A 115343-nucleotide genomic window follows, 5' to 3' on the forward strand; every position below is an offset into this window, starting at 1 on the left:
TCCTTAAGAGACTTATACTTTTTCGAATAAACGCCGATTGGTTCAATATGGATTTCACCCGCATTCACGAAATCATAGCCATGATCACTCATTTGAGATTCTAGATACGGTATATGTTGAAAGTAGTTTGCGTCAATTTCACCAGAGTCCAGGTCCGTGTTTGGCATGATGTAATCTGTGTATTGGTCTATGACAAGATCAACGCCTTCTTCTTTCAACATTGGTTTAACTTTTTCTAAAATAATTGCATGCGGTATATTCGAAGCACCAACAACTAGCGTTTTTTCTTCTTGAGCATTTCCGCCGTCACTGCTCGCATTGTTTTTGTCACCTTCGTTTTTTGTTCCGCAAGCTACTAATGTCAGAACAAGTGCTGCTAATAAAATTGCTGATAGTACTTTTTTCATTGTGTGAACGCCTCTTTTCTATGCTGTATATATTTGACAGGCAAAGCCCGTTATTCCTAACTATAATTATCTTTTGTCTAACTTTTTAACAGCGAAATCTCCGATAAATTGAATGATAAACACGACGATTAAAATTAGAATGGTTGCCATTATCGTAACGTCTTCACGGCTTCGTTGGAATCCATCCAAAAAGGCTAGTGTACCTAGTCCTCCTGCCCCGATAACACCCGCCATTGCCGTATACCCTACAAGCGCAATAGCCGTAACGGTAATTCCAGAAATTAAAGCAGGCATTGATTCTGGTAATAAAACCTTAAAAATAATCGTAGAAGTTTTTGCACCCATCGATTTTGCAGCTTCAATGACACCTCTATCGATTTCCTGTAACGCAATTAAAACCATACGGCCATAGAATGGTGCAGCACCGATAATTAATGCAGGTAAAGCTGCCTCTGGTCCGCGTATCGTACCCAGTAGAAATTTTGTAAATGGAATGAGTAGAATAATTAATATGATAAACGGGATCGATCGGAATAGATTGACGAATGCCCCTGCAAGCGTAGAAATCAACTTATTCGCCCATAATTGTCCTGGTCCAGAGAGGAATAACAATACGCCTAACGCCAATCCAATGACAAATGTGAATACTGTCGACATCGCTGTCATATAAAGCGTTTCTAAGGTCGCTTCCCACATTTTAGCCCAGTCGACATGCGGAAATAGGTTTTCAATCATTGCCGATCACCTCCGTCCGGACATCTTGTTCATTAAGATAATGGATCGCTTCCTGGATAATCGACTCTTCCCCGACTAATTGAAGAATGAGCGTGCCGTATGCACCATCATGCGTTTGGGCTATATTCCCTTGTACAATATTGACGTCAATCATAAACTTTCGAATCAGGCTCGTAATTACAGGCTGTCCAGTTCGTTCACCTACAAAAACAAGTTTTATAAGGGTTCCTGATGGGAATTCTTCTTTAATATGTTCCATCGCCACTATTGTTTCTGATGGTTCCGTCACTTGCGATAAGAAACGTTTTGTAATCGGCTCCCTTGGCGAATGGAACACCTCAAGAACATTGCCCATTTCGACAACTTTACCTTCTTCCATAACTGCAACCCGATGACAAATCTTTCGGATGACATGCATTTCATGTGTAATGAGTACAATCGTCAACCCTAGTCGCTCATTGATGTCAGTAAGTAGATTTAGTATCGAATCTGTCGTTTCAGGATCAAGTGCAGATGTTGCTTCATCACAAAGCAATACCTCTGGATCATTGGCGAGTGCACGCGCAATTCCTACCCGTTGCTTTTGGCCGCCCGATAATTCAGATGGGTAGGCATTCTCTCGTCCCTTTAAGCCTACCAGCTCGATTAGTTCAGCAACTTTTCTATCGCGTTCCACTTTAGGTACATTTGCGATTTCAAGTGGAAATGCAATATTATCTTTAACGGTTCTTGACCATAGCAAGTTAAAGTGTTGGAATATCATGCTAACTTTTTGCCGGGCTTTCCTTAATTGTTGTCCTTTAATGGCTGAGATTTCTAAACCGCCAATTGTGATTGCTCCACTCGTTGGCATCTCTAGTCCATTTAGGAGTCGAATGAGTGTACTCTTTCCTGCACCACTATAGCCAATAACGCCGAAGATTTCGCCTTCAGCGATATCGAAGGTGACGCCGTCGACGGCAACGATAGAATTTGCGCCTTCACCGAAGACTTTGTTTACATTTTTTAACTGAATCATTTTTCTCCACCTCAACAAATATTAAAAAGCCTTTCCGCTAGATGCAGAAAGGCTCAACGTTTAAAATAAGCGTTTGTCCAATCTCTCATCTTTCAAAGCAAAACGCGCTTTGTGTGATTTGGCACCAGTTCACAAAAGTGATGGTTGCCGGGCTTCATAGGGCACTTCCCTCCGCCGCTCTTTATAAGAGTGATTTGATTATATGTTTACTATAAGAGTAAATTTATCATAAATGACTAGGGCATGTCAACTAATTTTCATTAGTAGATCGGGTACTGAATGAAATGCATAAACCTTCTCTTGTAGAACGCCTTCTTTTGCGATGAGAAGGCAAGGCACACTTTCAATTTTATAATCGATGGCCAAGTCCTCAAGGTAATTCAAATCAGCCTTTCCGATTGGGATTTCTGGCTTCATGACGGTGATTACATTCATCATTTTCGAAGCAACTGCACAGGTCCCACACAGCGGCGTGTACAAATAAAATACCGCAACATCCGATTCTTCAAGCTGTCTTTCCCATTCTTCTCTCGTCCAATTATCCATTATATCTACCTTCTTACTATAAAAATTCAGCGCGGACCTCAAAATGTGCTGCTTGAAGCACCGCGGCTAGTACATTATAGGGTGTCGTTTCGACTTCTTTATATACTTTTTCCGTGTAAAGATGAATTGCCAATGGGTATTCTCTCTTGAAAAGTGCTCGCGTTTTTTCACCATCTTCATCCGCATCCATAAAGACATACATCTCATGTTGTTCATAAGAAGCTAGCAATTCTTCTAAATGATACGGACTTATCGTACCATGTGTACAGATAATTTCAATTGGTTCAGCAAGTATCCGACTGACTCTTATACGATCTGATTTACCTTCTACAATCAGTACTTTTTCAAATTCCATTGTGAATCGACTCCTTTGCCAATATTCATCTTTAGACAGAAAAAAACGCCGAATAGCACTCGGCGTCCCATGTCAATGATTACTCGATTGTCATTTTGTCATAGTCTTCAGCTGACATAAGTGCATCCAATTCAGAAACATTAGATGGTTCAACAACAATCATCCACGCTTGTTCGTAAGGAGATTCGTTCACAAACTCCGGGCTATCTTCTAGCTCTTCGTTCACTTCAACTACTTTTCCGCTAATAGGCGCATATAACTCGGAAACTGTTTTAACTGATTCAACGCTACCGAAAGGCTCGTCTGCAGTTATCTCATCGCCAACTTCAGGTAACTCAACGAAAACAATATCGCCTAGTTCAGACTGTGCAAAGTGTGTGATTCCAATACGGTACTTACCGTCTTCATCTTTTACCCACTCATGTTCTTCTGAATACTTAAATTCCTTTGGTGTGTTCATAATCATAGCCCCCAAAATAGTTATTCTTTCAATCTAATAGTGCCATAAGCTAGCTGGAAATACAAGACGAGTAGCCATTATCTCCAGACTTTTTCAAACGTTTCTTCTTTGAATCCAACGGTTGTTTTTCCATTGCCATATACAATTGGTCTCTTGATCAACATGCCGTTTGATGATAATAGCTTAATTTTTTCATCTTCCGTCATTGTTGGTAATTTATCTTTCAACTTAAGCTCACGATAAACATTTCCGCTCGTATTGAAAAACTTTTTAATATCCAACTCAGACGCCGCAATCATTTCACGAAGTTCATCTTCGCTTGGCGGGTTTTCAGCAATATTTATTTCTTCAAAAGTAACACCATACGACTCCAGCGACTTTTTCGCTTTTCTGCACGTACTGCATTTAGGGTATCCGTAATAGGTCAGTTTCATAACAAGAACCACTCCTTCGTTTACCCCATTGTAGCAAAAATTCACCCAGATACCAAAAAGGCATCTGGGTAACTTTTGTCAATTAGACGATATATCTTTCTACATCAATGAGTTTTTCGGAAGCTTCTCTTTTCTTCGCGATGATATTGTAAGGCGTTGAACGCGTTAATTTTCGAAGCGCTGAAAGCATCATGCGCTGGTTGTCGCCTTCAACCGCTGCCAATAAAACTTCTTTTGCATCCTTTTCGATTTCTGCAAAGGCTTCTTGACAGAATACCTCCGTGTAAAGGATTTTTTGTTTTTCTTTTTCCTCGCCGTTACGTGCAATTGCTTTTTCCGTACGAAGAAGTGCAGATTCCATACCAAATACATTGCTTGCGATATCCGCGATGTTGACGAGAATCTCTTGTTCTTGTTCAAGTTTTGTACCGAAACGCTGCGCTGCAAGACCCGCTACTAACAGTCCAATCTTTTTCGCGTTTTTCACCAACACTTTCTCTTGTGCAAGGGCCTCGTCGCCGATTTCTTCAGGCATCATCATAAGGAGTTCTTCTTGTAATCCCTGCGCTTTTTCCAGTAACGGCAATTCACCTTTTAATGCTTTTCTCATGAAAGTTCCGGGTACGAGCAAGCGGTTAATTTCATTGGTTCCTTCAAAAATTCTATTGATACGGGAATCACGGTAAATGCGTTCGACTTCGTATTCCGCCATAAAGCCGTATCCACCATGAAGTTGAACCGCTTCGTCAGCAACATAGTCTAGTAATTCCGAACCGACAATTTTATTGATCGAACATTCAATTGCATATTCTGCAATCGAAGCTGCAATTGCTTTTCCATCTTTACGTTCTTCAGCAGTCATTGCGCTATTTCGTTCTTCAAAATAACCAATCGTGCGGTAGACTAAACTTTCAGCCGCATAGGTACGTGAAGCCATTGTCGCGAGCTTTTCTTTTGTTAAATTAAATGAAGAGATAGGCGTTTTAAACTGTTTTCGTCCATTTGCATATTCAATTGCCAATTGAAGCGCGCGTTTTGATCCACCAACTGTCCCAACTCCCAGTTTATACCGGCCAATATTTAAAATGTTAAACGCAATTACGTGACCGCGTCCCACTTCACCTAATAAGTTTTCAACAGGTACTTCTGCGTCTTGAAGAATTAGCGTACGTGTAGAAGATGATTTAATCCCCATTTTCTTTTCTTCCGCACCGACAGATACGCCTGGGAAGTCTTTTTCAACGATAAATGTTGAGAATTTATCGCCGTCAATTTTTGCATAAACAACGAAAACATCGGCAAATCCAGCGTTCGTAATCCATTGTTTTTCACCATTTAAAATGTAATGCGTTCCTGCTTCATTGAGCTTCGCATTTGCGCTGGCACCCAATGCATCTGATCCAGAACCGGGTTCAGTTAATGCGTAAGCTGAGATTTTATCTCCCGTAACGGAGTTTGGTAGATATTTTTCTTTTTGTTCTTCCGTACCGAATAATACGATTGGCAATGTTCCGATGCCGACATGGGCACCGTGTGTAATTGAAAAGCCGCCCGCACGTGACATTTTCTCAGAGATTAGCGCTGATGAAATGGCATCTAATCCAAGTCCACCGTATTCTTCTGGAACATCTGCCCCTAGAAGACCTAAATCACCCGCTTTTTTCAATAAACGAACGGAGTGCTCAAATTCATGGTTTTCTAAGTTATCGATGACAGGAACAACTTCATTTAATACATAGTCTTCAGTTGTTTTCGCAATCATTTTCTGCTCTTCAGTAAAATCCTCTGGCGTGAAGACACGATCTGCTTCGATGTCTTCAATTAGAAAAGCGCCACCTTTAATTAAGTTTGCTGTTTTCAATTCAGTCATTGTTTTTTCCTCCCTTTAATTAAAACGAAATATCACTTGTAAGTACAATCACTAAAAAGTGTAATGATATAAAAAGATGCTTCTTAATATTTTTATAACAACTCAAATACGCCTGCGGCACCCATTCCGCCGCCGATACACATTGTCACGACACCGAATTGCTTGTTTTGACGTTTTAGTTCATCCAACATGCGAATGGTTAAAATTGAGCCAGTTGCGCCAAGTGGATGACCGAGCGCGATGGCTCCGCCGTTGACATTCACTTTATCCATATCAAGACCGAGGTGACGGATGACTTGAAGGGATTGAGATGCGAACGCCTCGTTTAATTCCCATAAATCGATGTCTTCGATGGATAATCCAGCAATTTCTAGCGCTTTCGGAACCGCTACAATTGGACCAATTCCCATCACTTCTGGCGGAACGCCCCCAACTGCGAATGACCGGAACTTAGCGATTGGCTTCAATCCTTCCGCTTCCGCCACTTCACGATCCATGATTAAGACTGCACCTGCACCGTCTGATGTTTGTGATGAGTTGCCCGCAGTTACTGAACCCGTTACAGAAAATGCTGGACGTAAACGTGCGAGCACTTCTGTCGTTGTGCCATGACGAACCCCTTCATCCATTTCAAACATGAACTTCTTTTCCGCAGCTTTCCCATCGTCATTAACATAACGCTGAGTCACTTCTACTGGAACAATTCCATCATTAAACTTGCCAGTAGCAATCGCTGCTGCAGCTCTCTCATGGGAACGAACCGCAAATGCATCTTGATCTTCGCGGCTTACACCATATTTTGTTGCGACTTGCTCAGCGGTATGGCCCATTCCCATATAATATTGTGGTGCTGTTTCTGCTAATTTCACGTTGGGACGAACAACATTCCCCATCATTGGAACCATGCTCATCGATTCCGCCCCACCTGCAAGAATCGCTTTTGAAGCCCCAAGCATAATCCGCTCTGCTCCGTAAGCAATTGTTTGCAAGCCTGAGGAACAAAATCGGTTGACGGTAATTGCGGGTGTTGTATCTGGAAGTCCTGCTAGCGCGCCGATATTCCGTGCCATATTCATTCCTTGTTCCGCTTCTGGCATCGCACAACCAATAATTAAATCATCGATTGGTCCGTCGTAACCACCCGCGCGCTTTAATGTTTCCTTTACTGCAATCGCTCCTAGATCATCCGGACGAACGTTTGCCAGTGAACCTCTTTTCGCTCTTCCAACCGGCGTTCGTGCACCGGCTACAATTACTGCTTCACGCATTATTTCTTCCTCCTCTATATTTGTTGCTTTTAATTGCGAAGTGGTTTTCCTTTTACAAGCATGTGTTGCATACGTTGCTGTGATTTTGGTTCAGCTACTAGGCTTAAGAAGGCTTCACGTTCAAGATCTAGCAAATATTGCTCATCGACTAGCGTTCCAAACGGCACTTTGCCACCTGCTAGAACAAACGCTAATTTCTTCGCGATTTTCAAGTCATGTTCGCTAATATACCCCGACAAGAACATTGCTTCTGCCCCGAGAAGTAGTGTCGCATAACCAGAATCTCCAGTGACCGGGATTTTCTCGCGTTTAGGTGCTTGATAGCCATTTTCATATAATGAAAGTGCGACTTGTTTCGCATCATGTAATTGATGGTCAGCGTTTACGCTTATTCCATCCGCGAAATTCATGAAGTTGTTATCTCTAGCTTCATCTGCGGAAGTTGAAACTTTTGCCATCGCAATCGTTTCAAATACTTTATTTGCGATATTTTGATAGTCGACTTCTACGCCGTTCGGCAAACCTTTCAAGTGTTTTGTATACAACCCGACGTTTCCGCCACCCCCCGGGATTAGACCAACGCCTGGTTCAACTAGCCCCATGTAGGTTTCAGTTGTCGCTTGAATATGTGCCGCTGGAAGACAAACTTCGGCCCCACCGCCCAGTGTCATCGCGAACGGTGCTGCAACAACTGGCTTCGTTGAATATTTGATTTTCATCATCGCGTTTTGGAAAGTTCGAACGACGAAATCCAATTCAAAAATATTGTCATCTTGTGCTTCCATTAAGATTAGGCCAAGATTCGCACCGACACAGAAATTTCTTCCCTGGTTGCCGATCACAAGCCCTTTATAATTCTTTTCTACTTCATCAACTGCAAAGTTAATCATTTGCAAAATATCTAACCCAATCGCATTCGATTGCGAATGAAATTCGAGTAGTGCGATGCCATCGCCAAGGTCTATTAAACTAGCACCTGAATTTTTCTTAATGACCCCGTGTTTTTTCTTATAACGTTTCAAATCAATCACTTTTTCATTAACAGGAACGGGTTTATAGCCATCTCCGTCGAAGTAATACAGTTCACCGTCTTCTTCTTTATAGAAAGATTCATAGTTTTGATCTAACAAACGTTGAACAAAAGCAGGTACCTCAGCACCTTCTTCTTTCATCTTTTCTACAGATTTAGCGACCCCGATTGCATCCCATATTTCAAATGGTCCTTGTTGCCATCCGAAGCCCCATTTCATCGCATTATCGATTGCTACGATATCATCCGCGATTTCACCGTGTAGTTCAGCTGAATAGCGAAGTGTAGGTGCTAAAATATTCCATAGGATTTCGCCTGTACGGTCTTTTGCATAGACAAGTGTTTTCACTCGATTTACAAGCCCTTTTTGCTGTTTCGCCATTTCAATTGAAGGCGTTTTCATTTTCTTCGCCTTGCTGTACTCGAAAGTTTCTGGATCGAGTTCCAAGATTTCTCTATCTTTCTTCACATAGAAACCTTGTTTCGTTTTCGCGCCGAGCCATCCGTTATCAATCATTTTCTTCATAAACGCCGGCAATTCAAATACTTTTTGTTCTTCACCTTCTGTTTGGTCGTAAACGTTTTTGGCAACATGCATAAATGTGTCCAGACCGACTACATCAAGCGTTCGGAATGTTGCCGATTTCGGACGACCGATTAGTGTACCCGTTACAGAGTCGACTTCGCCGATTGAAAATCCGCGTGCTTCCATTTCTTGAAGGGTGACCAGTAGCCCATAAGTTCCAATTCGGTTGGCAATAAAGTTCGGTGTATCTTTGGCAATGACAACGCCTTTACCTAATGTGTTTTCACCAAATTGAACCATGAAATCTACCACTTCTGGCGCTGTCGTACTGGCCGGAATCACCTCGAGTAGTTTTAAATAACGAGGTGGATTAAAGAAATGTGTTCCTAAGAAATGTTTCTGGAAATCTTCTGAACGCTCATCCTTCATCGCTTCAATACTAATGCCCGATGTATTTGACGAAATAATTGTGCCAGGCTTACGCACAGCATCCACTTTTTCGTATAATTCTTTTTTAATGTCTAGGTTCTCGACAATTACTTCGACAATCCAGTCAACATCTTTTAATTTTTCAAGATCGTCTTCTAAGTTCCCTGCTTCGATTAACGATAAGTTACTTTTAGTGGTGAGTGGCGCAGGTTTTTGTTTGAGTAGTTTTTGCAATGCGCTTGATGCAATTTTATTTCGGACTTGGTTATCTTCGAGAGTCAGCCCTTTCGCTTTCTCTTCTTCTGTCAATTCTTTTGGAACGATATCCAATAATAGTACTGGGATACCGATGTTTGCGAGATGGGCTGCAATTCCTGAACCCATCACACCTGAACCTAATACTGCTGCTTTTTTAATTTGATAAGCCACGTGCAATGCCTCCCTTTATTTTCTTGAATGAACACTCATTCATTATTTGGGCAAAAAAAATAGAAACGATTTCTATAACTTTTATTATAGAGCATTAGTTAATTTTTCGCAATATTTTATTCTGTAATTATTCATAGAATAGAAAGTAACTTCGTACCGTCAGGTTTTGGGTGAATCAATTTTATATCCAGAATCGAAAATGGATTGTACACTAAATATAAAAGTTTCCTTCTAATAAGAAAGGGCGTTTCGATATGAAAACGGTACTTGATATAACTGGTAAATCACAATATGAAAAAGATATTGATGAACGGTTTCGCCCTTCTGCATGCGGTCCGGTAACCGCTCATGTGATTCTAAGGTATCATTTTCCACATCATATGCATGCAGTGAATGAACTGTACCGATTGCTAGGCAGTACAAAAATCGGTTTATTTACTTGGCGTTTCATCCGGAATATGAAGAAACTTCTAGGCGAGGCGTGGATCGTTGAAAAGTGTTCAGTTAACGAGGTCATTCATGAAATTGATAACGGGCGTCCCGTAGCTGCCAAGTTTGATAAATGGTTTACTTTAAGGTGGCGGGGTAAATTTGCTTTTGATTATCATTGGGTACCAGTTGTTGGCTATGAAAAAAATGGGAATGAACTACTTCTCATCGTTCATGATAATGGCGGTAGAAATCGGACAAGTCAATTGCGAACGATTTCATATAAGAAAAACAAATCTATTTTGACGTTTGTAAAGATAAAAAGAAGCCACTAAGCGGCTTCTTTTTATTTTTTATGAAAATAATGAATCGGCATGGCGCATGATCATTGTATAGCCTTCTTTTTCAAAGAGGCTTCTCTTTTCTGCATCATAAATCGGTAGTGTTAGGTCTTCAATTTGACAGTTTACATCTAAGTCGCAGTGAATTTCAGCAAGCTTTCTTGATAAGTGAAGCATTTCAATGCCTTCTTCGATACGTTTGCGTCTTGCTGGGGTTAGTTCGTCTAGAGCCTCTAGAATACCTTCAATGGAGCCATATTGTTTCAGTAATGTCAAAGCTGTTTTTGGCCCAATGCCTTTGACACCTGGGTATCCGTCGGCCGAGTCACCTGTGAACGCTTTTTTATCGATGTATTGAAATGGCGTAATGCCGTACTCTTCGATGAATCTTTCGTCTGTGTAGATGTCGTACTCGCTATATCCTTTTTTAATGAGGGCTACTTTAACGCCTGGGCGCAATAATTGCAGGAGATCTCTGTCGCCTGACACGATTGTGATGTCGGCTTTGCCTTCCCAATTGCTTACCATAGAACCGATTAGATCGTCGGCTTCCATCCCTGGTTCTCCGTAACTTTTCCATCCGATTAGTTCTGAAACGCTTCTAGCCATGTCAAATTGCGGAACGAGTTCTTCGGGTGGCGCGGGACGATTCGCTTTATAACCGTCGTACAAGTCATTTCGAAATGTGTGTGCGCCCATATCCCAACAAACTGCCATATGGGTTGGGTTGAATAGGGACATCGCTGTCAATGAATGACGTGCAAATCCTTGAACGCCATTCGTAGGAACGCCAGCTGCATTCGGGAAAAAATGCCCCATTGCGGATGTCGCAAAAAAGGATCTAAATAATAATGCCATGCCGTCAACGATTAAAATATGTGGTTTTTCTTCTGTAGTCAATTGTCATTCCTCCAGTAGTCGAAAGTGTTCGATTCGACCTTTATCAATAGTTAATAGTAGACTACTAATCGTGAAATCGGTACTAATACGCCCCATTACACGAGAAAGCAACATTAGCAATCCATTATACAAGTGCTTGGTTATATTCAAACCGTTGATTTCCGTTGCGGGCGGACGCTTTCCTGCGGGCGAGCGCCGAGCCTCCTCGTCGCTAAAACCGTGCTCCCAAACGCTGCGCTTTTAGGTCGCAAAAGCCGTTCTTCGTAACGGCTCTTCCTGCGGGGTCTCGACTGTCTCGCTAATTCCGCTGGAGTCGCCGCCCTCCACTTCAATCAACTAATTCCACTATATTATGGTAGTAATTTATAGCTTTCTATAACTGTGGAATCATGAATACGATTGCTAGAAGGACTAGCACTGTAATATGAGCAGAAGTGATAATTGTTCCTTTACTTGTTTCTGCTTTCCCATACCTAAGTATGATAGACAGTATGAACAAATAAACTAAAACTAAAAAGTAAACTATTGATAAATCTAAAATCCAGTGCATTTCTGGGGTTACTTCAGATAGAATTGTGACGCCTAGGATTATGAAGCCCATCATTGATAGGAGAAGGATGACGCCGATGATAGCGGGCATGATTCGCCATATCTTATGTACAAATAGTGGCTTTCCCTTCTTCTCTTGTATCAGCAATAAGAATGAAAATCCCCATACGATAAATATAACTGTGAAGAATATAATGAGAATACTTGGTTCGATAAAAGAATTTACGAATGAAAAGAATGCACTAATTTTATCCTCATATAGATTCGTTAAAATGATAGCGAGTGAAAATCCAAAAATAATAAGAATTTGGTAAAGCGTCCATTTTGACATTATACTTCCCCTCCAAGTTACAAGTACGTTTGAGATGTCGATTTAGATTCAAAAAAGAACTGAAACCTGGAAATTGTAACCCGGTCAGTTGAGTGGTATAAAAACTAAATTAAACACATAAAAATAGTCCAAATTCGCATACAATTGGACTCTTTCCTATTACCTAGGTGTCAACGTTTGTGAATGATAACGCGGCTATTTCAGAAACCCTATTGAAAAGCATATTAGCAGGTTACAATTTCTTTTTAGGTCTGTTAATGTATGTGTTAATACCAACGTTAATTTGTATGTCGAAAAAACAATGATGCATTTCGCCACTTTTTTAACTTTTACTATCCCATTAACGCGCCCGATCGCATCAGATTTTAATCATTAAAGAAGTGGTCAATTTCTTCCCATTTACCTTCTGGAACATCGGCTTTCTTCCACACTTGTCCATTAACCGTGTCAGATATATAAATGAATCCATCTCGTACAACCAACTCATAAGATTGATCACTTTGAGCGTCTATTTGATTAATACTGTCCGCTACGTTGCCCAAGCCACCTGAGATAGATATTCCTGCTAATAGAATACAAATACCTACGAATATCATTACTCCACTTTTCAATTTCTCCAATTTCATCGACTCCCTATCCTGACTCTTAGATTAGAAGGCACATTCTCAAATAAACGCGCCCGATTGCTTAATTACTTCAACTCAAGAGTTATAGCCGAATGAGATAATAAATATCATTGCAATCAAAGATACAACGATAAAAACCGTAGATATTAAAGTTATTATTGCGGTTAAACTTTTAGGTATGTTAGTACGATTTTTCCAAGTAGCTACCAACAGGAAAACACTCAGTAAAATTATGATAAGAAAAATTGATAAAAATCCAGAACGCTCTTTAATCATAAACCACAAATCCATTTCGTCTGCTCCTCTCCGATAACACTTAACTCAATTTTGTCCGATTGAGTCGCAGCGGTTGTTCAGTTAACGCACCCTATTACAGAACAATTAACACCAGTCAATTTAATCCTTTCTGTATTTTTTATAATTATACGCCAATGATAACAAGCCTCCGACAAGACCGAGCGTGTGCATTGTGATGAAAAATGCTTGCCTTTCCACTAAGGCAATAACCAGAGCGATTGTGAAAAAAACTATCATAATTGCTATACCAATGTGTGGACTATATTTCACTATGTAAATTCTCCTCTCGATTCATTTTTTTTTAACATAACGGCTCCGTTAATGGCATAGAACTTGTGCAACAATCGCACCCGATTGCGGATAATAGCTATTTTATTATGATGTGTTCTGGATGTATTGGAATATTTTTTATTCCATTTTTTAAAAATTCAGGTTGCAAAAGAATTTCATCAAGTTTCGCTATAGGCACCCACTTATATACAAGGGGCTTGTCCTCTTCAGTCCCATAAAATTCTCCTGATTTTAATTCGTAATCATTATTCGATGTGACTTGATAATAGAATGCTATTTCATGAAAGGACTTACCATCATAATTAAAGAAATTTTCGGTTGTCCAAATTAATCTTTTTACTTTTACGTTTAAATTCAGTTCCTCTTGAAACTCCCTACGTAAGCCTGTTTTTGACTCCTCCGTTATTTTAACTCTTCCACCCGGAAGGGCCCAATGTTCATCATTTACGTTTTTATGTAAAAGAACATGTTGATCTAGTATCCAAATTCCCGCCACACGATAATTAAATACTGCTACATCCGTTTTAAATACCGCATCTATCATACTTAATCCTCCCTAAATCCGTTTTTGGAAAATACAACAACACTAATAACGACTTTCACTTCACAATTTGGCCCGTTAATGGCATAAAACTTGTGCAACAATCGCGCCCGATTGTTATAATCATTATTTCTTTTTCTTAATGGCGTCTCTACTCATTAAAAAGTAAGCAGTGCCAGCTATAAATAACCCTGTGCTAAGCCACATCGCTATACCGTTCCATTCGCCATTAAACAATGTGATATTTGTCAGATTCACAAAAAATATTGCAATTAGAATAATATACAATCCTGTTATCTCTTTCATTTTTTCACACCCCCATAAAATGGCCCTATTGTGGAAAGGGCGCAAATCCTTCTTCAAGAATCGCACCCGTTAGTTCAATAATATGCCATGATTAATTTAGATTTTTTAAATTCGGGAATTTATTATTATAAATTTTGTTCCATATATTTAATGCACTGGGATAACAATTATTAATCGAAGGTGCTCCACTCCTCGAAAACATTTTTTCAAAGACCTGATGTATCACTAAAGCTAACTTTTCAACAGATGCAGTTGGTAATGCCGATACAATAAGTCTTATTTCTGGATCATATTCATCCTCAGATGTGTAACGTAAAAGGTGCATCGGGTCCCATTCATTAATTACTTCTTTTACAATTTGGTAGTGGTTCATAATATCCCTCTTTCAAGATGTATTTTCAGAGACTTATGCTATACCCTTATTTAGCTAACCTGACCCGTTTGATGCATTGTCCTTATCACGCAAACGCACCCGTTAACAGAGATCTAATTATTATTTACTGCCTCTTTTTTATCATCAAACACTATGTCAATGCTGACTATAAGAAGTGCTGTTAAAAATACTGCTAAGCCTGATAAAACTACTGTTGTCATTAATTCATTAACAATATATATAACAATCCAGCTTAGGATTAATTTAATAAGAGCTATCCAAACCCATTTTTCTTTACTAGGTAGATTTGCTCTCGTTATAAAAAATAACGTGACCTGCTCTATTATTTCAAAGAAAATGCCAACCAAAAAAGTAAAGAATATGAATAGCAGTAAAGATCCAATTGATTCATAAGAAACACCAATCAAAGAGAAAAAACCTGCTAGACCAAAAATAATTCCACCAAAAACTATACCAATCGATACTGCAACCAGTAGAGTCATAGCCACCCCAATAATAATCTTATCCCTAAATTGCAACACCAATCACCTTTTCCCTTAATTCCTTAGACAAAGTTTTAATTGTAAAAGTCAACCCACTATATGGCCCTCTAACGGCACAATCCTTATTACAGAATCGCACCCGTTTATGGATCACACCAAAATATCTACATAATTAACTACTTAAAATTGATGAGAAGTTATCAAAAGCGTTTAATACATCATCACCTAATGGATGGGCAAATTCCTGATTTTTCAAAGGCAATATCCCTTCTTTTTCAAGCTGTTGCAGATATTCTTGAAACCCTATACAGACAGCTGAGATATACTCTTTTAGATTGAATTCATATTTAAATATACCTTCTGGATAATGACCATTATGTTCAATAAAAAGTCTTCCACCATCACTGGAAAATATATAGTAATCAAAGTTTCCATCACAATCAATTTGGGCTTCACTGATTTCGCCTTTATATAAAGAGGTTAGTGTTGAAAAGAAATTAGGTATCGCTATAAAGCCTATCCCTGATTTAAAACTAAATAACTGTGTATCACTCGAAACGTCAAATTGAATATCCCCACCACTGAGACGGATATCAATAAAACATTTATAATTAGTGTTCATAAAACCCACCTCGATTGTATTCTATTAAATAATCTGGCCCGTTTGTTGAATATTGAATATACACTTACCCTACTCCAATAATAGAGTATTTACCACAAAAATCCTTTTTTAATATAAAAAGCACCGCTATTATTTGCGATGCTGATTGTTGCTCTAATTCGATGTTATTTCGCTTGTTATTTTAACTTTTGTGCCAGTGAACTGAATGATTTACCGAATATTAGTTTCAGTTCCTTTTGATTAATTAGTAGAATTCTTTTTAAGAAGTTGTTCAATTGCTACGATATCTGGTGTGAATATACGATCTTCTTCGATAGGGGCTACGACTTTTAGTAGTTTTTCGAACTGTGTACGTGTCTTGGCAGCCATTGATTCTTTCCCACGAATCGCGCAGCCCGTTAATGCGCATAGCGCCTCGATAGCTAAAACATTTCTCGTGTTTTTGATTATCGACTGTGCGTGTCTTGCGCCGATTGTTCCCATTGAAACATGATCTTCTTGATTTCCAGACGAGGGAATTGAATCCACGGACGCTGGATGTGCAAGTGTTTTATTTTCCGAAACTAGGCTTGCTGCGGAGTATTGTAAAATCATGGCCCCAGATTGTAAACCTGGTTCTGGGCTGAGAAATGGTGGTAATCCTTCATTAAGTTGTGGATTAACTAGTCGCTCAATGCGACGTTCTGAAATATTTGCGAGTTCCGCTATGCCGATTTTTAGAAAATCCATCGCGAAGGCAATGGGTTGTCCGTGGAAGTTCCCACCTGAAACAACCGTGTCCCCATCATCGAAAATAAGCGGATTATCTGTCGCTGCATTCATTTCGATTTCCAACTTTTCTTTCACGTAATTTAACACTTGCCAACTTGCGCCGTGCACTTGTGGGATACATCGAATCGAGTAAGCATCTTGCACACGTTTTTCACCTTGGACTGTCGTTAATTGACTACCTTCCAACAAATCTAGCATTCTTTTTGCAACGTCAACTTGTTCAGGGTACCCACGTGCTTCATGAATAGCTGGATGGAAAGCATCTGTTATTCCGTGTAAAGCTTCCATTGTCATGGCTGCAATCCATTCACTGTCGATAGCGAGTGATTCTGCCTCCAAATAATTGATAACGCCTTGGGCAGTCATTGCTTGCGTTCCATTAATGAGTGCTAGCCCTTCTTTCGCTTCCAGCACAATTGGTTCTAGCTTATGTTTTTTCCATATATCGGAAGCTGGAACATGCTCGTCACCTTGCCAAACGAAGCCTTCCCCAAGTAGTACAAGTGCTAAATGGGCGAGCGGTGCTAAATCACCTGACGCGCCTAATGATCCTTGTTGTGGAATGACAGGGTGAATTTGATGATTCAACATATAGGCGAAACGCTCTAATACTTCTTTTCGTATCCCCGAAAACCCTTTCAATAATGCATTTAGTCGGAGTACGACCATTGCGCGTGAAACAATTTCCGGGAATGCATCCCCTACTCCGCAAGCATGCGACCGAATGAGATGAAGTTGCAACGCCTTCGTATCTTTTTCATCGATGCTGACATCGCTGAATTTCCCGAAACCTGTATTGATGCCGTAAACGGTCCGGTCTTCCCGTACGATTTTTTCAACAGCCAGTCGGCTCTTGTGGACGCGTTCAAGCGCTTTTTCGTCTAATGAAACAACAGACGCTTGATATAAAATTGCTTTCAATTGTTCAAGATTAAGTGTTGACCCTGTTAAATTAATCATGAAATCCACCCTTTATTCTAAATTCATTTGCCAACAACTTTTACGCCTTTTTTCCAGACGGTTTGCACATGATTGACGCCGAATAAGTATTGCAGTTCTTGGTAATTTGAAATACTCCAAAGCACGACATCGCCTTGCTTTCCAACTTCAAGCGAGCCAGTGTTATTTTCCATTTGTATTGCGCATGCTGCGTTATAAGTCGCCGCTGTTAAAGCTTCGGCTGGCGTGAGTCGCATTGAAATACAGGCCAAATTCATGACAAGCGGCATGGATGTTGTTGGGGATGATCCTGGGTTACAGTCTGTTGAAATTGCGACAGGTACCCCTTCGTCAATCATTTTACGCCCCTGTGCCGCTTCTTCTCGGAGGAATAAAGCCGTTGCTGGTAATAAACAAGCGATTGTTCCGGCTTCAGCCATTGCTTTTATGCCATCATCGGATGCTTTCAATAAATGCTCTGCCGAAATCGCGCCTACTTTTGCAGCTAGTTCTGCACCGCCATATGGTTCAATTTCATCCGCGTGAATTTTAGGTATTAAACCGAGCTTTTTCCCCGCTCCTAAAATACGTTCCGATTGCTCAGGTGTAAATACACCAACTTCGCAAAAGACGTCATTGAAGACGGCGAGTTTTTCATCCGCAACGGCTGGCAGCATTTCGTTGATAATGAGGTCGACAAATTCTTCTTCGCGCCCCTTATAATCTGTGGGAACAGCATGCGCGCCCATAAACGTTGGAACGAGATCTATCGGGTGCTCGTTTTGAAGTCGTTTCATGACACGAAGCTGTTTGAGTTCATTCTCCAAATCCAGTCCGTATCCGCTTTTCCCTTCAACTGTCGTTACACCGTGATGTAAAAATGAATCGAGTCGCTTCTTAGATTGCTCGACAAGTTCATCTTCTGTCGCTTCCCGCGTCATTCGAGTCGTTGCATGAATTCCGCCGCCAGCATTCATGATGTCCATATAGGTTGCGCCTTCTAGCCGCATTTCGAATTCACGTTCGCGACTCCCCCCGTACGCGACATGTGTATGTGGGTCGACCAGTCCCGGTGTGACGAGATGTCCGGTTGCGTCTGTAATGTCGGCTTCGTGCGCACGATCTTTGTATTTAGCTTCAAGTTCCTCTGTTGTTCCAACTGCTTTTATTACCCCATCTTCTATCCAAATACTACCGTCTTCGATGATTGATAAGTCATTCATCGCGTCTTTAATTCTCGGCCCTTCTAAGCTTTGAGTGAGTGTTGCGAGTTGTGATGCGTGTTTTATCCAAACAATTGATTTCATTTTTGTTCCACTCCTTTAGCCATCATCGGAATGTTGACGCCTTTTTCGCGTGCTGTTTTTTCTGCAAGATCATACCCCGCATCAACATGGCGAACAATCCCCATTCCAGGATCAGTTGTCAATACACGTTCAATTCGTGCTTCCGCTTCTTTCGTTCCATCTGCAACGATGACCATGCCTGCATGAATGGAATAGCCCATGCCGACACCGCCACCGTGATGAACAGAAACCCATGTTGCCCCACCGACCGCGTTGATCATTGCATTTAAAATCGGCCAGTCGGCAACTGCGTCTGAACCGTCTTTCATAGACTCCGTTTCACGGTTTGGCGATGCGACTGAACCCGAGTCAAGATGATCGCGTCCGATAACAATCGGTGCTTTTAATTCGCCCGAAGCGACCATGTCGTTAATAATTTTTCCGAAACGAGCACGTTCGCCGTACCCAAGCCAACAAATTCTGGAAGGCAGTCCTTGGAATTCGATTTTCTTCTGCGCCATGCGAATCCAATTGCATAAATGTTTGTTATCGCTGAATTCGCGTAAAATGACTTCATCTGTTTTATAAATGTCTTCGGGATCACCCGATAATGCAACCCAACGAAACGGTCCTTTGCCCTCACAAAACTGCGGACGTATATACGCGGGAACAAATCCTGGAAAATCGAATGCGCGTGAAACGCCTTCATCTTTTGCGACTTGGCGAATATTATTGCCGTAGTCAAATGTGATGGCACCCAGGTCCATCATTGCAAGCATCGACTCAACGTGACTGGCCATGGAAGCTTTTGACTTCTTTACATATTCTTTGGGATTTTCATTGCGAAGTTTTGCTGCATCTTCCAGCGACATGCCAGACGGAATATAGCCGTTTAATGGATCATGTGCTGATGTTTGATCTGTAAGTACGTCTGGAATGAAACCACGGGCAATCATTTCAGGTAAAATATCTGAGGCATTCCCCAAAAGACCAATCGACAACGCTTTCCCACTGGCTTTAGCTTCCTCCGCTAAACGAATCGCTTCATCTAAAGAGTCCGTTTTCACATCCGTGTAGCGCGTTTCGATGCGGCGGTCAATCCGTGTTTCATCGACTTCTATACCGATACAAACGCCGCCTGCCATTGTAACCGCGAGTGGTTGCGCTCCGCCCATACCACCGAGGCCGGCAGTTAATGTAATCGTTCCTTTTAGCGACTCACCGAAATGTTGTTTCGCGAGTTCAGCAAACGTTTCATAAGTTCCTTGTACAATTCCTTGAGAACCGATATAGATCCAGCTTCCCGCGGTCATTTGTCCGTACATCATTAAGCCTTTTTTATCGAGCTCATGGAATGTTTCCCAATTCGCATACGCGGGAACGAGATTCGAGTTTGCGATTAATACTTTTGGTGCATCAGTATGTGATTTGAATATCGCAACCGGCTTGCCAGATTGTACAAGTAAAGTTTCATCATTTTCAAGTTCTTTCAGTGAACGAACGATTGCATCAAACGACGCCCAATTGCGTGCCGCTTTTCCAATTCCGCCGTAAACGACAAGTTCATCTGGATGTTCAGCGACTTCTTCGTCTAGATTATTCATCAACATGCGAAGTGCCGCTTCTTGTTGCCATCCCTTCGTATTCAATTCAGGACCCCGGTACCTAATTATTTTTTCAGATGCTTTCCCCATTATGAATCCCCCCTACTATGTTCTAACTCTATCTTACATGACGAAAACGCTTTTAAAATGATTATTGCGAAAGTTTAGTCTGTGCTAACAGTGCGCTGTATCAGTGTGGTAAAGCATTTTCGATGAAATACTTGTGGTTTTGGTTGGTTTTGATTTGCTTGCAGATGGGGGGCGTTTGCTTGCACTTATCTATGATTTGCTTGCACTCAATTGCTGTTTCCTTGCACATGAGGACCATTTGCTTGCATTAAATGGATTTTGCTTGCAAGTCGGGACTTTTGTACTCCCATCATCGTTTATAAACACAACAATCTATTAAAATAAAACACAAAAAAGTTCCACGGATTTTTCTTTACCGTGGAACCCCTTGTCAACTCGTTATTTAATTTTAATTTTCGCTTTCCCCTCAATATAGGTTGGATAGCCATCTAAATTCAATTTAATTGGATTTTCAAAAACATCATCGGGTAACTCAAGCGATAATTCGATATGTTCATGAGAATTGTGAGAAAAACCACTAGAAATTATAACAAACTCCTTCCCAGACGCATCCGTTATCGTCGAAAAAGGATGATAGTGATAGCCTTCTTCTCCGCGCAATTCAATATTAATAAATCTTCCGTTCACTGTTAATTTGCTAAATCGATTATCTTTTGGTTGTTGTAAAATTTCTTCATTGTCAGTATCGATTAGGATAAATGCTTCCTCCTTATCCATCGCCATTAATTTATTGAATTGAAGATACAGCGAATTAGGTTCTTCAAAGTAATTGCTTTGCAAATAATATATATTCGCATTCTCATTTTCTGTACCAGATTTCGTAACTCCATTATTAATAGAGGTCCATGTTTCACCTTTTTCATCGACTAATCGTAAATCTTCAAAGCCGAAAACCTTCTTTGTATTTGCTGGATCTTCACTGATATGGATGGCTACTTTTAAAGGTGACACTTCAATTTGCTTTACTATAATTTTTTGCCCATCAATTAAAAATGTTTCGTTCAACGAGTAACGAGTAGTAGGCGCTCTCACTTTATCCACTGCGAAAGGAATACTGAAATCAACTGATCTTTGTTCAGACTCTGCAGTTGTTTTAAAAATAAACTCGTGCTCATTCAAGGTAATGTCTTCTTTAAATCGAATCGTGATCTTTGCCGTTTGATCGGAACCTTTTGCATCAGCGTCTAAGTTCGTTTCCGAACCTAGGGTCATCCTGAAATTCCTTCCCTGGTTATCTGTTACATCTGATTTACTTAATTGAAATTGTTCATTTTTTCCGGCTCCCTTTATTGTGTAGAATAGTACCATTTCAAATTCATCCGCCAATACACCATCAAGCGTTAGCGTTACACCGTCTTTTTCAGTTGAAATATTTAGTTCCTGATAATATTCGTTTTCAATCGCACTTGCCAACCCTTTATCATCGCGAATAAATTCCACAAACTTTTCCATTCCAGGAATTGAGGCTACTGCATTAGCCATTACCGGAGAAACACGGATAGAGGTTACTAATGTTAAGAAAAGAATAGCAGCAACAACAATCGACCAGATTCCACGTTTGACATATAAACGTTGTCGTTTCACAGGACGAGTATTTTGCGCACGCTGAAATCCTTTTTTAATCGCATCTTCCAATAAATCATCCGCGACTTTTATTTGTTCAATATCATTCTTCCACTTTTCTAATTTTGCCTCTTCTTTTCTAAACACGGCGTATCCCACCTTTCTCCTCAAAATAGGATTTCAGTATTCCAAGTGTTTTATAAAGCCTAGTTTTGACCGTGCTTTCCGGAGTTGCTTTCATTTCTGCAATATCTTTAATTTTAATTTCATTGAGATAGCGCATATAAATAAGTTCACGTTGTTCTTCGGATAATAATTTCATGGCATCTTCAATTTCAAGATAAGTATAGTCATCACTGATTCCGTATTGGAAAAGAGGTTCTTCATCAAATACAATTCTTTTTTGTTTCTTTAATACATCCCGACAATAATTCATCATAATCCGAATGAGCCACGTTTTCGTGTATTCAGGATTGCGCACCGTACTAATTTTTTCATATGCGCGGAATGTCACTTCTTGTATGGCCTCGAGTGCTTCTTTTTCATTTTTTAAATAAGCGAGCGCAGTCTTGAATAGCGCTTCTCTGTGGGCGAACATCAATTCAAGAAAAGCCGCATCATTCCCATCAATCGCTTTCTTCGCCAATTCTATGTCAGTCAAGACTCCACCTCCACCCTCTTATACATTAGACAGATGTAAACTGAAAAAGTTTTAAAATAATAAATGTCCAATCGTTGCCTATTATTGTCGCATACACTAGGGGGAATCGCCTGGAAGGAGAGAATTTTAATGGTAAACAGAGGCTCAGAAGAATTTGACGCAGAACAATGGTATCCAAGGCTGCCAGATGGATATGACGGGCAAGATATGTTTGAACAGGGAAGCTATGGATTTTCACCTGGTTATGGGATGCCGGGCTATCCAATGGGGCAAGGCGGGTACGGATATGAAATGCCTGGTAACCCATATGGGCAAGGAATGACTGGATTTTCACCGGGGCAAGGAAGACCTGGTTTTCCACCGGGGACAGGAGGACCTGGTTTCCCGCCGGGGCAAGGAAGACCTGGTTTTCCACCAGGGCAAGGAGGACCTGGATTCCCACCAGGGCAAGGCGGACCACCTGGTTTTCCACCGGGGCAAGGCGGACCCGGATTTCCACCAGGGCAAGGCGGACCACCTGGATTTCCACCAGGACAACAACAAGGTTCCCAGCCTCCAAGATCAGCACCACCTAGTACAACGCCAACTTATCCTAGTACGCAACTATTCGCGGTAGATCCTGGTGCAATTAGAGGTTGCTTATACCGTTACACTTACGTCTGGCTTTCAAGAAGACAGGGATTCTGGTTTTACCCAGATTTTGTCGGTCGGAGATCGGTCTCGGGTTGGAGATGGCGCAGCAGACAAAGAAGATGGGAATACACGGGAATTGACCTAGACAAAATAGATAGATTTAGCTGCTTTTAAAGATAATAAAAGAACAAGAACAACCCCAGTTACATTTCATAATGTGACTGGGGTCTTATTTTTTCATATGTTTTCTTTTCATTTAATTGCAATGCTATTTTGGTCGCTTCGCTCATCGTAAGACTTTCAAAACCATATTGTTTATTTAAACTTGCAACCAACTCTAATATTTCCGTTAAAAATAGCATATTCTCCTTAATGTCTTTACCGAAATTATGAGGATGCCACCAGAGATGGTACACTTCTCCATTTTGCGCTGCATGTATAAGACTTTTCTTAATTCGACGCAAGCGTAGTTTTTCAAAACTTTTCAATTTCGGTTCATAGGGTCTCAAAAATCGACTGGATGCTAAATTAATAATTGGCTCTTTCCCTACTTTTTTAAGCCGATACGTATTATGTCCCGTAATATTAACATAACAATCGACTAATCGAAGCAACCTTTTCAAAGGGCTTTCCTTATGAAATTTACTCTCCTTGTAAATCCAACTTTTTTCATTTCCTCTGAAACTTTCAATCCCATGTTTTTGGCAAATAGGAAGATAAGCTTTATTGAGTTGGTTTCTTGGAAATACAATCGACATTGCCTGCCGATCAAATTCAGCACTAACCTTTAAAGCTGCTACCAGGTCTGCCTCAAATTCGTTCGCTGTCTGCCCCTCTTCCAAACAATAATAATGTGAAAAAGTATGCGTCGAAATTTCTTGCTCCTCGTAACGGCTAATCTTTTTCAGCAATGATTGTCCATAGTGAAATGGATCTTGTTCTTCATTCTCCCCAATATTTTCAAGTTTTCCATACGGAGAAAATTCTAGGTTCTTATAACTTGGGAGAGTCGAGGGCAAATTTTTCAAAAGCTCCTCTTTATTTTGAAAAAATAGCATTCCGACCGTCGCCCATGTTGCGCGGATTCCAAAGTCGTCAAAGAGTCCAAGCATTTTATCGATTGCTTCGCGTGTGCCCAGTAAATTTTCTTCATATTGCTCTAATGTGAATACATCGTGGACACCCCAGTTTAATTCGAAATCAAGCGAGATGATGAAGGTTCCGTGTTTTCTCATTGGATTTCTCTGGCAGTGGCCAAAGCCATTTTCCAGTTCCTCATTTGTAACACCAACGACCCCATAATTGAATTTGCTTCATATCCCCAATAGACTGGCACGACTTCTCCGCCAAATCCAAGCTTAAATCTACGGATATTATCGTCGTAGCTAAGCCCACCCATATCATATAATTTATATCCCTTTTCTTTAAATAATAAAATACATTTCCACACCAGATAACGATTGGCTTGACTTAGCATTTTTTTCAACTCGGGGCTATCTGCCATTCGAAAGTGGGATGCGGAATATAAATTCATCGTGAACGTTCCGTCTAGAATATACACACGGTAACAAAAAACGCCTTCGTCTTTATCTTTCATATAAGTAAGCAATAAGGCATTTTTCTCGCGGAGTAGTTTCATCGTTTTCATGTGAAATGAATTGCATGAATGCGTTTTTTTATTCTTAGCAAATTGATTGTAAAACTTTTGAAATTCTAATAGATCATGGTCCGTTGGATTCTCGATTACAACATGTTCCAACCCCTGTTCTTCGGCTCGTCTAATTTGTCTTCTAGTTGTCTTATGCATATCCATTAACAATTCATTCTCATCTTTTGTTAAATCAAACTGAAGTGTTTCCAATGTCCTTAGATTATTCTTCGGAACAAACGAGTGTGAAAATGCCTTTACATGCGCGGTTGAATCATATTCAAAATCCTTATTGGCAAAATAAATATTTTGGATCTTTACATTCAATACTTTTCTTTCAATTGAAATCATATAGAACACCCCGATTCTCTTTCATTCTGTAACATGATATTTCTTAAACCCAAAATAAGTTTTTTTGAAAACTTGTTTGCTTACAGAAAACCCTACTTCTTCCAATAGTGCCTTTTCATTTTTTGCTCCTTCTTCAATCGCAACATATACAGTTCTCGCTTTGCTATTATTTTTAACAGAGGAACAAATAGCTGATAAGTTGCCTTCATTCCAGTTTTTAAAGTAAACCGAACTCTTTTTAAACTGTTCAAGATACGAAATCCTATCAATTCGAAGCACTTTGTCATTTGTCCAAAAAATATTTTCATAGGCTAAATCATCTTTTGGATAATAGCCTTTATAGCCCCCATACATTTTCCTGCAAATATCTTTCAAATGAGTGCTAACAATTAGGGGACATTTCATTGCGTCATTTATCGTTAACTCGATGAATTCTTCGGAATCGGGTAAATCTGGAACGTTTTTCTTTTCCATTTTATAGACTAGGTAACGTTCATTTTCATAAAAGTATTTTCGAACTCGTGTAAAAAAGGAGATGACTTCGGAACGAGCACCTTTAGACTCCGATTTAAACATGTTTTTAATAATGAAAAGGAATTTTCCAATCGTGTTTCGTATAAATAAAACAAGCTTATGATTTTCTTTAAGTTTCTCAACAAATGATTCCTTTGCAGTCGCAATATACCGCATAACTTTTGCGGCCATTGTATTAGATGAAAATATCATTCTTCTTGTATAATCCAGATGTGTATTCCATTCAAATTTATATGTTTCATACCCTATGCTCAGATCAAAAACGCGTTCATTGCCGTTTTTACATTGCAAAATCTTTTCTTTTTCAAGGATTCTCCCTGGACTAAACGTTTCAAAATCATCATCATATCCCAAGACATATCCTAAATATCTTCCACGACAATTAAAGCCATAATTAAATGCAATCATCGTATCATTAATGTACAAAGAATCAATTTGAGTTTTAAAAGCACCACTTGTAATCTTTGCAAGACTACGGTAAAACTCTTTTTCTTTTTCATTCGTAAATCCACTTGTATCACGCTTTTTTTTCCATCGCTTGTCATGAAGCTTAAACATGTAATCCATTTCCTCATGGCTACTGCGTAAAAACTCTACTTTCCCATTTTCAATTAACCGTCTTTCTCTTCGATCAAGCCGATGTAGTCTGCGTCTTTTCTTCATGTATTCCTCTAGTTTAATCTTTTTCAAATCAATATATGGAGTAATAACACGATGAACTGAAAAGTTTGTATTTCGACTTTGCAAATACTTTTCCAAACTTGCAGGTGTACGACTGCTTTCCAATAACCCATGTAAATAGAAAACAACGTTCTTTTTCGTGCGAATAATTTCGTCTAAAACAAAATTAATGGAGTCATCTAGCACATCATCATAAGCGACAACATCCATATAGTTTGCTTGACCGAACGACATAAAAAAGCATTTGTATCCTAGCAAACCTTTTTCAAACACAAATGGGAAAAAAGCAACAGGCTTTCCATCTATATGGACGCCAATAATTTCAACCTGCACATTCCTCCCTAAATGCCTCCACCATTCATTCACCCAGTCGAATTCAATAAACGGGTTTGTATTATTATTCACTTCCAATATTTGGGACCAGTCACTTCGATATTCTTCAAATAGATCATGAGATGTAATACGTAACAGTTCCATGTTTTTACCCACCCCTAATTCCATCAATGCCGATTCAAATTTTAAAACACATATAATTCATCATTGATAATGTCGTTTAATTTCTCCCTTTTTCTTGCCAATTCAAACTTTTTTCCATCCTGCACGATAATAGGCGGCCTTTCCTTAATAAAAGGAGGATCAAAAACAATCGTGTAGGCACCGACATTATTGAATATTAAAAAGTCACCTGGTACCGGCAAATCTCCTGCATGATCAATAGCCAAATAATCTTTTTCCATACATGTGTACCCAACGACATTGAACTTCTCATGTTGATAAATCCCCGTACTTTTTTTCACATGAGCCATTGGCATATTTTTCGTATGCATCGTCGGTTTGATATTATGAACGCTTCCTTTTACAAGAACAAAATAGTCATTTTGATTTTTCTTCACATCCATGACGACACAATAAAACTTAAATGTATCAACGACTAAAGCTAAGCCTGGCTCAATAATCAATAATGGATCCTCTGTAAAATGCACTTTCTCTTTATTCATTATTGAACAAATTGCATTGGCATAATCATCAAACGAAGGCACATCCTGAGTACTGATAGACTTTGGAACATTCCCATAGAAGCCTCCGCCGACATCAATATATTCAAGTGTATCGGCTACATACATCTTTGCGAGATCGCATAGTTTTTGCGTTATTTTCCTATAGACGTTCACACTTCTCGTGCTTGTAGAGAAATGGCCGTGTAATCCAACTATTTTAATATTGGGCTCACTTTGCAACTCGGATATCGCGTTTTCAAAACTTCCATTTTCCACACAAAAGCCAAACCGACTTTGCTCATATTTATTTTGAAGCGGATTATCTCCATCGACAGTTAAATCAAAACTAACACGTAATCCTACTTTGACTTGGCTTTGTGGATTTTCGTTTAAATATCTTTTCACTTTTCCAATCTCGTAAAAAGAATCCAAATTAATAATACTGTTCCCATCCAAAGCCAATGCTATATCCTCATACTTTTTAAAGGGTCCATTAAAAATAATATCTTCAGAATTTACCCCTATCTTAAGGGCAAGATCATATTCCAATCTAGAAACAACTTCAGCATATGCACCCAATGACGATAATTCCTTAATCAATGCCGGCACATAATTCGTTTTATATGAATATCCAACGGTTATTTTGTCATATCTGCTTTTGAAGGATGTAAATAGACTCGAATAATTTTTTCTTAACTGCTCTATGTCAAAAACATAGAAAGCTTCTCCATATAACTCCCTAAGTGAGTTAAGAATTTCTTGGTGCGACAAGTTATCCTTACTACTAGGAAATTTTATCACCAATCTTAATCGACTCCATCCATGCTTTATTCGCCAAATACCATTCAATCGTTTTTTCAATACCTTGTTCAAATGTAAAAGCAGGCGTCCATTCCAGTTCCCTACTAATTTTTGAATTATCAATGGCATATCTTTGATCGTGGCCTAGACGATCCTCCACAAATTCAATTAAACTTTCATTCTTTTGCAGCAGAGCTAATATTATTTTCACGATTTCAATATTTTTCTTTTCATTATTTCCGCCTATATTATAAACTTCTCCTATTTCGCCTTTGTGAAGGACCCTATCTATCGCCAAACAATGATCTTCAACATAGAGCCAATCTCGTACCTGGTTTCCATCGCCGTAAATCGGAATTGGTTCGTTTTTCAGTGCTCGTTCTATAATCAGTGGGATTAATTTCTCAGGGTATTGGTAAGGGCCATAATTATTTGAACATCTGGTTATCAATACAGGGATCCCAAACGTTGCGTTATAAGCTCTAACAATCATATCTGCAGATGCTTTGGAAGCTGAATAGGGACTATTTGGCGCAAGGTTTGTCTCCTCAGTGAAAAAGCCCTCTTCTCCCAATGTTCCGTATACTTCGTCCGTAGATATTTGTATAAATTTGACACCAGTTTTATATTCACGGCAATTGGGATTCAGTGAATTGACCTTCCAATGACTCTTTGACACTTCGAGTAAATTCTCCGTTCCAAGCACGTTTGTTTCAAAAAAGATTGACGGATTTTCAATGCTTCGGTCTACATGCGACTCTGCAGCGAAATTAATGACAGTTTGAATGTCATAGTCATGGAATATTTGATTAACTAACTCTTTATCATTAATATTTCCGTGCACAAAATGATAATTAGGTTTATGTGCAATATCGTTCAAATTGTTCAAATTTCCCGCATAAGTCAATTGATCAAGATTGACAATCGTGTAATTGTAAGTTGAAAGCATATAGCGAATGAAATTGGCTCCGATAAATCCAGCGCCACCAGTGACTAATATATTCATAATGACCCCTTCCCATTGACATAGTCCCTTTGCATACGTCAGCTATATGCGAATGAACTAAATGATTTTTTGGATTTAGCAACTTCTACTAAATATTTTCCGTAATCTGTTTTCATTAACGGCTTCGCAAGCTGCAATAATTGTTCTTTAGAAATATAATCTCTCCGGTATGCAATTTCTTCTATACAAGATACATATAGCCCCTGCCGTTTTTGAATCGCTTCAACAAAGTTTGATGCTTCCAGTAAAGACTCATGAGTCCCCGTATCTAACCAGGCTAATCCTCTTCCCATAATTTCCACTTTAAGTTCACTGCGTTGGAGATATTCATTAATGACACAGGTAATTTCTACTTCTCCACGGGAGGAGGGCCGTACTTGTTTCGCAAAATCAACAACGCGGTTATCAAAGAAATATAAACCTGGAACAGCATAAGAAGATTTTGGTTTTACCGGTTTTTCTTCAATTGATATTGCATGATAATTCTCATCTACTTCTACAACCCCATAAGCTTGTGGATCTCTAACGAAACAACCGAATATCGTTGCGCCGGACTCAAGTAAGGCTGCCTTTTGTACACGATTCCCAAAATCAGATCCATAAAAAATATTATCCCCAAGTACAAGCGCAACGGTAGAATCTCCGATGAATTCTTCTCCAACGATAAATGCCTCTGCAAGTCCGCTGGGTTCGTATTGAATTTCATAGTGCAATTCAATCCCCATTTTGCTGCCATCTCCCAATAAATCTTGAAACGCAACAATATCTCTTGGAGTTGAAATAATTAAAATTTCTTTTATGCCAGCGAGCATTAATACAGATAACGGATAGTAAATCATAGGCTTATCAAACACCGGCAACATCTGTTTCGAAATCGATTTCGTTAGTGGGTATAAGCGAGTTCCCGATCCCCCAGCTAATATGATTCCTTTCATATCGTTATCATCCTTTTTGAAGTAACATTTTTGGTAGTAGATAGCTCCTCAAGAATTTCACAAATATGATTTACGATTTCAATGTCTAGCCCGCCATAAAAAGGCATTGCTAGAACTTCATTAACAGTCTTCTGTGCTTGTGGTAAATTTTGAGGTCGTGCAGAAGCAAGATGCGAATACCAATGGAAATCACTACATAATGGATAAAAGTATTTTCGTGTGAAAACAGAATATCCTTTTAACTTTTCATGAATGGTATCTCTTGAATGACCGAACTCACCTTCATCGATTTCAATTACAAAATATTGATAACTACTTTCTACACCTTCGAGAGTGGTTAATACCCTAATCCCGGGGAGTTTTGCTAATCTCAATTCATACTGTTTTTTGATTTTATGCCTTGCCAATCTTTCAACTTCCACTAGTTTCAGTACTTCGATGCCCACAGCCGCCTGAATTTCATTCATCTTAGCGTTTAACCCGGACAACAGGACTTCTTCTTGATTGGCGATACCAAAATTCTTTAGCTGGTCGAGTATCTGTTTTAAACTTTTGTCTTTGAAAACTAGTGCGCCACCTTCGACCGTATTAAATAATTTTGTCGCATGGAAACTAAACATCGTCATATCTCCAAAGTTGCTAATTGGTTTTCCCGCTATTTCAGCTCCAAATGAGTGAGCGCCATCGTAAATAACTTTCAAATTATACTTATCAGCGATTGTTTGAATCGCCAGGACATCACATGGATTCCCAAAAACATGCACACCAAGAATAGCGCTCGTTTTTTCTGTTATTAAAGCTTCAATCTTTGTTGCGTCTATTGTCAGTGTTTCTGGTTCTATATCGCAAAAGACCGGCGTCAAACCATTCCAATCAAGTGCTTGTACAGTCGCCGGAAAAGTAAACGGAGTTGTAATCACTTCACCTTCAAGCTCTAATGCCTTTAACCCTAAAAGTAAAGCCAATGTTCCGTTGTTAAATAATGATAAATTCTCTGCGCCTAGGTAATCGGTTAATTGGCTTTCCAATTTTTGATGTTGAATACCATTATTTGTTATCCATTGGCTGCCCCATATTTCTGCTAACTTTTCATGCATTTTTTCAAGTGTAGGCAGTAATGGTCTAGTTACATGGATCGATTCTCGAATATTATTATTCATCGTATAAACCTCCGTCTACTTCAACTATTTTCAAGATAGTATGAGAGAAGCTATTTTTTGATCATCAATAATTTCAATATTCTTATAACCAACAATCCCGGGTTTTCCGGCCAATAATGTGTCACAAACAAATTCATCATTCAACCACATAACAATCGCCTTTGGAAGATTCACACCCGCCAGATGACTAAATGGATATCCCCCACCAAATCTTGCGTTCATTTCCAAAACATACGGAATCTCATTGACAATAAAGGCATCTACATCAAGATTTCCAATATGCTTTAACTGATTGCTCAACTTTTCACCCATCCTACTTAAACGAGAATCCGTAATCGTTTCTGCACGATCTGTTTCACCAGAGCGCATCGCAATCTTTTTCTTAATGCACGTTACTTTGTAATTTCCATTAAGATCATTGATTACATCCAAACCGTATTCTTGCCCTTTTAATTTTTCTTGGATCACTACGCAATTCTCAATGTTTTGCTGTGATTCAAATGAAAGGTACGTAGATAGGATGTTTCTTTTCGTCTTATTAAATAGAACTTCCAATTCATTTCGATTTTCAACTTCAAAAATTGAAATTGACCCCATGCCCCATCTTGGCTTTATGATTAATGGAAAACTAACTACATTTTTTCTTAACGCTTCTAATGCATCGTTTACAGAAAGAAATGTTTCCGGCGTTTTGAAGCCATTCAGCTGTAAATAATTAAAAGTTAACCATTTGTCATTACATATTGTAATGACTTCTTTCCTTGACACAATAACCTTTACGCCAATCTCATCAAATCTTGATATATGATTTGCAAGAACTGGTAAATCGATATCAAATAAGGGAATTATTGCATCAATATCTTGATCCAAACAATACTTGAGTAAAAATGGAATGTAATCTTCTGAATGGATTAAGGGCGTAACCACAGATTGATCTCCATTTTTCATCGCGGGGGAATTCGGCGAACTATTTGCAACATGAATCTCTCCGGCGTTTCCTACGGCTTCCTTAAAATAGTTCACTAAGTAGCCTCTTCTACCAGCTGAAGTCAATAGAATATTCATTTATTCCCTCCTACATTTTTCTCAGAATTAATAAAAGTGCTACTCGGACTCTAGATATAGATCCGACTAGAAATTGAGAAATTGCTTCAAATTCTTCTACTTTGGCAAGTTTGCAAATGATTGTATAAATCGCAATCCCAAACACAATTTGGCAACTTAATATTATGAAGTTGCTAAACGGCAGTGCTTCACCTAATAGGAAAACTGCAACTCCCATGATGATTGAATACACAAATACCGGTAATAGATCTTTCATTTGCTCTATAGCTGAATAGGCTATTTCCCTAGCTGAAAAATACGTATTTATGAATAGTGAAATATAGGAATTGGCTACTGCTGCACCGATCAAACCCATAATTCCAAATCCGAGCCACAAGGACAAAGCGATAAGAACCGTCAAAACCGCTTTTTTTATTATTTCTAGCCTTAAAAATAAATCTGATCTGCCTTTAACTTGAAGTATATTTAGGTTAATTGCGTGCAGAGGATACAACATACCCGCTAAGCAAAGGAATTGGAAATATACGACAGAAGGAAGCCATTTATCTCCCAATAACAGACTAAAAAGCGGTACCGCAATTGCCGCTAAACCAATCAATAATGGAAAATTAATAAATGCCGACATTCGTATAATTTTTCTGAATCCGGATTTCAAACGTCTTTCATCGTCTTGAATGCTACTAAGGACTGGGTATGATACTCGTTGAACCGCTGCCGCAATAGATTGAGATGCTAGATCCCGAATTTTAATAGCATTTGTATAAAACCCTAATTGTGTCGTCGAATACATCCTGCCGATAATTAAGAAGTACAAATTATTGTAAAATGTTTCGATTAACCCTGACAAAAGAAGCTTATAGCCAAATTTGAAAAACTTTTTGAATGACTTGATGTTGAATTTCAACGAAGGTATCCATCTGTTAAACAACCAAAAAAGAGTCACTTGTAAGAATTGCATAGAAAGGATATTGATCACGAGGCTCCATACACCGAAACCCATTAATGCAAAAATAATGGTTATCGATCCGGATATAATCACTGCAATAATGCTGACTTTAGTAATTGTTTTAAAATCAACTTTCTTTACCAGCATCACTTTTTGAATAATCCCCAATGAATTAATAATTAATACGACAGAAAGCGTTCTTATTATTGTTATTAATTCAGGTTCTAGAAAAAATGCACTTATTATTGGGGCTAAGAAATAAAGAATGATATACAACAAAATTGCTATCAGTAAATTAAAGTAAAATACTGTTGAATAATCCTCTTGAGTTGTTCCCTGATCGCGTATCAACGCTTGCGTAAAACCACTGTCTACAATCGATTCGGAAAGTGCGATAAATACAATAATCATCCCGATAACTCCGAAGTGTTCCGGTAATAATAGTCTCGCAAGAATAATCTGGATAATAAATTGGATTCCATGATTTGCTGATAGATCAACAAAACTCCAAAACAAGCCAACCATTGTTTTCCGTTTTAACGATGTAGATTCTTTCATATGATTTCTCCTAGTGTTTTTAACATCAAAAAACTATCTCATATTTATCTCTTTCTTTATTGACGAATGAGGCTTCCGCTTTACGAAGTTAAACTTCACGTCTTTATAATTCGCTAACCTCATGAAGTAGTTTGGATAATTACATCGAATAAATATTTTCGTCTTCACTTTTAACCTATATAACTTTGAATAATTATTGAACTTCGATTCTTTTTGTTCTGCAACTTCTCGCTTCAGAACAAGTACTTCAAACTCTAGTTTTAGCTTCACCTTATCAATTTCATTACGATACTCGTAATTCGTGTACGAATTAAAACCATCCAAAAGTTCAATTATACCTTCATTTACATTGGTCACATTCTTCCTGACATCAGTACTATTTGTCATACGGTCAGTCCAAGATCCTTTGACCCCACTTCTATAGGCCGACATAACTTCATTGAAATAATAGGTATAACCTTTACTCGCAAGTATCATTTGCATTGGGTAATCGCCAATAGGTGCATTCAGGTAAAAGTCTGGTGGATTCTCCATAAAAGATTTTTGATAAACCATAGAACCTGTAGAGAAAAATCCGCCTCCGCGAAGAATAGTGTCTTCAATTGGGCTAATTCCATTAGTTTTATATGGTTTTATAATTCCTGCTGCTTGTTTGTTGGGGGCTTTAATTATTTCAGATGCATGAAAAGTCATACTACAGTCCGGGTGTTCAACCATATAATCTACTTGTTTTTGCAATTTATATGGGTCAGTCCAATAATCGTCCCCTTCACATTCCGCTATATATTTCCCTCTACTATTTTCTAAAAGCCTAATTGAATTCTTCCTCGCCCCTACATTCTTTTCAGAAGTTATGATTCGAATTGTCCCAGGATGCTTTTCAGCGTACCCTTCAACAATCTTTTTTGTATTATCGGTGCTGCAATCTTCTCCAATCAGAATTTCAAAATCAAAGTTTGTTTTTTGCATTAAAAAACTTTCAATTGCATCCGCAATATAATCCTCATGGTTATATGTCGTACAGTTAACACTGACTAAAATCCCCATTTGTATATTCACCCATTCCTTTTCAATACATCTATACTCACACTCGAATATTTGTTTTCACATGCTTTTCCGAGTAATACTTTATCGTTTCCGATAACCCTTCTAACAACGTATATTTCAAATCCCACGAAAGTTCTTGACGCGCTTTTCTATTGTTTAGTATGCTTTTTTCTATCTCACCGACTCTTCTCGGTTCATAGGAAGGCATTGCGGGAATACCCGTTGCTTCAGTAATTTTAAAATACAAATCTTCAATGCCAGTTTCAGTACAGGAACTTATATTAAAAACACCACTTACTTCGCTTAGTAATGCTAATTGGCAAGCGTGTGCAACATCTTTCACATAGATAAAGTCCCGCGTTTGGCTGCCATCATAAATTTTTACTTTTTGGTTGGCTAAAAGTCGATTAATAAAGATTGATATAACTCCCGCTTCACCGTTTTCGTTTTGTCTTGGACCATATACATTAGAAAACCGAAGTATGCAGCTTTCAACGCCATTGTATTGGCTATAATGTTTTATATAATTTTCCGCGGAGTACTTTGAAAGCGCATAAAAAGATTGTGCATGTATTAAGTGTTCTTCATCAATTGGTAAATAAGAAGGTTCGCCATAAACGGCTGCGGTAGAGGCAAATAAAAACTTCTTTACATTGTATTTTTTGACCAACTGTAGGAGTTTTACAGTTCCTGCTGTGTTAGTGGAAAAGTCCAAATATGGATCATTCATGGAAGCCATCACGGATGCTTGGGCGGCTAAATGGATAACATAATCTGGTTTTTCATCTTTAAATACAAATTCCAATTCCGGATCATTCAAATCCATTTTGTAAAGATTTACACCTAAAGGAACATTGTCGTGAAATCCAGTGACACAATTATCTACGGAAACTACTTGGAGCTTGTTTTTTAATAATTCCTCGGTTACATGGGATCCAATAAACCCAGCACCTCCGGTAACTAATACCTTCAAATTTTATGCCTCCTTAATATGTTGTTTGTATTGTCGTTTCTTGATTAGAGAGAATTACTTTGTAAAAACTATCCGTTTCGTTGTACATTTTTTCAAATGTGAAATTTTCTTCAAATAATAATCGACCCTTTCTCCCCATTTCCAATCTTAATGAAGTACTTGTTAGTAATAATGTCAATTTCTTAACCAATTCATCTTGATCATTTTTCGACACCACATAACCGTTCTTCGAATCATAAACTGTTTCTTTTACGCCACCAACGTTAGATGCTAGTATTGGTAACCCGCATCTCATAGCTTCAAGAATACTTAAGGGAAGGCCCTCCCAGTCTGATAACAGTGCGAATATACTTGATTTATGCAGTAACTCCGTTATATCATCCCTGTTTCCTAAAAACTCCACTCTGTCACATAGATTTGCTTGCTTAACAAATTCCTTAGCTTCATGAAGTAAAGGTCCATCGCCTGCAAAACTTACTTTCCACTGAATATGCCGTAATTGGTTTAAGGCTTTTAATAATTGCAATTGTCTTTTTGGCGCTGCAAATCTTGCAACCATAATAATAGTCGGTGTTTCCTTGGGATAAACCATTGCTTCTTTCACATTCTGATCGTGAACGCCGTTATGAATTGTATGAACCTTATGCTCTGGAAGAACTTTGTGTTTTATCGCTAATTCACGGTCATACTCAGATACGGCAATCACCCCATCAGAAATCAGCCCGATTACTTTTTCGAAAAACTTATACATACTTTTCTTTGGTGCAGGAACACCGTCCGTAAAAGACCAACCATGCGCCGTAAACACAGTTGGTATTCGTAACGACCATCCTGCAATTCTCCCAACAATTCCAGCCTTAGATGAATGCGTTGCGACCAGGTCCGGTTGTATTTCTTTTAGTATTTTTCGTAATTCAATTATTGCTTTAATATCTGATTTGATATTCAATTTACGGATTAACGAGTGACTATATATAACATCAATATTTTTTGCTTCGATAACAGAATGAATATTCTTAGTACCACCGGCTACTAAATATACTTCATGGCCAGAATTTGCTAAACCAACAGAAAGGTCCCTTACATGTATTTGTGCCCCTCCAACAGTATCCATTTGAGTAATGACTTGGACAATTTTTATAGTAAGCACTCCAATCTGACTTAGTTTCTGTTTACTTGACTACCAATCGGAACCCACGCCAATGCAAGCAAGAACCAAAAGTTTCGCCAATGTAATGTGTCAACAAATAAACTATTAAAGGCTAAACCGATTAGTGCAGCAAAAATAACTAAATATATATTTCCATCTTCATCTTTTGATGCCCAATAACTTTGATATGCCTTGATAATACTGATTAGAACTAAAACAACGAGGGAGAGAAATCCTACTACGCCGTTTTCTGTGAATACTCTAGCGTATAAACTATGTGGGGAATACTGGAAAACACTATCCGATTGACCCGATCCAACACCAAAAGGATTCAGTAATCCAGTAGTAAATGCAGCTCTTTGTGTATCAAATCGATCATTATCATAGTTTTGGTAACTCAATCTAGAAACGATTAAATCTTCAACTATTGGTGTTTGGATAAAATAAATTAAGGCTGGAATTCCAACCAACAATAGCAATGTAAATGTTTTAATTCTTTTTTTAATAAATTCCCTTTTTAATATAAAGAGAAAAAGTAAAAGTGAAATCGCATAATTTCCCCAAGCCGCTCTGGAAAAACTAACTACAATTCCTGTTGTTAATACTAAAAAAGATAAAAAGTATACCATTTTCTTGAAGGTAGTTGCTTCACGCGATTCGGTCATAGCTATCGCAAACAAAGCTGGCATAACCAGAAATGGTCCGAATACATTCGGATCTTTAAATAATGCTTTTGCCCTGCCGTACATTAAAAATAGATCTTCGTTCGGCAGCACTTGTAAATATGCGAGAATTCCAATACCTGCAGATATACAAGCTGATATTAGATATCCTTTTATTATCCATTGAACATTTTCGTGCCTTAAATATTGCCCCACTCCGACGAAAGCAACCCAAGTCAAGGCAAGATAAAAAGTAATTCCCGTAAATAAATAGGAAACCCCAATTTTTTCTATAAAAAATAGTGAAAGTACATTGCTAACTAGAAAAATACAGATTGTTAGTAATGGAATAAAAGTACTTTTTGTGAATTTATAAAATGAAAATAAGAAACCTGCGATTATAAATAAAATCATTAGTAAATCATAGGGCGCTGGTTCAAAGAGAACAAAGGAACTAACAATCATTGCAAGAAATAAGTAGTTTGCAACTTTCTTTCTTATATTATCCGTCATTTTCTCTCACTCCATCAGTCCCCGGTTAAATGAAATAATCAATCAGTTGTTCTATGTCTTTCGAAAGGTAATAGGATTTTGTATATGAAAATCAGTTCCACTAACTACACTCTCAGCATTCCTGATAAAGTAGTCCACCGATCTGGGCGATAATTTCTTTTCTAAATATTCGTAAGCCGGCTTTAACAAGGATGGTCTAGTTTTCGATTCATGGGAGGCTGAAGACACCAATTGGACAAGACCTTTCCGACAAAGCTTTAATGCCTTATTACGTGTTCTTCTACCATTCATACCTAATATACTTGCAGCCCCAACATGAATAAGTGCGCCTTTGTCCACAAACTCACGGACTTTTTCATAGTTATAAAGTAAATCTATATTTTGTTCCACATTAGATATGATTGGAATGTATCCCATCAGTTGCATTTCAAAAAAGACATTTAATGCGAAAGATGGAACTTGGCGGGCTTGAAAACTTATGAATACATATTTATTGCTACCAGCTAATGGCAATAAATTCAGTTTGATATCTTGAGCAATCTTTTCATATAGAACAATTTCCATTCCCTCAAACACGGTTACAGGGATCTGCAAATGATTTAACTTTGTGTTGATATTATTGACACGATTACCTATTGTCATCTCACTATTTGGTAAGCTATCGTATTGATAGAGCGGGGTTGCAATCATATGTGTGATTCCGTCGGCTGCAGCCGACTTTAAAATTCGAATTGTTTCTTCATCGTTGTCATAACGATTCGCCGACAACCGCACTAATTGACTATGCATATCTACTAACATTTCTTTACACAACCTTTCTCTAGAAATGCACAATTCTATTAGAAGCCTTCACTTTACTGTTTATTACGACTCCCAAAATTGCGCCGCCAACTTTTTTAATAGACTCTAAACTTTGAAATGCTTTTTCTTCATGAGTTTTGGAAGCGTCAGCAACATATATACAACCATCTACTGACGGCAACAAACTAATCGTATCGGCTTTTGTTAAAGCTGGCGTGTCAATAATAATGACATCAAATTGTTCTTTTAATTCATCCAACATTTTAGTCATCTTTTTTGACTGTAGAAATTGCGCTGGATTTGGTGGTAGTGGGCCTGTACTTAAAAATGACAGATTATCAGTACTTGTATCTTGAATCACTTGATTTTTTTCATAATAGCCGGAAATAATCGATGTAAGGCCTTTTCTGTCCGGTAAATTAAACCTTTTTCTTGAATCTGATCCACGAAGATTAGCGTCAATAAATAGTGTTTTTTGTCCATTCAATGCCAATTTCGCAGCTAAATTACAACCAATGAATGTCTTTCCATCACCTACTTCTAAACTTGTCACCATGATTGTCTTCACACTTTTTTGCTTTGTTAAATAATGAATATTCGCAGCTAATTTACTGAAGTCTTCATCCTCTGCTCGGAAAAATTGCATATCAGTTATATGTTCTTGACCTTTTTTAATATTTTTTAATTTCTTCCATCTACTTGTAGGTGCAACTATTGTTCCTAGAAAAGGTGTTTCAAGTGTCTCTTCCACTTTTTGCTTTGAATCCAGAAACGGAAAGTAAACTTCCCTTACAATAACTACTGATAGACAAATTAATGTAGCGCCAATAAATGATATTACAATATAAAATGGTAAGGAGAGTTCAATCTTTTTGGTGTCTACCTCCGGCTTAACATCATTCAAGATAGTTATATTATCAAGTTTCATAAGTGTCATAATTTCATCTTGAAATGTTGTGGCATAGACATTTGCCAGTGCAGATGCTTTTTCTGGAGTTTTCTCAGTAGCCGTAATTTTAATAATTTGAGACCCATTACCGACATCAATTTTCACCTGTGCCGCGATCGTTGCTTTTGTATAAGAATCTCCTAGGGCCGCATTCACTTTGCCAATCATATGATCGCTTTTCATAATCTGTTTATAAGTTTCAATCAATCGTAAATTCGTTTCAATTTCACTCATAACCGCGGATGTATTCTCGGTATTTCCTGTTGTGGAGTTAACAAGTAAATCCGTCTCCGCTTCGTAGGTTGGCGGGATCAAATAGCCTATGACGCCACCACAAATTGTTAAAAATAGTATAATTATGATAACAACTTTCATATGCTTTTTGATAGCCTTCACCAAATCTTTCATTTCCATCGTTCTCTTCATGACAAACTACCTCGGAATTTCTGTTTGATTTTTCCCATTTCACCAAGCCCCTTTCCCCAAAATGACCAGTCCAATTGTTTTAAAGAATATTTTTACATCTAACCAAAAAGATTGATTCTCAATATAGTAGAGATCATACTCAATCTTCATGCCGTGATTAATGACGGAACGGCCGTTTGTTTGTGCGTACCCTGTCAAGCCTGGCTTTACTTTTAATCTCACGGCTTGGTACCGGGTATATAATTGCGTAATTTCAGGAATTTCAGGTCGGGGACCGATTAAACTCATATCCCCCCGCAAAACATTAAACAATTGCGGTAGTTCATCGATACTAAGCTTTCGATAAATCTTTCCGATCTTCGTAATTTTTTGTTGCTTTGGTGTTTCAAATACGAAATCATTTGGCACTCCGTCCAGCCACTGATAATTATGGGCCTTCTCGGGGTTTGGACATTTTTTCATCGTTCTAAATTTCCATATTGTGAAAGGTTGATTATTTTTACCCGTCCTATTTTGTTTAAAAAAAATAGGTCTTCCGGAAAAAATGAGAATAGCAATCGAAAACAACAACAAAAAAGGACTTAAACAAAGGAGTAAAATAAAACTTACAACGATATCAATTATCCTTTTACATAAAATATAAAGACTTACCTGCGCTTTTTCTCTTTCTCTTGCGTAGTGTATTTTTTCCATAATAACCTCCAAATGAATATTCTCTGTTCTACACACAATATTCAAAGATGCCTAAAGTTAGTACAAACTATCTATCTGGGATTATCTTCTCCATACTTCAATGTACATATACATGCAATCTATCAAGATTTTAGTTTGTTTATAACATCTACATTTATTGGGGCGAATAAAAAAATTCGTCAAAGAAACTCGGTCTTTTTTCATATGACCAGCTATAGTAGCTTTATCATATAGAATATAAAAGACGGTTACTATTGACGAACGTCAGTAATTTCAACCTATTCAGTTTAATTCGTTTTCATTGGCAATTATTACGGCTTGTGTTCTCGATTTCACTTGTAATTTTGCATAAATATTAGATAGATAGATTCGAACTGTTCCCGGCGATAAAAACAACTCGGCGGCAATCTTTTGGTTCGACAAACCGGTTGTTAATAATTTCAAGACTTCAATTTCACGAGGTGTAAGGCCCTGTAGCGGGTTCTTTTTTTCGTCGTTCAATCCCAATGCAGTCTGCTCTTTCTTAAAAATACTTATTATATTTTCAACGTATTCTAATGGCGTTGTGCTCCAGGATGGAATATGACGTTCTTTTCGTAGTTTGCTATATACTTTCATTAATGGATAAATCTCACGCTCTCTAAGATACACACTAATATATCCGTAACGACTCCCGAGCTTTAATGCTTCATTTAACAAATCGAGTGCTTGTCTATTATTTCCGTTCAATTTATGCAGAATTGCTTCCAATAGCGAGGCCTCTATTATTAAAGTAATTTGTTCATCTTCATATGCAGCTGTTCTTAGTTGTGTAATGTATTGTAAGCCTAGTTCATAGTCTTTCTTCTTAATCAGTAATCGAACATAGACAAACCACCAATATTCGTTTCCAATCCCTCCAATGTATTCGTTCGTGACTGACATGTTTAGTTTCATTTCAGCTTTCGCAAGCTTATCTTGTTGAATATAGATCATTGCCTCCATAATTTGAATGATTTCAACCCAGTGAGATTCAACTTGACTTGCCGCATAAGATTTGGCTTTCTCCAAGTAGCTTTGTGCTTCTGGATAATTTTGTTTCGTCATTTCTATTCGACACTTCAATATAAACATTGGAACCACTATCCCGGGATCTCGAAAACCTCGCCCAATTTTTATGGCCTCTTTTATGACAAGGTGAGCCTCTTCAACTCGATTCCATTCCACTAACTTTTCAGCGTGCACGCCGAAATAATAGCCCGCCACAATCAATTGTTTATAATCTGTTGAATGAAAATTATTTACGAAAACCTTTTCTACTTCTTCAGAATAAAGTTTACCCCTACCGCCAATCTTTGTGTGTAACAGCGTCAAACTCAATACATTGTAACGGATTGGGATTCTATTGAAGCTGGAATCGTTTGCAGCTCGCTTTAGTTGCTTCAACATTAACCGCATCGAGGTGTTGATATTGTTTTGTCCAACTAGTAAAGCATAAGCTTTAATCCCCAGAACATCCGCCGCTTCATTGTTGTATTCTATATTATCCATCCATTGGTCTTTTTCATGCCGCTTTTCCAATTGTTCTATTATGAGTAATGCACGCCCAAAATCTTGTAACAGCGCATGGGCAAGTGCAAATAATGCGAGTGTTCCAATACTCGGTTGTTGCTGTTTCTTAAGCAATAAATCTATCCAACTCTTGAAAGTTTCTGTATAGCCTAGATTAAGAACGTCGACAGCATGTACTTCTATCCATTTCAATGCTTGGTCAAAAAGATTTCCTTGCATGGCCAAATCAATGGCGTAAACAAAGTCACCTCGTTTGTACTGTTCGTCCGCAGCTTTTGAAAACAATCGAGTCACTTCTTTTTTAGAATGACGAAGACGAAGTTCTTGGAGTAAAAAATCACGAAACATGTGATGATATTGAGTAACCCTTCTTTCTTCATCCAATTTACCAATAAAGTACCCTCTATTTACAAGTGAAGAAAGAACAGTAGCCGCATCCTTGTCATCAGATAACGCTCGACAGATATCAGGTTCGAGTATCTTTAATATAGAAGTTTTTAATAAAACATTCATTTCTTGGTATGAGAGTCCTACGATAAATTCATGAAATAAATAATCGGATGCATACGGATGCTTGCCATCACTAATTAGCTCTTCTAACGTTTTCTTTTCAGATACTTTCGTAAATAACTTGATACCCATTGCCCATCCTTCTGTTTTCTTAAAGATATTATGTTGAGTATTTAAATCCAAAATATGTTTTGAATTCATGGCTAAATATTGGACTGTTTCCTTATACGAAAACTTTAATTGGATACTATTGATTTCTTGAACAATTGAATCTGCTTTCCAACGAATCAGTGGAAGCGGTAATTGATTTTGACTTGCGATAATAAGCCGGAAGTTTTTCTGGCGATGTTCAATCAATCGTGCAATCGAGCGATGAATGGTCGATTGGGTAATTATTTGATAATCATCGAGGATAAGTTGAATTGTTGTGTTGCTACTGCCAATTTCAGTACTAATTAAGTCAACAAATAGTTTAACTGGAAGTCTCGGTTGTGTGGTTAATAGTGGAAGTAGTCGTTCATACAAATCAGTTTGCAATGTCTGACCAATTGCTTTCGCGATGCTTTTCCAAAAACGTATGGGATCATTGTCAAGGTGATCCAAGGAAATCCACGCGGTTTGGCCGATGAACCGTTCCGCCCATTGTTTAAGAAGTGTTGTTTTTCCATATCCGGCGGGTGCGCAGACAATTGCTAGCTTCTTATCGATACACGAGTCTAGTAATTTAAGGAGTCGTTCCCTGTGGAGTAATCCCGAAATGGCTTCCGAATTAAACAGTTTTGGTTGCTTTGGAACTAACTGTGACATAATACTCCCCCTTTTGTAGCTATAGGAATTTTTTGTTATATATATTTCCAAGTAATGACAATAGTCCCTCTACTTACTTTTATACTATTTTTTCAGAATAGTCAACCCCACTAAAGTATAAGGTTGATAAACGGACATGAATCATTTTCATCAAAACAAAAAAACGATCCCATTCTAGCATGAGATCGTTTTGCTACGTCAATTATTCCCCTTCATCGTACCAAGGATTCAAGTGAATAAGAACTTCATCCACATCATGGTTATTTTCCTTTATCGCTTGTTTAATTTTGCGGATAATATCATGGCCTTCTTGGACTGTTAATTCACCGTGAACGCCTACACGCAAATCTACCAAGACATAGTGACCATGTTCTCTAGCCCGTAGACGATCTATACGTTTGACCTCTGGAATAGAGCTAATTAAAGTCGTAAAATCAGCTAACCTTTCCGGGCTAACGCTTTTCTCCATGAGTGTGTCTAACGCTTCTTTTCCGATTACATAGGCCAGCTTGAAAACTAAAACGGTGACTATGATGCCCGCAATCGGATCTCCGTACGCAAGTATTTTAATGTGATAATAATCTCCAATAAGTGCCAGGCCAATCCCCAATACGGCCGCTAGTGAAGCATATACATCCGCGAGATGATCATACGCAGTGGCTATTAACCCCTTGCTATTCGCTTTCTTTCCAATTCGAATCGTGTATACGTATAAGACTTGTTTCCACACAAGAGAAACAACAGCCGTTATAAATGCGATTATGCTCGCTTTTTCCGGTTCATTAAAAAAGGCCGAGATTGACTCGTAAGCAATATAAATTGCTGCCACACCTAGAATAATTGCCACAATGGCAGAACTTATGACTTCAGCTTTCCCATGTCCATAAGGATGGTCATCATCAGCTGGTCGTTTGGAAATGCGCATGGATGTTAAAGCTGCGGCGCTTGCTACAACGTCGCCGGCATTATGATAGCCGTCAGCAAGAAGAACCGGGCTATGAAAAATTGTACCTACGACAATCTTAAGGATGGTTAATATAATATTGCTAATTAAACTGATCCATACTGCAATTATCGGGGCATTCTCAATCGGTTTTCGGCTCATAAATACACACCTCCAAAATAATCTTTCCCCTAGGAAACAAAAAACCTAGACTGATTTCAGTCTAGGTTTTTGGGTTTCAAAATATAAAGTTTTGTGGAAAATATTTGGGCAATCATTTTCATCACTCACTTTGTTTAGCGGTTAACAAATCATATCATTGTTTTAATGAGGGAGCAAGATTTCAGGGACAGTTTCAGCTAAAAAACCACAATTAAAAACCGCAGTCCCCATTACAGGAACTGCGCTTTTCCTCAGCGTTTATTTTCTATGCCCCTTCGCCCCAAATATCATTTGCCCATTCTGGATAATCGATAAATGGATTGCGATTGCCTTGGATTTCTTCGATTTTTTCGTTGCGATTCAATTCCCATTCACTGACGGGATCCTGTTCATGCCATTCGAGTAAAACAGATAGTTTTCCGTGATAGGGATTGCTTCCATTATTGACTTGGTCATTTAGCTCTAAGTCTACCTTGTCGCCTGCTTCATAGCGGACAGCCATGTAAAACAGCATTCTTGCTACGTCACCTTTCACATCATTAGGTGGCTCCCATGAATCACCATCACGCTTACATTCTGCACAATTCTTTACGTTGGCAGTCCCGCCATTGTCGAAATCAAGGTTTCCTCGAGCGCTATTGACTTGGACATCGGTTGGTCGGAGATGATGAATATCCGTCCCTGGTCCTTTACTTGTTCCAAAATTCCCATGTGATTTTGCCCAAGTATGCTCCCGGTTCCAGTCACCGACTGCGCCGCCATTGAGATTTTTCGAACGTGAGTCTCCTGAATAAAGGAGAATGACGTTATTCGGATTATTTGGGTCTTCATCCGTGACTTTCAAGGCATCCCATACTTCACTGTAGGAGAGTTGCTGATGATCATCAATAATCTCATGTAAGGTTGATTTTAATATTTCACCCTTTTTACCAATCGCATCTGCATAATAATCATCCACTGGTGGCTCTTCAACTTCAGCTTCCTCAACCGTTACACTGAATGCTTCAGTAATACTGTTGGTGCCATCAGTTGCTGTAACTGAAACAATGTGACTACCTACCTCAAGTTGAAGGGTGAGTATTGTACTCTCCTGATTAACTGTTCCTTTTGTTGATGAAAATGTGAGTGCATCTCCATCCGGATCAGAAAAGTAATCTGATAACTTTAATTCAATATTTTCTCCATCGGTTACCTTTTGATTTTCAATAGACTTCTTCAATACTGGCGCTTGATTTTCCGGTATACTAGGGAATTTAATCTTATCTGGATCTGCGCCTTTCTTATAGTCGAACTTTTGAACATTTTCCGTTCCTCTTAGCTCTGCTACATTTTTGCCTTCAATGGTGACCTTCGACATTTCAGTTCCTTTGAAATCAATAATGGCACCAGACTTTTTGGGTTTGATTGTTAACGTATTATTCTTGAAACCCTCTCCATAAAATTCCGCGTACTCGCCAGTAAATACGACACCATTTTTCACATTTGCTTTTGCACCAAGGGTGACTGCAATAGATTTATCATGAATATTTAATTTACCTGTATTCACGTTCCCATAATCCACATTTTTCTCTGGTGTTATAACAGAACCAATTGGCAAACCATTCGTATCCGTTATTATTATCTTGTCTGGATCGGCGCCTTTTTTATATTTAATCTTTTTAATATTTTCTACGCCTCTTAGCTCAGAGACATTTTTACCTTCAACGGTTACTTTTGATATTACCGTCCCTTTGAAATCAATGATTGCTCCAGCTTTTTTAGGTTTGATTGTGACGTCAGTTTTCTTAAACCCATCCCCATGGAATTCCGCATATTCGCCGGTAACCGTAATTCCTTTTTTAATCTTCGAATTTGCATCAAGCTTGACAGAGACGCTCCGATCGTGAAGAATCAGCTCATGTGCTTCCATGTTTGTAAAATCGTATATTTTCTCTGGTGTAATTGGCGCCGGTTCTTCTGGATTCTCTGACTCCTCACCATGTAAGCCAACCTTCACCATCACTGGGTCATGATCACTTGCACGTCCAGCCATGTCGGTAAAATCCGCATTAATATGAAGTATATCAATTTCCGTTTCTTCCACTAAATTGTTCGACACTAAAATATGATCGAGCACTTGTGAATTCCCTTGGAAAAGATAGGTGTAACGATCTTGCTCATCGACTTTGTGAATCATATTTGTCATATGATCGCCTTCATGGATTTTCAGTGCTTCGGTGAACTGAAAATCATTGAAGTCACCAACAGAAACAATATTTTCATTCGGATTTTCTGTTTTAATCTCTGCTATAAAATCAGAGACAACCGTTGCAATTTGCTTACGCTGTACTTCACTTCCATAAATAGGCGGTTGTGTAGAACCAAATAACGGTGTATCACCAGATTTCGAATTCCAGTGGTTAGCGATGACAATTACATTTTCACCTTGAAAGTCAAATTGCGCTGCTAATGGTTTACGGCTATTATTAAATGCTGCATTATTCGGATCAATTCGACCTGGATTATGCGTTAATCTCCCGTTTTCATAGCCAACTGCTGTTGTTGCATCACCTGCGGGTATACCTTCCGTCAAGCTGACACGGTCTGGATTGTATAGGATACCAACACGGATATTCGCATTGGGTGCTCCACCATCCGCATTATTTACCGGATCAATATTGGCGTATTCATACCTTACGCCGCCAGCATCAACTATTGTCTCGATCAATCGTTCATAGCTTTCATTCGCCTGCGCGTCTCCAGCATCTTGGCCATTATTATCTTGGACTTCAGTCACGCCAATGATATCAGGATTTTGCATATCTGATGCAAATGCTCTGGCTAACTTTCTAGCTTTATCGTCTGAAGTTGACGTGGGGTTATTCGAGAAATTCTCTAAGTTATAAGAAGCAATCGTTAGCTTATCCTCTTCTTTAACAATTGTCGTTGTTTCTGGTGTTGCCTCACCTTTGACGAATTTCGCTTGCATATCTGCTAAATCAGCATAAATTTTAAAGTTTTGGAAGCCGTAATTCACAACGCCTGTAATTGGGCCTTCAAAAATATCGCCTGTTGCTACTTCGAAATCTCTTGCTTGGTTATTATCATGTAATTTAAACTGGATTCGGTCTGGGTTTGCTGTTTCCTCTGTTAATTTAACACCGCCATGAAGCGTATTGGTTTCCCTAGATTCAAGCACAGTGATTAAATCACCATGTTCTTGTGGGGCAACAGCCTTAACTGTGCCAACTTCGACAAGCATCCCCTCTAAGCTTTCCCAAAAATCAATCGCATCTTCTTCCGGATCAAATTGTTCGAAGCTATCATTATCAATCACTTCAGTTGGAAGGTTATCTTCATTAATCAAGATGGGTGCTGGGAGTGCGACATTGCTCTTCACCGTTTCAATGATTCCACCACGATCATCTCTTGCATTAATTTGTGTAACTGATAAATCGGTAGCTTGTTTCGTATTGAAGTAGCCGTCGATATGAAATTCTTCAACAGTTCCAGAAACGCTGACTAAATCACCAATATTGACATTTGCTTTCTTGTTTCCTGTAAATACGACCAACCCTTCAGACGTGTTTTCATTGTCATCCGCTAGATTATCCGGTGTTTGGAAGTGAAAATAGTTTCCGCTACCTATTTTATACGTATACGTCACTACACCTTGGATGTCGTTAACAAACGTATTTTCTAGTGGTGATTCATGTGACTCCCCTTGAATATGATGAATTTGCATACCTGCTTCTTCATCGAAAACAGTGTAGGTGAATTCGGTCATATTACTAGCCTTTAGTCCATCTTTTACTGCAATTGCTTTGATGACCATATCTTGCTCAACGACAATTGGCGCGCAATATTTCTGACTAGATTCGGATGGTTGATCACCATTTGTCGTAAAGTATATCGTTGCTCCGCTAGTAGCTGTAGAAAGTGTTACTTCGGTTCCCGTTGGAATCATACCTGACGCCGGTGTTGCAGTTACAGCCTGGACAGCTGATGCATCAGCTACGATATCCGCTCGGTTTCTCGGAATTAGTTGATAGGCACCGTTAAATTCCTGAACGATTCCTGTGATAGAATCATAGGCGTTACCGGTAGTAAGGTTGAGTGTTGCCGTTTCATCTCGTACGAGAAATTCAGTTCCGTCCGTAGCTGTATAATTCGCCCAGCCATTTCCCTCTTGAACCGCTGTAAGCGTTACCCCGTTTACCGTTGCAAGTTTCGATTCATTTTCTTCATTAAGCTGTGCGCCTGTGAAAGTAGTAGCTTCCGGCACGCCTACCGGATTCCCATTTCCATCAAGTGTCACATCTATTAATTGTAAAAGGCCGTTATGTGCTGATAACGTTCCTGATACAGTAATTTCGTCGCCTAGTTGCACATTAAGTGAGCTAGGATAAATGGCTAGTGCTGCCGTTTCATCTTGAAAATGAATTGTATTTTTTAATTTTGCTGTGACAATTCCTTTTACTTTCACTACGCCAGTTGCCTGTGTACGCGCATCGGCAATCGTGATGGTTTCTTCATCAGGATTTTCAGGTGTGACGCCATCCATGTTATGAGTTCCTAAATTGGAAGCATCATCACTTGGGAATGCCGTCCATTCCACAGCTGGTTCAAATGCATCATCAATAATCTTATCCCCTGTTGTGATATTGCTGTTTCTCACTAAGGTGACATCTTTTAAATTTTCAACTCGCGTGCCAACTTGTCCAATTGAGTCAATCACTTGGTTGGTCTTTTTAAGAACTAACGCATCATCACCATTAAAATTAATGACGCTCGAGTTAGCCAGATTCCCTTTGCTTTTTATTTCATCATTAGCTTGCGTATGATGGATGACGTAAGTCTCACCATCTGCCAGTGTGCTTTCTAGTGTTAATTTTGCAGTCGTTGAAGTTGCGCCATTTGCATAAAGTTCCACTGTATAGTTGCTCAAATCGATTTCCTGACCTGTGCCATTATAAATCTCGATTGCCTTGTTAAAGCTACTTCCTTCGATATATTCAGAAATAATTAAATCACTCGGTTTTGTCGTCTCGGCGCTCACGACCTCTGGTAATGCTGGGAGTAATAAATTCATGATTAGCGCGATGACTAGGATGGAACTCAGCCTTTTTTTCCAATTTCTCTTATGCATGAAGTCAGCTCTCCTTTTTAGGTTTTTTATGAAAAATAAAATGGGACAGACTTATGCCTGTCCCATTATCCACCTTATTCGGCCACGTCGATAATTCGACCTTCAACTGTTGGATTAATATTTCCTAAACTACTTAGATGTTCAGCAAAGTTTTCCCAATCACTTAGACCTAAATCTGTTACTCGACCTGCTTCATATGCGCTTGCAAAAACTGTGTAGCCGTCTCCACCTTTAGCGGTAAATGCATTTGTCGCGATGGCATAAGTCTCATGATCACTAATTTCTGTGTAAGTGCCATCTTCATTTTTATAGGATATGGAAACAACACGCTCACCAACAGGCTTCCCTGAATCAAATGTTATTTTTGCACCTGATACATGTAAGAAACCGCCATTTTCGCGTGGGTAGTCTCGGAAACTAATTTCAAACGCTTCTTTTAATTCAGCTCCCGTTAGGTCCATCGTTGCTAACGTATTGCCAAATGGAAGGACAGAAATTACTTCTCCAACCGTAATTGGACCCGCGTCAATTGAAGTCCGTATCCCACCACCGTTTTGTAATGCCATGATTACATTAGGATTATACGTTTTCGCTTTTGATAGCATCCCATCTGTAATCAAGTTACCTAATGGCGTTTCATTTTTGCGAACACTTGGTAATGTATTATCACCACTCGATCGTGGATTTTCTAATTTACTTTCTGCTATTGCACCAGTTTCTGTATTTGAAACTTCTTCTACTCTATCCGAGTATACCTTTAACATAGCGGCAGCTTCGGGATCTGCAACTTTTTCATCGACAGGGATTAATTCCCCATTAAAGTCAGTGATGACGCCCTCTTTATCAAACTCAACATCTAAGGTTCCTAGAAACTGACTGTATTGAAAGGCTTGGACAATGAGTGTTGGATCCTTTGTTGCGCCAGTTTCATCTCGGTCAATGACTATAGGCTCATTTAATTGTGAATGACTATGACCGCCAACAATCACATCAATTCCAGCAACTGTTGCAGCTAAAATCAAATCATTATCAACTGCCGGGTTATCATCGTAACCAATATGTGTCACAGCAATAATCTTGTCCACGCCTTGGCTTTCAAATGCAGCGACAGCTCTTTCAGCTTCTTCAATATAGTCGCTAAAAGTCACAGCATCTGGACTTGAAATGTCGGCTGTATCGGCGGTTGTTAGCCCAAAGATCCCCACTTTTTCTCCATTAATCTCCTTAATGATTCCGTTGTAGATTCTCCCTTCTTCTGGTTCACTTGAGATTAAATCACTGAATAAGCCCGTAAATTTATCGTCTCCTGAAAAATCCACATTCGAACTGACAAATGGGAACCTGGCCGCTTCAATAAAGTCTACTAATGCTTGATGTCCTTCTTGTGATGAACCTAAATCAAATTCATGATTACCAAATGTCATCGCATCATAACCCATTAAGTTCATAAATTGTAAGTCTGCCATTCCATGAAACTCATTGAAATACAATGTTCCCGAAAAGACATCTCCCGCATCAAGAAGAAGCGCATTTGGTTTTTCTGCCCGTACTTCCTTTACTGCTGTAACCCGTTTTGCTACATTATCTAAATGTCCATGTGTATCATTGGTATGCATAATAGATAGATCAAACGGAAACTTAATCGCATCTGGGTTCGCACCCTTTACATATTCAATCTGTTGAACGTTTCCAGCGCCTCTAATTTCAGATACATTATTTCTTTCAATAATCACTTTCGACATTTCAATCCCATTAAAGTCAACAATCGTCCCTGCTTTTTTGGGTTTAATCGTAACGGAGGTTTTTTTGAATCCATCACCAAAAAACGATGCATAATTGCCCGTGAATACAACACCATTCTTTATTGTTGACGATGAATGGAGTGTAATCGATGCACTTGAGTCGTGTATCATTAACTTTCCAGTTTTATAATTCTTTAAATCATATACTTTTTCGAATTCCGTTTCTGCTGATGAGGTCGTCGTAGCTCCAGTTGTAGACGGTATCCCAGTTAATAATAGACTAACTGCTAAACTTGCTGACAATATTAGATTTGAACTTTTTTTCCATCTACTTGTACGCATTCAGTAAGCACTCCCTTTTTTGTTATTTGCCAGAACGATTATTCCGAGATTACCAGATTGCGGTAACCCCCCTCCCATGAATTAGGCTTAATTTATTATTCTAATACTTGTCCAATCAAGTCTAGTATAAATACCGACAAATTGTTTGTCAATCCAATTTTTTAAATCTTCAGAGGAGTCAGCAACTTTAGTCTTAGGACAAAGTAAACGGGATTTCAAATTTGCGCGAATAAAATTAGGTCAGAATAAACAGGGCAACTACTTACTGGACTACAAAAAACGGTCCCATTATATGAATGGACCGTTTTTCAATATAGATTATTAAGTAAGTGCATCGTTGTAATTCAGGTATTATCGCCTTCAAATGTAGAAATTCTAGATTCAGCCATTTTACCGTTATGAGTAAATTTTACGAGAAAGTTTTTATCACGTGGCAACCATAAATCGATAAATCCATTTTCTAAAGAGGTCATTGTCTTATCAATTACAATTACCTTCCTCGTCTTGAATAAACACATCGAAGTCCTTTTCAACTAGTTCCCCTTGACAACCTGTTAAACTATGAATTGCACAAGGATGTGTTGTTTCAACAAACGGTGCAATAGAAACGAAGAATTCATCACTTGGCAAGTCGAATTTAGTTTCTTTACCATGATCCTTAACAATTAGTTCATGAGATGTAATAGAAGCATTTATTTGAAGATACCTTATTCAGTTAGGCTAATTGATAAGTAATCTGTTGAACAAATCAAAACAACCTTTATACCCTCTTTCGTATACACTGTTGCAGAACCTTCACGCCATACAATCTCCCACCCCTCCTTTTTCCAACTCTTTCTGGTATCTTTTAGGGATACTTTTTTCTTCGGAAGCCTTCGACCAATTATACGCAATAACATTTTCTTCTTCTTTGATCACTTCTGCATCTTTTGGAATAGGAAATCCTCCAATTTCTTGTACTAGAACAAATGAAATGTTAGTTACAATGAAATACCCAGCTATAATAACTATGATGATTCCAAGCAATGTAAATCAACAGTAAATTTTTCAATTTTCTTAAAGTTTCTACACTCAAATACTAGGTGATCTCGTGCCATTCTTTACTTTTCTTATTCAATAATCCTACCCCGTTAGTTGAACAAGAACATCTCACAAACTTTAATTTATTTTAGCATATTCCTTATCAAAAATATTTTTCTATTCAATAGCCAATTAGCAAGTGTTTTAACAATGGAATTAACAAAAGCACATAAATTTATGCGATGCCGCTAATGCCTTTGCCAATTGTGGTACCAGTTCGTCTATATAAAACATCTAAACGTTGATGTAACAACAAAAATAGGGACACCATTCATATGCTAATTGCGTCCCCGAACACTTTGTTTTTTATTGTTCTCTCCCCATCAATTGAACCCGTTAATCTGATGATGAGATCGTTTTTGTTACGCTGAGACGATCAAATTGACGATGAAACTACAAGTCTACGATCATCCCTCACAGCATTTTCCGCCATAAAATACCTCTTATGCCAGATTAAAAATAAATAAATTGCCCATATTTTTCGACCATTTTTCATTTTACCTTGATAATGATTGTTTAATAAGTTCATAATTGACTGTTGGTTAAAGAACTCTGCTGCTTCTTCACTTTCAAAACTAGCCTTGATTCTTAAATAATATTTTTCTTCCCTTATCCAATGATGAATCGGAACTGGGAATCCAATCTTTTTTCGTTTTGCATAATCTTCTGGTAGCGCTCTTTTCGCTGCTAACCGTAATGCATATTTTGTATCTATTTCATTTACTCGATATTTCGCTGGCACTTTTTCAGCAATCCCCATGACTTCGCGATCCAAAAACGGTGAGCGTATCTCTAGTGAATGTGCCATATTCATTTTATCAGCTTTCAATAAAATATCGTCTACTAACCAGAGGTGCATGTCTAAGTACTGCATTTTTGTTATGTCATCTTCTTTTTCTACTTTCTTATAGATAGGTTTCACAATTTCTTGTACAGATGGTGCATCTTTAAACGACTTCGTTAGCAGGTTGCGCACTTCTTTTTCTTCAAACACTTTCGCACGACCAATAAACCACTCTTCTAGTGAAAGTCCGCCTTTTATTAAAAAATGCTTCCCTCTCACTTCAGGTAAACTTTTCGCGAGACTTCCTAGCGACTTACGAACTGGCATCGGAATTTTTTTATATCTTTTCAGCATTTTTGTCATATTATATTCATCATAGCCACCAAATAATTCATCGGCGCCTTCTCCTGTGAGCACTACCGAGACTTCGCGGCTGGCAAGTTCCGCCAAAAAATACATGGGTATGATTGAGGGATTTGAGTGTGGTTCATCCATCATGTATAAAATCTCTTCTAATTGATCAAAGCATAGTGCTGGATCTATAATTTTATTAACGTTTTGAATCCCCAATTCATCTGACAACTTTTTCGCAATATCTATTTCGGAAAAGTTTTTTTTACTAAAACCTACTGTAAATGTTTTTTCGGGTTGTAAAAGGGTGGTTACATAACTTGAATCCACACCGCTCGATAAAAACGCCCCTACTTTTCGATCACTCACTTGATGTACACGAACTGATTCTCTCAGCACATCATCAATTTCTTCCACAATTTCTTTCAATGGTTGTTCTGTCGGATTAAAATTTGGAGACCAGTAGCGTTCCGTAGATATTTTTCCGTTATCAAATGTTAAATAATGTGCTGCTTTTAATTTAAAAACACCTTTAAAAAAGGTTTCATTTAATACCGGAAACTGGAATGTTAAATAAGGTTTTAGCGCCTTTTTGTTTAGTTCTTTAACGAAGTTGGGGTGCGGAAGAAAGCTTTTAATCTCAGACCCTATGAAAAACGTATCATTCATATAGGCATAATAAAAAGGCTTGACGCCAAACCTATCGCGAGCACCAAATGACTTTTTGTTTTTTCGATCCCATATAACGAATGCGAATACACCGCGCAGTTTCTCAGGCAACTTTTCAGCATACGCTATGTAACCGTGTATAAGTAATTCACTAATTGTGTCCGTTTCAAATACATAACCTTTTGAAATAAGTTTTCCCCTTAACTCATCATGATTATAAATCTGGCCATCATAAGCCACAACAAATGAATCTTGCGCTTTGAAATGTAGCTTACGCTCTTCCATTCCAATACTTCTTAATGATAAACAGCCTAGTGCTACATCGTTTTCAATAAAGCTACCCGACGATTCTGGTCCGCGATGACGAATCTGATTCATCATTTCATCCAATACAAGTGAAGCATTTTTAGTTTCGCCGATAAATCCCGTAAATCCATTCACTTTCTTCAGCTCCAATCTCTTATCTATGGATCTTGTCATAACATGGCATACTAAAGCTAAACGCTACCCCAGGACATCCCTTTTCACAACTCTTGTGAATAGTCCGTCAAGTACAGTTGGACACTAGAATACCACTACCTGCCAAATTTGTCGATTAGTATTTCGTTCGAAAGTAGTGCGCCTATTGCATGACTATAATTATATAGTTGCTTTTCTATACGCTGTCCACCTTTTGTCAAATTCCTCCTATATATCGTGTAAAGGGAGGGACTTTGATGACAAACTATTTAGCAGAATACGCGTATTTCACAACTGAATATGACTTAGAACAGGCACTTTCCGTGCATAAGCAAGACCATTGGCGCGCGATGAACAATACAGACCGCGATGTACTTAACGTGATTTACCGCCATTCCATGGAATTTGGAGCAGCACATTTAAAACATGATACGATTGCTACGGCAATTGGAAAATCCAACGTCACCGTGCGCCGATCGATTCGTAAACTGATAAAGCTTGGCATCGTCGATCGTATTCATTACATCCGGCCACTGAAGAACGGTCTCGGTGCAAATATTTATGCGATTAGGCCTAGCTGAGTTATGTTTGAACAGATTTTTAAAAAGTGGGTACTGTATAAATTTATATCTGCCAATTTTCGGGATATATCCGCACAAAATAGAGTGATATCAGCAAGTTTGCGGCTTATATCCGTACAATTTTAGTATATATCCGACAGTTCCATATATTTATCCGTAAAACAAGACTTACTACCCACTATAATGACAAACAAAAAAACGACCTCTCAAGATGAGGTCGTTTTTTGTATACTCTTGATTTTGCTGTTACTTTACCCTATACCCACCCGGTTGTTTTACAATGATTGCTTTCATGTGTCTGCCGCCTTTTAAAGAAATTCATCCTAACATCTTGCCTTCATACTGGCGGTGCTGATTTTCTGCCTCTGAAGAACATGTATAACATTGCACCTAAAATAATAACGTAGCCGATTAAGCTATACCCATCCGGCCCTTCTCCAAAAAATGTGAAGCTCAATATCGTCGTAAAGATCACCGTCGAATAGGTAAAAATCGATATATCGCGAGCCGCTGCATATTTGTACGCTAACGTAATCCCAAATTGACCAACCGTGGCAAATAAACCTGCGAGCAATAAATATGTAAGCTGTTTACCCGTCATCGGTTCATAAAGCCAAATCAAAAACGGTAATAGCACGATCGTTGAAAAGAAGGAAAAATAAAAGACAACCGTATAAAATTTTTCTCGATTTCCTAACACTCTTAAGAATGTATAGGCAGCTGCTGCGAATATAGCCGATAAAACCCCGACGAGATAAGGAACGAAGTCCGCAGAAAAAGAAGGCTTAATGATAAAAAGCATTCCGATAAACGCCATGACAATCGTTACCATTTGGAAAGGCAACACCCTTTCCTTTAAAAATATGGCTGAAAAAATAATGACTAAAAATGGACTCATTTTGTTTAACATATCCGCATCCGACAAAACCAGATGATCGATTGCATAAAATAGAAAGATGATGCCCAACGTCCCAAAAATTGAACGGCTTAGCAAAACTAACTGGTTTTCCCGTTTACCAAATAAACTTTCCCTATGATAAATCACTAGTCCAAACGCAATGACTGCTGATACAACATTTCGAAAAAACGTTTTTTGTACAGAAGGAAGATCACCTGACAACTTTACAAATAACGTCATAATCGCAAATCCGATAGATGAAATCAGCATTAATAAAATCCCTTTTACAATGTTGTTCAAAATATACACTCCAAACTTCTCATTTACTTATGAAACGCCACATATTACTCAAGTATCTATAACTTTAAAAGAGAGTTCAAGCGTACAGGCTTGAATGATGGTTGCGCTTATGTAAAGTCTAATTAATCATTCAGAAAGACCAATCAAACATAAATTGATTGGCCTAATAAATTTCCATATGCAACTGTAATTTATTGTCTGCATAAACATATACCCAACATTTTCTTTATCCTTTCTTATCGCCCAACAGTCCAACCACCGTCAACCTTAATCGCTACACCTTGCATATAATCTGATTCATCAGAAGCTAAGAAAACTGCTACGGATGCAATTTCTTCTGGTTTGCCTGCTCTACCTGCAGGAATATCGTTTAGTCTTTCATCTTGAATTCCTTCAGTCATAGGTGTCTCAATGAACCCTGGTGCGATTAAATTTGTTTTGACTCCCTTACTACCGAAATCATAAGCCAATTGTTTCGTAAACCCATGTATCGCATGTTTGCTCGTTACATACGTGTTACCACCTGCACCGGCAACAAATGTAGATTGTGATCCGATGTTAATGATTGTGCCTATGCCTTTCTCTAAAAATATAGGCATAACCGCTTTCGTAGTAAGGTATGGCCCCTTAACATTGATAGCCATTAATTTATCAAATGCTTCCTCGTCCGTTTCCAAAACATTTTTATAGGCATCATGAATTCCCGCACCGTTATACAAGATATCAATTGTGCCGAATTCTTCTACTGCTTGATTTACCCCTTGTTGAACGGATGCCGAATTTGCTATGTCAATGGCTACAAAAATTGCTTCTCCATTATTTTGTGTAATTTCGCTAACAATACGCTGCCCTTTTTCCTCGTTTAAACCAACAACAATCACTTTAGCGCCTTCCGTTGAAAACATTTTAGCTGTCGCTTCCCCAAGACCTGATGTGCCACCGACAATCATGGCAACTTTATCATCTAATTTTCCCATTCCGATTCACTCCTTCATCATTCTAGATACTAGTTATTCACTACATCCACAAAAGATAAACCTTATTTGCCCCCGTTCAACTCACCCGACAGTTAGTAGAACTAGCAGTGGATAAAATCACTTGTTTTCAAATGAATATAGTATCCATATTCAATACGACTTTGTAAATCCGTTTCATTTATTCTGTTCTGTTTTATCTCCATCTGCCATTCATTACATTGAGGCAGATGAGAAAATAAATAAAAGTGAATTAACTTCAAAGTGCCTGTTTGATAAACAAATAGGTACGAAAAATAAGATGCTCATGTTCTATATTACAATCCTCTTCATAAAATAAGTGTATAACAATACTCATTTTTAAAAGGGGATTAAAAAAAATGTATGCCATTCATTATTTTGAAAATAAAGTTGAGCTACTGAATATAGCATCACGGATAATACCCGCCGTGGATGACAGCGTAAGTATAAAAGGACGTAACGGAAAAGTGAAAAGTGTTGAGAAGATGGGCGAAACTAAATACTTTGTGGTTGTCGAGTTTGAAAAGAAAGTTGAAAAAAGCAAGACAAACTTATGGAGAATTGGTATGAAAAGAAAATGACTTTCTATTGACATCTGTCTTTAGCAGAATTCAAAAAGGGAATCAGGTATTAATCCTGGTTCCCTTCTATGTTCTTATGTTCGCCAATTAGTTTTCTCGAAATTTCGTTGCTACTCATCAAATGAAGTTCAGTAATTTCAACAGAGTTAAGTTATTCTTTTCTAATCTTTCATTTTGGTTGTGCCTGAAACCATTGAACTTTCTGATCATGAAAGATTCCTTGAAAGAATTCCCCTTCAATGTTTAATGTAAATTGATAAAGTTCCGATGAAAAAGGGCAAAAGAAAAAACCCTTGATTGACAAGGGTTTTGACTATGTTATATACCCATACGATTTCTCAGTATGGAGACGGCGGGAGTCGAACCCGCGTCCAGAGGCTCATATACTCGAGCATCTACGCGTGTAGTTTGCCAATTAGGTTTCGCGCATCATTTTGCCGGCAAACTAGGCGACCTGTGCGCTATCCTGCGAATCTCTTACGGCTACCTCAGGAGAGAGTAGACGTCGTATCCCACTTAAGTTGAGCCTTATAACCGCACATGGGCGATGAAGCCATAAGGCAGATTCAGTCAGCTTACGCTGCGAATGCTAGGTTGTTGTTTGTTTTGCCTGTTATTATAAGTGCCGTTTCTGACGGAGCCGAGCCCTCCGACGCGCAACTCAAGCTCAGACCACCCCTGTCGAATCCGTAACGTCCCCGAAAGGATGTCAGGATAACCGGTTAAGGTTTCTGAACTACTAATACAATACATAGTATAGCTGATTTTCTAACAAAAGTCAATATTGCTGACTCTCTTTAAGCGCACGAGCGACGTCTCTCTTCGCTTCTTTCTGCTTGAGGTCTTCACGTCTGTCATAATGTTTCTTACCTTTACCAACGCCTACCAGGACCTTTGCAAAGCCATTTTTCAAATGGATTTGAATAGGAACAATCGTATAACCTTGCTGCTGTGTTTTTCCGATCAACTGGTTAATTTGCCTTCTTTGGAGTAAAAGCTTTCGAGTTCGTACGGGATCGTGATTAAACCGATTTCCTTGTTCGTAAGGACTAATATGCATATTCACGATCCAGGCTTCGTTATTACGTATTTGAACGAACGCTTCTCTTAATTGAACTTTTCCAGCACGAATCGATTTGATTTCTGTGCCTTGCAAAACGATGCCCGCCTCCAGCGTATCTTCGATTGTATAATCGAAATTCGCCCTTCTATTTCTGGCTAGAACGTTGCCTTTTCCTTTAGCCATCGATTCTTCCCCCTTTAGGTGCCGGGGACAGCAATCGTCACCCCGACATCATTTTCTTTTTCTAGGTTTTCTCTTTGTTTTTTTGGCGACACCTTCATAATATTTCTTCTTATTATTCGTCGCTTGGGGCTTTCTTTTCCCCTTAGGTTTATCTTTGTCTGAACCATGTTGTTTCTTCGCATGGATGACTTTTGGTGATTCTCTGCGCGTGCGGTGGAATGATTGCTTCATCCCGACAAGTTCAAAATCGATTGCTGATTCTTCTGGTTTCACAGCAACAACTCTGACTGTTACCTCAGCGCCAATTCTGAATTGCTTTCCTGTATGCTCGCCGATCATCATCATTTGTCTATCGTCAAATCGATAATAATCATCAGTCATATAAGAAACATGGACAAGCCCTTCAATCGTATTCTCCAGTTCAACGAATAAACCGAAATTCGTAACTGACGAGATGACACCTTCAAACTCTTCGCCAATTTTATCAAGCATAAATTGAGCTTGTTTCAAGGATTCAGTATCCCGTTCAGCATCTACTGCGCGGCGTTCTCGCTCAGATGTATGTTCGGCAATTTCAGTCAACACTGCATTCCAATGTTCGATTGTCTTTGGTGAAAGATCTTTTTCGATTAAATACGTTCGGATTAAACGATGAACGATTAAGTCCGGGTAACGGCGAATTGGTGCCGTAAAATGCGTGTAAAAATCAGTTGATAAGCCGAAATGGCCAAGGCTTTCCTCAAAGTATTTCGCTTGTTGCATCGAGCGTAAAAGCATTGTTGAAATAACCGTTTCTTCTGGCATCCCTTGAATCGATTCAACAATTTCTTGTAGCGCGCGTGGATGGACATCATTGCCCGTACCTTTGACGACTACTCCGAAATTTGTTAAGAACTCAAAGAACTTTTGTAATTTCTCAGCTTTTGGGTTTTCATGGATTCGGTAAATAAACGGAACTTGAAGCCAGTGGAAATGCTCCGCAATCGTTTCATTCGCCGCAAGCATGAACTCCTCTATAAGCTTTTCAGACACCGTGCGCTCGACGAGGACGACGTCTGTCGGCCAGCCTTCGTCATCCACCAGGACTTTTGATTCCTTAAAATCAAAATCAATGGCTCCGCGGTCGATTCGCTTTGTTTTCAATATTTTCGCAAGATCCGCCATATCATTCAGCATCGGAACGATAGATGCGTATTTAGCAACTAATTCTTCATCTTTTTCTTCGATGATCTTATAAACTTCTGTGTATGTCATTCGTTCTTTCGAATTAATAACACTTTCAAATATTTCATTCTCTATCACTTTACCGTTTCGATCAATTTTCATGACACATGAAAGCGTCAGTCGATCGACACCTGGATTTAACGAACAAATTCCGTTCGAAAGTTTATGCGGCAACATCGGAATTACACGGTCTGTCAAATAGACGCTTGTCCCGCGTTCATAAGCTTCTTCATCCATTGGCGAATTTTCCGTTACGTAATAACTGACATCTGAAATATGAACGGATAATGTATACGTGCCATCTTCGTTTTTGACGACTGCAATCGCGTCATCTAAATCTTTTGCATCCGCACCGTCAATTGTAATTGCCATATCTGCGCGCAAATCGCGACGTTTATGCAAATCTTTTTCTTCGACTGTATCGGAGATTTTATTGGCTTGGTTTAATACGTCTTCGGGAAATTCAATTGCGATGCCATGTTTATAAATAATTGATAAAATATCGACACCCGGATCGTTTCGGTGTCCAAGTATTTGCGTAATCATTCCCGTTGCGGATTTTGAATCGTTTGGCCACTCGGTTATTTCAGCAATTACTTTATGACCCTCAACCGCATCTAGCGAACTTCCTTTTGGGATAAATAAATCCATCGGTAGTTTTTTATCATCAGGAACAACAAACCCAAATCCTTTATTATCCTGGTATGTTCCCACAACTTTCGTCGTTTTACGTTCAGCAATTCGCGTGATTGTTCCTTCACGACGATCGCCAGCACTGTCGCCTGATACGCGGACTAGAACGATATCTCCATTCATTGCGCCATTTACTTCATGAGGCGGTATGAAAATATCATCCATGCCTTCAGCATCCGGCGCTACAAAACCAAAGCCTTTCGCATGCCCGATAAATTTTCCGCGTACATGATTCATTCTTTCAGGGACGCCGTACCGGTTTGTTCTCGAGCGAATTAAATGCCCACTTTGCTCAAGTTGAACGAGCATTTTCACCAATTCTTTAAATTCAGCTGCTTGTTCAAACCCTAGTAACTCCTGTATTTCTTGTACAGTAAGCGGTTTATAGGATTCCTCTTTCATAAGCGACAATATTCTTTGTCTCAGTTCTTGTTCATAGTTATCCATTTGCATCCCTCCTTTTCATTAAAGCATGACCATTTAACCCCATTTTCACACGGTCCAATCCAAAGATTCAAGGAATTCGAATACGTCTTCATGAAGTTGTTCTTTTTCTGGACCGAGTGTAATGACATGTCCTGATTTTTCATACCATTTAATCTTTTTTTCAACCGATTCTGTCTGTTCATAAATATACGTGGCCGATTCGGGATTAATAACCGTATCAAGCGTTCCTTGCGTGACAAACAGCGGCGAATAAATTTGTTCGACGTTTTCACTTACGTTATAAATAAGGTCTCGCAAATCAGCTAATGACGGCATTGTTTCTTCGCGTAATGCAGCGACTTCACGTTCAATAACGTCCGGATCTTTCCCTTCATACTTCTTATATTCCTCGGCATATTCGAGTACGCCCTGAAACATGATATCTGTTGTGCGCATGGTCATTGGTGCACACATAGTTACAATACCCTTTAATGGTTTGTTATACCCTAATTTAAGTGAAAATACGCCTCCAAGTGACAATCCTGCGACTGCGATTTCAGTATATCCTGCTTCTATAAGTTTATTATAACCTGCGAGCGCATCTTCCCACCACTGGTCCGGGCCTGTTTTTAATAATTCTTCCGGCGGAACTCCGTGGCCTCTATAATGCGGCGCAAGTGAAGTATAGCCTTTTTTCTCAAGAAACCTCCCAAGCATCCGAACGTCTGCTGAAGTTCCTGTAAAACCATGCAATAATAAAACTGCGCGTTTTCCTTGTTCAAAAAAGAATGGTTTCGGTTGTGCAATCCTCATTTTTCTACCTCCATAAAAAATGCCTGACCATTCTGAAGTGGAATGTCAGGCAGTGTGTTTATTAAAATAACTTGATTTTTAGTTAAAACTTAACCACTAAAATAGCCAGTACGAAAAACAAAACTGCTAGCACTATGGTTACACGTTGTAGGACCAAGTCGAGTCCACGAGCTTTTTGTTTTCCGAATAGTTGTTCAGCCCCACCTGAGATGGCTCCTGAAAGACCTGCACTTGATCCGGATTGTAATAATACGACTACAATTAAAGCTAATGCTACGATTAAAAGCAGTGTCATCAGCAAAGCATGCATTTTGTTTCCACCTCCTGAATAGAACTTCACAACAAGTACTATTTTACCAAATAGAAACAATTGTTACAACCTTTATTTTTGATTAGTCATACAATATAGGCTGAAAAAACTCACCGAAGTGAGTTTTTCCTATTATTTTTTCAAGTTATAGAATGTCTTAACGCCATAATACTCTGCTGTCTTATCCAGTTGATCTTCAATGCGAAGCAATTGGTTATATTTCGCAACACGGTCAGTACGTGATGGCGCACCCGTTTTAATTTGCCCCGCATTTGTAGCAACTGCTAAATCTGCAATTGTCGTATCTTCTGTTTCACCTGAACGGTGAGAGATAACTGCAGTATAGCCTGCGCGTTTAGCCATTTCAATTGCATCGAAAGTTTCTGTCAAGGTACCGATTTGGTTCACTTTAATCAGAATCGAGTTACTGTTGCCTTCTTTAATTCCACGTGCTAATTTCTCTGTGTTTGTTACGAAAAGATCGTCTCCGACAAGTTGTACGCGGTCGCCGATACGTTCAGTTAGAAGTTTGAAACCATCCCAGTCGTCTTCGTCAAATCCGTCTTCAATTGAGACAATCGGATATTTCCCAACAAGTTCTTCGTACCAATCAACCATTTCAGCAGATGTTCTTACAACGCCTTCGCCTTTAAGGACGTAAGTGCCGTCTTCTTTGTTATAAAACTCAGAAGCTGCAACATCCATTGCAAGTAGTACTTCTTCTCCTGCTTTATAACCAGCTTTTTCAATTGCTGTAATAATTGTATCGATTGCTTCTTCACTTGATCCCAAGTTCGGAGCAAATCCACCTTCATCACCAACAGCTGTGTTAAGTCCTTTTTCTTGTAGAACAGAACGTAGGCTATGGAAAATTTCAGCCCCTACACGAACTGCTTCACGGAAAGTTTTTGCACCAACTGGCATGATCATGAATTCTTGGATGTCAACGTTATTATCAGCGTGCTCTCCGCCGTTTAAAATGTTCATCATTGGAACTGGAAGTTGTTTCGCATTCACGCCGCCTAGGTATTGGTATAAAGGCATATCCAGGTAATCTGCTGCCGCATGTGCCGCTGCCATTGAAACACCCAAAATTGCGTTAGCGCCTAATCGGCCTTTGTTCGGCGTACCGTCAAGATCGATTAATGCTTTGTCGATTGTTGCTTGATCAAGAACTGAAAAATTCTCTTCGATTTCATCCGCGATTTCTTCATTCACGTGTTCGACAGCTTTTAAAACGCCTTTTCCAAGGTAACGACTAGCATCGCCATCACGTAGTTCAACAGCTTCATATTCACCTGTTGATGCACCTGAAGGAACGATAGCGCGTCCAAAAGCGCCGCTTGCTGTTAAAACTTCAACTTCTACTGTAGGATTTCCTCTTGAATCAAGAACTTCTCTTGCTTGAATATGTGTGATTAATGGCATAATAATCTCCCCTTTAAAATAATGGTTTTCCGGTCATTTTTTCCGGTTGTTTCAAATCCAATAATTTAAGCATTGTTGGCGCTAGGTCAGCAAGAATGCCGCCTTCACGTAAATCGATTCCTTGCTTGGTGATAATTACAGGTACAGGATTCGTCGTGTGCGCAGTCATCGGCGTGCCTTCTTCGGTAAAGACTTCATCCGCATTACCGTGATCCGCCGTAACAATTGCATGACCACCTTTTGCCCCGAGTGCATCAATAATTCTGCCCAAACATTCATCTACGGTTTCGATCGCCTTAATAGTAGGCGCTAGCATTCCGCTATGTCCAACCATATCCGGGTTGGCAAAGTTTAGAATGATTGCGTCAAACCGGTCCGCTTCGATTGCGGCGATTAATGAATCTGTTACTTCATATGCGCTCATCTCTGGTTGCAAATCATAAGTAGCGACTTTTGGTGATGCGATTAACATACGCTCTTCACCAACAAACTGGTCTTCTTTACCGCCACTCATGAAAAAGGTAACATGCGGATACTTTTCTGTTTCTGCGATTCGCAGTTGGGATAACCCATTGTTTGAAATCACTTCGCCTAGTGTGTCCACTAGATTGTCATTTTCAAACACGACATCTGCAATTACGTCATCACTATAATGCGTAAACGAAACAAATTTTACATTCGTAAATGTCTTTCCTGTTACAAACTCGTCGAAATTAGGATCCGTGAATGCACGAACTAATTGTATCGCACGGTCTGGTCTAAAATTGAATGAGATAACTGCATCACCGTCTTCAATCGTTGCAACAGGCTTACCAAGTTCCTCGATAATGAACGGTTCAACAAACTCATCATGGATATCCTTTTCATAGGAAGCAAGCACGCCTGCTGTAGGTGTTGCTGCTGTTTTTGCAATTCCGTCTACAAGTGTGCGATACGTTTTTTCAACACGATCCCAACGCTTGTCCCGGTCCATCGCATAATAGCGGCCAGTAATCGACGCAAACTTACCGACACCAATTTCTTCCATTTTCACTTCAGTTTGTTCAATATAATCAAGGGCCGATTGAGGATTTACATCCCGTCCATCTAGAAAACCATGTACATAAACATCCGTCAAGCCGTTCAACTTTGCAAGTTGAAGCAAGGCAAATAAATGTTCGTAATGGCTATGTACGCCGCCGTCAGATAATAGACCCATGATATGTAGCTTTGAATTATTCGCTTTTACATGGTCAATCGCGCGCAATAGCGCTGGTTCTTTGAAAAATTCACCTTCGCGAATCGATTTATTGATTCGGGTTAAATTTTGATAGACGATGCGCCCAGCGCCAATGTTCAAATGTCCAACTTCGGAGTTTCCCATTTGACCTTCAGGTAATCCAACGGCTTCACCGCAAGCCGTTAGTGTCGTATGTGGGTACTCGTTCCAAAGCTTATCGAAGTTTGGTTTACGGGCTTGTGAAACTGCATTCCCGTAATTTTCTTCACGCAGTCCAAATCCGTCCAAGATAATGAGTGCTACTGGACTTTTACTCATTAGCGCCCGCCTCGATCAATTTAATGAACGATGCAGGTTCTAAGCTTGCACCGCCAACAAGTGCTCCGTCAATATGCTCTTTGGAAAGGAGTTCTTCAACATTTCCTGGATTTACACTACCGCCGTATTGGATTCGAACAGCGTCCGCTACTTCTTCGCCGTAGAGTTCTCCAACCGTTTCGCGAACCGCTTTACACACTTCATTCGCATCATCGGCAGTCGCCGTTTTTCCAGTACCTATCGCCCAAATCGGTTCATAAGCGATGACCGCATTTTTAACGTTCGTTCCATCAACTTCCTTGAAAGCTTCTTTTACTTGGTGAGAAACTTTTTCGACAGTTGTGTGGCTTTCGCGTTCTTCGAGCGTTTCTCCGACACAAACAATTGGCGTTAGGCCGTATTCAAAAGCCGCATGCACTTTTTCGTTTACAGTTTGATCTGTTTCATTGTAATACTCACGACGTTCCGAGTGGCCAAGAACGACATAATTAACACCGACGCTTTTCAACATCGCTGGGCTTACTTCACCTGTAAATGCACCTTCTTTTTCTGAATGCATCGTTTGTGCACCGATGTTCAAGGCAGAACCTTCAGTAAGTTCAACAAGTTTTGTCAGATAGAGTGCTGGCGCACAAACAATTGCTTCGACACGATCCGATACTGGTAATTTACCTTTTACTTCTTCAGCAAATTTCTCTGCTTCCTCAGCTGTTTTATACATTTTCCAATTTCCTGCAATAATACGTTTTCGCAAAGTGTATTCCCCTCCGATTAGTTATCGTCTAGTGCTGTAACACCTGGTAGATCTTTACCCTCCATAAATTCAAGGGATGCGCCGCCGCCTGTCGAAATATGATCCATCTTTTCTCCGACGTTAAACTTTTCAACCGCTGCAGCAGAATCTCCGCCGCCAATGACTGTATAACCGTTCGTGTCAGCCATCGCTTCGGCAACCCGTTTCGTTCCATTTTCAAACGGTTTAAGTTCAAACACGCCCATTGGACCATTCCAAATAATCAAGTTCGATTTTGCAATAACATCCGCATAAAGATCTGCCGTTTTCGGACCGATATCGAGTCCTTCCCAATCCTTTGGAATCGCGTTCAAATCTACAACCTCTGTGTTTGCATCCGCGGAAAAGTCATCCGCAACCACTACATCGATTGGCAGATAGAGCTTCACGCCATTTTTTTCGGCTTTCTCCATGAATGAGCGCGCAAGATCCATCTTGTCTTCTTCAAGTAAGGATTTTCCTATTTCATACCCTTGCGCCTTCAAAAACGTATATGAAAGACCGCCGCCGATAATCAAGTTATCTACTATGTCTAGTAAATGATCAATAACACCAATTTTATCTTTAACTTTTGCCCCACCAATAATCGCAGTGAATGGACGCTCTGGTTTTGAAAGTGCTTTACCAAGAACATCTAGCTCTTTTTCAAGCAACAAGCCCGCTACAGCAGGAAGATGTTCTGCAATGCCCGATGTCGTTGCATGTGCACGGTGTGCAGCTCCAAAAGCATCATTGACAAAGACATCTGCCAATTTCGCAAATTCTTTTGCTAATTCCGGGTCGTTTTTTTCTTCGCCTGCATGGAAACGCACGTTTTCAAGAAGGATAACGTCTCCATTTCCCATTTCTGAAATCGCATTTTCGACAGCTTCGCCGATTGACTCGTCCAACTTTTGTACAGGTTTATCAATCAGTTCTGCTAGTTTATTGCCAGCTTCAGTGAGACGCATTTCTTCATTAACTTCACCTTTTGGTCGTCCGAGATGGCTTGCCAGGATTACCTTGGCACCCTGATCTGTTAAGTAGTTTATTGTCGGTATGGCTGCACGTATTCTTGTGTCATCCGTAACGTTCCCATCTTCCATTGGCACGTTAAAATCTACTCGGCAAAAAACGCGTTTGCCTTTAAGTTCAATGTCTTTCATCGTCTTTTTTGACTTCATGAATTTAGCCACCTCCAAGTTTAATTAAAAAGAAGGAACGGGGTACCCCGCTCCTCTTACCCATTACCATTATAAGGGGTTGTAATCGTTATGGCTATGATTATAGACCTTTGCTGTGCATAAGAAGCGCTAAGTCGATACAACGTGCTGAATATGCTGTTTCATTGTCGTACCATGAAATAACTTTCACCATGTTATCTCCCATAACCATTGTAGATAGTCCGTCTACTGTTGATGAAGATGGGTTACCATTGTAATCGATTGACACAAGTGGTAGGTCAGAATAGACAAGGATGTCTTTCAACTCATTTTCAGATGCGTCTTTAAATGCATTGTTCACATCTTCAGCTGTTACTTCTTTGTCAAGTTCTGCTACAAAGTCAACCATTGAAACGTTTGGTGTAGGTACGCGAACTGCCATACCGTCTAATTTTCCTTCTAACTCAGGAATAACTTTCGTTACTGCTGATGCAGCACCTGTCGTTGTTGGAATCATTGATTCAGCTGCAGCACGCGCACGTCGGTAATCTGAATGTGGTAGGTCAAGCAGGTGTTGGTCGTTTGTATAAGCGTGAATTGTTGTCATTAAACCACGTTTAACACCAAATTTGTCATTCAATACTTTTACAACTGGTGCAAGACAGTTTGTCGTACATGAAGCATTTGAAACAATATTATCATTTGCTGGATCGTAATCCTCATGGTTAACGCCCATTACGATTGTCGTAACATCGCCTTTTGCTGGTGCAGAACAGATTACTTTCTTCGCGCCTGCTTCAAGGTGTTTTGCAAGTGATTCTTGGTCTGTGAATCTTCCTGTTGATTCAACGACAACGTCTACGCCGATTTCTCCCCAAGGTAGTGCTGCAGGGTCTCTTTCTTCATATACGCGAATTTTCTTACCGTTTACAACTAAGTCTTCGCCGTCTGCGCTTACTTCTGCGTCGAACGTACCGTGAACGGAGTCATACTTTAGAAGATGAGCAAGCATTTTCGCATCTGTTAAGTCGTTAATTGCTACAATTTCAATTTCCTCTGATTTTAGTGCTTCGCGGAATACTACGCGTCCAATTCTTCCGAATCCGTTAATTGCTAATTTTAATGTCATTATTTATTCCTCCATATATTGTTTTTTATCTTTTATAACTATTGTTATTGTGTCAATAAGTTAACCATTTCATTCGCGGCACCTTCGTCTGTGACAAGAACCGTTTGCTTCGGTGCTGAAGCCATATACGATAATATCGCTTCGGCTTTACTTCTTCCACCTGCAATTGCAATGGGAAGCGGTACTCTTTTCAATTGTTCGGGACGTATGCCTACCGTTCGAAGGCGATGTACTACTTTACCCGTTCTGTCAAAATAATAACCAAAAGCTTCTCCTTTGGCGCCTTCCTCTTTAAGCATGTGCCTTTCTTCGGCATCTGAACCACGAAGATTCGCCATCGTTTGTGCATCGCCAATGCCATGCAATACACAGTCTACTTTTTCGTAAAGCTGAATCATTTTTAAAACGGATGGTTCTTTTCGGAAAGCTTCATGCGCTTCTTCGCTAAGCGATTCTGGATAATGGAAAGTATTGTATGTCCCTCCGCACGCTTCGGCAAAGGATGCTGCTATGACGTTTGCCTGCAATCCAATATCTTCGCCGACTCCGCCTCTTGCCGCTACAAACAATAATTCCCTAGCATGATTCATCTTGTTTATATAGTTCGGAATCGATGCAACTGTACTTCCGCCTGTTACAGCGATAGTTACCCCATCTCCCAGCTCAGAAACAAACACTTTGGCCGCAGCCATTCCGAGCAAGTTCTTTGTCCCGCCGTCCGCGTCGCTGTTACCAGCTACGACTTTGACAGATCGCACGCCAAGAAGATTTGTTAATCGTGTCGCTAATGCAACACGTCCTGACCATTTTTCCATTGGCAATTCGAGTGCTTCAAGTACATTATTACCTTCTGCTGTTATAGTCGTTCCGTTTTTGGCAACACTGATTAAATGCTGTTCTCGTAAAAAATCCATCATCGTACGCGTTTCACGTTCCGACAACCCGGACATCTCACCGAGTAAACGTCTTCCAATCGGTCCAGCCACCTTCACGTATTTCAGCATTCGGTATCTTTCCTGCATGACTTCCATCATTTCGGGCACAAGCTTACTTTGGGCTTCCATCGAATACTCCAAAGTATTACCACCTCCAACCACCAGGACGAAAAGCGTCCCACGCGAATTAAAAACGTCCCACCTACAGCAAAAAAATAGGATGAATTTTTATTCCTAAACAAAGTATAGTTCTTTTTCTCTGACAGTTCAAATAAAAAGCCTATGATTATCTATTCAAAACAATTCAACGATGTCAACGAAGCCGATATTTCCATATAATAATACATCTCCGTCTTTTTCAATGACAGGTACCATCAGCATATATTTTTCATGGAGATCATCATCCGATTGAATATCGACCTCTGTCCATGTAAAGGGGAAATCTTCTTGTACAAGCTGCATCATTAACTTGGCCTCGTCACATAGTCCACAATTTGGTTTTGTATAGAACGTGACATGCATTTTTATCACCACTCTTTTATGTCCAGTATAAAGTAAAAATCGCGGCATGCCTAAGAAATAGCATGCCGCTTGTTTGAATATTTATTACCAACGTCCACCTGCGCCGCCACCGCCGGTAGAACCTCCGCCGCCGCCGCGGAAGCCTCCACCGCCTCCGAAACCGCCGCCTGAACTACCACCACCAAATGAGCCGGGCATGAATATAGGGCCACCGCCCCTGCGTCCGCCGGAGCCGCCACTTCCTCCTCCACCACCACGACTTCTCATGGTGAATAAAATAATGACGACGATAATAACAATGATTGGAAACGGAAGACCTGTATCGGAATCCTCTTCATAACTTTCACTTACCTGCACGGGCGCAAATTCTCCATCCCAATTGTATTCTTTCGCAATTTCATTAAAAAGCGCTTTATACGTATTCATGATCCCTAGATCGAATTTCCCTTCCTTCATATAAGGGAATGCGTATTGATCGCGGATCCTCCCAATCTTTCCATCGGGTAAAGCACCTTCCAAACCGTAGCCTGTGGAAATCCACAATGCGCCATCATTCGGGGCGACAAGAAAAAGCACCCCATTGTTTTCCGCCTTTTGGCCAATTCCATACTCGCGGAATACTTTTACTGAATAATCTTCAATCGCATCGCCTTCAAGTGAATTAACAGTCATCACAACGAGTTGGGCACCGGTTGCATCCTCAAGTTGCATCCCGTAATTGACGAGTTCTTCTTTTTGCTCTGCATTTAGCAGATTCGCGAAATCTTGCACGTAAATATGACCTACTGGTTTGGGAATATCAGCTGCATAAGCGGTTGATGAAATCGTAAATAGTAAGCAAAATACAATCAAAGATCGAAGCATTTTGCTAATCACTTCTTATCATCTCCAAAATCGACCTTAGGAACCTCTTTCGCAGCTTCATCCGCTTTAAAGTATTCTTTTTCATCAAATCCAAATATAGATGCCGTCAGATTCCCCGGAAAACGTTTCACTCGTTTATTGAATGTAGCCACTTCAGTATTATAGTCTTGACGTGCGACACCGATTCGGTTTTCGGTTCCAGCAAGCTCATCCATTAATTGACGGAAGTTTTCATTCGCTTTTAAATCAGGGTAGTTTTCTACAACTACTAATAATCTGCTTAATGCGCCTGATAGTTCATCATTAGCCGCCGCTTGCTCTTCAGGCCCTTGTGCCCCCGCTAGTCTTGCACGCGCATCTGAAATATCTCCAATAACTTCTTTCTCATGCTCTGCAAATCCTTTTACCGTATTCACTAAGTTCGGGATTAAGTCCATTCTTCTTTGCAATTGGTTCTCGACTTGCGCATAAGATGCGTCTACATTTTCTTCCAACGTCACAAACTTGTTATAGCTAGGAACAAGCATCACGCCGAGAAGTACAAGTATGACTACAATTATGGCAATCGGTCCTAGTACTTTTCTCAAGCTACCACTCTCCATTCATTTTATAAGTACTTTACCCATATGAAACCAATTAATAAACTATCGGCTAATAAACTATACGATTCATGTGTTTAAAATGTTTCATTTTCCAACAAAAAAAGTCGCCCCAAAATTCAGGACGACTCTGCATGAACGGGAATTGCATCATTTCTTAACATCACTTGTTCATCATGGAGATGACATGCCACGAAATGCCCGTCATCTTTTTCCAACCAATCCGGCTTCAATTCTGCGCAGACATCCATTGCATAAGGGCAACGCGTTCGAAATACGCAACCAGAAGGCGGATTAATCGGGCTGGGAAGTTCCCCTTTCAACAAAATCCTTTCACGTGATTCTTCTATATCCGGGTCTGGAATCGGTATTGCTGATAACAGTGCTTGTGTGTATGGATGAAGCGGTTTGTCATACAACGCTGCACTTGTTGTGAGTTCCATCATATGCCCCAAATACATAACGCCGATTCGGTCAGAAATGTATTTCACCATTGACAAATCATGGGCGATGAATAAATATGTCAATCCCTTTTCGCGTTGCAGTCGTTGAAGAAGTTTAACAACTTGCGCTTGAACAGATACATCTAGTGCAGAAATCGGTTCATCTGCAATGATAAATTCCGGATCCAATGCTAGTGAACGCGCAATGCCGATTCGCTGACGTTGCCCGCCTGAAAACTCATGCGGATAGCGGTTCGCATGATCCCGATTTAAACCGACGTCTTCGAGCAATTCGTTTACTTTGGCTCGCATTTCTGCTTTCGTTTTATACATGCCGTGGATTTGCATCGGCTCCGCAATAATATCGAAAACCGTTGAACGGGGATTCAATGATGCGTATGGATCTTGGAATATCATTTGCATTTTTTTAAGAAAATCATGGCGCTCTTTGCCGGTCATGTCATGAACACTTTGCCCATCGTATAACACTTCGCCTTCGGTTTTATTATAAAGACCTAAAATAGTTCTACCTGCAGTCGATTTCCCGCATCCCGACTCACCGACAAGCCCGAAGGTTTCCCCTTTTTTAATATCGAAACGGATCCCATCCACAGCTTTGAGTTGCTCGCCGCGCCCCACATCGAAATAGCGTTTCAATCCCTTCACTGATAACAAAAACTCTTCTGTCACGTCGTTTCCTCCTTACCATATCTTCGGACACCGCATAGATCAGCTTCTAGGCTTGAGCCTGCAAGTTTCATGAATTCAACCGACTTTCCCGTCGAATGGGAATGAAGAAGCAACCCATTTCCGAAATAAAATCCGACATGACGAACATTCCCTTTTCCTTTATCATTTGCGAAAAATAGTAAATCACCTTTTTCCCATTGTTCTGGTTGGTCTAATGGAATTTCAATGCCACTTTTCGCTTGATCACTAGCGTCACGAGGAATGGTATGCCCACATGCTTTGAACATGTTGTATGTAAATCCAGAACAATCAAATCCATATGTCGACATGCCACCCCAAAAGTATGGCAAATCTAGATATTCAAGTCCTTTTTCAACTGCGACGGATGATGCTCGTTTCGGAAACTGATAAATGGACGGTGAACAGTCGACATCACGATTCAAGACATATGCATATCCATCTGGCGTGCAAACACGTAAATATTCGCCTTCCGCACCGACATACGGCAGCATTGTGTTGAGCGGCACAACTAAAGATGGCACGCCGTCTGTTGTCCATACTTGGGCTTTTCCAGCAGTTACTTTCGCAAAACCCTCCGCATGAATCGGTTCTGCTTCTTTCAACTGAGCAAGCGGCACCCATCCTGGATAACCGCGTTCATCTTTTTTCGACGGTTGCCATACAGCGATGATCTTCGCCCAATCCCCTTTGGTTTCCTCAACGATAACCGGTTCCCCGTACAACAATTGGGTCTGCACACGATTTCCATCACATAAATCTAACCGTGGTTCAAAGGGGAGTTTCTCTAGCCATTTTGTCATCTGAACGGGATTCGTTAGTCCAGGCTCATCAATTTCTCGAGCAGATTCGGGCGACGTCCAAACGGTTGCCACCGAAACCGCGCAATACCAAGAATTCATTAAGTCCACTCCTTTTTACGCGATAGTATATGAATAAAAACGCAGCGCCCCGGAGGACGCCGCGACTTTCACTTAATTCTTATCCGCATATTTCAAATCGATATAACCTACTGGGTGGCGCAAGATTCCTGTCACACCAGGTTTTTCAAGTGTTGATTGGTTATAGAAGTAGATTGGGAATACAGGCATTTCAGCCATCAAAAGCTCATCCGCTTTTTTGAGTAATTCCCAACGTTTCTCTTCATCTGTTTCGTTTTTGATATCTGCAATTAGTTTATCGTAATCAGCGTTCGACCAAGTCGTACGGTTCATCGGCGAATCTGTAATGAAGCTTTCAAGTGCGTTCACAGGATCCGCATAGTCATGCAAGAAAGAGGAACGAGACATCTGGTATTTAAATTCTTTCTGCTCTGACAAGAATACGCCGCCTTCAACGTTTTGCAATTCTACATCAACATCAAGCACTTCTTTAAAAGCACCTTGAAGCGCTACCGCAATATTCTGATGTGCTTCGCTCGTTGAATAAGTAAGCGTTACTTTTGGTAACTCAGTATACCCTTCTTCTTTCATGCCTTCTTCAAGTAGTTTTTTAGCTTCATCTGGATTGAATTCAACAAGGTTCCCCACCGAATCGCGGAACTCTTTCCCATCTGGACCGATGAAACCGTAAGTAACGAAGCCATGTGCTGGTTTCTCGCCATTTTTAGTGACAAATTCAACGATTACTTGTTGATTCACTGCAAGTCCGAAAGCTCTACGGATTTTGGTATTTGTGAAAGGTTCCATGGATGTATTGAAACGATAGAAGTAAAGTCCAGCTTCATCGTCGAAGCGTGCTTCATCATCATCCTTCAACTGTTCAGCTAGTTCAGGTGGAATGCCAGAAACGTCTAACTCGTTCGCTTGATACATTTGATAGGACGTCGTTGCATCGTTTACCATTGCCCAATGAACTTTATCGAGTTTAACTTTATCCGCATCCCAATAATTTTCATTCTTTTCAAATACGAAGTTCACATCATGATCCCATGAAGCAAGTTTGAATGGACCATTCCCTACAAATGTTTCTGCTTCTGTAAACCATTTTGGATCATCAGTCGCGACTTTTTCGTTAATTGGGAAGAAACTTGGGTTTGTAATGATGTTCAAAAACGCCTCATTTGGTGCTGTTAATTTAACAACAAATGTTTTTTCGTCCGGCGCTTCGACCGCTACATCTTCCGCTTTACCTTCACCGTTGTTATACGCCTCTGCTCCTTCAATGAAATATGCTAGGAACGCAGCTGGTGACGCTGTTTCAGGGTCAAGCATATGACGCCATGCAAATACGAAGTCCCCAGCAACTACTGGATCGCCATTTGACCATTTCGCACCCTCACGAATAGTGAATGTATACGTTAAACCGTCTTCTGAAATGTCGATTTTCTCAGCCGTGGCTTCTTCAGCTAAATGCTCTTCTGAAAGACGTGTTAAACCTTCCATCAAGTTGTTCAATGAACTCCATGAAACTGCGTTGAATCCAACAGATGGATCAAATGAAGTTGGCTCTTCACCATTGTTCATGTAAAGAATTTTCTCTCCGGCTTCTTCTTTATCATCCGCTACTTCTTCTGTCTTGCCTTCATCCTTTTCTTTATCTTTTTCCTTATCTTTTTCCGTGCCTTCATCCTTTGTCACTGTGCAAGCCGCCAAAAAGAGTGCAAGCATCGCTACGATCAGAAACGTCAAAAACTTCTTCATTCTAATACCCCCTTTGTTTTTGTGAAGATATAAAAAGCACTTTCGTGCGTAAAACCCACTTAGGCAAACACTAATTTCGCCCTTTCATCCTGCAGCCAACAATCGACTACATGCGTATCCGAAATTGCTGTCGACTCCGGATAAACCTCACCGCAAACCTCCATCGCAAAAGGACATCTCGCCGTAAAAGGACAACCTTTTGGCGGTGAAAACAAGTCCGGCGGCGTTCCTTCAATGGGTTGGAGCTCTTCTTCTTCCAAATCAAGGCGCGGAACTGAATTCAATAATCCTTTCGTATACGGATGTTGAGGCGTATAAAAAATTTCGCGTTTATCGCCAGTCTCAATTATTTTACCGGCATACATAACCGCAATGCGATCAGCAATTTTTGCGACGACTCCGAGATCATGCGTAATCAGGATGATCGATACACCCATTTTATTTTGTATTTCTTCGAACAGCTCAAGTATTTGTGCTTGAATCGTGACATCCAAGGCAGTCGTTGGTTCATCTGCGATCAGTAATTCCGGTTCGCAAATCAAAGCAATTGCAATGACAATCCGTTGACGCATTCCCCCGGAAAACTGATGCGGGTACTGTTTCATCCGTTCTTTAGGATTCGGAATCCCTACTAAATCCAACATTTCAATAGCCTTCGAATATGCGGCTGCTTTACTCACCTTTTGATGTGTCCGAAGACCCTCCGTCAATTGCTCCCCCACCTGCAATGTCGGATTCAGCGCTGTCATTGGATCTTGGAAAATCATCGAGATGTCGACGCCTTGAACCTTTCTCAAACGCGATTTACTCATTTTAGCTAGATTTTGATTTTTGAATAGAACTTTCCCGTTTTTAATCTTTCCAGGCGGTTGTGGAATCAACCCCATAATGGTATTCGCCGTCACGCTTTTCCCGCAACCCGATTCGCCTACGATGGCTAGCGTCTCGCCTTTATACAGATCAAAAGTAACCCCGCGCAGTGCTTGCACTTCTCCACCGAACGTCGTGAATGATACATGCAAATCTTCAACTGTCAGCACTTTTTCGGTTGCGACAGCTTCTTTCGTATTGAGCACTTGTTGTTTTGTCAAAATCATTCACCCCCTCAATTTCGGATCGAGCGCGTCTTGCATTCCGTCCCCTAACACGTTAAATGCAAACATTGTCATTGATATGAAAAATGCTGGGAAGAACAACCTCCACCAATAACCAGATGTTATGACTGGAAGTGCGTCATTCGCCATCACACCCCAACTTGCAAACGGTGCTTGTATACCGAGCCCTAGAAAGCTCAGAAAAGCTTCTGCAAATATCGCACTCGGAACGGTTAGCGTCATCTGAACAATAATCGGACCCATCGTATTAGGTAGTAAGTTTCTTCTTATAATGCGCGACGTTTTCGCACCAAAAGATTTCGACGCGGTGACAAATTCATAGTTTTTAATCTGCAGAACTTGTCCCCTAACAATTCGAGCCATCCCAACCCAACCGGTAATCGTTAATGCAATAATGATTGTCGTTAAACTCGGTCCCATCACAACCATGAGCAGAATAACAACAAGCAAATGCGGCAAGCCGTACAAGACTTCAATAACACGCATCATCAATGTATCAGTGCGGCCACCTTTATAACCGCTTATACCTCCGTAAATAATACCGATGAAAAAATCAATAAGTGCAGCCATTACTCCGACGAAAAGCGAAATTCGAGCGCCGTACCAAGTCCGCGTAAATACGTCCCTCCCCATTTCGTCAGTACCGAACCAATGCGTGCTGGAAGGTGCCTGGTTTTGGTTCGGTAAATCCAGTTTTGTGACTGAATGTGGTGAAAATATCGGACCGAAAATCGCAAATAATGTTAGTAAGATAAGAAAGATTAGTCCACCCATCGCTAATTTGTTTTTTCGAATGCGTCGCCATGCATCTTTCCAATAAGAAAGGGATGGTCTAACAACTGCCTCCGCTTCCTTTGTGTCCTTCTTTTTCGGCTTAAACCATTCATCAGGAACCGTCATTCGTTGGTCTTTACTCACCATCACACTTCACCTTCCTTTTTATGCAATTTAATGCGTGGATCCAGAAGGCCGTAGACGATGTCGACTAGGAATAGCATGAAGACTAGAAACGCGCTATAAAAGACGGTCGATCCCATAATGACTGGATAATCTCGGTTATTGATACTTTCAACAAAGTATTTTCCCATGCCTGGTATCGCAAAAATTTGTTCAATTACAAATGTACCCGTCAAAATCCCTGCCAACATTGTCCCCATGATTGTCACAACGGGCATGAGGGCATTTCTAAGCGCATGTCTCACAACAATTCGAATCGGCGATAAACCTTTCGCTCGTGCCATCTTAATATAATCCTGCGTAAGCACTTCCAACATACTTGCCCGGGTCAGCCTTGCTATGATGGCTGTAGGACCCGTTGCCAGTGCTAGCGTCGGCAAGATCATATGAAGCGGGCTGCTCCATGTCGCTGTCGGAAGCAACTCCCAGTTCACCGCCACTTGTTGAATTAATAACGTCGCTAGCACGAAGTTAGGAACAGAAATACCGACGACGGCGAATGCCATTGCAAAATAATCGATAATCCCGTTATGCCTGAGTGCAGCAAAGGTCCCTAAGATAATGCCCGATACGACTGCTACAAGTATCGTTATAATCCCGAGTTCAAATGAAATCGGGAACCCCCTAGCCAGCAAGCTATTTACGGTCTCATTCGGTTTCTTAATCGAAGGCCCAAAATCGAACGTAACAATTGATTTCAAATAATATACGTATTGCACGCCAATCGGTTGATCGAGTTTGTAAAACTTTTCAAGATTCGCTTGAATGGTAGGATTCGAAGTCCGTTCCTCATCGAACGGTGATCCTGGTAATGAGTGCATTAAGAAAAATGTTAATGTGGAAATGATAAAGATTGTCGCAATCATCATAAGGAATCTCTTAACTATGTATTTAGCCATGCACATTTCCCCCTTAACAAAACTTCGTCTGCAATGCCAGCTCAATCATGACAAGCATCGCTCTATATGCTTCAATGATGTCTTTTGCTTCATATTTCACAATCGTTGTTCCTGCTTCAATTTCACAGCCCGGCATCAACGCAGCCCATTCCGCTTGCCCGTAATTATTAAATTCAATCCGGAGAATCGGGTTTTCGGGAGGTACGAGCGGTTGAATGGTATGTTGTTTCGCTATCGCTTCACTCGTCGTCTCTTCCAGTAGCGCATGCGCTTTTGTCGGATGCAGTGTTTGGACGGCAGACCTGGAAATGGATTGTTTGACGGCCGCAGTGACAATTCCAGGTATCAATGCCTTTGCTTCACGACAAGCCCCGTCATCTCCAGCGACCATAATGACAGGTACACCAAAATAGCCTGCAACATAAGCGTTAAAGCCAAGCTCCCCTATGGCAACATCATTGATATACATATTCCGAACCCCAAAAATCATCGAATGGCTCATGACGCCAGGTTGTCCCGCACGAGCGTGATAGCCTGCAAAAATTGCCCCGTCAAATGTAGAATCTATCGACTGAACCATCGAAAGCGGTTTCAAATCCCCCGTGATTAAATCCGCTTCTGGATGAATATCTTCCACCAGTAGATTATTCATTTTAGAATGACTGTCATTGACGAGGACTTTATTTGCCCCATTTTCAAATGCTGACCGGATAATGGCATTTGCTTCATTCGTCATAATCCGCCGAGATCGTTCATAATTATGTTTCGCTGAATCGACAAATGTGTGATCAGGCAATCCCGTAATTCCTTCCATATCAACTGACACATAAATATTCACAAGACCACCCCCAAGTCATTCATTTCTGAATTAATTTAATAGACAAAAATCATCAAGTATATATAAGACTATCAAATTTATTAGAATAGTACAATTGAATTTTTAAATATTAAATTATGGGCTGTGATTAAAGAAGTAATGGCTACAAAACATGTTTTATATCAATTGCAGATTACCGAAAGCACGTCAAATACTTTTGTAAAATAAAAAAAGTACCTGCAAACGTTAAAAATTAACGTTTGCAAGTACTTAATATTGTTTCTCTCAATAATTATACAGATTCATTTTTGGAATCATTTTTCCGAATAAATTGTTCCCGAGCCAATATACCTGCAACCTTGGGTGCGGTCCATATCAACGGTAATAATATAAACGATACAGGAACAGCTGCTACAACTATAAACGACTGAATCGCACCGATACTTCCCTCACCAATTGCTAGCAATACAATTGCCACCGAGCCCATGATGATTGCCCAAAAAACACGCATACTCTTCGGCGGGCTACCGTCACCCGTAATCGCTACCGAAATTGTATAGGACATCGAATCACCTGTAGTCACTACAAATAATATCGTGACAATTAAAAATGCGGGTGCCATAATAACGCTTAGGGGTAGTTGCTGCGTTATCGCAATCATAGCAGCTGGCATTCCTGAACTATTCAGTGCATCTGAAATAATACCTGGCTGAAGCAGCTCATAGAAAATACCAGATCCTCCGACTACGGTAAACCAGAAACAGGTCACGATTGGTGCAATAATAGCAATTGCTACAACAAGTTCTCTTATTGTTCTTCCTCGTGAAATCGTTGATATGAAAATACCCATCATTGGACCATAACCTAAAAACCAACCCCAAAAGAATATTGTCCAGATACCAAGCCACTCAGAGTCACCACGGAAAGTACTTATGCGAATAAACTCTTGAAGATGAACACCTGATGAAGATAGAAACATATCAATAATAAAGCCACCTGGTCCAAGTAACAAAACAAAAACCATTAAAATTAGCGTTAAAATTATATTTAAATTACTTAAAAATTGAATTCCCTTGCGTAGGCCAGTGATAGCAGAAATTGTCGCAATTGCCACGACGCCTACAATAATAAGGATTTGCGTTACCATGTTATTCGGAACCCCAATTATCGCTTCCATCCCATATGCCGCTTGCAGCCCTAGAAAACCGATTGGTCCTATTGTTCCAGCTGCAACAGAAATAATGGAAAAAGCATCCACTGCCGTACCGAGCATACTATTTTTCATGATTTTTTCACCAAAAATAGGATAAAGTAGGGACCGTGGTTTTAAAGGCATTCCCCTATGATAATGTGCATACATTAAGACGATTGTGCTCAATGTCCCAAGTATTGCCCAAGCAAGAAAACCCCAGTGCAAATAGCTTTGTGCAAGTGCTGGTATGATTGCATCTATAGTGCTTGATTGAATGCCATCAAATGTAGGTGGCGTACTGATAAAATGATGCATAGGTTCAGCGGCAGCCCAAAACACACCCCCGCCAGCCAGTAGCGTTGTCATAATCATCGCTATCCATTTAAACTTTCCTATTTGAGGTTTATCAATCATACCTAGACGTACTTTTCCATAACTAGAAATCGCTATGCCAATCGCAACGAAAAAAGTGCCTAGAAGCACGACTTGCCAAAATGCCCCAAAGTATTTTATTGCTACCGCAAATGAAACATTCACTGCATTTGTGACGAATTCTGTATTTATAAGCGACGCAAGAACAAAAACTAATAATAGTCCCCCGCTAATAATCAGTACGGGCCAGTCCGTTGTCGACTTTTTTGGTTTCATGCAAAATCTCCATTCTCTTTAACTTGATTTTTAATACCTATAATGGTTGATGCTTATGACATCACACTAAAAAGTATTTTTGTTCAGTTCACAAACATTTTCTATTTATGCTGTTTATGTAGATTGACCATATTACGCCACTTCTATAACTATGTCAATCACCACAGAAGATCCACGTCAGTGCTTAACTTCGAAAACAATCCCAGCATAACTAGTTGTTTGATTAAAACCTTTTCTGATGAAGAATCAAGGATTTTCGGCACACAAAAACTCTTATTTGATTACGTACGTACACGTATATCAAATAAGAGTTTAGAGTCTAGTCTGTATAATATTTTTACGTTAACCCATAACAACAAATGCACTAGCAAATAATTACGCCCTCGGCGGGAGTCGAACCCACATTTTAAGCTTCGGAGGCTTACGTGCTATCCATTGCACCACGAGGACAAAATGGTATTGTTACTTTCACAGCAACATTATAGATTGTACTAATGATTACATAAAAATGCAAGGTTTTTTTATGAAGCTTTAAATTTGACCTTTATTGACCATGCTATGTTATGATACAAGTACAGTTGAATTAAGGAGGAATTATTATGTTAATACCTACAGTAATTGAACAAACAAGCCGCGGGGAACGTGCTTATGATATCTACTCCCGTTTGTTGAAAGACCGGATTATCATGCTCGGAAGCGCAATTGATGATAATGTTGCGAACTCGCTTGTTGCTCAGCTTCTATTCCTTGAGGCAGAGGATCCAGAAAAAGACATTTCAATCTACATTAATAGCCCGGGTGGAAGCATCACAGCCGGTATGGCAATTTTCGATACGATGCAATTCATTAAACCTGATATCCAAACAATCTGTATTGGAATGTCAGCATCGATGGGTGCATTCCTTCTAGCGGCCGGTACTAAAGGTAAACGATACGCTTTACCGAATGCTGAAGTCATGATTCACCAACCACTTGGCGGTGCACAAGGGCAAGCAACGGAGATTGAGATTGCTGCGAAACGAATTCTATTCCTTCGCGAGAAGCTCAATACAATCCTTGCTGAACGTACAGGACAACCGATTGATGTAATCGCAGCTGATACAGAACGCGATAACTTCATGACAGCTGAACGCGCAAAAGAATATGGTCTCATCGATCACATCATCACGCGCAGCGATATGAAAGAAAACAAATAAGAATTAAGTAAGGCTAAATATAGAAGGGGCATTTCAAAATGCTTCTTCTATATTTTTTTGATTTTTATTTATTCGAGGCGACTTAGGTGCTAATTGTCATATCGAGTAATTTTGGTTGCAGTTATATGCGATTTGCTTGCAGTTGAAAGTTGTTTGCTTGCACTTAAACGGCATTTGCTTGCACTTAAATGATTTTGCTTGCAAGTCGGGACCATTATCCTACATAAATACTGGTACTCAAGCAATTCAACAGATACTTCAAGACCCCCTCTCTTATATTCAACCAAAACAAAAACCGTTTCTCGCTAATTAGACGAGGGACGGTTTTATTTTAACTTATTTTTCACGCTCAACTAGTTCAGCAAGAGACGAAAGCGCTTTCTCCTCATCACTTCCCTTTGCCATCAGGGTGACTTTTGTTCCTTGCGCAATCGCCAAACTCATGATGCCCATGATACTTTTTGCATTCACTTGGCGGTCATCTTTTTTCAAAAAGATATCCGCCGCAAATCGATTCGCTTCCTGCACGAATAATGCCGCTTGCCTTGCTTGAAGCCCAGGCTTCATTTTGACTTCTACTTCTTTTTCCATCATCTTTAGTCATACTCCTTTGTAACGTGACCTTACGTAATGCCAATTTCGCCATTACGAAGATTGTCCGCAATTTCTTCTATTTTTCTTAATCGATGATTCACGCCAGATTTACTAACCGAAGCACCAGAAACAAGTTCTCCGAGTTCCTTCAACGTGATGTCTTGATGTTCTACGCGTAAATGCGCGATTTCCTGTAACCTATCAGGTAATTGATCCAATCCGATTGTCCGTTGAATGTATTCGATATTCCCGACTTGTCGTTGCGCTGCGCTAATCGTTTTATTCATATTCGCTGTTTCGCAGTTAACAAGTCGATTTACACTATTACGCATATCTCGTAATATACGTATATCTTCAAATTTCATCAACGCTGAGTGCGCACCGACGATTCTTAAAAAATCGGATATCTTTTCAGCTTCTTTTAAATAAGCAATGTAGCCATTTTTACGTTCAATTGATTTCGCATTCAAATGAAATTCATTCATCAAATCTACAAGGGCTTCACTGTGTTCCTTATAAATCGAGAATATCTCCAAATGATAGGATGAGGTCTTCGGATTATTTACCGATCCTCCCGCGAGAAATGCGCCCCGAAGATACGCGCGTTGGCAACATTTATCTTTGACTAACTCCTGAGAAATCTCATTCTTAAATTCGAAAGTTCCGGTAAGAATAAGTAAATCTTTAAGCAACGGTTTTGCACCTTCACGAATTCGGCAAATATACACATTATTTTTCTTCAATTGCATTTTTTTTCTTACGAGTAATTCAATTTTATATGGATAAAGACGCCTTAAATTCGAATAGAGACGCCGCGCAATCGCGGCATTTTCAGTTTGGACATCTAGACTTAATGATTTATTTGAAAAAGATACCGAGCCGTTCATGCGGATAAATGCCGCGACTTCCGAACGTGTGCAACAGTCTTCCCCTTCGATTTGCGTAAGTTCCTTTTTAGTTCTTGATGCGAAAGACATGACACCTCTCCTTTCTCAGTTAATCACATCTTTTTCTTGCCTGCCGTGCTTTCCATATATTGAATAAGCCATGAAGCAACTTCTTTAGATTCGTGGCGGATTTGACCATCAATCAATGTAGCAATTTCTCTTTTAACGACATTCGGGACCAGTTTTTCTAATTCCGCCATATCATGTTCAACAGGCGATGGCGGCCCTTTGTATTCGCCTTCTTCATAGAGTGTAGTAAAATCCGTCGTATTTAATAAGACTGTATCTATAAATGCCCCACCCGCGTGATCGTATAGGGCTTTAACATGTTCTGAGGCCGAGTATTCAAAAGTTTCTCCAGCTTGCGTCGTCAAGTTGCAAATATACACCTTTTTAGCCGAACATTCCATTACCGCATCGCGAATCGCTTGAACAAGTATTGTCGGTAATATGCTCGTATATAAACTTCCCGGACCAAAAATCACTAAATCGGCATTCCTAAGTGCTTGGATTGTCTCAGGTAATGGCTTAACTTCTGTTGGAGACAAGTACACTTTACGAATACGTCGACCATAAACTGGGATTTTCGACTCTCCGGTTACGATTGTCCCGTCTTCCAGCTCCGCATGTAATGTAATTCTTTGATTAGCAGCTGGAAGAACTTTTCCTTGGATATTTAATATATGACTCATCTGTTCCACAGCACGCGCAAAATCTCCAGTAATATTCGTCATCGCAGCAAGCATTAAATTTCCAAGAGAATGACCTTTTAAATCTTTCGAACTTGCAAATCTGTATTGAAACATCTTCTCGATTAGTGGCTCTACATCCGATAATGCAGCCATAACATTACGAACATCTCCTGGAGGTGGTATATCATATTCATCGAGTAGCCTGCCAGAACTGCCGCCGTCGTCTGCAACTGTAACAACTGCTGTAATTTCAACTGGATATTTCTTCAATCCGCGAACTAGTGTCGCCAGCCCGGTTCCTCCACCGAAAATTACAACCTTCTTTTTTTCCCCCGAGTGCGGCATTCTGTCAACCCTTTCTCTTTTCGATATCCCGATGAGTTATGAATGTCCGATATTCCTCGTCAAAATGGGCACCAAAATATTCAGCAAGTGTTACTGAACGATGTTGTCCGCCAGTACATCCAAACGCGATAATAACTTGAGATTTTCCTTCGTTTTTATACTGTGGAATTAGAAACTTAAACAGGTCAGTCAGCTTTTGAAGAAGAATTTGGGTTTCGCCCCACTTCAGAACATACTCAGATACGTCTTTATCAAGTCCTGTTTGTGGTTTTAACTCTTTAATATAAAATGGATTCGGTAGAAAACGCACATCGAACACAACATCCGCATCAATTGGCATTCCATGTTTGAATCCAAAGGATATAAAATTCAATGTAAATACAGAATCTGTTCTAGAAGAAAACTCCGCTATAATTTTCTCCCTTAATTCACGTGGGAGTAAGTCGGATGTATCGTAGATTGAACGAGCGCGACCTTTTAACTCTGAAAGCAACAGTCTTTCTTTACGAATACCCTCTAGCAATAAACCGCCTTCTGAAAGTGGATGTGAACGCCTGCTTTCTTTGTAACGCTTAACGAGCGCTTCATCATTTGCATCCAAGAATAATATTCTTGATGACACACCTTCCGCATTTAACAAGTCATCAAACGCACCGATAAGTGAATCAAACAAATCACCTCCGCGCGTATCCATAACAGCCGCAATCCGTCGCATTGGATTGTCTGATTTCATCATCAAATCAAGAAAAGTCACGAGCAACTCCGGAGGCAAGTTATCAATACAATAAAAACCGAGATCCTCAAAACTTTGCATGGCAACCGTCTTCCCCGCGCCTGACATACCTGTAATAATGACAAGTTCCACATCGTTATTGTTTATACCATTTTCATTTTCTGTCATTTTAATATCCCCCTCCCACAGACTTTTGAAGCTTTTCGTTTAACAGCTTGAATTGTTCCGTGTAATAGAACGTTCCGTATTGCATTCCAGATTCAGAAACTGCAAACAATAAATTCGTTCGATCTCCTTCGGCCATTGGAAGCGTATGTAAACTTTCGACAGGATGCCAGTCAAGTTTCCCTTCCGTTGTTGTTTCAAAAGGAACGCCTTCCAGGTCATGAGCGACGAATGTATAAAGCATCCATTCGTCCTTAACAATTTTATCAGCGTCGTCTTTAATCATCATCGTATAGACGCCTTTTAAATGAGGGTTAATCGGTGTTGTTCCCGTCTCCTCAGTAAACTCTCGTACCGCGGCTTCATATATAGATTCACCAGAATCCATTTTCCCACCTGGGGCTACGTACCAGCCTCGTCGCGGCTTCTTTAATAATAATACATGATTGTCTTTTACTACCAATAAATTTGCAATTCTTTGCATCATTACATCCCCACTCTACTTGTACCGTTATACCCATTATACATCTTTGGTCACCAAAACTGCATTAGAAACGCATATTTACTAATAAAACAATTTTAACATAAAAAAAGGTCACCTACCGGAACTAACCGGCAGGCGACCAAGTACTTACTATATCAAAAGGGGGGTCAATTGATATTACACTACTAGTGTACCCTTTAGATGTTGCATTTCTGTTACAAGCACATTAAAGATAGATTAAATATATTAAGCTTTTGCACTGAGCTTATCTTTAAGTTCTTCAATATACTGTTGTACCGCTTGTGCAGCGATGCTACCATCACCTGTAGCTGTAACAATTTGACGTAATAGTTTCTCACGAACATCACCGGCAGCGTAAATTCCAGGTACTTTTGTTTCCATGATTTCATTTGTTTCGACGTAGCCATTTGCGTCGAGAATGCCAAGTTTTTCAAAAGGGGCCGTTAATGGATCCATGCCGATATAAACGAACATGCCATCGGTTTCAAATTCTTTCTCTGAACCATCTTCTGTCGAAATCAATGTGACAGAACCGATTTTACCATCTTTTTCGTTTACTTCTTTTATCGTCGAATTCCATATGAAATCCATTTTTTCATTGGCAAATGCACGGTCTTGTAAAATCTTTTGTGCACGCAACTTATCACGACGGTGAATAACGGTTACTTTGTCAGCAAATCTTGTTAAATAAGCGCCTTCTTCAACCGCTGAGTCTCCCCCGCCTACGACAATAATTTCTTTACCTCGGAAAAATGCACCATCACAAACCGCACAATAACTAACACCTCGGCCAGTAAGCTCCTCTTCGCCCGGTACACCCATCTTTTTATATTCCGCGCCAGTCGAAATAATAATCGTACGTGCTTTGTATTCCTTCTGACCGACGAAAATTGTCTTATATTCTTCTCCATCAACTACATCCGTAACATCGCCGTATGCATAATCCGCACCGAACTTACGCGCGTGATCGAACATTTTCGTCGATAAATCAGGACCTAATATATGATCGAATCCAGGGTAGTTTTCAATATCTTCCGTTGTAGCCATCTGTCCACCTGGCGCTCCTCTTTCGAGCATAAGTGTAGATAAATTACCGCGCGATGTATATACTGCTGCAGTCAATCCCGCAGGACCTGCACCAACAATAATCACGTCATATATTTTTTCAGTAGACATATTACTTTCCTCCTTAACAACTGTTAACATCTCAAATGCTATAGGATTTTAACACCACCATCAACACAACTGCTTAAGAATTCAAATGCGGCAAAAACTCCATTAATTCATTCACGTATTTTGTCAACGTCGGCGTTGAGATCCCATACTTTTCTGCCATCGCTTTTTTGGTAACACCTGTGTAGCGTGCAGACTGAAACATATAATCAGCCGCAGAAGCTAGCCCTTTTGGATTAGAGAACTGGTATGATCTTAATAACGCACTTTCACACAGTGTAAACCACATTTGAAAAAGATGAGTCGCTTCATGATTTAACGGTTGGTAGTTTGCGTATAATAACTCCGTCGTTTCTAACGCACGTATAAATGAACGATCAAATGTCGTTTCGGGCATGAATTCATAATTCAGTCCACTAGCCAGAAATAATCGTTCAACATCACTTAGTTCTTCAACAATAATATATGACGGATGCGATATGATTTCTTGCTTATGCGCGGATTTCCCTAGAAGATAGAAACCCAACATGCGCTCACTTCTATACTCATTTCGAATTTTTCCAAGCAAGAAGTTTCGATCTTGCTCAACGGAATTGGGTTCAAAGTCTTCTGTAAGATCCTTCCATGGTTCGAAACCTTCTTTGGAAGGGTCTATGTCAATCAGGCTAGCATAGGACTTTTTCGCAATCTGTTCGTGGCCAGTGAAGTAGGCAGCATGCGCCAACCAAAAATAAAAACCGGCGTCCCCTTCAAAACCATTCTTTTGAATCCCTCTCAGCAAATGGAACGCTTCAGCGTGCTTACCAACAAGCGCAAAAGTTGCCCCAAGTTTATATCGATGTTCAATTAAATACGGCTTGATTTTCATAAGCAATTCAAGCAAAGAAGCTAATTTCTCCTCTTTTTTTTCATAATAATAAAAAACAGCAAGATTACATAAAGCATGAAGGTTACCGTGATTTTTTTCTAATACCTCATGAAGGAGCGTAGTCGCTTTCTTCTTTTTCCCGACGTAAAAATAGGCCAATGCAAGATTATTATAAGCCGCCCAAAATTCAGGATAATCCGTAATAATCGATTCAAGCAATTCAATAGCTTCTTTAAAATTTCCTGATTCCATAAGGCGACGCGCTTTTTCCTGGAGAAAGTACACTTCCTTATCTACATCGTCATCTTCGTCCATGTACTTCTCTTTTTGTTCGACAAAGTCAATTATCTCCCTGCATTCGTCACCAAAGGATCCCTGGGGATCTTTTAACAAGTACTTTTCGGCATACTTTCTTGCATCTTTTAATAAACCTAGATGTGCATGAATTTCAGCTAAATAGAAAATAACCTCGTTCTCTTCTGGATTAAGTGAATACGAGGTCAGCAAAATCTCATGCGCCTCATCAAAACGACCTTCTTCCATAATAAGAACGCCGTATTGCATAAGAATTTGCGGATCATTCGGGCTCAACTCTGTAGCCCTTTTCAAATATTTATGCGCTTCATCGAAACGGTCCCTGTTCATAGACCGAATCGCTTTATCATAATAAAATCTACCGTCAGGAATAAATGTTATTATTTTATTATCATCTGGTGTTTGTTTTTTATCCAATCAAATTCCCCCGAAAACAATCAAGAAGGAACGTTTTACACGCCCCTCCTCCTTATTAAACCTATTATACCATAAAGCAGTTGAGTTCTATCCATTTTACTTTCATGGCACATTCGACCGTGAAGATTGACGTTGCTCCATCTGCTCTTTTGTAAATATTATTTTTACTGGATTACCGCCGGCAAAAACACCGGGTGGTATATCTCGATTAACAAGGGTTGCCGCGGAGACAATTGCACCATCACCAATCTTAACTCCCGGAAGAATCGTTGAATTTGCACCGATTAATACATTCTTTCCTATGACAACATCACCAATTCGATATTCATCTATTAAATATTCATGCGCTAAAATCGTCGTATTATACCCGATAATTGAGTTGTCGCCGACTTGAATCCGTTCAGGAAACATAACATCCGGCATGACCATTAATGCAAATGATGTTTTTTCCCCAACTTTCATTTTTAAAAACGTCCGAAACAAAAAGTTTTTGAATGAAATAAACGGCGTATACCTAGACATTTGAATTACAAAAAAGTTTTTAGCTACCTTAAAAAAAGGAACAGTTTTATAAATATGCCAAAGTGAATTAGCGTCTCCTATTGTGGGGTACCTTTCTGTCCGCCTCAATTTCCTTCTCCATTAACAATGGCAAGCAGATCGGAGATATGGTGAAGCATATAATCCGGATGATACTTTTGCAAAAACGCCTCACCTTTTGCCGACCACGCCACAGCTGCCGTATGTACCCCTGCATTTTGACCGCCTACTATGTCATGATAGTTATCACCAATCATTAAGGCTTCCTCACGATCAGCATCTAAACGTTTAAGTGCAAGTAAAATCGGTTCTGGATCCGGCTTCGTCTTTTCGACATCATCCATACCAATGACGACATCAAAAACGCCTTCAACATCCAGAAGCTTTAACCCTTTATAAATCATATCGTTTCTCTTTGTTGACACGATGCCCATTTTATAACCGGCATCCTTTAATTTTCGCATCGTTTCAGAGACACCATCAAACTCAAACGCAAGCCTATCGTGATTCGCAATATTCCATTCCCTGTATTCTTGAATGAGTTCGTCTACTTTTTCGGGATTGATTAAACCAAATGTTTCAGATAGTTTCGGGCCGTTAAAATGTAGGATTTCATCTCTTTCATACTTTCCTGGATAATGCTTGCCAAGGACATGCTCAAATGTTTGGAAAATCAACTCATTTGTGTCAAGCAATGTGCCATCAAAATCAAATAATAATGTTGTTAGTTTTTTTGTCATTTATATATACCTCACTCAGTTAGTTATCTTGGTATGTTTCGTTAACTTTCCGAACATAACGTCTGATGACGAAAAATATGACTGCAATAATGATTGTTAAAACTGAGACAACTTGCGCAGTGCGCAAAGCTCCTCCCATCAAACTATCGGTACGCATGCCCTCTATAAAATAGCGGCCAAATGAGTACCAAGTTAAGTAAAACAAAAACATTTCGCCCCGTTTTAATGAAACCCGGCGAAGTAGCAATAAGATGATGAGTCCAAACAGATTCCACATGGATTCATATAAAAACGTCGGATGATAGGTCACGCCGTTTATCGTCATTTGATTCATAATCCAGTCCGGAATGATTGTCGTATTCAAAAAGTGTTCCGAAACAGGACCACCATGCGCTTCCTGGTTCATGAAGTTGCCCCATCTTCCGATAATTTGGCCAATCAATAGACCCGGTGCTGCTATATCAACTGTTTTCCAAAAAGAAATCCCACGACGTTTTGTATAAATATAAGTCGTTATAAATGCACCAATGAGTGCACCATGGATGGCGATTCCGCCTTCCCATATTTGAATAATTTGCCCCGGATTATCCTTATAATAATCCCAAGAAAATATGACATAATAAATGCGCGCACTAATGATTGAAATCGGTACTGCCCACACCAGTAAATCCGTTAAAAAGTCAGGATGCATTCCCCTTTTCACCATTTCGCGTTGAACAACGATAAAAGCAAGTACAATGCCAAGTGCAATTAAAATACCGTACCAACGAACCGGTATTGAGCCAATATGGAAAGCGACTGGGTTAATAGATAATATGTGGATCATTTATCATTCGTTCCCCTCTTCATCGTTTTGACTCGGGTTTTGGTTGATTGCATTTGTTAATTTATCCGAAAAATTTTGCGCGGCGTTAACGCCAAGCAATTTCATACGGTAATCCATAGCAGCAACTTCAATAATTACTGACAAATTTCGCCCAGGCCGTACAGGAACCGTTAGTTTTGTCAATTCAGTATCCATGATTTTCATCTTCTCTTCATCAAGGCCTAGTCGCTCGTACATTTTATCTGTTTCCCATAATTCAAGATTAATAACAATTAATATTCGCTTATCACTTTTCACAGCACTTGCGCCAAACAGCGTCATAATGTCGATAATACCCACTCCGCGTATTTCAAGCATATGTTCAATCAATGGCGGAGAATTCCCGATTAACACATTTTGTGAAACCTCTCTAATTTCGACTAAATCATCTGCGACCAGGCGATGTCCTCGTTTTACGAGCTCAAGCGCTGTTTCACTTTTTCCAACTCCGCTTTTTCCGGTAATTAACACACCGATTCCATAGACATCGACTAGCACACCATGCATGGTTGTCATCGGTGCGAGTTTCCCTTCAAGGTAATTTGTAAGCATACCTGAAAAACGAGTCGTTGCAGTCGAAGTATTAAAGACTGGGATTTGTGCATCATTAGCTGCAACAAGTAATTCCTCAGGAACTTCAACACCATGTGCAACGACAATTGCCGGGGTTATCGACGAACAAAGTTTCTCCATTCGATCCACTCTTTCTTCAGGCTCAAGCTTTGAAAAAAATGCTAACTCCGTTTTCCCCAAAAGTTGAACACGATCTGCGGGATAAAAATTGAAGAAACCAGCCATTTCCAAACCTGGTCTGGAAATATCACTTTTATATATTTTCCGGTCAAGTCCACCATCACCAGCACAAATATTCAATCCTAATCGTTCTTGAACATCACGAACAGTAACATAAGCCATTCATAACACACCTTCCACTTTTTCTATATGTTCTTACTTTAACATAATTCAACTAATTGTCGCTTTAAGTGAAATAGAAAAAGAACATTCACCAAGGAATGTTCTTTTTTACTAACTCACTTTGCATTATAACAAACAAGGACTGAACCCGTTTTTGCTTCTCCAAATATATATAGCGGGTTGTCTTGACTTTCGACATCTTTTGAAAAGCGGATTGATCTTTGTAATAGTAAATCTTGCTCGGCCGTACGGTTCACATCATCGAGCTGTAAATCTAGTCGCCCCATATTCGATGCGATTTCACCTGACAATGCAAGACCAGTTGGTATATATAATTCAACCGAACCGCTCATTGTTTTAGCTTCGATTTTTGAGGCTTTTTCATTTGTTGTTGTCACAACGACATGTCCACTTAGCGATTGGGCTTCCACTTCTTTTAAATCGCCATCAATATAAACACGGCCGTTTAAGGTCTCCGCAGATAGATTTTCGCCGCTTAAGCCAGTCAATCTTATTTCGCCATTTGCGGTTTCGAAGTCAGCGGTAGTAAACTTCAATGTAGATATATCAATTTTACCATTCGCTGTTTTTACATGTACTTTTTTCGCCTCAGCATCCTTCATCTGGAATGATCCATTCATCAAACGAACATTAAGCTCTTTATATTCTTTTTGAGGCAAAAATAATTCTAGATTCACCTTAGTCATTTTCATCTTGCTTGAAATTCTCAATTTGTTGTCATCCGTGACGACGAGCACCTTTTCGAGAAAGTCTTCTTTCGCTTTCGTTTCTGATTCGTTGTTAAATGCCTTCACCGAAAATTCCGCGCGTGCTTCTTTTTCATCAGTGTAATGGACTGTTATTTTCCCGTTATCGATGTCTAAAAGTAGTTCATCAATTTTATCCATCGGTTTGTTAATGGTGTGGGAAAATAACACAGATTCGCCAAATGGAGATTCAATATCAAACTCCTTCACTGTTTGTACGGCTGTTTGCATAAACTGCATGAAACGATCGCTAACATTGGTAAAATCTTTACGCAAGTCCTCTAGGAAGTCATCCATTGATTGTTTGGACGTCTTGGATTTCCCCGAATTCCCGGATTGATTGTTTTCTTGATCGGGGTCCGATTTTTTTTCAGTTTCAGAACTCGTTGTCTCTTTTTCCGTTGTATCCGATGAAGTTTCGCTTTCAGTTGTTTCTTCTAAACTTGGGGATTGGCTTGTTTCTGTCGATGTTTGTTCCTCATTCAAGTTTTCTAAAAGGGTTAACGCTTCGTCCGTGGTTATCGTACCGTTTTCCAACATTGTCAATATCCGCTTTCTTTTACTTTGCATTCTTCCGCCTCCTAATTTGGATCTCTACTTGTGATTAGTATATATACGGTTGCATTCGTTAAAAGTTTCATTTGACGAGGGATTCAGCTTCTTTTATTACATTCTTCATGCGTGTTTTATCTCGTTTCAAAATTGGTTTTAAATAGTGTCCGGTATATGACTTTTTAACTTTCGCTACTTCTTCGGGTGTTCCCGTTGCAATAATCTGCCCGCCTTTATCTCCACCTTCGGGCCCTAAATCAATGATGTGATCGACCGTCTTAATGACATCTAGATTATGTTCAATAACTAGCACAGTATTCCCCGTTTCAACAAGCCTCTGCAAAACAACCAGCAGTTTTTCGATATCATGTGTGTGAAGCCCAGTTGTCGGTTCATCAAGAATGTAAAAGGATTTCCCGTTTGAGCGTTTGTGTAATTCGGAAGCTAGTTTCACACGTTGCGCTTCTCCGCCTGATAACGTGGTCGCTGGCTGACCAAGTTTTATATAGCCGAGTCCAACATCAACAATCGTCTGTAATTTGCGATTGATTTTGGGGATATTTTCGAAAAAGACAAGCGCATCTTCAACAGTCATCGCAAGTACATCCGCAATATTCTTTCCTTTATAACGAACTTCTAACGTTTCGCGATTGTAACGCTTTCCATGACACACTTCACAAGGTACGTAAACATCCGGTAAAAAATGCATTTCGATTTTGATAATTCCATCTCCGCGACACGCCTCGCAGCGCCCGCCTTTTACGTTGAAACTAAATCTACCTTTTTTATACCCGCGAACTTTTGCTTCATTCGTAGAAGCGTAAACATCCCTAACGTCGTCAAACATGCTTGTATAAGTAGCCGGGTTTGACCTAGGCGTTCGCCCGATTGGAGATTGGTCGATTTCAATCACCTTTTCAAGTTCCTCAAGACCCTCTAAAGTGTCATATTTACCCGGTTGCTGTTTTGAACGGTTTAGTTTTTGCGCCAACACCTTATACAGCACTTCATTGACAAGTGTACTCTTTCCCGATCCCGATACACCTGTAACGGCAATGAATTGGCCTAAAGGAATATCGACATCGACATTTTTTAAATTATTTTCAGCTGCACCTTTGATTGATATTTTACGGCCATCTGATTCTCTACGCGCTAGCGGCAAAGGTATGAATTTTTTCCCGCTTAAATAATCTCCTGTAAGTGATTTTGGATCATTCATCACTTCGCTTGGCGTACCGGCGGAGACGACCTCTCCTCCTTCTACACCTGCACCTGGCCCCATGTCGATTAAATGGTCTGCTGCCAACATCGTGTCTTCATCATGCTCCACTACAATCAACGTATTCCCAATATCTCGCATGTTTTTCAATGTTTCGATAAGACGATCATTGTCCCGTTGATGGAGCCCTATCGAAGGCTCATCTAATATATAAAGTACACCGGTTAGACGGGAACCAATTTGTGTAGCCAGACGGATACGCTGGGCTTCCCCGCCCGATAGTGTTCCAGATGCTCTTGATAGCGTTAAATAATCCAGACCTACATTTATAAGAAATCCTAACCGTTCAGCAATCTCACGTAAAATCAGTTCTGCGATTTGTCGGTCTTTTTCAGACAGTTCCAATTGCTTAAAGAACCGATCCGCCTCTTCTATCGATAAATCGGTCACTTTCCCGATATGGACGCCGTTCACTTTTACCGCAAGCGTCTCTTCTTTCAAGCGGTATCCATTACATGTTGGACATGGGCGCTGTGCCATATATTTTTCCATTTGGTCACGTACATAATCGGATGAAGTATCCTTGTATCTTCGGGCAACGTTCGATAATACCCCTTCAAAATAAATATCGCTATCACGCGTCCCGCCAAATTCATTTGTATAACGGAAACGGATTTTTTCATCTTTCGATCCATATAATATTTTCTCTAATTGGGCTTCTGGCAATTCACTTACAGGCACAGTCATTGATATCCCATAATGTTTTGCGACAGTTTTTAATAGTTCTGGATAATACTGCGAACTCGTCGGCTCCCACGGGGCTATAGCGTGCTCTTTTAATGACAATGAATAATCTGGAATGACAAGTTTAGAATCGACTTCAAGTTTTGTTCCGAGTCCGTCACATTCTCCGCATGCACCGAAAGGACTGTTGAACGAAAACATTCGCGGTTCAAGTTCGCCAATTGAAAATCCACAGATTGGACAAGCGTGATGTTCGCTAAACAGCATTTCCTCACCGTCAATAATATCGATTAGAACTGTGCCCTTTGCTAGTCGAAGTGCAGATTCCAATGAATCGCCTAACCGGGAAACGATGTCATCTTTCATCACAATACGGTCAATCACAACCTCGATGGAATGACGTTGGTTTTTATTCAATTCGATATTATCGTCAAGATCTATAATTTCCCCATTGACACGAATTCGAACATAACCTTCTTGCCTGATTTCCTCTATTAGTTTCGCGTGTGTGCCTCTTCTTCCTGAGACAATTGGCGCCAAAACTTGTATGCGCGTTCTCTCTGGCAATTGCATGATCCGGTCAACCATCTGTTGTATCGTTTGCGAAGAGATTTCAGTTCCATGTATCGGACAAATCGGTTTCCCGACACGTGCAAATAGAAGTCGAAGATAATCATAAATTTCCGTGACAGTTCCGACTGTCGAACGGGGATTTCGGCTCGTCGTCTTTTGGTCAATCGAAATCGCAGGAGACAAACCTTCAATCACATCGACATCAGGTTTATCCATCTGCCCTAAAAATTGGCGAGCATATGCCGAAAGCGATTCGACATAGCGCCTTTGCCCTTCCGCATAAATCGTATCAAAGGCAAGCGATGACTTTCCGGACCCCGACAATCCCGTAATAACAACGAGCTGATCGCGTGGAATATTCAAGCTAATATCTTTAAGATTATGTGCTCTTGCGCCTTGTATGACGATTTCTTTGTTTCTCATAACAATCTACCTCTCTGCCTTTAACTCTAAAATGGCATCTCTTAGTTCTGCTGCAAGTTCAAATTGAAGATCCTTCGCGGCATCTTTCATCTCTTTTTCAAGCACTTTGAGAATCGATTCTTTCTCTGTCTTCGTCAGTTTTTTACCTTGTGTTATCTTTTCAATGTAAGTTTCTCTTTCTTCTGCAACGTCGGTTGCTCGAATGACTTCATGAATATTCTTTTTGATAGTCGTAGGCGTTATCCCGTGTTTCGTATTATAATCCCTTTGAATGTCACGACGACGTTCTGTCTCGCTAATCGCTTTTTCCATTGAATCCGTCATTCGATCGGCATACATAATGACATGCCCGTTTGAATTTCGCGCAGCACGTCCAATTGTTTGAATTAGCGCTCGTTCGGAACGTAGGAATCCTTCTTTATCAGCATCCAAGATTGTGACGAGTGATACTTCAGGTAAGTCTATACCCTCTCGTAGTAAGTTAATCCCTACGAGTGCATCGTAGGTACCCACTCTTAACTCACGAATAATTTCAATTCGTTCAAGCGTTTTGACTTCTGAATGAAGATACTGCACTTTGATACCAATTTCTTTTAAATAATCAGTTAAGTCTTCCGACATTTTCTTTGTTAACGTGGTAATCAGAACGCGTTCATTCTTTTTAACCCGTTCATTTATTTCATGTATTAAATCATCTATTTGTCCCTCAATTGGGCGAACATCAATCGTTGGATCTAACAATCCCGTCGGTCGGATAATTTGCTCGACCATTTCGGGCGTATGTTCAATTTCATATGGGCCAGGTGTTGCAGATACATAAATCGCATTACGAATGCGTCCTTCAAACTCTTGAAATGTAAGCGGCCTGTTATCAAGTGCCGAAGGAAGTCTAAAACCGTGATCCACTAAAACTTGTTTTCTTGCCTGGTCTCCATTAAACATTCCGCGAACTTGCGGCAAAGTGACGTGACTTTCATCGACGATTAATAGAAAGTCATCCGGGAAGTAATCAATTAGCGTATAAGGAGACGCACCCGGGGGTCTTAATGTCAAATGTCTAGAATAGTTTTCGATACCCGAACAGAAACCCATTTCACGCATCATCTCTAAATCATAGCGGGTTCTTTGTTCAAGCCGCTGTGCTTCGAGCAATTTATCTTCACTTTTTAATACCTGTAAACGTTCCTCTAATTCAACTTCAATATTATCGACTGCCTTCACCATTTTTTCTTCGCTCGTCACGAAGTGGGAAGCTGGGAAAACAGCAACATGTTCACGATTCCCAATAATTTCTCCCGTCAGTGCATCCACCTCTCGAATGCGGTCGATTTCATCGCCAAAAAATTCGATTCGAATACAGCGCTCGTCCCGTGATGCCGGAAATAATTCTACAACATCCCCTCGAACCCGGAACGTTCCGCGCGTGAAACTGATGTCATTTCTAATATATTGTATTGCGACAAATTTTCTCAGCAATTCATCGCGTCCAATTTCCATTCCTACACGTACAGAAACGACCATGTCGCGGTATTCTTTAGGCGAACCAAGCCCATAAATACACGAAACAGATGAGACAATAATTACGTCATTTCGTTCAAATAAAGAAGATGTTGCCGAGTGACGAAGTTTATCAATTTCATCGTTTATGCTCGCATCTTTCTCGATATAAGTATCTGTATGTGCAACATAAGCTTCAGGCTGGAAATAATCATAGTAACTAACGAAATACTCCACAGCATTGTCCGGAAAAAACTCTTTGAATTCGCTATATAATTGACCTGCTAATGTTTTATTATGCGCCATGACAAGTGTTGGTTTATTCACTTCTGTCAATACATTGGATACTGTAAATGTTTTTCCTGTACCGGTTGCTCCTAAAAGCGTTTGATGCCTTTTATCTTGTTCCAATCCTTTAATAAGTTGCTTTATCGCATGCGGTTGATCGCCTGCAGGCTTGTACGGTGATTGTAAGTTAAATGTTTGAACCATGAGGAGCCCCTCCCGTGCTAGTATAATCTTATTTTATCATATACCCTTTATTTATACGAATAAAAAGAGAACGTATGTTTTAACTATTTTCAACGTAAAAAAACGCTACGTCCACTCGTAGCGTTTTTTGTTCAATTACATTTTTCAAATTTCAATAGTTCATCTGTATAAGACAAGAAGGCGCTTTCGTCTCGATTGTCCAATGATTGATCGACAAGTCCATTGAGACGTTTTCTAATTTGTTCACGATGAAGACGTTTGAGAAACAAATCCATGTAAATTTCATTTAACAGTTTTTCCGCATGAGCCGAAGAGGTATTTCTGCCAATAGATTTCATAAATTCAGTGTATGAATACTTTTTTTCCAAAACGCTCACCCCTGTTGCCTTTTTACTATTATATATAATTTACAGGTGAAGTTGCAAGGTTTTTCGGAATTTTCTATTTAAACTTCTAAAAAAATCGTTCCCTGGTAAATTAAATACCGAGGGAACGATTTGCTCACTTTTCTTTAGTTACTTGAAGCGTTATCTCAGATACAGCGAGAACAATTATCCCAAGTAAGAAAGGAGTCCCTCCGAATCCAAATGTAAATAAGGCAGTGATTAGAACCAGTAAAGCTTGAAGCCATTGAACTTGGCGAACTGTACTTCGAATGGCTTCAGAACGTTTGTTGATTGGAAATAACATATCCATTCGAAACTCTTCGCCCGCACGCAACGCATAGATTAATTGAATCGCTGATGCAAATGCAAGTGCAGCTGTAAAAATATAGACAACAAGCGGGAATGGGATAAATACTGCACCTAGCACTGTAATTACTGTTAACCTCACCCATAACCAAAAAATATCATCTGTTCGAATTAGTGTGCGCTTGACCAAATACTTTTGGGCATCCGCCCCTTCAAACCGTGAGGGCGTCAACAAAAATCCGAGCCACCCTCGACGGCTAACAGAACCTTTCAAATGCGGCACATCGGTAAAGTAGTTTGCAAATCGATAGAAACGCATCATTCTATTTTGTTCTAGCGTGATGAAATGTTCATACGGAAAGGGCATATTTTTTTTCTGTTTCCGCCAATACGTTGAATAGACGCCAATTAGAACAGCGAATAAGATAATTAAGTATGGGTACGGGCTAAGCCATAAATAAATAAAGAATGATGCAGATACGAAGCGAAATGCTCGGTCTCCCCAAACCCATTCGCCACCTTTAGCATGTCTGAAATAAAATTCTGTTTCTATATAGATCCATTTTAACGCGACGATGAAGAATGCCAACCACATAAATTCAGCTTTGGTCCCGGTTTCTGTTGCTGATAAAAGTGGTAACGCAACAATATACAAAATAAAAGGCAATGGAAGTTGCGAAAAAGTCGACCAACGCAATGACTGTTTAAAATACAAATCCAGTTTAGTCTCCATTGGTAAAAAATAAACAGCATCGGCTGGCTTTAATAATGTAACCGGAGCAGAGTAGGCCAATGCTGCCCCAATAATAATTGCAGTTAGTAGCGCTGCTGGAAAATCTGGAGACACTTCTTTTAACCACTCGCTATACGTATAACCACCTGCGCCAATTGCAAAAACGAGAACCAATGCCAGATGACCAGTCACAACATACTTCATGTACTTTTGAAACTCTGTCATGTAATGAATAAATCGAGTTCCCCATAATTCACGCAAATTTTTCATGGCCATTGTCCTCTGTCATTGCGATGTATAAGTCGTCGAGCGACGCCTTAGGTCGTCCAAATGCTTCCCGAAGCTCATCCATCGTTCCTTGTGCACGCAACCTGCCTTCGTGCAGCAGGATGATTCTATCGCAGTATTTTTCAGCTGTTGATAAGATATGCGTGGACATCAGAACGGATGCCCCTTCATTCTTTCGTTCTGTCATTTGTTCGAGCAATGATTTTATCCCAATCGGATCAAGACCGACGAAAGGTTCATCAATAATGTACAGTGATGGATTGACGAGGAATGCACACATAATCATTACCTTTTGACGCATGCCTTTAGAAAAATGCGCCGGAAACCAACGAAGTCTTTTTTCCATCATAAACTCACGCAATAATGATGCCGACCGCGCTTCAAATGCATCTTTATCAAGTCCGTATGCCATGGCTGTCAGTTCCAAATGTTCGCGCAACGTCAGCTCTTCATAAAGTATCGGTGTTTCCGGTATATACGTAAATGATTTTCGATAAGTTTCGGGATCTTCACTAAACGTGACCCCGTTCAATCGAATTTCTCCGCTATGCGCATTCATTAAGCCAATAATATGTTTAATTGTTGTACTTTTTCCAGCGCCATTCAAGCCGATCAAGCCAACAAGTTCACCTTCGCCAATTTCAAATGACAAATCATGTAAAACGGGCTTTCTTGAATATCCGCCTGTCACATCTTTCAGTTCAACTATTGACATGTTCATCCCCCATTCTTTTCTTTAGTTTAACAAATCCGCAAGCAAAATACCTTGTCCTATGCATATTCATATTCATATTCTTATTCTTATCCATCAGTTGAAAATATGCTACAATTGTCTAAATAATGAAAGGAGTGTTGAATATGACAAGTTGTATTTTTTGTCAAATTATTGAAGGAGCCGTCCCGAGCGCGAAAATCTATGAAGATGAGCATGTCTACGCATTCATGGATATAATGCCGACTACAGAAGGACATGTTCTGCTCATTCCGAAAAAACATATTGAAAACATTTACGATTTTACTGAAGAGGATGCAGCCAACTTCTTCAAAGTCGCACCTAAAATTGCAAACGCGCTAAAAGCCGAATTCCGTCCCGCAGGATTAAATTTACTTCAAAATAATGGTGCACCTGCTGGCCAAAGCGTATTCCATTACCATATGCACTTCATCCCGCGATACGACGAAACGGACGGTTTCCAGTTATCAACATGGGAAACGAAACAGACGACATATACACCCGAAAAGATTCAAGAACTTGCAGATAAGATTAGAAGTGTACTTGCTTAACCGCTACTTTTAGTATATAGTAATCTATAAGTTTTTCGCTATCGATCATGAGGATACGATAGGAGAACAAATTGAGCTTAGCTGAGGAGAGATTAGAATTGAATACGAAGAATCTTGTTTTAATGGCCATGTTGGTTGCTGTAGGTGCCGCACTCTATTTAATCATTCCAGGAATTAATGGTGGCATGAAACCCGATTTCATGTTGACAATGATGTTTATCGGTATTTTACTATTCCGCGATGTGAAGAGCGTTTTTATTTTAACAATCGCGACAGGTGTTCTGTCAGGTTTGTTTTCGACATTCCCGTTAGGATTCCTCCCGAATATTGTAGATAAACTAATTACTGGATTTGTTTTCTATGCGGTGATCAAATTGTTCAAAAGTATTTCTTCTAATTTAATTGCATCGACTGTACTGGTTGGTCTTGGTACATTGCTATCAGGATTTATCTTTTTGTCAGTCGCAATTTTCATTTTAGCCGTAGATATTCCATTTACTTTGTTATATGCAATATTGACAGTTGTACTACCTACTGTCGCGCTAAATGGCATCGCATTTTTCTTAATCAACCCAATCGTAACAAAAATTTTGGAAAGATCCTCTTTTCATAAACCCGTTACGAACTAAAATTTCTTATCCAAAGCTTTTCGCTATTAGGCGAAAAGCTTTTTTTGTTTGCTCATCTATTGAATGCGTGGTTTAATTAAACTAGTGAAAGGAATACTATTCCTACAGAAAGGAGTTCATCACTTATGAAAGCATCTACTTTTTTCCTAGGCCTAGCAACAGGCACAGTTGCGGCAGCGATTACTGTACTCTATTCAACTCCAAAATCAGGTAGTGAAATTCGCACTTCTGTAAAAAGCGCTTCAACTGACTTTAGAGAAACATTTGGTGATATTAAACAAAAAGTAAATAATTTAAAACACTCGATTTCCAGTCTTTCAAAAGAAGCAAAAGAAACTGTCCCAGGCGCTGCCCGCGGAATCAAACAGTCATTTGAAAATTGGCAACAATCGACAGAACCAAATCGAATACGCCTCGAAAAAGAACTAACTGCAATCCAAGATGCACTGGAGAACTTAGAGCAAACGATAGCAGCGCAGCAAAAATAATCGTACTAGAAATTGGTTATCCTAACATTTCGGATAACCTTTTTCATTTCAATTAGAAGTTTTCGCAATTCTCACTTCTTTATCGTTTGCTTTCCTGCTATAATAAAAGAGGACGTTTAAAGAAAGTGGGGGTTTTACAATTGGATGAAAAATATTCACCAAAAGAAGCGATGATCTTTAGCCAGCGCATTGCTCAACTGTCTAAAGCTTTATGGAAAGCTGTAGAAAAAGATTGGCAACAATGGATTAAACCTTATGACTTGAATATTAATGAACACCATATTTTGTGGTTATCTTATCATCTGAAAGAGGCTACAATTTCGGATATATCGAAATTTGGTGTCATGCACGTATCGACTGCTTTCAACTTTTCAAAAAAATTAGAAGAACGTGGATACTTAAGTTTTTACAAATTAGAAGATGATCGCCGAAACACTTATGTTGCTGTAACGGCTGAAGGCGAAAAACTAATTTTAGAGATGAATCAAAGTTATTATGATACCGAACATAGAATACTTGATGGCTCACTGCCAATTAAGCAATTATACGGGAAATTTCCCGAATTTTTAGAAGTGATGGCTGTAGTTAAAAATATTTATGGTGAAGATTTTATGGAAATCTTCGAACGCGGCATTACCAATATTGAAAGTACATTCGATAGTGATAGTGGCGAATTGACATCCGCACGAAACTCGAGCTAATGAGAAAATGGGATTGGTTCTGTTTCAATCTGAATCACTTTATGCTATTATAACGAGTAGATGATTGAAGGGGAGGAAATACATTTGATCCTTGTAGTAACAGTTCTATTCTCATTATTTTACTTATATCAAATAAATAGAATGACATATATACTTTGCGCGACAAGGGAAATCCCCGAAGAAAAACAATCGAAAATATTTACGACTGTTAATATTCTCATTACAATATTAATGCTCTCATTTTTCGTTGAAGTCCTGTTAGCAGTTTAGAAAAAATGAAAAAGTCCAGTTTCCCCATGGGAAACCGGACTTTTTTCATTTTTACTTAATACAAGTATGCTGCACCGACAATAATTAATAAAATAAACAACACTACGATTAACGCAAAGCCTGAAGTACCTTGGTTGTATCCGCTCACGGGAGCACCCCCTCTCTCTCTTTATCGTATGCTCACCATTTACTGGTTCGTAGGCAAATAACCGTCGAAAGCTTTTTGTTTTAAGACTGAATTTATGATATAGTAACAACTGTTGCACATTACATTTAGGGGAGATTTCAAATGAGAAAAACAATGCTTGCACTCACATTAACCGCTTCCATCCTTGCACTTTCCGCATGTAGCGATAATAACGCTACTGATAACGAAGTAATCGCTACAACAAAAGCCGGAAGTGTAACAAAAGCTGATTTATACAACGAGATGAAGGGATCAGTTGGTGCTCAAGCTTTTGAAAATTTAATACTAAAAAAAGCAATCTCTAATGAATACGAAGTTTCAGATAAAGAATTAAAAGCAGCCATTAAGGAGCAAAAAGAAAGCTATGGTGAAAACTTTGAAGCGTTTCTTAAACAACAAAATTGGACAGAAGCGTTTTTTGAACAACAAGTTGAACTAAAAATGCTAAATGAAAAATTAATTGAGAGTTTAGATGAGATTACAGAAGAACAAATAAAAGCAGAATACGAGAAAATGAAAAAAGAAATTCACGCGCGTCATATTGTCGTTGACGATGAAAAAACCGCTAAAGAAGTCATTGCAAAATTAAAAGAAGACGGGGATTTCGCTGAACTTGCCAAAGAATACTCCACAGAAACTGTTGCGAAAGAAACTGGTGGAGACTTGGGATGGTTCGGCCCTGGAAAAATGGTGCAAGAGTTTGAAGATGCGGCATTTACCCTGCCAGAAAACGAACTGAGTGAGCCTGTTAAAACTAGCTTCGGCTATCATGTCATCGAGGTTACTGAGACACGTGATGTCGAGCTTACCGAGTCTTACGAAGAATTGAAACCTGGCATCGAAAACGGCCTTAAAAAACAGAAGTTTGAAGAAGCACTTGCAAATCTTGTAAGTAAAGTCGACGTCGACTTGAAAGACGAAACGTTTAAATCTGTATTAGAGGGCTGGCAAGGAACAGATAAATAGAATATCAAAAGGCTATCCTATGTGGATAGCCTTTTTTACGTACTTTTTCATTCAAATGTCGGTTTATAAAACGAACGATTATCCAATGGGAAGATTCGTTCAGAAAACTCCCCAGGTTTCGTCTTGCCAAGTGCACGGTCCAACATATTCATTTTCGCATCGATGTTATCAATGTAATGAAGGATTTCCGCTTCTTTTAACATCGGGCGTTTCGGGCTGCCCCATTCTTCTTTTCCGTGATGGGATAGCACCATATGTTGCAGCAACATGACTTCCTCTCCTGTAACTTCTAGCTCATCCGCCGCTTTCGAAATTTCATTGACCATAATAGAAATATGTCCAATTAGATTTCCTTCAAGCGTATATTGCGTCCCAATCGGACCAGATAGCTCAATCACTTTACCGATATCATGCAGAATAATTCCCGCGTATAATAAATCCTTATTCAACGATGGGTATAATTCAGCTAATGACTTTCCTAATTTCAACATGGATACGACGTGGTCGATTAACCCAGAAACATAGTCATGGTGATTTCGAGTCGCAGCTGGATATGTCAAAAACGCCGCTTCATGCTTCTTCAATAAATGACGCGTAATTCGTTGTATCTGTGGATTTTCCATTTCAAAGAAAAACGACATTAACTCTTCATACAACACTTCTTTACTTTTGGCAGCTGATGGAACTAAGTCAGAAATGGTCACATTTTCCGATTCTTTAATTGGGCGTATACTTTTAATACGCAATTGATTTTTCCCGCGATATTCATGAATATCCGCACCTACTTTTACGATTGTTGACGCTGGATATAATTTCATATGCTCATCCGTCGTGTCCCATAATTTCGCTTCTAAATCCCCGCTTTTGTCTTGTAAAATTAGGGTCATAAAAGGACTTCCTTGGGTCGTAACACCTTTAGTAGATTGCTTGATCAATAGATAAAGGTCTATTGTTTCGCCTACTTTATATTCGAGTAACTTCTTCATTAAACAACCGCCCCCTGTTCGTTTCCAATTTCTGAAACGTTAATTATTGTACCATCTACCCAATAATTTTTCATTTTTTCATGACAAGTAAAATAGATAAATTGATGTTGATGGGCAGAATCTACTAATTTCATCATACGCGAAAGTCGCTCTTCGTCAAAGTGAACAAACGGATCATCCATGATAATCGGAAATGGAGCGGTTTCCAATATTGATTTGGCAAGCGCTAATCGAAGTGATATATAGGCTTGCTCTTTCGTAGCCTGGCTAAGTTCAATAATTGGATATCGTATGCCCGTTTCTGATAAAACCTCAAATGTCCCTTTCTCTGTGATAATCAGCGCTGTATACTTACCATCCGTTAACGTTTTAAAGAGTTGCTCTGCATAGCCCAGTACCTCTGGTAATTTCTTTTCTTTTAAATCCATCATTGTTCGATTGATTGCCTCGTTAATTGCTTTTCGAGCAGACCACTCTTTCGCAAGTTCTGCGAGTTCTGCCTTCTTCATTTCAAAAAGTTGAAGTAGTTTACCATGAGTTTCATCCGTCAGAAGTTTTTCTGTTTTATTAACCAGTGCCGCCTTTTCATTGATTAACAAATCAACTTCTTCCGCAATTATCGACAACTCATCCTCATGAAAAGTAATTTTATCTTCAATTTCATTTTCGGTTATCTGTTCTTCAAAATACAACGATCCGATGGCTGTCATTTGTGATTCTATCGATGCTAACTGTTCTCTTAAGTTGTTTGCCTCTCGGTGAAAATCATATGCCTTGTAAAAATCCTCTTCCGTTTCCGCACCCGCTTCTTTTAACAACCCATGCAAGTTTATATCGAGCGAATCAATCAGCTCGTTAGTCTCGATCAATGAAGGCTTAAGTCGTTCAATCCTTGTCGTGATAGCTTTCTTTGTTTCAATCTCTTCATTCAACTGAATAAAAGTTTTACGTAGTACTTCATATACACTATCCTCTGAAACAGCTTGTTGCGCGACACGTTTAACTTCTTCAAATCGCAGCGCTAGATTCGCTTCAATCGAACGCTGTTGGTTCATGGCTTCTTTTACTTCTCGACCAACTTCTTGCACTTCTCGGATCATTCGAAATAACTCCGGAACAATTCCGGGCGATGGAAGCCCGTCAAAACCATATGCGCCAATAAACTCATTAAAACGCAACTCGCATTGATGCCTTAAGTTAGCTAAACGATCAATTTCTGATTGGATTGTCTCAGCGTTGCTTCTATTGGCTTGATTAGCTTCTTCCAATCGGTTCTTTTCACGTGTATAAAATTCAATTCGGTCTGAGAGTTGTTTCATTTCTCGTTCTCTATGGGCATGTGTTGAAACAACTTTTTCCATCGCAGTCAGCTTCGAGTCATCTGCATCGTCTTTTTTCGAATAAAAGAACATACCAATTCCACCTATAATCACACCTATAACAAGCGCTAACCATTGCAATTGAATGATCCCGAAACCGATACATGCAACGGCAATCAATAGCAAGCCGACAGGTAGTAACTGGGACTTATTTCCTTTATTGGCATGTTTATTAAACGAGATATACGCCTTGGCTTCAGCTAATTCTTGCTGTATCTTTGGCCATTCTTCTACTTGCTGTCGTTCTGCGGCAGATGGCGTCTGCAACGAGTCGAGTTGGGCACATAATTGTTCAATGTCTTTTTCTAACATTGCTTTTTGTTGTTCAGCAAAATCAATTTGATTGTTTATCATTGTTAATTCATTTAGAAATTCGTGCATTTCTTCTTCTTTCCGAAGAGAAACATCCGCCCCGAGTATGATTTGATACCCATCGTCACCTTTGATCCCTAGTCGGTCAAGCAATCGTTGCTTCAAACTGCTTAAACGACGTAGCTCATCATTTAAGGAAGTTTTTGTAGAGCGCCAACCATGCCATTCCGATTCTTTTGCCAGTAAGTCGTCGATTTTAGAAAGTTGGTCATCATGATCGTTTTTGGGCATGCGCCGATCCAACTCAATAAGCTCTTCTTCAATTCTATGATAAGCCGCTTTGGCTTCAATTAATTTACCCGACGTTGACTCCAGTCGACGTATGCCGTCAGCAGGAAATTTGGTAGTGCCAAGTCGCTCTAATTGTTGTCGAAGGGTATCCCTTTTCAGTTGCAGCGGCAATCGTTGTCGGTGAAGCGCAAGTTGTTCAAGTTGTTTTCGATGTTCGTTTTCTTGATTTCGCAATGAAGATAATCGTTCTTCGATTTCATGGATCCTCGAAATAGATGGTGCAAATTCTTCCACTTTTTCTTGTTCTTCTTTTAGGGAAATTTCAAGTTCTCGAAGTTCTTTCATCTTAACATTCATTTTTGGAACCCTGCCCGACTTTTTAAACAACTCGCCCATGTCCGTTTCCATTCGTTTTTCAAGTTGAATCAGACTATCAACACCTGTTGTCCCCGACGCCAGCAAAGTTCGGCTGAGCTCGTTCTCATCCATTTTTTCGAAATCTTGCAACTGGAGCAATGAAAATGAAAAAATGGATTCAAAAGAAGCTCGATTATACTGCCTTAAAAGAACCTTTAATTCCTCTTCCCCGCCTGTTGTTCCATCTTCAAAATAAACCGTGACATCCCCCGAGGATTTCCCGCGGATGCGTTCAATTGTAAAGTTTCCATAAAGCTCATCGACTAACTGAATTTGACCACCATACTTCCCGCCAGATTTAGGCTCATAACGTAATAAGGCACTATTTCTTTGTGGGAAGCCAAATAAAACATGGAGTATGAACTGTTGGATTGTCGTCTTTCCGGCTTCGTTCAATCCATAGACAATATTCAAATCAGAACTAAAATTAATCGTGACATTTTCATGTTTACCGAACCCGTAAATTAGCAACTGTTTAATCTTCACAAAGTCACCTCATTTGCCATGATTATCTTCGATTTCTCTTTTACTTCTAATATGTCATCTTCACTTAAAATAGGTAAATACTTTACGCCACGTGTATGTTGGTAGACGTCTTTTAAAACGTCTTTCCATTCCTCTTCAGTCCATTCGTTGATCATATTGAATACGGACTGCTCCAATACCCCTGTAGCTGTCACGCCATAAGCTTTCTTGAATGAAAGGGATTGTATCCAAACGAAGGACTCTTGATCTGAGATCACTTCTCGAAGCACCTCCAGCCATTCTTCAACCGGTGTTTGATCGAACATAGTGGCTGTTTCTAGGTCTACATCAGTCATCGTCAAGTCAATTATTCCCGCGCCATGTTTATCTTTAAAAGAGTCAATCGATTCTTTGCAGATTTCTATCCATTCATTTGCATGCCGAATGCCAGCACACGATATGTCAATCCGCTCGAAAACAATTTCAGACGATGGAATAAAGTTAAGTGCCGCTTCTGCTTTAGATAGATTCACTTCGTAAAACCCTTTTTCACCGCGCTCATTTCGATGCCTTCCTTGTAAATTCCCTGGATAAACGATTGGCGGTTCAGAGTGCAGTTGCTGGCGTAAATGAATATGACCGAGCGCCCAATAATCATAATGCTTTTGCAATAATTCTTCTTTGGTAAAAGGGGCATACACCGCATGCGTTTCATCCCCTGCTAAACTTCCATGTAGCATGCCGATATGAAATGCCGTTCCAGTATCTGCAATCGGGTAATTCGTAATCATAGACTCTCGAATATGGCGATCTTTGTAGCTAAAACCGTAAATATTTACTTGATCGCCGCGAATATTGAGCGTAACTTGTTCAACTTTCTCCTTAAATACATAGACATTTGACGGCAATTCAAATCTTGTCCACCTACCGCTTAAATGATCGTGGTTACCATATGAAATCACGACAGGTATATGCGCGTCGCTCAGTTTTTTCATTCCCTCTTGAAATTTCAACTGCGCGCGCAAACTTCGGTCTTCACCGTCATAGATGTCGCCAACAATCAGAACGAAATCCGGCTTTGTATGAATTGCATGCGAGATCAGTCGTTCAAAAGCAGCAAATGTACTATTACGCAAACTTACTAGCTGATCTACCTGCATCCCCGTCATCCCTTTAAAAGGACTATCTAAATGTAAATCGGCCGCATGAAGAAAACGAATTGTCGACACATGAATCCCTCCCCTTAAAAACGAATACTTGTTCCTATTTTACCATAAAAAATAAGACTTCGCGAAGTTTTGGGAAGTCTTATTTTCGTCTATTATTCTTTTCCTAACTGAATCGCTTTCTTGATATCTTTCAATGAACGTGAAGGCCCATACATGAGTACGCCGCCCCGGTAAACACGCGCACCGAAAACACCTAATATTAAAATTGTCACGAGCATAATGGCAATGGATAGTAACGGTTCCCATAGTGGTAAATCCAACATCCCCACGCGTAAAAACATGACGAGCGGTGCGAAAAAGGGTACATAGGATGCATATTTCAGAAAACCAAGTTCTGGATTTGTGAGTCCAGGCATTGCAATCATGAACGCTAAAATGACTAAAATCATAATCGGCATAATCGCTTGTTGTACGTCTTCGGTTCGGCTAACGAGTGAACCTAACAGCGCTGCGACCGTGGCATATAAGAAATAGCCTAGTAAAAAGAAAATAATCGCGAAAACGATAGTCGAGACACTTAAATTTGAAAATCCAAAGAATGAAGAAACTCCATCCCCCATATTAGAGGCTGATGTTTTCACCGCTGTGAATCCTGCAATTCCCAATAGCATCATTTGAACTAGACCAAGTGATCCGATTCCCAATACTTTGGCAAACATATGCTTAACAGGCGATATACTTGATATCAGAATTTCCATTACACGGGACGATTTCTCCGTCGCGACTTCTGTTGCAATCATGTTTGAATAAAAAATAACCGTAAAGTAGATGAGGAAGACCAGTATATAAACAAGTCCGCGTGCCTCACTTAACTCTTCCTCGGACTTTGTTGTGGTCGAAACGGAATGCTGCTCAAACTGAATCGGCGAAAATAATGTTTGAAGTTGCTCTCCCGAAAGCAGTAACTGTTCTGCTTTCAATTCCGATTGTATTGATTGCAACGCTTCCATAATCGTCGCAGAACGACCAAAATCGAGTGCACTCATTGATGTGTAATCAGCTTGGATTGTGTTTTCTGCATCCAATCCGATGATCAGGAACGAATCGATTTCTTCACTCGAAACTTTTTCAGTTAATTCTTTTTCTGATTCGGTCGTGGTTTTAACGACAATTCCACTATTCGTAGCCTCCAACTTTTCCATCAGGGAAGCACTTAGTTCACCGCTTTCATCAACAACATAGAGTTTATCTTCACCGCCACCAGTCAAGTCTGTCACGGTATCAATGATTGTTGTCATATTGGCAAATAAAAATACAGCCGCAATCATAAAAGCCGTTGTGATAATAAATGATTTGGTCTTTAGTTTCGTCATAAATGCTTGTTTAAAGACAATTAGGAATTCACGCATGTGCTTTCCCCACCTTTGCGATAAATATGTCTTGAAGAGATGGTTCTTCAATTGCGAAATGACGGATGGGACCTGATTCCAACGCTGCCGTTAATAACTTATTGGCAATCTGCTCCGATTCCACCTGGTAAAGTGCGCCTTCAATCGATCTGCTCACTGATGTCACGCCAGAAATCGTATCTAGCTTCGATAGATCATTGTCCGAATGAATACGGACATTCTGCTTTCCAAATGACTGCTTCACCTCTCGAAGCGTTCCACTGACAATTTGCTTGCCATGATGGATAATACTTAATTCCTCACACAGTTCCTCAACATGATCCATACGGTGACTCGAGAAAATGATCGTTGCACCACTATTACGAAACTCGATAATCGCCTCTTTCAATAATTCAACGTTCACTGGGTCAAGTCCCGAGAATGGTTCATCTAGTATTAATAGTTTGGGATTATGAAGAAGAGATGCGATGACCTGGATTTTTTGTTGATTTCCTTTGGAGAGTTCCTCCACTTTTTTATTTGCATAATGGGGAATTTCCATACGATCAAGCCATTTGTTCAAACCCACTTTTGCATCAGATTTATTCAATCCGCGCAATTGCCCAAGAAAAATGAGTTGCTCCTCTACTTTCATCTTGGGATATAACCCGCGTTCTTCCGGTAAATAGCCAATTTCAGGACTAGTTTTGTAGTTAATGGAATTATTATTCCAAGTAATTCGGCCTTCGTTTGCGTTCAACAACCCTAAAATCATTCTGAAAGTTGTCGTTTTTCCAGCTCCATTTGCACCGAGAAATCCATACATTGTGCCATCCCCGACCGATAATGATAAATCATTAACTGCGGTGAAATCACCAAATCTTTTCGTTACATGTTCGAGATGTAAAGCCATTTTAATACCCCTTTCCTCTATTCCCTTTTTTACTATACGAATCTAGTCCCCTGAAGTTTCATATCGTTTAGTTTTTACGCGTGGCAATTATTGCGCCAATCGCATATGAAGATATGTGAACAACCCACATTCCAGAAATCAGAAAAAAGGTAAGTCCCGGCCCTTCAAAAATGATAATGATTCCCCACAAAATGAGTATCGAAGCCGTTGTGACAAACCAAGAAATTGATCGGGCATGTTGGTGAATTTTTGTGTACCGCTCATCATAAAGACTTTGTTTCTTCCCTTTTCTCCAAGCGTAAAATGTTAGAATTGTTGCTATGACAATAGCAAGTGGCAGACCAACAAGAAATGACCAAATCTCAAACCCTTCGTACATACTCATTCCTCCTCCGGTGTGAATACATCTTCAATCAAACAATCAAATAACTTCGCAATTTTAAACGCCAAGACAAGTGACGGGTTATACCTTCCCCTTTCCAGGGAGATAATCGTTTGTCGTGATACTTCTAATCTTTCCGCGAGCTCATCTTGCGTCAAGCCAAGCGTTGTTCGCTTTTCCTTGATCAAGTTTTTCAGTTTGATACTCCCCCTTCATTATATTCTTTTGGATATGACAACCATTGAAATAAAAACAGTACTAATTAACAATGCAGCAATTACACATACCATTTGATAACCATCCAAATTGAGGAGGTTAAATTGAAATAGCGTCATAAATACAACTAAATACCCCACTAGAACGAAGTAACTATAAAACATCCCCTTTTCCCGAATCGACCTTGAACGTTCGTCATTCGATTTAAATTGCGGATATAAATACGCGTTACAAAATGCCATGATACTAACCGATAACATAATCAACTCATGCCCAACAGGGAAAATCCCAATGGATATTGTTGCAGTTGAAAATATGATTGAGAACAGTAAGAATAATGAACCCAATACAATAAACGCTGTTTGCATTGATTTAATTGTTGACGTCATGGTTTATCCTCCTTGGGTAAAGCAAGCTTTACGTAAAGGATACTTTACTTATACACTATATGTCAAGCACCCTTTACAAATTCCTTTTTTTGAACTTTCGTAGTATACTAAACAATATACATATGGAGGGGATTTAGATGAAAACATATAAATTGACGGCATATGAATCAAAAGGCAATGTCATTATAGACGAGTCGTTATTGGCGGCAACGGATGAGGATGCGATAGAAAAAGGACAAATCATACTCGAAGGTAAAGAACTACTCGAAACAACACATCGGTTGGCTTCGCCTTCAGGGAAATTACTATTATTTCATTCATAAAAAAAGAGGTGTACAATATGAAAATCGCGTTAATCGCCCATGATGAAAAGAAAGATGAAATGGTTAACTTTACAATTGCTTATGAACCGATTTTTTCTGAATATCAATTATACGCAACGGGTACTACTGGGAAAAGAATCATGGATGAAACGAATCTGACAATCAATAGACTCATGTCTGGACCATTGGGCGGCGACCAACAAATCGGTGCCATGATCGCGACAGGCGAGTTAGATTTAATCATTTTCTTCCGCGACCCGCTAACTGCACAGCCTCATGAGCCAGATGTAAGTGCATTGCTGAGACTTTGCGATGTTTACGGCATCCCGCTCGCAACCAATAGCGCTACAGCTGAACTATTAATACGCGCCATAGAAAAAGGATATTTTTCATGGCGCGAAACAGCGGCTAAATATAAATAGAAAATGCCAAGCACTACTTAATAAGTCATTAAGTGGATGCTTGGCATTTTTTCTGTTGATTTATTGCAAAATATTTATTACTTCCCCTTGAAAATCGGCTTCCGTTTTTCCACGAACGCCTGAATACCTTCCAAGTGATCTTCCGTATTTCGCATCGCTTGTTGCGCTTCGCTTTCCATTTCCAAAACGCGTTCAAGTTCTTTCGTTTTTTGTTCATGCAAGATTTTCTTAGTCGCGATCATTGAAGCGATCGGCGAAGCAAGCAACTTATTGGCCAATGCTTCCCCGTGCTCGGCCGCTTTTCCTTCAGCAACTACCTCATCAATTAGTCCTTGACTATGAGCCACTTGTCCATTCAGCACTTGCCCCGTCCAAATAAGATTTTTCGCTTTTGGAACGCCGACACGCTCTTTCAAGAAGAAATGGCCTGCTCCGTCTGGCACTAATCCGATGCCGATAAAATTCATCGCGATTTTTGCTTCTTCCTCCGCGATTATGTAATCACAGCCAAGGACGACGCTTAACCCTAGCCCCGCTGCCGCACCGTGAACAACTGCAATTGTGATTTGTGGCAATGTGTATAGGGCGTAAGCAAGTCGGGAAACATCCCCCATGATATCCCCGATTTCCATCGGGTTATCTGGATCAAGCATCGCTTTAATATCTCCACCCGCAGAAAATGCACGCCCTTCACCGTTAATAACCAACACTTGCACTGTCACGTCTTTTTTCAATGACTCGAACACATCTG

110 protein-coding genes, 1 tRNA gene, 1 other RNA gene, 1 pseudogene and 1 riboswitch (2 of these 114 cut by a window edge) are annotated in these 115343 nt (G+C 39.7%); of the genes and pseudogenes, 13 read left to right on the top strand and 100 right to left on the bottom strand.

Translation table 11 applies throughout. The features are described from left to right. The 10 genes from J4G36_RS14745 to J4G36_RS14790 form a co-directional block, all read right to left on the bottom strand. Positions 1–407 carry the beginning of a MetQ/NlpA family ABC transporter substrate-binding protein gene (locus J4G36_RS14745; protein ID WP_210471163.1) on the bottom strand. 445 nt of this gene lie to the left of the window's left edge, so only the first 407 of its 852 coding nucleotides appear in the window; its start codon is at positions 405–407; its stop codon lies off the left edge, out of view. A gap of 66 nt (positions 408–473) precedes the next feature. After that, positions 474–1142, bottom strand: a complete 669-nt coding sequence (locus tag J4G36_RS14750) for a methionine ABC transporter permease (protein ID WP_210471164.1) — start codon at positions 1140–1142, stop codon at positions 474–476. Then, positions 1135–2160: a methionine ABC transporter ATP-binding protein gene (locus tag J4G36_RS14755; protein WP_210471165.1), complete on the bottom strand. Its 1026-nt coding sequence runs from the start codon at positions 2158–2160 to the stop codon at positions 1135–1137. The genes J4G36_RS14750 and J4G36_RS14755 overlap by 8 nt, the downstream gene beginning before the upstream one ends. A gap of 82 nt (positions 2161–2242) precedes the next feature. After that, positions 2243–2350, bottom strand: a riboswitch (SAM riboswitch). Positions 2351–2406: 56 nt separating this feature from the next. Beyond that, positions 2407–2706: a thioredoxin family protein gene (locus J4G36_RS14760; protein ID WP_210471166.1), complete on the bottom strand. Its 300-nt coding sequence runs from the start codon at positions 2704–2706 to the stop codon at positions 2407–2409. Between the two features lie 16 nt (positions 2707–2722). Further along, positions 2723–3061, bottom strand: a complete 339-nt coding sequence (locus tag J4G36_RS14765) for a toprim domain-containing protein (protein WP_210471167.1) — start codon at positions 3059–3061, stop codon at positions 2723–2725. 79 nt (positions 3062–3140) lie between these two features. After that, complete coding sequence (gene gcvH / locus J4G36_RS14770) at positions 3141–3521, bottom strand: glycine cleavage system protein GcvH (RefSeq protein WP_210471168.1); 381 nt, start codon at positions 3519–3521, stop codon at positions 3141–3143. A 77-nt stretch (positions 3522–3598) separates the two neighbouring features. Then, a complete protein-coding gene (locus tag J4G36_RS14775) occupies positions 3599–3955 on the bottom strand; it encodes an arsenate reductase family protein (RefSeq protein ID WP_210471169.1) in 357 nt (118 codons plus the stop codon). Between the two features lie 82 nt (positions 3956–4037). Continuing rightward, positions 4038–5825 carry an acyl-CoA dehydrogenase family protein gene (locus tag J4G36_RS14780; protein WP_210471170.1) on the bottom strand — a complete coding sequence of 596 codons (1788 nt, stop codon included), beginning with the start codon at positions 5823–5825 and terminating at the stop codon, positions 4038–4040. 92 nt (positions 5826–5917) lie between these two features. Continuing rightward, complete coding sequence (locus tag J4G36_RS14785) at positions 5918–7093, bottom strand: acetyl-CoA C-acetyltransferase (RefSeq protein WP_210471171.1); 1176 nt, start codon at positions 7091–7093, stop codon at positions 5918–5920. Between the two features lie 29 nt (positions 7094–7122). Beyond that, the gene (locus J4G36_RS14790; protein ID WP_210471172.1) at positions 7123–9507 is read right to left on the bottom strand and encodes a 3-hydroxyacyl-CoA dehydrogenase/enoyl-CoA hydratase family protein; all 2385 of its coding nucleotides are present in this window, start codon (positions 9505–9507) and stop codon (positions 7123–7125) included. Positions 9508–9761: 254 nt separating this feature from the next. On the opposite strand from J4G36_RS14790, the gene J4G36_RS14795 reads away from it, so the two are divergent. Next, positions 9762–10271, top strand: a complete 510-nt coding sequence (locus tag J4G36_RS14795) for a C39 family peptidase (RefSeq protein ID WP_210471173.1) — start codon at positions 9762–9764, stop codon at positions 10269–10271. A gap of 18 nt (positions 10272–10289) precedes the next feature. Here J4G36_RS14795 and J4G36_RS14800 read toward each other — a convergent pair whose 3' ends face one another. The 15 genes from J4G36_RS14800 to J4G36_RS14870 all read right to left on the bottom strand — a co-directional run bounded on the left by J4G36_RS14800 (position 10290) and on the right by J4G36_RS14870 (position 22530). Beyond that, on the bottom strand, positions 10290–11177 hold the full coding sequence (locus tag J4G36_RS14800; RefSeq protein ID WP_210471174.1) for a 5'-3' exonuclease: 888 nt from the start codon (positions 11175–11177) through the stop codon (positions 10290–10292). Positions 11178–11550: 373 nt separating this feature from the next. Continuing rightward, positions 11551–12057, bottom strand: a complete 507-nt coding sequence (locus tag J4G36_RS14805; RefSeq protein WP_210471175.1) for a hypothetical protein — start codon at positions 12055–12057, stop codon at positions 11551–11553. 365 nt (positions 12058–12422) lie between these two features. Further along, complete coding sequence (locus J4G36_RS14810; protein ID WP_210471176.1) at positions 12423–12683, bottom strand: hypothetical protein; 261 nt, start codon at positions 12681–12683, stop codon at positions 12423–12425. Between the two features lie 75 nt (positions 12684–12758). Beyond that, complete coding sequence (locus J4G36_RS14815) at positions 12759–12974, bottom strand: hypothetical protein (protein ID WP_210471177.1); 216 nt, start codon at positions 12972–12974, stop codon at positions 12759–12761. Positions 12975–13079: 105 nt separating this feature from the next. Beyond that, a complete protein-coding gene (locus J4G36_RS14820; protein WP_210471178.1) occupies positions 13080–13250 on the bottom strand; it encodes a hypothetical protein in 171 nt (56 codons plus the stop codon). A 97-nt stretch (positions 13251–13347) separates the two neighbouring features. Continuing rightward, positions 13348–13815: an NUDIX hydrolase gene (locus J4G36_RS14825; protein ID WP_246880644.1), complete on the bottom strand. Its 468-nt coding sequence runs from the start codon at positions 13813–13815 to the stop codon at positions 13348–13350. 123 nt (positions 13816–13938) lie between these two features. After that, positions 13939–14118, bottom strand: coding sequence for a hypothetical protein (locus J4G36_RS14830; RefSeq protein ID WP_210471179.1), 180 nt, complete (start codon positions 14116–14118; stop codon positions 13939–13941). A 91-nt stretch (positions 14119–14209) separates the two neighbouring features. Continuing rightward, positions 14210–14491, bottom strand: a complete 282-nt coding sequence (locus J4G36_RS14835) for a DUF1871 family protein (protein WP_210471180.1) — start codon at positions 14489–14491, stop codon at positions 14210–14212. 113 nt (positions 14492–14604) lie between these two features. Continuing rightward, complete coding sequence (locus tag J4G36_RS14840) at positions 14605–15033, bottom strand: YrvL family regulatory protein (protein ID WP_368668792.1); 429 nt, start codon at positions 15031–15033, stop codon at positions 14605–14607. A 133-nt stretch (positions 15034–15166) separates the two neighbouring features. Beyond that, the gene (locus J4G36_RS14845; RefSeq protein ID WP_210471182.1) at positions 15167–15616 is read right to left on the bottom strand and encodes a hypothetical protein; all 450 of its coding nucleotides are present in this window, start codon (positions 15614–15616) and stop codon (positions 15167–15169) included. A gap of 240 nt (positions 15617–15856) precedes the next feature. Next, positions 15857–17347 carry a histidine ammonia-lyase gene (hutH, locus tag J4G36_RS14850; protein WP_210471183.1) on the bottom strand — a complete coding sequence of 497 codons (1491 nt, stop codon included), beginning with the start codon at positions 17345–17347 and terminating at the stop codon, positions 15857–15859. A gap of 23 nt (positions 17348–17370) precedes the next feature. Beyond that, the gene (hutI, locus tag J4G36_RS14855) at positions 17371–18633 is read right to left on the bottom strand and encodes an imidazolonepropionase (RefSeq protein ID WP_210471184.1); all 1263 of its coding nucleotides are present in this window, start codon (positions 18631–18633) and stop codon (positions 17371–17373) included. After that, positions 18630–20306, bottom strand: a complete 1677-nt coding sequence (gene hutU / locus J4G36_RS14860) for a urocanate hydratase (protein ID WP_210471185.1) — start codon at positions 20304–20306, stop codon at positions 18630–18632. The genes hutI and hutU overlap by 4 nt, the downstream gene beginning before the upstream one ends. A 378-nt stretch (positions 20307–20684) precedes the next feature. Next, positions 20685–22016, bottom strand: coding sequence for a DUF4179 domain-containing protein (locus J4G36_RS14865; RefSeq protein ID WP_210471186.1), 1332 nt, complete (start codon positions 22014–22016; stop codon positions 20685–20687). Then, positions 22009–22530, bottom strand: coding sequence for an RNA polymerase sigma factor (locus J4G36_RS14870; RefSeq protein WP_246880645.1), 522 nt, complete (start codon positions 22528–22530; stop codon positions 22009–22011). Before J4G36_RS14870 ends, J4G36_RS14865 begins: the two co-directional genes overlap by 8 nt. Before the next feature lie 129 nt (positions 22531–22659). Between J4G36_RS14870 and J4G36_RS14875 the strand changes: the two genes are divergently transcribed. Then, positions 22660–23337 (top strand): hypothetical protein, encoded by a 678-nt coding sequence (locus J4G36_RS14875; RefSeq protein ID WP_246880665.1) that lies wholly within the window; start codon positions 22660–22662, stop codon positions 23335–23337. 29 nt (positions 23338–23366) lie between these two features. On the opposite strand, the gene J4G36_RS14880 is transcribed toward J4G36_RS14875, so the two are convergent. The 23 genes and pseudogenes from J4G36_RS14880 to asnB all read right to left on the bottom strand — a co-directional run bounded on the left by J4G36_RS14880 (position 23367) and on the right by asnB (position 55570). Beyond that, a complete protein-coding gene (locus tag J4G36_RS14880) occupies positions 23367–24398 on the bottom strand; it encodes a polysaccharide deacetylase family protein (protein WP_210471187.1) in 1032 nt (343 codons plus the stop codon). Further along, positions 24395–25162: a hypothetical protein gene (locus J4G36_RS14885; RefSeq protein ID WP_210471188.1), complete on the bottom strand. Its 768-nt coding sequence runs from the start codon at positions 25160–25162 to the stop codon at positions 24395–24397. The genes J4G36_RS14880 and J4G36_RS14885 overlap by 4 nt, the downstream gene beginning before the upstream one ends. A 21-nt stretch (positions 25163–25183) precedes the next feature. Beyond that, on the bottom strand, positions 25184–26854 hold the full coding sequence (locus J4G36_RS14890; protein WP_210471189.1) for a GNAT family N-acetyltransferase: 1671 nt from the start codon (positions 26852–26854) through the stop codon (positions 25184–25186). Between the two features lie 41 nt (positions 26855–26895). Beyond that, positions 26896–28176 carry a type III PLP-dependent enzyme domain-containing protein gene (locus tag J4G36_RS14895; protein WP_368668793.1) on the bottom strand — a complete coding sequence of 427 codons (1281 nt, stop codon included), beginning with the start codon at positions 28174–28176 and terminating at the stop codon, positions 26896–26898. Then, positions 28160–29182: a dTDP-glucose 4,6-dehydratase gene (rfbB, locus tag J4G36_RS14900; RefSeq protein WP_210471193.1), complete on the bottom strand. Its 1023-nt coding sequence runs from the start codon at positions 29180–29182 to the stop codon at positions 28160–28162. Before rfbB ends, J4G36_RS14895 begins: the two co-directional genes overlap by 17 nt. A gap of 38 nt (positions 29183–29220) precedes the next feature. Continuing rightward, a complete protein-coding gene (rfbA, locus tag J4G36_RS14905) occupies positions 29221–30117 on the bottom strand; it encodes a glucose-1-phosphate thymidylyltransferase RfbA (protein ID WP_210471194.1) in 897 nt (298 codons plus the stop codon). Next, complete coding sequence (locus J4G36_RS14910; RefSeq protein ID WP_210471196.1) at positions 30114–31277, bottom strand: DegT/DnrJ/EryC1/StrS family aminotransferase; 1164 nt, start codon at positions 31275–31277, stop codon at positions 30114–30116. Before J4G36_RS14910 ends, rfbA begins: the two co-directional genes overlap by 4 nt. 30 nt (positions 31278–31307) lie before the next feature. Further along, a complete protein-coding gene (locus J4G36_RS14915) occupies positions 31308–32342 on the bottom strand; it encodes an ATP-grasp domain-containing protein (protein WP_210471202.1) in 1035 nt (344 codons plus the stop codon). A gap of 10 nt (positions 32343–32352) precedes the next feature. Continuing rightward, a complete protein-coding gene (locus J4G36_RS14920) occupies positions 32353–33846 on the bottom strand; it encodes a lipopolysaccharide biosynthesis protein (RefSeq protein ID WP_210471204.1) in 1494 nt (497 codons plus the stop codon). A gap of 33 nt (positions 33847–33879) precedes the next feature. Further along, entirely contained in the window at positions 33880–34815 is a 936-nt protein-coding gene (locus J4G36_RS14925; protein ID WP_246880647.1) for a glycosyltransferase, read from the bottom strand. Positions 34816–34930: 115 nt separating this feature from the next. Beyond that, a complete protein-coding gene (locus J4G36_RS14930; protein ID WP_210471208.1) occupies positions 34931–35866 on the bottom strand; it encodes an NAD-dependent epimerase/dehydratase family protein in 936 nt (311 codons plus the stop codon). A gap of 13 nt (positions 35867–35879) precedes the next feature. After that, positions 35880–37016 carry a glycosyltransferase family 4 protein gene (locus J4G36_RS14935; protein ID WP_210471210.1) on the bottom strand — a complete coding sequence of 379 codons (1137 nt, stop codon included), beginning with the start codon at positions 37014–37016 and terminating at the stop codon, positions 35880–35882. An 11-nt stretch (positions 37017–37027) separates the two neighbouring features. Continuing rightward, complete coding sequence (locus J4G36_RS14940) at positions 37028–38191, bottom strand: O-antigen ligase family protein (protein ID WP_210471212.1); 1164 nt, start codon at positions 38189–38191, stop codon at positions 37028–37030. 51 nt (positions 38192–38242) lie between these two features. Continuing rightward, entirely contained in the window at positions 38243–38980 is a 738-nt protein-coding gene (locus J4G36_RS14945; RefSeq protein WP_210471213.1) for a CpsB/CapC family capsule biosynthesis tyrosine phosphatase, read from the bottom strand. A 31-nt stretch (positions 38981–39011) separates the two neighbouring features. Then, entirely contained in the window at positions 39012–40367 is a 1356-nt protein-coding gene (locus J4G36_RS14950; protein ID WP_210471214.1) for a tyrosine-protein kinase domain-containing protein, read from the bottom strand. Between the two features lie 39 nt (positions 40368–40406). Beyond that, a complete protein-coding gene (locus J4G36_RS14955) occupies positions 40407–41060 on the bottom strand; it encodes a sugar transferase (protein ID WP_210471215.1) in 654 nt (217 codons plus the stop codon). A gap of 282 nt (positions 41061–41342) precedes the next feature. Beyond that, complete coding sequence (locus J4G36_RS18765) at positions 41343–43928, bottom strand: LuxR C-terminal-related transcriptional regulator (protein ID WP_210471216.1); 2586 nt, start codon at positions 43926–43928, stop codon at positions 41343–41345. Positions 43929–44130: 202 nt separating this feature from the next. After that, positions 44131–45033 (bottom strand): cation diffusion facilitator family transporter, encoded by a 903-nt coding sequence (locus J4G36_RS14965; RefSeq protein WP_210471217.1) that lies wholly within the window; start codon positions 45031–45033, stop codon positions 44131–44133. A gap of 265 nt (positions 45034–45298) precedes the next feature. Further along, entirely contained in the window at positions 45299–50161 is a 4863-nt protein-coding gene (locus J4G36_RS14970) for an endonuclease (RefSeq protein WP_210471218.1), read from the bottom strand. A gap of 74 nt (positions 50162–50235) precedes the next feature. Further along, on the bottom strand, positions 50236–51777 hold the full coding sequence (locus J4G36_RS14975) for a 5'-nucleotidase C-terminal domain-containing protein (protein WP_210471299.1): 1542 nt from the start codon (positions 51775–51777) through the stop codon (positions 50236–50238). An 812-nt stretch (positions 51778–52589) separates the two neighbouring features. Further along, positions 52590–52941 (bottom strand): annotated as a pseudogene (locus tag J4G36_RS14980) (CueP family metal-binding protein); the annotation flags it as partial. A gap of 99 nt (positions 52942–53040) precedes the next feature. After that, on the bottom strand, positions 53041–53271 hold the full coding sequence (locus J4G36_RS14985; protein WP_210471219.1) for a hypothetical protein: 231 nt from the start codon (positions 53269–53271) through the stop codon (positions 53041–53043). Positions 53272–53701: 430 nt separating this feature from the next. Beyond that, positions 53702–55570: an asparagine synthase (glutamine-hydrolyzing) gene (gene asnB, locus J4G36_RS14990; protein ID WP_210471220.1), complete on the bottom strand. Its 1869-nt coding sequence runs from the start codon at positions 55568–55570 to the stop codon at positions 53702–53704. A gap of 275 nt (positions 55571–55845) precedes the next feature. Here asnB and J4G36_RS14995 point away from each other — a divergent pair, with 275 nt between their 5' ends. Further along, positions 55846–56169 carry a helix-turn-helix domain-containing protein gene (locus J4G36_RS14995; RefSeq protein WP_210471221.1) on the top strand — a complete coding sequence of 108 codons (324 nt, stop codon included), beginning with the start codon at positions 55846–55848 and terminating at the stop codon, positions 56167–56169. Between the two features lie 337 nt (positions 56170–56506). Here J4G36_RS14995 and J4G36_RS15000 read toward each other — a convergent pair whose 3' ends face one another. Both J4G36_RS15000 and J4G36_RS15005 read right to left on the bottom strand, forming a co-directional pair. Beyond that, positions 56507–57367 (bottom strand): DMT family transporter, encoded by an 861-nt coding sequence (locus J4G36_RS15000; protein WP_210471222.1) that lies wholly within the window; start codon positions 57365–57367, stop codon positions 56507–56509. 236 nt (positions 57368–57603) lie between these two features. Continuing rightward, positions 57604–58344 carry an SDR family NAD(P)-dependent oxidoreductase gene (locus J4G36_RS15005; RefSeq protein WP_210471223.1) on the bottom strand — a complete coding sequence of 247 codons (741 nt, stop codon included), beginning with the start codon at positions 58342–58344 and terminating at the stop codon, positions 57604–57606. A gap of 377 nt (positions 58345–58721) precedes the next feature. Between J4G36_RS15005 and J4G36_RS15010 the strand changes: the two genes are divergently transcribed. Continuing rightward, complete coding sequence (locus J4G36_RS15010; protein ID WP_210471224.1) at positions 58722–58943, top strand: hypothetical protein; 222 nt, start codon at positions 58722–58724, stop codon at positions 58941–58943. Positions 58944–59284: 341 nt separating this feature from the next. On the opposite strand, the gene ssrA is transcribed toward J4G36_RS15010, so the two are convergent. The 23 genes from ssrA to J4G36_RS15125 form a co-directional block, all read right to left on the bottom strand. Further along, positions 59285–59643: a transfer-messenger RNA gene (gene ssrA / locus J4G36_RS15015) on the bottom strand. 78 nt (positions 59644–59721) lie between these two features. Then, the gene (smpB, locus tag J4G36_RS15020; protein WP_210471225.1) at positions 59722–60189 is read right to left on the bottom strand and encodes an SsrA-binding protein SmpB; all 468 of its coding nucleotides are present in this window, start codon (positions 60187–60189) and stop codon (positions 59722–59724) included. Between the two features lie 48 nt (positions 60190–60237). Next, positions 60238–62553 (bottom strand): ribonuclease R, encoded by a 2316-nt coding sequence (gene rnr / locus J4G36_RS15025; RefSeq protein WP_210471226.1) that lies wholly within the window; start codon positions 62551–62553, stop codon positions 60238–60240. Between the two features lie 45 nt (positions 62554–62598). Then, on the bottom strand, positions 62599–63345 hold the full coding sequence (locus tag J4G36_RS15030) for an alpha/beta hydrolase (RefSeq protein ID WP_210471227.1): 747 nt from the start codon (positions 63343–63345) through the stop codon (positions 62599–62601). Between the two features lie 82 nt (positions 63346–63427). After that, positions 63428–63655, bottom strand: a complete 228-nt coding sequence (secG, locus tag J4G36_RS15035) for a preprotein translocase subunit SecG (protein ID WP_172373012.1) — start codon at positions 63653–63655, stop codon at positions 63428–63430. Positions 63656–63787: 132 nt separating this feature from the next. Beyond that, entirely contained in the window at positions 63788–65083 is a 1296-nt protein-coding gene (gene eno / locus J4G36_RS15040) for a phosphopyruvate hydratase (RefSeq protein WP_210471228.1), read from the bottom strand. Positions 65084–65096: 13 nt separating this feature from the next. Continuing rightward, a complete protein-coding gene (gpmI, locus tag J4G36_RS15045) occupies positions 65097–66620 on the bottom strand; it encodes a 2,3-bisphosphoglycerate-independent phosphoglycerate mutase (protein WP_210471229.1) in 1524 nt (507 codons plus the stop codon). After that, a complete protein-coding gene (gene tpiA / locus J4G36_RS15050; protein ID WP_210471230.1) occupies positions 66613–67374 on the bottom strand; it encodes a triose-phosphate isomerase in 762 nt (253 codons plus the stop codon). The genes gpmI and tpiA overlap by 8 nt, the downstream gene beginning before the upstream one ends. A 17-nt stretch (positions 67375–67391) precedes the next feature. After that, positions 67392–68576: a phosphoglycerate kinase gene (locus J4G36_RS15055; RefSeq protein ID WP_210471231.1), complete on the bottom strand. Its 1185-nt coding sequence runs from the start codon at positions 68574–68576 to the stop codon at positions 67392–67394. 100 nt (positions 68577–68676) lie between these two features. Then, positions 68677–69684 (bottom strand): type I glyceraldehyde-3-phosphate dehydrogenase, encoded by a 1008-nt coding sequence (gene gap / locus J4G36_RS15060; protein ID WP_210471232.1) that lies wholly within the window; start codon positions 69682–69684, stop codon positions 68677–68679. A 44-nt stretch (positions 69685–69728) separates the two neighbouring features. Further along, positions 69729–70760, bottom strand: a complete 1032-nt coding sequence (locus J4G36_RS15065) for a sugar-binding transcriptional regulator (protein WP_210471233.1) — start codon at positions 70758–70760, stop codon at positions 69729–69731. Positions 70761–70913: 153 nt separating this feature from the next. After that, positions 70914–71189 (bottom strand): glutaredoxin family protein, encoded by a 276-nt coding sequence (locus J4G36_RS15070; protein WP_368668788.1) that lies wholly within the window; start codon positions 71187–71189, stop codon positions 70914–70916. A gap of 36 nt (positions 71190–71225) precedes the next feature. Beyond that, positions 71226–72017: a TPM domain-containing protein gene (locus tag J4G36_RS15075; protein ID WP_368668789.1), complete on the bottom strand. Its 792-nt coding sequence runs from the start codon at positions 72015–72017 to the stop codon at positions 71226–71228. Next, positions 72014–72592 carry a LemA family protein gene (locus J4G36_RS15080; protein ID WP_210471234.1) on the bottom strand — a complete coding sequence of 193 codons (579 nt, stop codon included), beginning with the start codon at positions 72590–72592 and terminating at the stop codon, positions 72014–72016. The genes J4G36_RS15075 and J4G36_RS15080 overlap by 4 nt, the downstream gene beginning before the upstream one ends. Before the next feature lie 131 nt (positions 72593–72723). After that, positions 72724–73737: an ABC transporter ATP-binding protein gene (locus J4G36_RS15085; RefSeq protein WP_210471235.1), complete on the bottom strand. Its 1014-nt coding sequence runs from the start codon at positions 73735–73737 to the stop codon at positions 72724–72726. Further along, positions 73734–74657, bottom strand: a complete 924-nt coding sequence (locus J4G36_RS15090; RefSeq protein WP_210471236.1) for a C40 family peptidase — start codon at positions 74655–74657, stop codon at positions 73734–73736. The genes J4G36_RS15085 and J4G36_RS15090 overlap by 4 nt, the downstream gene beginning before the upstream one ends. Positions 74658–74729: 72 nt before the next feature. Then, positions 74730–76397: a peptide ABC transporter substrate-binding protein gene (locus J4G36_RS15095; RefSeq protein ID WP_210471237.1), complete on the bottom strand. Its 1668-nt coding sequence runs from the start codon at positions 76395–76397 to the stop codon at positions 74730–74732. A gap of 59 nt (positions 76398–76456) precedes the next feature. Further along, a complete protein-coding gene (locus J4G36_RS15100; RefSeq protein ID WP_246880650.1) occupies positions 76457–77488 on the bottom strand; it encodes an ABC transporter ATP-binding protein in 1032 nt (343 codons plus the stop codon). Positions 77489–77494: 6 nt separating this feature from the next. Then, positions 77495–78433 carry an ABC transporter permease gene (locus J4G36_RS15105; protein WP_210471302.1) on the bottom strand — a complete coding sequence of 313 codons (939 nt, stop codon included), beginning with the start codon at positions 78431–78433 and terminating at the stop codon, positions 77495–77497. Then, complete coding sequence (locus tag J4G36_RS15110; protein ID WP_210471239.1) at positions 78433–79368, bottom strand: ABC transporter permease; 936 nt, start codon at positions 79366–79368, stop codon at positions 78433–78435. Before J4G36_RS15110 ends, J4G36_RS15105 begins: the two co-directional genes overlap by 1 nt. Before the next feature lie 13 nt (positions 79369–79381). Then, positions 79382–80206, bottom strand: coding sequence for a M55 family metallopeptidase (locus J4G36_RS15115; protein ID WP_210471240.1), 825 nt, complete (start codon positions 80204–80206; stop codon positions 79382–79384). A gap of 271 nt (positions 80207–80477) precedes the next feature. Beyond that, a complete protein-coding gene (locus tag J4G36_RS15120; RefSeq protein WP_210471241.1) occupies positions 80478–82025 on the bottom strand; it encodes a BCCT family transporter in 1548 nt (515 codons plus the stop codon). A gap of 378 nt (positions 82026–82403) precedes the next feature. Next, positions 82404–82475: transfer RNA gene (locus J4G36_RS15125), tRNA-Arg, on the bottom strand. A 146-nt stretch (positions 82476–82621) separates the two neighbouring features. On the opposite strand from J4G36_RS15125, the gene clpP reads away from it, so the two are divergent. Further along, entirely contained in the window at positions 82622–83221 is a 600-nt protein-coding gene (gene clpP, locus J4G36_RS15130) for an ATP-dependent Clp endopeptidase proteolytic subunit ClpP (protein WP_305849488.1), read from the top strand. Positions 83222–83557: 336 nt separating this feature from the next. Here clpP and J4G36_RS15135 read toward each other — a convergent pair whose 3' ends face one another. From J4G36_RS15135 to J4G36_RS15215, 17 genes are all read right to left on the bottom strand, one after another. Next, complete coding sequence (locus J4G36_RS15135) at positions 83558–83815, bottom strand: HPr family phosphocarrier protein (protein WP_210471243.1); 258 nt, start codon at positions 83813–83815, stop codon at positions 83558–83560. Between the two features lie 29 nt (positions 83816–83844). After that, the gene (whiA, locus tag J4G36_RS15140; protein WP_210471244.1) at positions 83845–84792 is read right to left on the bottom strand and encodes a DNA-binding protein WhiA; all 948 of its coding nucleotides are present in this window, start codon (positions 84790–84792) and stop codon (positions 83845–83847) included. Positions 84793–84815: 23 nt separating this feature from the next. Beyond that, positions 84816–85799 (bottom strand): gluconeogenesis factor YvcK family protein, encoded by a 984-nt coding sequence (locus tag J4G36_RS15145; protein ID WP_210471245.1) that lies wholly within the window; start codon positions 85797–85799, stop codon positions 84816–84818. 4 nt (positions 85800–85803) lie between these two features. Beyond that, positions 85804–86700, bottom strand: coding sequence for an RNase adapter RapZ (gene rapZ, locus J4G36_RS15150; protein ID WP_210471246.1), 897 nt, complete (start codon positions 86698–86700; stop codon positions 85804–85806). Position 86701: 1 nt separating this feature from the next. After that, entirely contained in the window at positions 86702–87181 is a 480-nt protein-coding gene (locus J4G36_RS15155; protein WP_210471303.1) for an NUDIX domain-containing protein, read from the bottom strand. Between the two features lie 246 nt (positions 87182–87427). After that, a complete protein-coding gene (gene trxB, locus J4G36_RS15160) occupies positions 87428–88378 on the bottom strand; it encodes a thioredoxin-disulfide reductase (protein WP_210471247.1) in 951 nt (316 codons plus the stop codon). A gap of 73 nt (positions 88379–88451) precedes the next feature. Next, positions 88452–89975 (bottom strand): tetratricopeptide repeat protein, encoded by a 1524-nt coding sequence (locus tag J4G36_RS15165; protein WP_246880651.1) that lies wholly within the window; start codon positions 89973–89975, stop codon positions 88452–88454. 102 nt (positions 89976–90077) lie between these two features. Then, positions 90078–90605: an acyltransferase gene (locus J4G36_RS15170; RefSeq protein WP_210471248.1), complete on the bottom strand. Its 528-nt coding sequence runs from the start codon at positions 90603–90605 to the stop codon at positions 90078–90080. Then, positions 90602–91255 (bottom strand): pyrophosphatase PpaX, encoded by a 654-nt coding sequence (gene ppaX / locus J4G36_RS15175; RefSeq protein ID WP_210471249.1) that lies wholly within the window; start codon positions 91253–91255, stop codon positions 90602–90604. Before ppaX ends, J4G36_RS15170 begins: the two co-directional genes overlap by 4 nt. A 19-nt stretch (positions 91256–91274) precedes the next feature. Further along, positions 91275–92081: a prolipoprotein diacylglyceryl transferase gene (gene lgt, locus J4G36_RS15180; protein ID WP_210471250.1), complete on the bottom strand. Its 807-nt coding sequence runs from the start codon at positions 92079–92081 to the stop codon at positions 91275–91277. Between the two features lie 3 nt (positions 92082–92084). Next, complete coding sequence (gene hprK / locus J4G36_RS15185; RefSeq protein ID WP_210471251.1) at positions 92085–93035, bottom strand: HPr(Ser) kinase/phosphatase; 951 nt, start codon at positions 93033–93035, stop codon at positions 92085–92087. Between the two features lie 116 nt (positions 93036–93151). Beyond that, on the bottom strand, positions 93152–94372 hold the full coding sequence (locus J4G36_RS15190; RefSeq protein ID WP_210471252.1) for a DUF4097 family beta strand repeat-containing protein: 1221 nt from the start codon (positions 94370–94372) through the stop codon (positions 93152–93154). Between the two features lie 67 nt (positions 94373–94439). Continuing rightward, positions 94440–97313 (bottom strand): excinuclease ABC subunit UvrA, encoded by a 2874-nt coding sequence (uvrA, locus tag J4G36_RS15195; protein WP_210471253.1) that lies wholly within the window; start codon positions 97311–97313, stop codon positions 94440–94442. A 6-nt stretch (positions 97314–97319) separates the two neighbouring features. Beyond that, positions 97320–99302 (bottom strand): excinuclease ABC subunit UvrB, encoded by a 1983-nt coding sequence (gene uvrB, locus J4G36_RS15200; RefSeq protein ID WP_210471254.1) that lies wholly within the window; start codon positions 99300–99302, stop codon positions 97320–97322. A 131-nt stretch (positions 99303–99433) separates the two neighbouring features. Further along, on the bottom strand, positions 99434–99670 hold the full coding sequence (locus tag J4G36_RS15205; protein WP_210471255.1) for an IDEAL domain-containing protein: 237 nt from the start codon (positions 99668–99670) through the stop codon (positions 99434–99436). 133 nt (positions 99671–99803) lie between these two features. Beyond that, the gene (locus tag J4G36_RS15210; RefSeq protein ID WP_210471256.1) at positions 99804–100997 is read right to left on the bottom strand and encodes an ABC transporter permease; all 1194 of its coding nucleotides are present in this window, start codon (positions 100995–100997) and stop codon (positions 99804–99806) included. After that, on the bottom strand, positions 100981–101730 hold the full coding sequence (locus J4G36_RS15215; RefSeq protein WP_210471257.1) for an ABC transporter ATP-binding protein: 750 nt from the start codon (positions 101728–101730) through the stop codon (positions 100981–100983). The genes J4G36_RS15210 and J4G36_RS15215 overlap by 17 nt, the downstream gene beginning before the upstream one ends. A gap of 143 nt (positions 101731–101873) precedes the next feature. Here J4G36_RS15215 and J4G36_RS15220 point away from each other — a divergent pair, with 143 nt between their 5' ends. The 5 genes from J4G36_RS15220 (at position 101874) to J4G36_RS15240 (ending at position 104387) form a co-directional block, all read left to right on the top strand. Further along, entirely contained in the window at positions 101874–102299 is a 426-nt protein-coding gene (locus tag J4G36_RS15220) for an HIT family protein (RefSeq protein ID WP_210471258.1), read from the top strand. Positions 102300–102397: 98 nt separating this feature from the next. Next, the gene (locus J4G36_RS15225; protein ID WP_210471259.1) at positions 102398–102928 is read left to right on the top strand and encodes a tryptophan transporter; all 531 of its coding nucleotides are present in this window, start codon (positions 102398–102400) and stop codon (positions 102926–102928) included. Positions 102929–103053: 125 nt separating this feature from the next. Further along, on the top strand, positions 103054–103416 hold the full coding sequence (locus tag J4G36_RS15230) for a YtxH domain-containing protein (protein WP_210471260.1): 363 nt from the start codon (positions 103054–103056) through the stop codon (positions 103414–103416). Positions 103417–103556: 140 nt separating this feature from the next. Then, positions 103557–104117, top strand: a complete 561-nt coding sequence (locus J4G36_RS15235) for an HTH-type transcriptional regulator Hpr (protein WP_256439606.1) — start codon at positions 103557–103559, stop codon at positions 104115–104117. An 84-nt stretch (positions 104118–104201) separates the two neighbouring features. Continuing rightward, positions 104202–104387, top strand: a complete 186-nt coding sequence (locus J4G36_RS15240; protein WP_210471261.1) for a hypothetical protein — start codon at positions 104202–104204, stop codon at positions 104385–104387. A 55-nt stretch (positions 104388–104442) separates the two neighbouring features. On the opposite strand, the gene J4G36_RS15245 is transcribed toward J4G36_RS15240, so the two are convergent. Continuing rightward, on the bottom strand, positions 104443–104535 hold the full coding sequence (locus J4G36_RS15245) for a YjcZ family sporulation protein (RefSeq protein ID WP_210471262.1): 93 nt from the start codon (positions 104533–104535) through the stop codon (positions 104443–104445). 141 nt (positions 104536–104676) lie between these two features. Here J4G36_RS15245 and J4G36_RS15250 point away from each other — a divergent pair, with 141 nt between their 5' ends. Continuing rightward, complete coding sequence (locus J4G36_RS15250; RefSeq protein WP_210471263.1) at positions 104677–105540, top strand: peptidylprolyl isomerase; 864 nt, start codon at positions 104677–104679, stop codon at positions 105538–105540. A gap of 47 nt (positions 105541–105587) precedes the next feature. Here J4G36_RS15250 and yhaM read toward each other — a convergent pair whose 3' ends face one another. From yhaM to J4G36_RS15290, 8 genes are all read right to left on the bottom strand, one after another. Further along, positions 105588–106526 (bottom strand): 3'-5' exoribonuclease YhaM, encoded by a 939-nt coding sequence (yhaM, locus tag J4G36_RS15255; RefSeq protein WP_210471264.1) that lies wholly within the window; start codon positions 106524–106526, stop codon positions 105588–105590. After that, positions 106526–109411: an ATP-binding protein gene (locus J4G36_RS15260; protein WP_210471265.1), complete on the bottom strand. Its 2886-nt coding sequence runs from the start codon at positions 109409–109411 to the stop codon at positions 106526–106528. Before J4G36_RS15260 ends, yhaM begins: the two co-directional genes overlap by 1 nt. Next, a complete protein-coding gene (locus J4G36_RS15265; protein WP_210471266.1) occupies positions 109408–110619 on the bottom strand; it encodes a metallophosphoesterase family protein in 1212 nt (403 codons plus the stop codon). The genes J4G36_RS15260 and J4G36_RS15265 overlap by 4 nt, the downstream gene beginning before the upstream one ends. Before the next feature lie 92 nt (positions 110620–110711). Then, a complete protein-coding gene (locus tag J4G36_RS15270; protein WP_210471267.1) occupies positions 110712–111968 on the bottom strand; it encodes an ABC transporter permease in 1257 nt (418 codons plus the stop codon). Continuing rightward, a complete protein-coding gene (locus tag J4G36_RS15275; protein WP_210471268.1) occupies positions 111961–112860 on the bottom strand; it encodes an ABC transporter ATP-binding protein in 900 nt (299 codons plus the stop codon). Before J4G36_RS15275 ends, J4G36_RS15270 begins: the two co-directional genes overlap by 8 nt. 67 nt (positions 112861–112927) lie before the next feature. After that, positions 112928–113239 carry a DUF2178 domain-containing protein gene (locus tag J4G36_RS15280; protein ID WP_210471269.1) on the bottom strand — a complete coding sequence of 104 codons (312 nt, stop codon included), beginning with the start codon at positions 113237–113239 and terminating at the stop codon, positions 112928–112930. A 2-nt stretch (positions 113240–113241) separates the two neighbouring features. Then, positions 113242–113439, bottom strand: a complete 198-nt coding sequence (locus J4G36_RS15285) for a helix-turn-helix transcriptional regulator (protein ID WP_210471306.1) — start codon at positions 113437–113439, stop codon at positions 113242–113244. 18 nt (positions 113440–113457) lie between these two features. Further along, on the bottom strand, positions 113458–113847 hold the full coding sequence (locus J4G36_RS15290) for a hypothetical protein (RefSeq protein WP_210471270.1): 390 nt from the start codon (positions 113845–113847) through the stop codon (positions 113458–113460). 137 nt (positions 113848–113984) lie between these two features. Here J4G36_RS15290 and J4G36_RS15295 point away from each other — a divergent pair, with 137 nt between their 5' ends. Together J4G36_RS15295 and mgsA are read left to right on the top strand one after the other, a co-directional pair. Further along, a complete protein-coding gene (locus J4G36_RS15295; RefSeq protein WP_210471271.1) occupies positions 113985–114170 on the top strand; it encodes a YhzD family protein in 186 nt (61 codons plus the stop codon). 17 nt (positions 114171–114187) lie between these two features. Continuing rightward, the gene (gene mgsA, locus J4G36_RS15300) at positions 114188–114592 is read left to right on the top strand and encodes a methylglyoxal synthase (RefSeq protein ID WP_210471272.1); all 405 of its coding nucleotides are present in this window, start codon (positions 114188–114190) and stop codon (positions 114590–114592) included. Between the two features lie 77 nt (positions 114593–114669). On the opposite strand, the gene J4G36_RS15305 is transcribed toward mgsA, so the two are convergent. After that, a protein-coding gene (locus J4G36_RS15305; protein ID WP_246880652.1) for an enoyl-CoA hydratase crosses the window boundary here: on the bottom strand, positions 114670–115343 show its 3' portion. It continues 142 nt past the right edge of the window; 674 of the gene's 816 nt are visible here — the last part of the coding sequence; the start codon falls outside the window, past its right edge — the gene reads right to left on this strand; it ends in the stop codon at positions 114670–114672.

It is taken from the genome of Sporosarcina sp. 6E9, assembly GCF_017921835.1.
Lineage (GTDB): Bacteria > Bacillota > Bacilli > Bacillales_A > Planococcaceae > Sporosarcina.

Bases quoted from the DNA above. Each gene is read 5' to 3' on its own strand.
- J4G36_RS15280 (WP_210471269.1), bottom strand. From the start codon at position 113,239: ATGTACGAAGGGTTTGAGATTTGGTCATTTCTTGTTGGTCTGCCACTT.
- uvrB (WP_210471254.1), bottom strand. From the start codon at position 99,302: ATGGTTCAAACATTTAACTTACAATCACCGTACAAGCCTGCAGGCGAT.
- rfbB (WP_210471193.1), bottom strand. From the start codon at position 29,182: ATGAATATATTAGTCACTGGTGGCGCTGGATTTATCGGAGCCAATTTC.
- J4G36_RS14890 (WP_210471189.1), bottom strand. From the start codon at position 26,854: ATGGAACTGTTACGTATTACATCTCATGATCTATTTGAAGAATATCGA.
- J4G36_RS14815 (WP_210471177.1), bottom strand. From the start codon at position 12,974: ATGGATTTGTGGTTTATGATTAAAGAGCGTTCTGGATTTTTATCAATT.
- J4G36_RS15295 (WP_210471271.1), top strand. From the start codon at position 113,985: ATGAAAACATATAAATTGACGGCATATGAATCAAAAGGCAATGTCATT.
- J4G36_RS14910 (WP_210471196.1), bottom strand. From the start codon at position 31,277: ATGAATAATAATATTCGAGAATCGATCCATGTAACTAGACCATTACTG.
- J4G36_RS14805 (WP_210471175.1), bottom strand. From the start codon at position 12,057: ATGTCAAAATGGACGCTTTACCAAATTCTTATTATTTTTGGATTTTCA.
- J4G36_RS15105 (WP_210471302.1), bottom strand. From the start codon at position 78,433: ATGGTGAGTAAAGACCAACGAATGACGGTTCCTGATGAATGGTTTAAG.
- J4G36_RS15145 (WP_210471245.1), bottom strand. From the start codon at position 85,799: ATGCCGCACTCGGGGGAAAAAAAGAAGGTTGTAATTTTCGGTGGAGGA.
- mgsA (WP_210471272.1), top strand. From the start codon at position 114,188: ATGAAAATCGCGTTAATCGCCCATGATGAAAAGAAAGATGAAATGGTT.
- J4G36_RS15005 (WP_210471223.1), bottom strand. From the start codon at position 58,344: ATGGGAAAATTAGATGATAAAGTTGCCATGATTGTCGGTGGCACATCA.
- J4G36_RS14955 (WP_210471215.1), bottom strand. From the start codon at position 41,060: ATGGAAAAAATACACTACGCAAGAGAAAGAGAAAAAGCGCAGGTAAGT.
- uvrA (WP_210471253.1), bottom strand. From the start codon at position 97,313: ATGAGAAACAAAGAAATCGTCATACAAGGCGCAAGAGCACATAATCTT.
- J4G36_RS14950 (WP_210471214.1), bottom strand. From the start codon at position 40,367: ATGAAGAGAACGATGGAAATGAAAGATTTGGTGAAGGCTATCAAAAAG.
- J4G36_RS15110 (WP_210471239.1), bottom strand. From the start codon at position 79,368: ATGGCTAAATACATAGTTAAGAGATTCCTTATGATGATTGCGACAATC.
- J4G36_RS14755 (WP_210471165.1), bottom strand. From the start codon at position 2,160: ATGATTCAGTTAAAAAATGTAAACAAAGTCTTCGGTGAAGGCGCAAAT.
- J4G36_RS14775 (WP_210471169.1), bottom strand. From the start codon at position 3,955: ATGAAACTGACCTATTACGGATACCCTAAATGCAGTACGTGCAGAAAA.
- J4G36_RS15230 (WP_210471260.1), top strand. From the start codon at position 103,054: ATGAAAGCATCTACTTTTTTCCTAGGCCTAGCAACAGGCACAGTTGCG.
- J4G36_RS15070 (WP_368668788.1), bottom strand. From the start codon at position 71,189: ATGCCGCGATTTTTACTTTATACTGGACATAAAAGAGTGGTGATAAAA.
- J4G36_RS15135 (WP_210471243.1), bottom strand. From the start codon at position 83,815: ATGATGGAAAAAGAAGTAGAAGTCAAAATGAAGCCTGGGCTTCAAGCA.
- J4G36_RS15270 (WP_210471267.1), bottom strand. From the start codon at position 111,968: ATGCGTGAATTCCTAATTGTCTTTAAACAAGCATTTATGACGAAACTA.
- J4G36_RS14765 (WP_210471167.1), bottom strand. From the start codon at position 3,061: ATGGAATTTGAAAAAGTACTGATTGTAGAAGGTAAATCAGATCGTATA.
- J4G36_RS14795 (WP_210471173.1), top strand. From the start codon at position 9,762: ATGAAAACGGTACTTGATATAACTGGTAAATCACAATATGAAAAAGAT.
- J4G36_RS15120 (WP_210471241.1), bottom strand. From the start codon at position 82,025: ATGAAACCAAAAAAGTCGACAACGGACTGGCCCGTACTGATTATTAGC.
- hutI (WP_210471184.1), bottom strand. From the start codon at position 18,633: ATGAAATCAATTGTTTGGATAAAACACGCATCACAACTCGCAACACTC.
- lgt (WP_210471250.1), bottom strand. From the start codon at position 92,081: ATGATCCACATATTATCTATTAACCCAGTCGCTTTCCATATTGGCTCA.
- J4G36_RS15030 (WP_210471227.1), bottom strand. From the start codon at position 63,345: ATGAGGATTGCACAACCGAAACCATTCTTTTTTGAACAAGGAAAACGC.
- smpB (WP_210471225.1), bottom strand. From the start codon at position 60,189: ATGGCTAAAGGAAAAGGCAACGTTCTAGCCAGAAATAGAAGGGCGAAT.
- J4G36_RS14925 (WP_246880647.1), bottom strand. From the start codon at position 34,815: ATGCAAAAAACAAACTTTGATTTTGAAATTCTGATTGGAGAAGATTGC.
- J4G36_RS15055 (WP_210471231.1), bottom strand. From the start codon at position 68,576: ATGAAGTCAAAAAAGACGATGAAAGACATTGAACTTAAAGGCAAACGC.
- J4G36_RS14920 (WP_210471204.1), bottom strand. From the start codon at position 33,846: ATGAAAGAATCTACATCGTTAAAACGGAAAACAATGGTTGGCTTGTTT.
- gcvH (WP_210471168.1), bottom strand. From the start codon at position 3,521: ATGAACACACCAAAGGAATTTAAGTATTCAGAAGAACATGAGTGGGTA.
- J4G36_RS14750 (WP_210471164.1), bottom strand. From the start codon at position 1,142: ATGATTGAAAACCTATTTCCGCATGTCGACTGGGCTAAAATGTGGGAA.
- J4G36_RS14915 (WP_210471202.1), bottom strand. From the start codon at position 32,342: ATGAATATTCTATTGACTTCAGCTGGTAGAAGAGGCTACTTAGTGAAC.
- yhaM (WP_210471264.1), bottom strand. From the start codon at position 106,526: ATGAAGAAGTTACTCGAATATAAAGTAGGCGAAACAATAGACCTTTAT.
- J4G36_RS14830 (WP_210471179.1), bottom strand. From the start codon at position 14,118: ATGAAAGAGATAACAGGATTGTATATTATTCTAATTGCAATATTTTTT.
- J4G36_RS15290 (WP_210471270.1), bottom strand. From the start codon at position 113,847: ATGACGTCAACAATTAAATCAATGCAAACAGCGTTTATTGTATTGGGT.
- hutU (WP_210471185.1), bottom strand. From the start codon at position 20,306: ATGGGGAAAGCATCTGAAAAAATAATTAGGTACCGGGGTCCTGAATTG.
- rapZ (WP_210471246.1), bottom strand. From the start codon at position 86,700: ATGACAGAAAATGAAAATGGTATAAACAATAACGATGTGGAACTTGTC.
- ppaX (WP_210471249.1), bottom strand. From the start codon at position 91,255: ATGACAAAAAAACTAACAACATTATTATTTGATTTTGATGGCACATTG.
- J4G36_RS14965 (WP_210471217.1), bottom strand. From the start codon at position 45,033: ATGAGCCGAAAACCGATTGAGAATGCCCCGATAATTGCAGTATGGATC.
- J4G36_RS14975 (WP_210471299.1), bottom strand. From the start codon at position 51,777: ATGCATACCAATGATACACATGGACATTTAGATAATGTAGCAAAACGG.
- whiA (WP_210471244.1), bottom strand. From the start codon at position 84,792: ATGTCTTTCGCATCAAGAACTAAAAAGGAACTTACGCAAATCGAAGGG.
- gpmI (WP_210471229.1), bottom strand. From the start codon at position 66,620: ATGAGTAAAAGTCCAGTAGCACTCATTATCTTGGACGGATTTGGACTG.
- J4G36_RS15210 (WP_210471256.1), bottom strand. From the start codon at position 100,997: ATGAAAAATTTGCGTGAATTATGGGGAACTCGATTTATTCATTACATG.
- rnr (WP_210471226.1), bottom strand. From the start codon at position 62,553: ATGGATAACTATGAACAAGAACTGAGACAAAGAATATTGTCGCTTATG.
- J4G36_RS18765 (WP_210471216.1), bottom strand. From the start codon at position 43,928: ATGTCACAGTTAGTTCCAAAGCAACCAAAACTGTTTAATTCGGAAGCC.
- J4G36_RS14810 (WP_210471176.1), bottom strand. From the start codon at position 12,683: ATGAAATTGGAGAAATTGAAAAGTGGAGTAATGATATTCGTAGGTATT.
- J4G36_RS15220 (WP_210471258.1), top strand. From the start codon at position 101,874: ATGACAAGTTGTATTTTTTGTCAAATTATTGAAGGAGCCGTCCCGAGC.
- J4G36_RS14940 (WP_210471212.1), bottom strand. From the start codon at position 38,191: ATGACGGATAATATAAGAAAGAAAGTTGCAAACTACTTATTTCTTGCA.
- J4G36_RS14825 (WP_246880644.1), bottom strand. From the start codon at position 13,815: ATGATAGATGCGGTATTTAAAACGGATGTAGCAGTATTTAATTATCGT.
- J4G36_RS14995 (WP_210471221.1), top strand. From the start codon at position 55,846: ATGACAAACTATTTAGCAGAATACGCGTATTTCACAACTGAATATGAC.
- J4G36_RS14970 (WP_210471218.1), bottom strand. From the start codon at position 50,161: ATGCATAAGAGAAATTGGAAAAAAAGGCTGAGTTCCATCCTAGTCATC.
- J4G36_RS15010 (WP_210471224.1), top strand. From the start codon at position 58,722: ATGTATGCCATTCATTATTTTGAAAATAAAGTTGAGCTACTGAATATA.
- J4G36_RS14885 (WP_210471188.1), bottom strand. From the start codon at position 25,162: ATGATTTCAATTGAAAGAAAAGTATTGAATGTAAAGATCCAAAATATT.
- J4G36_RS15275 (WP_210471268.1), bottom strand. From the start codon at position 112,860: ATGGCTTTACATCTCGAACATGTAACGAAAAGATTTGGTGATTTCACC.
- secG (WP_172373012.1), bottom strand. From the start codon at position 63,655: ATGCATGCTTTGCTGATGACACTGCTTTTAATCGTAGCATTAGCTTTA.
- gap (WP_210471232.1), bottom strand. From the start codon at position 69,684: ATGACATTAAAATTAGCAATTAACGGATTCGGAAGAATTGGACGCGTA.
- J4G36_RS15155 (WP_210471303.1), bottom strand. From the start codon at position 87,181: ATGCAAAGAATTGCAAATTTATTGGTAGTAAAAGACAATCATGTATTA.
- J4G36_RS15215 (WP_210471257.1), bottom strand. From the start codon at position 101,730: ATGTCAATAGTTGAACTGAAAGATGTGACAGGCGGATATTCAAGAAAG.
- J4G36_RS14780 (WP_210471170.1), bottom strand. From the start codon at position 5,825: ATGACTGAATTGAAAACAGCAAACTTAATTAAAGGTGGCGCTTTTCTA.
- hprK (WP_210471251.1), bottom strand. From the start codon at position 93,035: ATGGCTTATGTTACTGTTCGTGATGTTCAAGAACGATTAGGATTGAAT.
- J4G36_RS14845 (WP_210471182.1), bottom strand. From the start codon at position 15,616: ATGAACACTAATTATAAATGTTTTATTGATATCCGTCTCAGTGGTGGG.
- J4G36_RS14785 (WP_210471171.1), bottom strand. From the start codon at position 7,093: ATGCGTGAAGCAGTAATTGTAGCCGGTGCACGAACGCCGGTTGGAAGA.
- J4G36_RS15190 (WP_210471252.1), bottom strand. From the start codon at position 94,372: ATGCAAAGTAAAAGAAAGCGGATATTGACAATGTTGGAAAACGGTACG.
- trxB (WP_210471247.1), bottom strand. From the start codon at position 88,378: ATGTCTACTGAAAAAATATATGACGTGATTATTGTTGGTGCAGGTCCT.
- J4G36_RS14945 (WP_210471213.1), bottom strand. From the start codon at position 38,980: ATGCATAGTCAATTAGTGCGGTTGTCGGCGAATCGTTATGACAACGAT.
- J4G36_RS14880 (WP_210471187.1), bottom strand. From the start codon at position 24,398: ATGAGAAAACACGGAACCTTCATCATCTCGCTTGATTTCGAATTAAAC.
- eno (WP_210471228.1), bottom strand. From the start codon at position 65,083: ATGCCATTAATCACACATATTCAAGCAAGAGAAGTTCTTGATTCAAGA.
- J4G36_RS14835 (WP_210471180.1), bottom strand. From the start codon at position 14,491: ATGAACCACTACCAAATTGTAAAAGAAGTAATTAATGAATGGGACCCG.
- J4G36_RS14760 (WP_210471166.1), bottom strand. From the start codon at position 2,706: ATGGATAATTGGACGAGAGAAGAATGGGAAAGACAGCTTGAAGAATCG.
- rfbA (WP_210471194.1), bottom strand. From the start codon at position 30,117: ATGAAAGGAATCATATTAGCTGGGGGATCGGGAACTCGCTTATACCCA.
- J4G36_RS14875 (WP_246880665.1), top strand. From the start codon at position 22,660: ATGGTAAACAGAGGCTCAGAAGAATTTGACGCAGAACAATGGTATCCA.
- J4G36_RS15095 (WP_210471237.1), bottom strand. From the start codon at position 76,397: ATGAAGAAGTTTTTGACGTTTCTGATCGTAGCGATGCTTGCACTCTTT.
- J4G36_RS15250 (WP_210471263.1), top strand. From the start codon at position 104,677: ATGAGAAAAACAATGCTTGCACTCACATTAACCGCTTCCATCCTTGCA.
- hutH (WP_210471183.1), bottom strand. From the start codon at position 17,347: ATGATTAATTTAACAGGGTCAACACTTAATCTTGAACAATTGAAAGCA.
- J4G36_RS15090 (WP_210471236.1), bottom strand. From the start codon at position 74,657: ATGAATTCTTGGTATTGCGCGGTTTCGGTGGCAACCGTTTGGACGTCG.